Here is a 109,905-nt window from a genome sequence, read left to right on the forward strand (position 1 = left end):
CGCTTCGCACCGTCTAACCAATTGATCCGATTCAAGTCACGCGGTGCAAAATCCCCGAAAATAGCGAAATCTCGCCTCTAACTGCGCAAGTTGGGTTAGTTCGCGGCACCTCGCCTTGGGCGCGGAACGTCGGCGGCCGCCTTGCGTTGGCAGCGCATGTCCATTCGTTGCACCGTCGAAAGCGCATTCTTCATCGCCTGGAGCTTCCTGGAGCAGAGCGGAGAGCTCGGCCCTCCGGACGAGTCCGCGAACGTCCTTCTCGACGCCATCGAAGCCCAGCTCAGGACCGGCGAACGCCGGCAGTTGATGCTCGCCAACAAGGCGATCGATGCCTATCGCGCGCATGCAGCCAAAGTGCGGTCCGCGCACGACTGCGAAGCCCGCTTCGGGTGACGAACGTCGCCGCCGCACTCGGGACCGCCGGCTCCGCGGCGTACAGGTATAGGCCGGCGGTCCGTCGGGCGGAGCGCGCGGGGTGCGTCGCTCCCGCGACGAGGACGCTACGCCGATCCGCGTGCCTGCTGTGTGCACTCCTGCACAGAGTTCATGAAGTTGAATGCCTCCGGTTCGGCCGCGCCACGCGGCCCTACCGACTTCCGGATTCCGCAAGTGAGAGGCCAACTTTTCAACGCCCGAAAAACGCTTTGTGTGCACTTTGGAACCGTCGGCCTCGTTACGGAAACGTAGGGTTCTGGCTGGTGCCGATTCCCGGCCAGAGCAAGTCATGTGACCGGTTGGCCCCAGAACGATCTTCTCCAGCGGCTCAGTTATCCGGATTTCGAGCTGCTCGCGCCTCACCTCCAGCCGGTCGAACTCGAGGCAAGCCACATCCTGCATCACGCCGGCGACGAGATGACGGCGGTTCATTTTCCTTGCGGCTCCACTCTGGTGTCGTTCGCGGTGCCGGTCGAGGACGATCGCGAGGTCGAAAGCCTGCTGGTGGGGCACGAGGGCGCGGTGGGCATTGCCGCCGGCCGCAGCGCCTCGCTCGCCTATTCGCGCATCGTCGTGAAGCTGGGCGGCACCCTGATGCGGCTGCCGCTGCGCGGGCTCGAGCAGGCCCAGCAGAGGTCGGCCACGCTCCATCAGGTGTTCTCGCGCTATGCCGACTGCCAGTTCGCGCAGCTGCTCCAGACCGCGGCCTGCAACGCCGCCCATTCGATCGAGCAGCGTGCCGCCAAGTGGATCATCTCGGCGCAGGAGCACATCGGCGGCCCCGAGATCCCCCTCACCCACGAGCAGCTCGCCGGCATGCTCGGCGTGTCCCGCAGCTATGCCAGCCGCGTCATCCAGATGTTCAAGGCGAGGCGGATCCTCGCGACCCGCCGTGGCGCCATCCTGATCCTCGACGCGCCGGCGCTCGAAGCCAGAGCCTGCCGTTGCAACGATTGGGTGAAGAAGCATTTCGACGAAGTGCTGGGCGGGCGGCATCTGCCGACGGCTGACACTTTGCGGCCTCACGCTAACGGCGGCGACTGACGCTTGAGGTGCAGATAGATCGGACTGAAGTCTCCGAGCCGCTGCAATTCGCGCCATTTCAGGACGATCAGCTCGCTGTCGCGCAAGTCCACGGTCCCACTCCGCCTGAGGTCGGCGAGCGTCCGGTTCACCGTCGCGATCGCCATGCCCAGCGTCTCGCCGAGCTGCGCCAAGCTGATCGGCAGGCGGCAGCGATTCCCGCGGACGAGCTGCGCGGCGCGGGCGCGGTAGAACAGCTCGCAGAACAGGTGCGCCATGCGCGCCTGCATCGGCCGCGCACTGTTGTTGGTGATGGCCTCGCGAAATATCGAGGCATCGCGCAGCGTTTCGCGCCAGACCGCCAGAGCAAAGGTCGGCCGCCGCCGGAAGGCAGCGAACAATTGGCGATGCGGAATAAAGGCGATCGAGGCTGGCCCCAACGCACTCAAGCCGTGATCCATCTGGTCGATGAACAGACCCTGCGCATCGGGCAGGTCGCCGGCCAGATGGAACGCAAGATATTGCCGCCGCCCGCTGCCGAGCAGATGGTAGCGCGCGATCATGCCTGTGACGACCAGTGCCGAATGTTCGGGCTCATCGCCCTGACGGATGAAATCCTCGTTCGGCGCGACCTCGCGCAGCATGAAGGTGAGCGCGCGGATCTCGGCGATGTCCTCCAGCGCGAGCGCGGTGTGCTCGCACAGGTTCCGGATCAGCACGTCATATGCTTTTTCCATGCACAGGGTCCGCGAAAAAAAGGTGCCCACTGTATCAATTGATACATCTGGCAAGAATCTCGCGGACTAGAACTCGCATCGACGGGACTGGTTGCTAAGTGCGTCGGCAACGGTCTGGATCCTGACTCTCATCAATCCCGAATGCGGAATGGGCCGCCTCCTCTCATGAGTTACACGACCGTACTGGAGCGCATTTGCGGATTGCTCAGCTGGGGCCCAAGCAAAGCTTCGGGCAGGATCAGGGACATCTCGCGGGAGGCCGCGCACGAGGAGCCGAGCCGGCCGATGTCGGACTGGGAATTGGCCCGCGCCATCCGCGAGTTCCGTTCCGCGCCAGCATCGAAGGACGAATGACTGCACCCACGGCCAACACACGCCACGCCAAATTCATCCAGCGGCTCCAGGCGATCGCGGACCTCTCTGACGGCGATCTCGCGGCAGTGGGTCGCGCGTCTCGGCGGGCAGGCGGCGCTCTCAAGGGTGGCGCACCTGATCTGCGAACTGGCGACACGACTGGAGACGGTTGGGCTTGCGGCGGAAGGCTGCTTCCAGATACCGATGACGCAGCGGCACGTTGCCGATGCCAGCGGATTGTCGATCGTCCACGTCAATCGTACCATCCAGGAACTGAGACAGCGCCGATTGATTGCCTGGGAGGGAAGCGAGATCGAGCTGCTGCAACCCGACCAACTCCGCACGCTCGCGGATTTCACGCCGGATTATCTGGCCTGACCGAGGCGGGTGAATGCGCCGCCAGCTGGGGCGCCGCACGCGCTACCCGCTCCGTCGAATCTCCTCCCGCTCCTTCTCGACCCGCTCGGCGTCTTTGTCATCGACCTTCATCAGATCGGCGCGGCCGCTGGCCTTGAGCAGCTCGTCGAGCTTGGCGTGAGTCGCCTGGGTATCGCGGTGCTCGGTCCGCTGGATCACCAGCGTCATGCCCCATGTCGCCAGCGTCGCGAACGAGTGCCATTCAAGCCCGTTGCCCAGCGCGCCCAGGCGACGCGATGTGGCAGAAGCAGAAGAACAATCGGTCAATTTCGTCGATTGGGCGAGGCGTTTCGCTTACCTGCGAGCGGCTTCGCTACCTCTCGAGCGCACTCGACGAGCAGCCGCTGAGCAGGGTTTGGCGTTCTGCCATTAAGCGCAACGATCCCTACCGGCCACATCTGAATAGGCATTTCGACGGGTAAGACCTTCATCGACAGCCGCTTCGCGCTGAAGTGCAACATCGATGCCGGAAGGAAACTCAGGAATCGTTCCGACGAAAGCAACGCCGACTGCATAAGGATCGAATACACGGTTACGCTGGCACGTGGCACCTCCAGTCCGGAGGCGTGAAATGCGCGGGCAATCCAACCGCCCGGAAAACTTTCGCGCGGCGGCAGGCACCAACGCTCGTTGACCAGCTCGTCGAGGCGGATCTTGCGCCGCCGCACCCACGGACTGTGCAAGCCTGCAACAACGACACCGCTTTCGTGCAGCAGCACCTCAACATCGGTATCGGCAGCCGGCGTCGAGCTCGGCAGGCGCCCTATCATGAGGTCGATGTCGTGATTGCGCAGATGGCGATCCTGAAGCTCAGGCGGTTCGCCCTCGATGATGTGAAGCGCGAGCCTCGGGTATTGCCGGGACAGCCGGTCAATAATGGCGGGCAGTAATCCAGCCATGACGGGCTCGGTGCTGCCAATGCGCAATTCACCCATCGCGGGATCAGCGAGCGATTGCAGCTCGTCCACACCGCTCCGCAAATCGTTGCACAACGCAATGCTACGCTTGAGTAAGGCCTTGCCATAAAGCGTCGGCTCAACACCGAGCCGGCTGCGCTCTAGAAGAGGAAGGCCGATCGTTTGCTCCAGGCTCGCGATCATCTTGGATATGACAGGCTGTGAAATGGCAAGGTGCTCGGCCGCTTTCGCCATGCTCCCGTATTCCACGACGGCGATAAACACGTTCAGCTGCCGCAGCTTGATCCGATGGCTAATCTGGGATGCATTGAGCATGCGATCCTTTCTAAAATGGAATAGAAGTATCGGAAAATAGAACTTTTCATATATAGGTCTGCAGGACAAGCTCCAATCCGCGGTCACCTCCACCGCCAAGGTTTGGAGCAGCCATGTCGAACATTTATGTAGCCCGTCGCACCTTCTTGCTCGGCAGCCTCGCGGGATTGTTGCTGCCCGGGAAGGTCGTCGCGCAACCTTATCCGTCCAATCTCATACGGATTGTCGTTCCTACCGGTGCGGGCACACCGCCCGACATTATCAGCCGCATGGTCGCCGACGAGCTCGCGGCCAATGAAGGCTGGCGGCTTGTGGTGGAAGATCGCCCGGGTGGGTTGCAGACCATTGCCATGAACGACGTGAGCGGCCGTCCGGCGGACGGCTATGCACTGCTGACCATGAGCCTTCCGATGACAGTCACTCCGTCTCTGCTTCCGAAGGCGGATGTACGGCCGGATGTGGATTTCGATCCGGTGATCAAGATATCGAAATCCTACACTGTGCTCGTTACAACGCCTTCCTTGCCGGTCGGCTCGCTGTCCGATCTGGTGGCGCTGCTCAAGAGCAAGCCGGGGAAGCTCAATTTCTGTTCCGCCGGCTTCGGCACTCCGTCGCATCTCATCGGCGAAATGTTTGCATTGCAGGCGGGCGTGCACGCCACCCACGTGCCCTACCAGCAGTTCTCCCAAGCAATCACCGATCTGATGAGCGGCAACGTCCAATACATGTTTGTCACCACGCTTCCAGTTATTGACCTCATTGCGACCGGCAAGTTGCGAGCGCTTGCCGTCACAGCCCCCACCAGGATCGCTGCCCTGGGCAACGTTCCCACTGTGGTCGAGGCAGGCCTTCCCGATCTGGTGACAGCCGATTGGATCGGCTTTGCAGCCAAGCGTGGTACGGCTGCAGAAATAACGTCGCAGCTCAACAAGGCAATTAACAAGGTCCTTGTCGAACCGAAGATCCACGCCGCGCTCGACAAAATAGGAGCCGTAGCCGTGGGTGGCACCGCTGCAGAATTTGGTGAGGGAATCCGGACTGACATCGCCCACTGGGCGAAGGTCGTGAAGGATGCGGATATCAAGCTACCTTGATGAGCCAGACCACATCCAAAACCCAAACGAGTGGCCGCGATGCAGCAGCATTGGCGATCACGCCGCCGCAGATTGTCGGCCCGTTCTATCCGGTCTCGCAGTGCCCCGATCTGGCAACCGATCTGGCGCGTCCAAGCGGCAGCACCGCTGAGGCACTGGGCCAGCTCATCCATGTCAGCGGACGTGTGCTCACGCGTTGGGGGGCGCCGGTGCCGCATGTACGCATCGACATCTGGCAAGCCAACGCAGCGGGGAAATATCGTCATCCGAGTGACATCAACCCGGCGCCGCTCGATCCCAATTTCAAAGGCTTCGCGCGTCTCACAACGGATGCGGCCGGGCACTACAGCTTTCGTACGGTCAAACCGGGTCGCTATCCGACGGCAGAAGGCGACGTCAGGCCACCGCACATTCACCTCGCCGTCGAGGGGCGGTTCGATTGCCTGGTAACCCAGCTGTATTTCGCTGGCGAAGGAGAAAACGTGACCGACCGCTGGCTCAATGCGGCTCCGCATCCGGAAAGGTTGATCGTTACTCTGCAAGATTCGCCATCACGCCTTGAGAGGCATGCGTTGGTCGCGCATTTTGACATTGTTCTTGCCAGCGGATGACAAGCGGTTTCAGGTGGCTCCAAGCCCGATTTGGGTCATTCGCGACCGGGCTGACGCGTCGGGCAAAACACCCGGTCAAGCCCTCCGCGTAAAAAGATTTCACTTTTCCGAATTTCGGATTTGTGGCATACAGCACTGATCCTGGCCCTGCCAAAGGGGCGTTCGCGATCGTCACGACATGCGGGCCGGATGGCGGTGGACGCGGCAGCGTCGGCGCGGGCGGCGTGATGACAGGGCGGGCAACCGTGAGTCCTCACGCGACGCGGTACGACACGGCGCTGGAGAGCGGGCTGGTCGATTGTCAGGGGTGAGCACACGCAAGCCCTTGACGATCAGGCGGGACCGTCCGCGGACGGAGAAGTCGTGTGGTCCTGACGCCCGGGGTCTGTGCGTCAAGTCCAGCGGTGATGTCGCGGCCCGACCGGGCGTGCGCATCAGTCATCCGCAGGGCGACGGGGGCAATAGTGCATCGCTCCCCGGGGAGAGCACGAAGGACACCGTTAAAACCATCCGCGCAGGGAAGGCCGGGCGATCGGCCACCCATCGGTCCACCCCGTGTGCACTCTTGTCGCGCACGGACCAACGGGTGCCGCCGGCGCCCGGCCTTCCCTGCGCCCTTTGGCCTCCATTGGGCGATGAACAAAAGCAAGACTCGGGCAAAACCTGCCGCGGGAACGTGCAACCATGCTCCCTTCCCGGGCTCCCGCCCCCTCGGTGCCTGCAGCGGCTCCGGAACCGTCCGCCGCTCGGACGGCTGCGGCGGAACCGAGACCTTGAGCAAGCAGTCGCAGCGAAAAAGTGTGATTCCGCGGCGGAACGAATGCCGCGCAGGCCCGATTCAAGCCACATCCTCTCCGGATTCGCGGCTCATTGCCACCCAAGTCTTTGACGACAAAGGGAAGGTAACGAGTTGCGTCAGGCGTAATCGGGAGACCAGGATGGGCAACCGCACCGCAAAGTTCATATCCGCCCTCGCGGGCAGCATCATTGCCGGCGCGCCTCTGGCCGCCGTATCGCAGAATGCACCGACGGCACCGAGCACGGCAAATGCCGCGAGCGACTGCCTTGCCTCGCCAAAGGGCGCCGCGCCGCAGGGCCAGCATTGGCATTATCGCCGCGAGCGCGGGACCAAGCGGCAGTGCTGGTATCTGCGCGCCGAAGGCGGCAAGGCCACACAAACCGCACGGGTTGCGGCCGATACGCCGACAGCAGATTCAGCCGCGCCGCAGCAACACCCGGTGCAGGATGCGCGCGCCGAATATCTGACGCCGCAGAGCATTGCCGCGCCGAAGACGCCGGCGGCGCCGATGCAACAAGCTGCGAGCCCCTCCGCTGACACCAATGCGCAGCAGCCCGCCGTCGACGCGCGCTGGCCCGATGCCTCCGCGGCGTCCGTCACGCCCGCAGTGCAGCCATCGCCCGCACCTGTCGCGGCTGCCGCACAGCCGAGCGCGAAGCCGGCGAAATCCCCTGCTCCGATGGCTCTGGCTGCGGCCGACAGCTCCACCGACAAGCTGACCGGCTCGCTTCAAATGCTGCTGCTCGTGATCGGCGGCGCGCTGGCGCTTGCCGGCATCCTCGCCAGCGTCATCTACCGCTTCGCCGGCGGACGCGGCCGCGTCCAGGCCACCGACCATCGCCGCGTCAACTGGGACAATTTTGAGCCGCACGATCACGACGATGGTCGCGCGCCCTGGCTCAACGCAGCGACGGCTGGCGCGCCGCGCGCACAGCAGCCGCGCCCGGTAGATTTCGATGCCGTGCGTCCTCCGGCCGCGCAGCTCAAGTCCGCACAGCTCGCCGCGATCGATCGCGAGATCGATGTGATCGCCGCGCGAGAACCGCAAGCCCACGACGAGGCCGCAGAGCTCGACGACGCCGACATGTTCAACGGAGAGTTCGAGATCGAGGCCGCAACGCCGCGGCTCGCGGCCAACGACGTCACTGACGAAGAGCCGGCCGTTCGCGATGATGGTGTGCAAATCGAGGACGCTGTCGACGTCGACGTGATCACGGCGATGCTGGAACGGCTGGCGCAGGAAGGGCCGCGCCTGAGGCAGCCAGCTATTTCTCGAGCTGATTACGTAGACCCCGCACGAAGCCTTCAAGTCCGACCTGGCGTTCGCGCTTAAGCTGCTCGGCGCGAAGGATCGAACGCACAGCCTCGAATGCGAGGCCAATGTTGTCGTTGACAACGATATAGTCGTAAGCATCGAAGTGGCTCATTTCGTCGCCCGCTTTTTTCATGCGGCCGCGGATGACCTCATCTGAATCCTGCGCACGCGTATGCAGGCGCTGCTCAAGTGCAGCAACCGACGGCGGAAGGATAAAAACGCTAACGACATCCTTTCCTGAACGATCGCGGAGTTGCTGGGTCCCTTGCCAATCGATGTCAAACAACACATCGTTCCCAGACGCTAGCGCAGCATCGACCGGACCTCGCGGTGTGCCATAACGATTCCCGAAGACGTGAGCCGATTCCAGTAGCTCACCATCCTGCACCATCGTTTCGAAGCGTTTTTGATCGACGAAGAAATAGTCCTTCCCATCGACCTCGCCCGGCCGCATCGGCCGTGTTGTCGCGGACACCGACATCTGGAGACCTGGAGTCTCCGCAATCAGCATGCGCGACAGCGTCGTCTTGCCCGCGCCCGACGGCGAGGACAGCACGAACATCAATCCGCGCCGCTCGACACCGTCAGTTCCGTGACCGCCAATCGTCATCGATCACTCCAGATTCTGGACCTGCTCGCGGAACTGCTCGACCACGTTCTTCATGGCAAGCCCCGTATTGGTCAGCTCGATGTCGTTCGACTTCGAGCAGCAGGTGTTGACCTCGCGGTGAAACTCCTGCGCCAGGAAGTCGAGCTTGCGCCCCACCGGGCCGCCCTTGCCGATCAGCTCGCGCGCCTGCGCGATGTGCGAGGCGATGCGGTCGAGCTCCTCGCGGATGTCGGCCCTGGTCGCGATCAGGATCGCCTCCTGCATCAGGCGGTCAGAATCGAAACGGTCTGAGGTGTCGAGCAGGCTCGCGATCTGCTCGGCGAGCCTGGCCTTGATCGCCTCCGGCTTGCGGCCGGGCGCGGCCTCGGCCTTTTTCGCAAGCTGCTCGACCTCGTCTACCCGCTGGATCAGGATCTGCCCGAGCGAAGTCCCCTCGCGCTTGCGCATCTCGACGAGTTCGGCGAGCGCCTTGTCGAAGGCGTCCGCGGCAGCGGCGCGCGCGGCCTTGTCCTCCTCCTCGTCGCCCTCGGGCTCGGCGACCTCAATGACACCCTTGATGGACAAAAGCCCGTCGACGCTTGGCGCGACCGCATCGACCTTGCCGGCGATCACGGCGGCGGCCTTCAGGACGGCGTTGAGCACGTCGTCGTTGACGCGGACCGTGGTGGCGGCATTGGCGCGCTTGACGGTCAGATTGGCGTAGACGGTGCCGCGCGAGAGCAGCTCGGCGGCGTGTTTCTTCGCATGGGCCTCCAGCTCGTCGAACCCTTGCGGCAGCCGCACGCGCAGGTCAAAGCCCTTGGCGTTGACCGACTTCAATTCCCATTCGAACGTATAAGGCCCGCTCGCGCCGTGGCTTCGGGCAAAGCCGGTCATGGACGACAACGCCATCAGGTCAATTTCTCCAGAAGCACGGGATTCGCGGGGCCATCAAGCCACGCGAATCTTAAGACTATTTTGCAGGAAAGTGGAATGCGCAAAGTCCCGTAGGCAGGTCTGCGCGCAGGTCTAGCGCTGGACCACCGGGGGCGAGGGCTGCACCGCGCCTTGCCGGGCCGGCGCCGGACCTGCGGGGCGAGCGGCCGGCGGCTTTTTCTGCTGGTTGGGGCGGGCCGGCGTGGTCGCCGTCGGCGTATCGGCGGCGCTGGGCGCGGCGGCGGCCGGCGGCTGCGCATCCTCGGCCGGCTCGACCGTGTCGTTCTGGATCTGCTTTTCCATTGCGCGCAGCTTGGCGACGTTCTTCTGGTGCGCGTCGTAGGTCTCGGTGAAGGAATGCCCGCCGGTGCCGTCGGCGACGAAATAGAGGTCGCGGGTGCGGGCCGGGTTGGCGGCGGCCTCGAGCGAGGCCCGGCCGGGATTGGAGATCGGCCCCGGCGGCAGGCCCTCGATCACATAGGTGTTGTAGGGCGAGGGCTGCGTGATCTCGCTGCGCTTGATCGGACGGCCGAGCGTGCCCTTGCCGCCGACGAGACCATAGATGATCGTGGGATCGGACTGCAGCTTGATCCGCTGCTTCAGGCGGTTGACGAACACCGCGGCGACGCGGCTGCGCTCGTCGGGCTTGCCGGTTTCCTTTTCGACGATCGAGGCCAGCGTCACCAGTTGCTCCGGACTCTTGACCGGAATGTCCTGATTGCGGCGCTCCCAGATCTCGGTCAGCACGCGCTTGTGCGCCTGCTGCATGCGCTGGACCACCTGATCACGTGGCGTCCCGCGCGGGAATTTGTAGGTCTCGGGCAACAGCGTGCCTTCGCGCGGCAGCTCACGCACGCTGCCGGTGAAGATGTCGTTGTCGGACAGCCGCGCCACGATCTGCTCGGAGGTCAGGCCCTCCGGTACCGTCACGGCATGCTGCACCACTTTGCCTTCGACGATGGTGGCGACGACGTCGCGCAAGGAAGCGTTTTTCTGGAACGAATACTCACCGGGCTTGAGATCCGAACTCGCCTTCAGCGCAGCGACACTGGCGATGAATACCCACGGATTGACGTCGGTCACGCCTTCGCGGTTCAACGTCTCGGCGATGTCGCGCTTGCCGGCGCGCTGCGGGATGTTGACGATCTTGTCGTCCTTCAGCGGTCCTGGCGCCTCGAGCACTTGCCGGCCGTAATAGTACACGCCGCCCGCACCGATCATCGCGATCAGCAGCAGGGTGATGATGGCGTTGCCGACGATCACGAAGGGATTGCGCGCGCGGTCCGATCGCTTCGGCGGCGGCGGGACCTGCTCGGGCTCGAGCGCTGCTCGCGGACTCCGGGGCGAAATGGGCGGCCTTTCACTCATCGAAGCAACCTGAATCCTGCCGGTTCAATTGCGGCCTGACAAACGCTTGTCCGGCCAAGTACACGCGCCCACTTGTATGACTATCGCCGAATACGGCAAATAGGTGGATTCGTCGAAAACACAAACTAGTGGACCGGACGCCGAAAGATTACCGACGCGTTGGTACCGCCAAAACCGAAAGAATTCGACAACGCGACGTTGACCTCGCGCTTCTTCGACTTATGCGGCACGAGATCAATCGCAGTCTCGACCGACGGATTGTCCAGATTGATGGTCGGCGGCACGACATTATCGCGAATCGCGAGAATGGCGAAGATCGCCTCGATCGCGCCGGCTGCACCGAGAAGATGGCCGGTCGACGATTTGGTCGAGGACATCGCGACCTTGGAGGCGGCGTTGCCGAGCAGGCGCTCCACCGCACCGAGCTCGATCTCGTCGCCGAGCGGTGTCGAGGTGCCGTGCGCGTTGATGTAATCGAGATCGGACGGCGTGAGGCCGGCGCGCTTGAGCGCTGCCGCCATGCTGCGGAAGCCGCCATCGCCATCGGGCGATGGCGAGGTGATATGATAGGCATCGCCGGAGAGACCGTAGCCGACCACCTCGGCATAGATCTTCGCGCCGCGGCGCCGGGCGTGCTCGAACTCTTCCAGGACCAGGACGCCGGCACCCTCGCCCATCACAAAGCCGTCGCGGTCCTTGTCATAGGGACGCGAGGCCTTCTCGGGTGTCTCGTTGAAGCCGGTGGAGAGCGCACGCGCGGCGTTGAAGCCGGCAATGCCGATGCGGCCGATCGGCGATTCGGCACCGCCGGCGACCATGACGTCGGCATCGCCGAGCGCAATCAGGCGGGCGGCATCGCCGACCGCATGTGCACCAGTCGAGCAGGCCGTGACCACCGAGTGGTTCGGCCCCTTCAGCCCGTGCTTGATCGAGACATAGCCGGAGGCGAGATTGATCAGGCGGCCCGGAATGAAGAACGGCGACACCCGGCGCGGCCCGCGTTCCTTCAGGAGGATCGCGGTGTCCGCGATGCCGTTGAGGCCGCCGATGCCGGAACCGATCATTGTGCCGGTCGCGCATTTGTCCTCTTCGGTCGCGGGATGCCAATTGGCATCGTCGAGCGCCTGGCCGGCCGCGGCCATGCCGAAGATGATGAAGTCGTCGACCTTGCGCTGGTCCTTCGGCTCCATCCAGATATCGGGATCGAAAGTGTCGTTCGTCCCGTCGCCGCGCACGACGGTGCAGGCGTATTTGGTCTGAAGATCGGAGACATCGAAGCTCTCGATCCTGCGTGCGCCGCTTTCGCCGTTGAGGATGCGCTTCCAGGTCGGCTCGACACCGCAGCCGAGTGGCGAAACCATGCCAAGACCCGTGACGACAACCCGCCTCATATCCGAAAACTCCGCATCGAAACATTCACGGCCAATAACAAGAAACCGGCTGACCGCTGTTGGGCGGCCCGTCCGGTTTCAATGTTTTCCCCGCGAAAATGAAGAGCCTTAGCTCTTCGCGTTCTTCTCGAGAAACTTCGTGGCGTCGCCGACGGTGAGAATCGTCTCCGCGGCGTCGTCCGGAATCTCGCAGCCGAATTCTTCTTCGAATGCCATCACCAGCTCGACGGTGTCCAGACTGTCGGCGCCGAGGTCGTCGATGAAGCTCGCAGCGTCGACAACCTTCTCGGGTTCAACACCAAGGTGTTCGACCACGATCTTCTTAACCCGCTCGCCAATCTCACTCATTGCATAACCTCGTGTTGTTCCCTGTAGACCCGACCCCCCGGGACGATACGAGCCGTCGTGGTCGTTGACTGCCTTCGCTTACAAACTTTGATTTGGCCCCATCCTAACCGATGCAGGCCCGGCGAATGACGGCCAAGGCTCCGCATCGCCAATATACAGGGTTTCAAAAACCTGCAATGGCGTTCTTTGCCCATCCGTTGAAGGTCCGGTTATCATACTTCAATTGCCTTGACTACAAGCCTCATTTCGCTCCGGAAACGGCCGTTTGCCGTATCCGGCGCCGCCCAAGGGGGGCGGAACGGCATGAGGCGTCAGATCATGGCCATGCCGCCGTTGACGTGGATGGTTTGGCCGGTGACGTAGGCCGCTTCGTTCGAACTCAGGTAGACGGCAGCCGCCGCAATGTCCTCTGGCGTCCCCAGGCGATTGGCCGGAACCTTGGTCAGAATCGTTTCGCGCTGCTTGTCGTTGAGCGCATCGGTCATCGGCGTCTTGATGAAGCCGGGCGCAATGCAGTTCGCAGTGACGCCGCGTTTGGCGTATTCGGCACCCAACGTCTTGATCATGCCGATCAGGCCCGCCTTCGACGCGGTATAATTGCCCTGCCCCGGATTGCCGGTGACGCCGACCACCGAGGTGATGGCGATGATGCGGCCGAAGCGCTTGCGCATCATCAATTTGGTGGCGGCGCGGGCAAGCCGGAAGGTCGAGGTCAAATTGATGTTGATGACCTCCTCCCAGTCCTCGTCACGGAGCTGCACGAAGAGATTGTCGCGGGTGATGCCGGCATTGGCGACGAGGATGTCGACCTGTCCCATTGCCGCTTCCGCCGCAGGCACCAGCGCCTCGACCTCGTCCGCCTTGGAGAGATTGCAGGGCAGCACATGGGTGCGCTCGCCGAGCTTGCCGGCAAGCTCATCCAGCACTTCCTTGCGCGTCCCTGATATCGCGACGGTGGCGCCCTGCGCGTGCAGCGCCTGTGCGATCGCACCGCCGATGCCGCCGGTTGCGCCGGTGACGAGCGCCTTTTTGCCAGTCAGATCGAACATCGATAACTCCTCCAAAGCACGATCCGGAAAAGTGCGCAGCGGTTTTCCGAAAAGATCGAGCGTAAACTAAAGAACGCAAGCGCGACCAGGAATCATCGCGCTTCAGGCTTGCTTCGAAGCGGCCAACGCATCCCTGGCGGCAGCAATGTCGTTGGGCCCGCTGACCGCAACGCCGACCGCACCGTCAGCAATACGCTTGACGAGGCCGGTCAGCACCTTGCCGGCGCCGATCTCGAAGAAACGGTTGACGCCCTGTCCTGCCATATAGGCAACCGACTCGCGCCAGCGCACGGTGCCGGTGACCTGCTCGACCAGGCGGCGTCGGATCTCGTCAGGGTCGGTAATCGCGCTCGCCAGCACGTTCGACACCAGCGCCGCCGCCGGCGCCTTGATCGTGACCGTGGCCAGCGCCGCCGCCATCACCTCCGCAGCCGGCTGCATCAGTGTGCAATGGAACGGCGCGGACACCGGCAGCAACATCGCGCGCTTGGCGCCCTTGGTTTTGGCGATCTCGACGGCGCGATCGACCGCGGCCTTGTCGCCGGAGACGACCACTTGTCCGCCGCCATTGTCGTTCGCGGCCTGGCAGACCTGCCCCTGCGCCGCCTCCTTGGCGACCTCCAGGGCGGCCTCGTAGTCGAGGCCAAGCAGAGCGGCCATCGCGCCGGCGCCAACCGGCACGGCTTTTTGCATTGCGAGACCGCGGGTGCGAAGCAGCCGCGCGGTGTCGGAAATCGTCAGGCTGCCGGCCGCAGCGAGCGCTGAATATTCACCGAGAGAATGGCCGGCGACGAAGGCAGCATCCCGCCCCACGGAAAACCCGGCTTCGACCTCCAGCACGCGCAGAGTGGCGATGGACACAGCCATCAGGGCCGGCTGGGCGTTTTGGGTGAGCTGGAGGGTTTCGGCCGGACCATCCCAGATGATTGCCGTCAGCTTCTCTCCCAGTGCGGCATCGACCTCGTCGAACACGGCGCGTGCCACCGGATAGGCGTCAGCCAGAGCCTTGCCCATACCGACCGCCTGGGAACCCTGCCCCGGAAATGTGAATGCTGCCGTCATCGGCGCTCCCCTGGATCGCTCGAGCAGTTGTCTTCGAGAACCGGCAGCCGACTACGTCCGGCCCGAGCCTTGGTTCCCGATCATGCCCCAAAGGGGGCCGTAGACACTGTCCGAGGCCGGAATGTCAAGCCAGGGGGAGCATCGGCCGGCATTCAACCGGAGATGCGGGTCTCTAGAATCCGCCGGCGGTCTGATTGGCGTCGACCTCCGACCCCGCCCGCGCGCGGCGCGCGCTGTTCACCAGTTGACCCGGTCGGTCGTCGCGGTTCGGCTTCGCGGTCGCAAGCCGCAGTACCGCGGCGTAACTCGGTTGCACCTCCATACGGCCCGCGTGCCGGCTTTCGCTCAGCAGGCGATGAACCTTCGGCAGATTGTAGCAGGGCACGTAGAACAAGAGATGATGTTCGAGATGATAGTTCACATAGTACGGCGCGATGAACAGGCGCTCGAGAAAATTGGCATAGGTGGTGCGGGTGTTGCGCAAGGGATCGCTGCTGTCAGGCACGACCGCGTGCTCGGCGATATTGCGGATGCGGGTGATGACCATCATCCAGCTTACGAGCGGCACCAGCCAAAGCAGCGGATAGGCCCACCACACGCCGGCCACCGTGAGCGCTGCGAACATCGCGCCATTGACGAGGCATTGCGGGCCGAGCTTTTCCCAAAAATGCGCTGCGCGCTGCCGCAACGGCCAGTCCTTCGGCCCGAGCGCGTTGAGCAGTTGCGCCCTGCGCTGCTGGAAGCCGGTCTGCCAGGTAATGTCGCGAATGAACTTGCGGCGATAGCTCAGCTTCGTGATCGGGAACGGCGCCGACAGCACGAGATCAGGATCATCCTCCTGCTGGGTACGCGCATGATGCTGAAGGTGATAGCGCCGGTAGCTACGCGTCTCCGCGAAAAGAGGATAGGCGCAGAACCACTGGCTCAGGGTCAGATTGGCTTTCTCGTCGGCGGACAGGCAGCCATGTGCGCCGTCATGCATGAGGATCGCGAGCCCGAGTTGGCGCGAGCCGATGATGGCGACGGCGAAGATATAGGTGATCGGATTGGGCCACCACGCGACCAAGGCGATTGCGGCGATAATGAGCGCCCAGGCGTGCGCGATCAGCGCGACGCCTTTCCAAGTCATGCGCCGGCGCACGTCGGCGAGTTGATCGTCGGTCAGGAAATCGCGGGCACGCATGCGAAGCGCGGTCATGGCCTAACCCTCCTCATTCGAATTGCTTGAAGCGTCGCGCTCGTCGACGAGACGAAGGCGCGCCGTGTCGCCCGTGGATTTCGCCTGCTCGCCGAGCACGCGCAGCATCTCGGCGCACAGAGCCTCGGGCGAACGGCCCATGGCGTAGCCTTCGAGAATGACGCCGATGGCGACGGCCCAGAATCGCCGCGAGCTTTCGTCTGGCGCGCGCAGGGAGCGCCAGCCGTGCCGCTCAACCTGGCTTGCATAGGCCCGCGCGCCTTCGCTGTGCAGGCGCTCGATGGTGCGCTCCACCAGCGGTGCGAGATCCTGGCGCCGCCGCGTCAGCGTCAGCGCCTCGGCGAAGAAGGCCACCGAATCTTTGGCCGTCACGGTCTCGGCCAGCGCATGGGTGTAGTCCCATGGCGTGCGCGCCTGCAGCGCCGCCCGCTCCGTCGCCCGCGCCAGATACAGCAACTCGCGGCAGGCGCATTCGACGAACAGCGCCTCCTTGGTGCGGAAATAGTAAGTGATCTGGCTCGGGAACGCGTTCGCGGCGGCTGCGATGTCGGTGATTGCCGTGCCCAATAGCCCCCGTTCCCGAAATAGCGGGCTCGCGGCATCCAGCAGCAGCGAGCGCATTTTGCGGCCGGCCGAGCGCGTGGCGCGAGCGGCGTGCTTGGGATCGCCAGCCGCCTCAAACGGCTCCTGGGACAAGTTTTCTGCCATTGGGGTCGGCTCCGTTGATTTATTGTATGATATACAAACAAACAAATCAAGCCGGCATGTTACCCTGCTATGGGTCAGGCCGCCCGCATCGGGGCCGCCACGCCGAAAATGCCGCCCTCAACCTTGCCAAGTCAGCCAAAATCCGTATAAGGCGCGCATCCGCAGACCCCGGCCGGGAGCTGAACGGACGGTCTCAGCAAATCATTCGTGATCTTGGTGTGGCAGGGCCAGTCGGCCCGTCGTCCCGTGTTTCCGCCTTCTGAGCTTAATCCCAGAGTCCTTTCCGAAGGCCTCTTAAGGGCTTGACGCCGGGCGATGCGCCAACATGAGGAAAGGACTTCCATGGCTCTCTATGAGCATGTTTTTCTCGCGCGCCAAGACGCGAGCACGCAGCAGGTCGAAGAACTGACTGCGCAGATGACCGGCATTGTCGAGGGTCTCGGCGGCAAGGTTGTCAAGACCGAGAATTGGGGCGTGCGCTCCCTTACCTACCGCATGAACAAGAATCGCAAGGCGCACTTCGTGCTGCTCAACATCGACGCGCCGTCCGCGGCGATCGCCGAGATCGAGCGCCAGGAGCGCATCAGCGAAGACGTGATCCGCTATCTCAGCGTCCGCGTCGAGGAGCTCGAGGAAGGTCCGTCCGCGATGATGCGCAAGGCCGACCGTGACCGCGAGCGTGACGACCGTGGCGGCGGCTTCCGTGGCGATCGCGAAGGCGGTGGCTTCCGTGGCGACCGCGAGGGTGGTTTCCGTGGCGGCGATCGTGAAGGTGGCGGCTTCCGCGGTGACCGCGGTCCGCGCCGTCCGCGCGACGACGCTGAAACCACGACTACTGCCACCACCACCACCACGGATGGGGAGTAAGAACAATGGCTGAAGCTGGTGCACGCCGCCCGTTTTTCCGTCGTCGCAAGAGCTGCCCGTTCACGGGCGCGAATGCTCCGAAGATCGACTACAAGGACTCCAAGCTGCTGATGCGTTACGTCTCCGAGCGCGGCAAGATCGTGCCGAGCCGCATCACCGCTGTGTCCGCGAAGAAGCAGCGTGAGCTCGCCCGCGCCATCAAGCGCGCGCGGTTCCTGGGCCTGCTGCCCTACGTCATTCGCTAAGACGAATTCGGCCGGCGGTGACATCGCCGCCGGCCGTATTACCTAGTTTCTCATAAGGCTTCCGGGTCGTCCGGTCGCCGATGGTTGGGGCGAGATGCCTCTAACCGCTCGAAGGGAGCGGGACAGCTGATGATGGCCTTTGGACTGATAGCCCTGATCGCCGGCGCTGCGTCGGCCGTGATGTTCGCCTCGATCGTCTCGGGCGCGCTGATCTCGCTCGTCCTGTTCTATCTCGCACCGCTGCCGCTGATGGTCGCCTCGATCGGCTGGGGACCGCTTTGCGCGACCCTCGGCGGCATCGCCGCCGCGCTTGGCCTCGGCGCCCTGTTCGGCCTGCCCTACGGCATCGCGTTCGCCGTCACCGTCGCACTGCCGGCCTGGTGGCTCGGCCACCTCGTCCTGCTCAGCCGGCAGCGAGAACCCGTCGCCCCGGGGGCCGCCGCCGAGCCGTCGGCCGAACCTGCGCTCGAGTGGTATCCGGTCGGCCGCATCCTGCTATGGATCGCGGGCTTCGCCACGCTGACCACGATCGCCGCCCTGCTCACCCTCGGCACCGACGCCGAAACCATCATCGGCACGCTGCGTCGTGGCCTGATGCGCCTCCTCCGCGCCGCCGACCCGCAGACCTCCGGCGAGACCGACCAATTTGTCGACGCGCTGGTGCGGATCGCGCCGGCCGGCGCCACCATCGTCGCGATGATGACGCTGACCCTCAATCTCTGGCTCAGCACCAAGGTGACGGCGACGTCGGGCCGGCTGCGGCGCCCCTGGCCGGACCTGATGACGGCGGAGCTGCCGCCGATGACGCTCGTGGCGCTCTGCATCGCGCTTGCCTTCTGCTTCACCGGCGGACTGCTTGCGATCGTGGCGCAGATCGCCACGGCGGCGCTAATGATGGGATATGCGCTGACCGGCTTTGCGGTGCTGCATACGCTGACGCTGGCGCTGAAGAGCCGCACTTTCTGGCTCGGCTCGACCTACGCCGTCGTCGTCGTGTTCGGATGGCCCGTCATCGCGATGGTGATCCTCGGCCTTGCGGATGCCGTGTTCGGCCTCCGCGAACGCTTCCTGCGTACGCGCCAGCCACCGCCGCTGCCGGTCCCTTAAGTTCAAGTCCGAAAATCCAACCCACTCAACACTTCGAAGGAGAACGAATATGGAAGTCATTTTGCTGGAACGCGTCAACAAGCTCGGTCACATGGGCGAAGTCGTGAAGGTTCGCGACGGCTATGGCCGCAATTTCCTGCTCAAGCGCGGCAAGGCGCTGCGCGCCACCGCCGACAACCGCGCCAAGTACGACGGCATGAAGGCCGACCTCGAGGCTCGCAACCTTGAGTCCAAGGGCGAGGCGTCCAAGGTCGCCGAGAAGATCCAGGGCAAGAACATCATCGTGATCCGTCAGGCTTCGGAAGCCGGCCAACTGTTCGGCTCGGTCAACGTGCGCGACATCGTCGTGGCGTTCGAAGCCGACGGCGTTTCGCTGTCCCGCCCGCAGGTTCAGCTCGACGCGCCGATCAAGACCATCGGCAAGCACACCATCAAAGTTGCCGTCCACCCCGAGGTCGAGGTCGAGATCAGTGTCACTGTGGCGCGCAGCCAGGACGAGGCCGAGCGCATCAACCGCGGCGAAGACATCTCGACCCGCAACGAAGACCGGGATGCTGCCGCCGAAGCGATCGCCGCCGCCGGCGAGTTCTTCGATCCGGAAGCCCAGCAGGACGAGGCCGAGCCGGCGCCGGCTGCGGAAGAGACCGAAAAGTAAGCCTCGCGTTCGCGCAGGCTTTCGAAACCCGGTCGCCTCAGGCGGCCGGGTTTTTCGTTTTCGCGACGACGTCCTCGCTCAGCATCGCGATCGAGGCGAGCGCCGTTGCCGTATGCTTCTCGATGCCATCGCAGGCGATCAACGTATCGGTCTCGGCGCGCGGATCGGCGCGGTCGCGTCCCGACAGGAAGGCGCGGCAAAAACTCTGCGCCGGACCGATGAGCTGGCTGACGAACATCACCGGCGTCATCGGCAAAAGCTCTCCGCGCGTGACCAGCGGTGCGCGCCAGCACTCGATGCCTTCGGCAAGGCGCGCATTCTGCGCGCGCTGGGCGTCGCGAACGCTCCCGCCCCATTCGCTGCGCGAGATCTCGAAAAGATAGCGCGCCTCGCGGCGGCTGATGACGACCCAATCAAGATGCGCCCGGATCAGGCGATCGATCCCCTGCCCGGCGTCCGGCACAGGATCGAGCGCGGCCAGTATCGCGGCGTGATAGTACCCGAGCACATCGAGGAACAGTGCACCGGCCAGCTCCTTCTTCGAGCCGAAGACGTTTGCCATGGCGGCGCGATGCGAGGACCGCGGATGCGTGCGGCCTTCGCAAGTCGATCGGAAAAAATGGGTCGCTTATCTCGAAATCGGCGGCGTCGGCGCACCGGACGATTCGGCTGGCGCCGCGGGTGGGGCGGCAGCGGTCGCGGGCGGCGCCGGCTCCTGCGACTTCGCTGGCGGTTCGGAGCTCGCGGCAGGCTTGGGAGCAGCCTCTTCCGCCGGCTTGGGCGCAGCTGGCTCGGCGGGCTTCGCGGCGGCCGGTGCAGCGGGTGTCACCTGCGGCACTGGATCGGGCCGCAGCGCCGGAGTATCGCTGCCGCGCGGCTCAACCTTGGCGCTCTCGGGCTTGGCCTCGGCCGGCTTCTCGGCCGGCTTGCTGCTTTCAGATTTGGACTCGCCGGAATCAACCTTCGCAGCCTCGGGCTTGGACTCGACCTTCGGCTCATACTTCTTGTCGTCTGCCGCCGGCGACGCGGCGTCGACCTTCGGCGCTTCCTCGATCGCGGGCTTGCCGCGACGCTTACCTTTGCGCCCTTCGGGCGCGGCTTGGCCCTCGGGCTTCACGCCTTCCTTGGCGCCCTCCTCGGCCGGCCGCGCCGCGCGCTTCTGACGTGCGCCCTCGGCCGCGGGAGCGGCACCCTCGCCTTCCGGCCTGGCGGACTCCTGCGAACGTTGGCGGCGGCCCTGATGTTCAGGGGACTGCGCGGGATTGGTATTGGCTTCCTTGTCCTTGGCGCCGTCCTTCTTGTCCTTGCCGTCCTTGGCCTGATAGCGGGTGTCGGTGGCGCCGTTGGAGACGAGGTAGGAAGCAAGCACGCCGGCCATGTCGGAGCTGGTCGTGTAATGCTGACGCAGGAAGCCCGGCAGCGAACCCGGCGCCACGGACTTCAACAGGCCGCGCGGGCTCTTGTGACATGCAGTGCAGGTCTGCGTGAACAGCTGGGATGGGGCCTTACCGGCCTCGAGGTTCGTCGCCTGCGCGAGAGCGGCATCGGTCGCGCCGAAGCCGATCAAAAGCAATAGCGTCGCGAGGCTGAGCGCTCGGCTCGACATTCCCATCATCTCCATTGAATTCCGAGAGGTGCAGCCGGCATGGGGCGCGGCGGCGGGTCACCTTTTATCCGATTGAGCCGCGAATGGAAGCAGGCTCCACGCGCAAGAATGTGATTAAGCGCTTTTTGAATATCGGCCGTGAACACAGCGCAATAGCCGGGACGGGACACTTCCCCTAGATTTAGATGCAAACGCATAGGAACCGCTGCGGTGGCCGCGCGTAGGGTGAATGCCGGCTTAGTCGCATCTCTTCGGGTTCGCTCGAGAGGATGGGTATCGATGGACCGATTGTTGCGTCAATTCCTGTCTCAATTCATCCGCCGCGGGTCGATGACGGTGACCGCGGCAAAGGGTTCGAAGTTCACGGTCGGCGATGGCTCAGGCGAACCGGTTGCAGTCCGCTTCGTCACCGCGGACGCAGAGCGGAAGATCCTCGTCAATCCCGAGCTCGGGCTTGGCGAGGCCTATATGGACGGCGAGTTCGTCGTCGAGCACGGCACCATAGCTGATGCCCTCGCGATCCTGCTCGATCAACCCGACCTATTGCCGCACTGGGCAAAACCCTGGTGGCACCTTCGCTACCTGGCGCGGCACCTGAGGCAGTTCAATCCGCGCCCGCGCTCCCGCAGCAACGTCGCACACCACTACGATCTCGATGCGAGGCTCTATTCGCTCTTCCTCGACGCCGACAAGCAATATAGCTGCGCCTATTTCGAGACGCCGAAGACCACCCTCGACGATGCGCAGCTCGCCAAGAAACGACACATCGCCGCAAAGCTGCTCGTCAAGGGCGGCCAGCGCGTGCTCGACATCGGCTCGGGCTGGGGCGGACTTGGGCTCTATCTCGCCGGGATCGCAGGTGTTGACGTCACCGGCATAACGTTATCGACCGAGCAGTTGCAGATCGCCAATGCGCGCGCAGCCGAAAAGGGTCTGACCGGATCGGCCAAATTCCTGCTTCAGGACTATCGCGACGTCGCCGGCCCGTTCGACCGCATCGTCTCAGTCGGCATGTTGGAGCATGTCGGCGCCCGCTTCTACGACACCTACTTCCGGCGCTGCGCCGAGCTGTTGGACAAAGACGGCGTCATGCTGCTGCACTCGATCGGCCGTTCGCAGGGCCCGGACTCCACCAATCCCTGGATCGCCAAATACATCTTTCCCGGCGGCTACATCCCCGCTCTCTCGGAGGTGCTGCCGGCGATCGAGCGGGCGGGCCTGCTGGTCTGCGACATCGAGATTCTGCGGCTGCATTACGCCGAAACTTTGAAAGCATGGCGCGAGCGCTTCATGGCGCGGCGCGAAGAAGCCGTACAGCTGTACGACGAGCGCTTCGCGCTGATGTGGGAATTTTATCTGGCAGCCAGCGAGATGACGTTCCGCAAGCAGGATATGATGAACTTCCAGATTCAACTCACCCGGCGCCAGGGCATAGTGCCGATGACACGCAACTACATCGCGCGTGAAGAAGCCCGGCTGCTGGCCGTCGAAGCCGGCGCCAAGCCGAGGCTGAAGATGGCTGGTGAATAAGTCCTAGTGGTGCAGGGTCGAAATCGGAGCGGACCGGAAAGAGGCAGTCAAGGCCAACTGTATCCGCAGTGCCTTCAGGATTTCGGGGGCGACCGGTTCCCGACGCACTTCAGGCCGCTCAGCGTGCTCCATGGCCGCGATCAGCCCCGACAGCCAAAGCCGGCTGCCTGCTTCGCTTCGCCAATTCCGGAGCTGCCGTCCTGGCCGCATCGCTTGCCTCGTTCCTGGTGGCGGATCGCGGGAGACAACCCCCCGCCCGCTCGCCTGTTCCGGCCGTACCCCCGAAAGAATCCGGGGAGATGTGATCTGCTTCACATAAGTCCCGCCGGCCCTGGCCTAGACCGTCGCCATGAGCAAAGAGACCCAAACCTCATTCGACGTGCAGGACGACCTCCGCACCGATTACGCCCTGATCGCTACCGGCGTCGGGGCGGCCCTGGTTGCACTGGTCTACCTTCTGCTGGTCTGAACCGAGCCGAAAGCTCCCAGCGTGCGTCATTTCGCGCGCGTCTCGATAGGTCTGCCCGCCAACCCATTAGGTTCACTTCATCCGGAGTTTTCCGTGGCGCGGTCGCTTCCTGCGCCGCGACCTGATTCAGCGAAAATCCGTCAAGCGCGGCGCGCACTGCGGCGGCCAATCATCCACCATTTTAATGATCGGTTGATAGCGGCGAGCTTTTGCTTCCGCTTTGCGCTGAGGCGGCGCTTTATCCCGGCCCCGCATCTGCCCCAGAAAATTGCTATCGCTCGACCATGGCCCTGACTGATTCGAACGTTCTCAAACTCGCGCCGGACTCCGGAACTCCCGCCTATCGGAGCGCGCCGCATAATATCGAAGCGGAACAGAGCCTTCTGGGCGCGATCCTGGTCAACAACGACGCATTTTACCGCGTCTCTGACTTCCTGGAGCCGAAGCATTACTTCGAGCCGCTGCACCAGACCATCTTCGAGACTGCCTCGAGCCTGATCCGGATGGGCAAGATCGCGACGCCCGTCACGCTGAAGACCTTCCTGCCCGCCGACACTGATGTCGGCGGCATGACCATCGGGCAATATCTGGCGCGGCTCGCCGCCGAAGCGACCACCATCATCAATGCGCAGGATTATGGGCGCACCATCTACGACCTGGCATTGCGCCGCGATCTGATCGGGATCGGCGAGGACATGGTCAATGTCGCCTATGACGCCCCGGTCGACTTCGCGCCGCGGGCGCAGATCGAGGACGCCGAACGCCGCCTCTATGAACTCGCCGAGTCCGGCCGCTACGACGGCGGCTTCCAGAAATTCTCGCAGGCGCTAACGCTCGCGGTCGATCTTGCCGCGAAAGCGTTCCAGCGCGACGGAAAGCTGTCCGGCATCTCGACGGGTCTGCGCGACCTCGACACCAAGATGGGCGGCTTGCAGCACTCCGACCTCATCATCGTCGCCGGCCGCCCCGGCATGGGCAAGACGTCGCTTGCAACCAACATCGCCTATAACGTCGCCCGGGCCTATGTTCCAGAACTGCAGGCCGACGGCACCACGAAGGCCGCCCATGGCGGCGTCATCGGCTTCTTCTCCTGCGAAATGTCGGCCGACCAGCTCGCCACGCGTATCGTCGCCGAGCGCACCGGCATTCCCTCGTCCCACATCCGCCGCGGCGGCATCTCGGAAGCCGATTTCGAGAATATCCGCGAGGTTTCGATCGAGCTGCAATCGCTGCCCTTCTATGTCGACGAGACCGGCGGCCTCTCGATCTCGCAGCTGATGGCGCGCGCCCGCCGGCTGAAACGGCAGAAGGGCCTCGACCTCATCGTCATCGACTACATCCAGCTCTTGTCAGGCTCGGGCAAGCGCAGCGAAAACCGCGTGCAGGAAATCACCGAGATCACGACAAGTCTGAAGGCCCTGGCCAAGGAACTGAGCGTGCCCGTGATCGCGCTCTCGCAGCTCTCGCGCCAGGTGGAGTCGCGCGAGGACAAGCGGCCGCAGCTCTCAGATCTGCGCGAATCCGGCTCGATCGAGCAGGACGCCGACGTCGTTCTGTTCGTCTACCGCGAGGAATATTACCTCGGAAACAAGGAGCCGCGCCCGGGCACACCCGAGCACGAAAAATGGCGCCTGGACATGGATCTTGCGCATGGCAAGGCCGAAGTCATCATCGGCAAGCAGCGCCACGGTCCGACCGGCACAGTCGATCTGGCCTTTGAAGCTTCGATCACACGATTTGGCGACCTTGCGCCGGACAGTCAGGTGCCGGACCGCGGTGGCGGCGACTACTAGGCTCCTCGTTCGGTTCCTTGTTGGTTCCTTGGGTTGAACCGCAGCGGTCTCTTGCGTAAAACGGCGTCATGACAATGGCGTCCGACCCGAAAATGATCCCGCAATCTGGCCTTCTCTCCGCGGAGGCCAATCAAACTGCCACGCTCGCTGCCTTCGGCGGCGTGCTCACCGTCGACCTCGACGCCATCATCGCCAACTGGCGCAAGCTCGAGAAGACCGCGGTGCCGGCCGAATGCTCGGCGGTGATCAAGGCCGACGCCTATGGCTGCGGTGCCAAGCAGGTTGCGCGTGCCCTGAACAAGGCCGGTTGCAAGACCTTCTTCGTCGCCACCATCGAGGAAGCGCGCAAGGTGCGAGCAGCCGTGCCGGAGCCTACGATCTACGTGCTCGGCGGCTATTTCCAGAACACCGGCGAGCACTACGCCCAAATCAACTGCCGCCCCGTGATCGGCGATCTCAACGAGCTTGCCGAATGGGACGTGTTCTGCCGCCGCACCGGATGGACCGGTGGCGCGGCGGTTCACATCGACACCGGCATGAACCGGCTTGGCCTGACGCTTGCGGAAGCGCACGCCATCATCCCGCGCATCAATGCCGGCGACCACGGCATCACGCTGGTGATGAGCCATCTGGTCTCGGCCGAGCAGCTCAACAACCCAGCGAACGCCAAGCAACTCGCGGCCTTCCGCGGCATCGCCAGCGAATTCTCCGGCGTGCCGGCCGCGCTCGCCAATTCCTCCGGCGTCTTCCTCGGCGCACCTTTCCAGTTCGACATGGTGCGGCCGGGCGCCGCGCTCTACGGCGTCAACCCGACGCCGGAAGCCGACAATCCGATGCAGCCGGTGGTCGACCTCAAGGCCCGCATCGTGCAGATCCGCAGCGTCGAGCGCGGCGAAAGCGTCGGCTATGGCGGCACCTGGACCGCACGGCGGCCGACGAAACTGGCGATCATCGCGGTCGGTTATGCCGACGGCTATTTCCGCGCCGCAAGCTCCAATGACGGCACCCGCGGCGCCGAGGTCATCGTCGCCGGCAAGCGCTGCCCCGTCGCGGGCCGCGTCTCGATGGACCTGATCGCGATCGACATCACGGACTTGCCGCCGAACGCGGTGCGGCGCGGCCACATGGTGACGCTGCTTGGCGAGGGCATCACCGTCGACGAGCTCGCCCATCATTTCGGCACGATCGGCTATGAGGTGTTGACCAGCCTCGGCCACCGCTACGCGCGAATCTACAAGGGCGGCAATGTGGTGGAGCCGCTGGCAAAGCCGGCTCCCGCGACCATGGCAGAGCAACTGCCCTCCCCGCCGCCGGTCGAGCAGCCCGCGAACCCGCCGCCGCTGCCGAGCTGAGCAGCTCGCTGCTTACTTCTTTTTCCTGCTGTCCAGCGCCGTCCTGCAGGTTGCGCTGAGCTGATCGCGCTTGCCGTTGAGGCAGGCGACGATGCCCCCGCCCGGTGCGAGGCCGGCGCAGAATTTATCGTAGTCCGCCTTGCACGCGCCGCGCGGATCGGAGGATTGTGCCGAAGTCGCTCCGGAGAATGCGACGAGCAATGCGATGGCGGAAAAGTTCAACTTGGACATTTCATCTCCGGTGTCGGAACGTAAGAAGCGGTCAGCTCTACATGAAGATTGCGACATTCAACATCAACAACATCAATCGCCGCCTGCCCAATCTGTTGGCATGGATGCGAACGGCGAAACCTGATGTCGTTGCGCTTCAAGAATTGAAGGCAAGTGATGGCGAATTTCCGGCGGCCGCCATCGAAAAAGCCGGTTACGGCGCAGTGTGGTGTGGACAGAGGACCTGGAACGGCGTCGCCATCCTGGCCCGCAATGTCGAGCCCGTTCTCACCCGCGATCGCTTGCCGGGGAAACCTGGCGATCACGAAGCCCGCTACATCGAGGCCGCGGTACGCGGTGTCATCGTCACCAGCATCTACCTGCCGAACGGGAATCCGCAGCCGGGACCGAAATTCGAGTACAAGCTCGACTGGTTCGCGCGGCTCAAGCGCCACGCCAAAACTTTCATCAAGCAGGACCTGCCCGTGGTGCTCGCCGGCGACTACAACGTCGCGCCGACGGAGATCGACATCTATCCGACGCGCTCGTGGGACAAGGATGCCTTGGTTCAGCCGAAGAGCCGCGCGGCCTTCGGCTCGCTGGTGGCACAAGGCTGGTGCGACGCGATCCGTGAACTGCACCCGGAGAAGCGCATCTACACCTTCTGGGATTACAAGCGAAACCGCTGGCCGCGCGATGCGGGCCTGCGGCTCGATCATGTCCTACTCAGCCCCGCCCTCGTCTCACGCCTGGCTAAAGCGGGCGTGGACAAGAAGATTCGCGGCGAGGATGGCGCCAGCGATCACGCGCCGGCGTGGGTCGTGCTGAAATAAATGAACGAACTTGTAAGGCGGCAAAGCGAAGCGTGCCCACCACTCCCGCTTGCGTTGGTGAGGAATGGTGGACAGACCGTGCGGCAGATATGCCTGAGAGCGCATGCTCACCACAAATTCTTGCCGTCGATCATGTTCACCGGCACGGCCTCCAGGTCGAACTCGTCGAACAGACGCGCGTTGACGCCGACCTTGGGATTGTCGAAATCGGGCTTGCCGGTCGACCAGTCCGGCGACTCCGAATAGGTACCGCAGCCGCAGCTCGCGCAGAAATGATGTTTGACCGTGCGGCTGCCCCAGAGATAGGTCGCGACGTTCTCCGCCGGCGACAGCAGCCGAAACTGCGCCGGCGTATAATAGGCCCACAACGCGCCGCGCTTGGCACAGAGCGAACAGGTGCAGCGGGTCACGCTCGAGGGCGCCTCCGTCACCTCGAACACCGTCTCACCGCAATGACAGCTTGCCTCGATCGGCATGACCCGCTCTCCGTTTTGTCAGAAGGTGGTCATAGCCGGACCCTGCTGCCAACATGCTGTCAGCAGCGCGGCCCCGTCACGGAGCGTCGCTCGCGGACAACCGCTTGGCATTCGCGGCCACATGCTCGCGATAGCGCTGGACAATCACTGCCGGCGTCGCCCCGGCAAGCAGGCTAGCTGCCGTCTCGAAGGCAGCTGCGATCTTCTCGCTCACCATCAGCACGGCCTCCCGCCCGGCGGCCTCGTTGCCCTGGCTGAGTTTTTCGTAGCGCAAGCGCATCACATCACTCGCCTCGACCGCAAGCATCGCGCCCGCGTACCAGGGGAAACCGTCATCGGATCCGCTCAACACCGCATGGCGATCGAGCACGGAGAAGGAATGATGGTCGGGCATCGCGGACCTCAAATTCTCTAAGCGAACGCTCCGATCAATACGCTTCAAATTCTAAGGATCGGGCCGGCGAACGGCTCGGATTGGCGGTGCCTGCGACACCGGCGGTTAACCAAGGCGCTTGACGCACCATTCTGGTCATCCTACTGGTCTTACCAAGATCAGACCAAAAGAGACAGGGATGGAACTCAAGCGCGCGGCTGAAGGCGAAAAGGGCTTCGAGAAGGTGTTCGCCTTCTTGCGCGAACGGCTGCTTGCGGGCTCGCTCAAGCCCGGCGATCGCCTGATCTCCGAGCGTGAGCTCGCGAGCCTTCTCGGCGTCAGCCGGCCAATCGTGCGCGAGGCGCTGCGCGCCCTCACCGTGCTCGGCATCGTCGAGATCCGCGACCGCGTCGGCACCGTGGTGACGCGGCCGGACGTCTCCGTGCTGAACGACTTCTTCACCTTCGCGCTCGCCCAGCAAGCGGACATGCTCGACGACGTCATGCAGGCGCGCGTCGCGATCGAGTGCCAGGCGATCCGGCTTGCCTGCGAGCGCGCAAACATTGCCGATTACGAGCGGCTCCAGCGCGCACTTGCGAAAATCGAGGAAACAATCGACGAGGCGGATGGCGGCGGTAAAGCCGACTTCGATTTCCACCGCACGATCGTGATGGCTTCACGCTCGGAAACCCTGACCGTCCTCCATGGCTCGATGGCCGGCCTGTTGACGCATTCGCATCGCAGTCGCCGCGAACTGGTGCAGGCCTTCCCGTCCATGAAGACCTATCTGATCGACGACCACCGCCGCATCTTTGAAGCTGTGATCGCGCGCGATCCGGAGCGCGCGGACGCAACGCTGCGCAAGCATTTTGCCATTGGAGACGAATTCCGCAGACGCGCCGTCGTCGGCGACTTGGACAAGACCAGCGCCTCGCGCTGACCGCAGACAGACGAAACAAGAAACGGACTGATAACATGGGACGGAACGACAAGGGCAGCGTCGGCTTCATCGGCATCGGCACGATGGGCCTGGAGATGGTGCGCAACCTCTTGAAGGCCGGGCACGCGGTGCGCACCTTCGACCTCAATGAGGCTGCTGTCGCCGACATCGTCAAGGAAGGCGCGGTTCGCGCCAAAAGTCCGGCCGAGGCCGCGCAAGGCGCCGATGTCGTCATCACCATGCTGCCCGACACGCCCCATGTCGAGGCGACCATTTACGGCGAGCATGGGCTGTTGAAGTCGCCACCATCAGGCAAGCTCATCGTCGACATGAGCACGATCTCACCGGTCGCCGTCCGCCGCATCCATGCAGACCTGCAAAAGGCCGGCGTCAGCTTCATCGATGCGCCGGTCTCGGGCGGCCCGCTCGGCGCCAGGAACGCCGCGCTCTCGATCATGGCCGGCGGCGACGCCGAAGCATTTGCCAAAGCCGAGCCGTTCTTCCGCGCGATGGGCACGACCATCACGCATGTCGGCGCGGCCGGCGCCGGCCAGACCGTAAAACTCTGCAATCAGCTCATCTGCGGCATCAACATCCAGGCGATCTGCGAGGCGCTGGCGCTCGGTCGCGCTTCTGGCCTCGATCTCGATCTGCTGCGCCGCGTGCTGCTCGGTGGCTCCGCCGCATCCTGGATGCTCGACAAGCTCGGCCCCGCGATGATCGCGGGCGACGTCTCCGCCGGCTTTCGGATCGATCTGCAGCTCAAGGACCTCCGCCTCGTGCTGGAGCAGGCGCAGGCGCTGAGCGTGCCGCTGCCCGGCACCGCGTTCGTCACCAGCCAATATGTCGATGCGCGCGCCCACGGCGAAGGCAACAACGGCAACCAGGCGCTGTTCCGCGTCTACGACCGCATGACCAACCAGACCACCGGCTGACCCTGATACGATGAGCCTCCAACTCGACTTTCCCGCAGTGCTGGAGCGTTGGCCGAGTTTCCTCGCCGGCGCCGTCCTCACGCTGGAGCTGGCAGCCTTTTCGACGGTCTGCGGCGCCGTCCTTGGCACGCTCGCGGCGGTCGGGCGCGGCGCGCACAGCGCCCTGATCGCAGCCGCCTGCAAGATCTATGTCGAGGCCATCCGCAATACGCCGCTGCTGGTGCAGATCTTCCTGGTCTATTTCGGCCTCGCCAGCCTCGGGCTGAAATTCTCCGCCTTCACCGTGGCGGTGGCCGCGCTGACGATCAATGTCGGCGCCTACACTGCCGAGATCATGCGCGCCGGTTTCGAGGCGATCCCGCGCGGACAGATCGAGGCGGCCGAGGGGCTGGCGCTGTCGCGCCTCCAGATCTACTGGCATATCATCCTGCTGCCCGCGATCGAGAAGGTCTATCCGGTGCTGACCAGCCAGTTCGTGCTGTTGATGCTGGCCTCCTCGGTCTGCTCGCAGATCTCGGCGGAAGAACTCACCGCAGTCGCCAACTACATCCAGTCGGACACTTACCGCGCGTTCGAGACCTACATCATCGTCGCGGTCCTCTACATCATCCTGTCGCTGGTGATGCGCGCGGGCTTCTGGGGCCTCGGCCTCGTACTGTTTCCGCGCCGTCGCCGGCTCGGCACACCGTTGTGAGATGACCATGGGCGGACATCTCAACATCAACCATCTGATATTCCTCGGTCAGGGCGCGTTGTGGACCATTGGTCTATCGATGATCGCGCTGATCGGCGGCGGCATCGTCGGCTTCGTGATCGCGCTGGCGCGAATCTCGCCGCTGAAATCGGTGCGGATCGCCAGTGCCGTTTATGTCCAGCTCATTCAGGGCACACCGCTGCTTGTCATCCTGTTCCTCGGCTATTTCGGCCTTGCCGCCATCGGCCTCAAGGTCTCGCCGCTCGCGGCCGCCGGCGCCTCGCTCACGCTCTATGTCGCCGCCTATCTCGGCGAGATCTGGCGCGGCTGCATCCAGTCCGTGCCGAAGCCGCAATGGGAGGCCGCCGAGGGCCTCGCGCTGAGCCGCACCCAGCGCATGATGAAGGTGATCCTGCCGCAGGCGATCCGCATCGCCACGCCGCCCACCGTCGGCTTCATGGTGCAGATCGTCAAGAACACCTCGCTCGCCTCCGTCGTCGGATTCGTCGAGCTGATGCGCTCGGGCCAGATCGTCAACAACTCCCTGTTCGAGCCGTTTGCCATCTACGCCATCATCGCCGTCACCTACTTCGCCATGTGCTATCCCCTCTCCCTGTTCAGCCAGAGGCTGGAACGGCGGATGGGGCGTGGCAGGTCCAACCTCGCGCTAGCCTGACATGCAACAAAAGCCCACCTCCTCCGAACCAATCGTGTCGCTTCGCGACGTGCAGAAGAGCTTTGGCCCGCTCCGGGTCCTCGATGGCGTCTCCTTCTTCGTCGAGCGCGGCGAGGTGCTGGCGCTGATTGGCCGTTCCGGCTCCGGCAAGAGCACGGCGCTTCGCTGTATCGACCGCTTCGAGAAGGTCGACGGCGGCGAGATCGTGGTGTGCGGTCACCGGGTCGACCGTCCGGACGTCGATCTGCGCGCGCTGCGTCAGGACGTCGGCATCGTCTTCCAGAGCTACAATCTGTTTTCCCATCTCACGATCGAGCAGAACATCACGCTCGCCCCTCGCGCCGTGAAGAGCCTTGCCACAGGCGAGGCCAAAGACCTGGCGCGAAAAGTGCTTGCGCAGGTCGGGCTCGAGGAGAAGCTGCACGCCTACCCCGAGCAGCTTTCGGGCGGCCAGCAGCAGCGCGCGGCGATCGCCCGCTCGCTCGCAATGCAGCCGAAAGTCATGCTGTTCGACGAGGTCACCTCCGCGCTCGATCCCGAGCTCACCGGCGAAGTGCTGAAGGTGATCGAGCAGTTGGCGGCGGACGGCATGACCATGGTGATGGTCACCCACGAGATGGGTTTTGCCAAGGGCATCGCCGACCGGATCGTCTTCATGCATCGCGGCAAGGTTCATGAGACCGGACCCGCCTCGATCCTGACGTCGCCAACGACGCCGGAGCTGACGCAATTCGTCGGCACAGGAAACTTGAAATCGTAACAGGGAGAGGAGAACCAAGGATGACAAAGAGGACATTTCTGGGCGCAGCAGTTTCGGCGTGTTGTCTCATGTTGATCGCAGCCGGCCCGGCGTTGGCTGCCGATTTGCTCGACGAGATCATGCAGGCGAAGAAGATCCGCATCTCGACGGACGTCGCCATTCCGCCCTCGGGCATGATGGATGCCAGCATGAAGCCGACCGGCTCCGACGTCGAAGTGGCGCAGCTGCTTGCCAAGGACTGGGGATTCGAGCTCGAATTCATCCAGACCACCGGCGCAACGCGCATCCCCAACGTCCTGACCGGCAAGGCCGACATCATCATTTCGACGCTCTCGGTGACGCCCGAGCGCGCCAAGGTTATCGACTTCACCAAGCGCTACGCGACGCTGCAATCCGACGTCGGCTGCCTCAAGTCGCTCAACGTCAAGGACTGGCCCGACCTGAAGGACAAGACGATCGGCGTCTCGCGCGGCACCACGCAGGACACCACCTTGTCGAACATGAAGGACAAGGAACTGAAGATCGCCCGCTATGACGACGACGCCACGGAAGTGACGGCGGCGGTCTCCGGCCAGGTCGATTGCGTCGGCACCTCCGCGACGATCATCAACCAGATCGGGGTGAAGAATCCGGCCCGCATCTTCGAGTCCAAGATTCCACTTGCTACCTTCGACCTCGCTATTGGCTTGAAGAAGGGCGAGCAGCGCCTGATGGACAAGCTCAACGCGTGGATCACCGAGAACGTCAAGAACGGCAAGCTCAACGCGATCTACAAGAAATTCCATGGCGTCGATCTGCCGCCCGACATGCGTAGCTGAAACTACGGAAAATCGTGGCAGCCGCTTGCGGCTGTCACGATCAATGCAAAATCAAGAAGGACATCACATGCGTCTCGTCATCGGATCAGACCACGCCGGCTGGCCGCTCAAGCAGACCGTTATCGACCACATCCGCAGCCTCGGCCACGACGTTCTCGACGTCGGCTCCCATGACGACAAGCCGGTGGACTTTCCCGACATCGCGCGCGCAGTCGCCCAGAAGGTCACGTCGGGCGAAGCCACACGCGGCATCATGGTGTGCGGCACCGGCGTCGGCGCCTCGATCGCGGCCAACAAGATGAAGGGCATCCGCGCCGCGGTCTGCCACGACGTCCATTCCGCCCATCAGAGCGTCGAGCATGACGACGTCAACGTCATGTGCATCGGCGCGCAGATCGTCGGCGCCTGGCTCGCCGTGGATCTCGTCTCGTCGTACCTCTCCGCCGAATTCTCCACCGACGAGGATTTCCGCCGCCGCGTGGAAAAGCTGCGCGTCATGGACGAGCAAGGCTGACGGACGTCGCCGCCATGATCCTGATGTTCGGATCGCTCAATATCGATCTGGTCGCGGCGGTCCCGGTCATTCCCGGGCCGGGCCGAACGGTGCTCGCGCCGTCCTACCAGACGCATTTCGGCGGCAAGGGCGCCAATCAGGCCGTGGCCGCCGCGCGGATCGCAGGACCGGGACAGGTCCGGATGGCCGGCCGCATCGGACGGGACGGATTCGGCGATCGCGCGATCGAGAACCTCCGGGCAAACAATGTTGATGCCGATCTCGTCGTCAGATCGGATGAGCCGACCGGCTGCGCCTTCATCACGGTCGACCATGCCGGCGAGAATGCGATCACGGTGGCCAGCGGCGCCAACATGACCACGAGCGCCGGTGACCTCCCTGCGGGGCTATTCGGTCCCGACACGGTGCTGGTGCTCCAGATGGAGGTGCCCTTTGCGCAGGCGCTCGAGGCCGCACGCAGGACGAAAGCGGAATTCGGCACCGTCATTTGGAACCTGGCGCCAGTCCCGGAGCAGATGACGCGCGATATGGTTGCAGCGCTTCTCGCCGTGACCGACTATCTCCTCGTCAATGAGCACGAGGCGATGGACGCGGCCGCGGCCATAGGCTTCGCTCCATCCGATTACGAAGCGGCAGCCGCCGACCTCGCCAGGACCGGCGACCTCACCTGCATCGTCACCGCCGGTGCGCAAGGCGCGCTGGCCGTCACGGCCGATGACACCCGCCTGCGCGCCCCTGCCCCGCGCATCACGCCGGTGGACACGACCGGCGCCGGCGACACTTTTGTCGGCGCGTTCGCGGCCATGTTGAGCCAGAAGGCACCATTGCAAACCGCCCTCCAGGTCGGGTGCGACGCGGCAGCCCAAAAGTGTCTCACGCGCGGCGCGCAGGCCGGCATGCCGATGCGGGCCGCGATTCCCTCTCTCGCCTGACATCGTTCCGCGGCTACACTGCTCCGATTCCCGGAGCAGTTCCCTTGGCCTTCCTGTTCGTCCTCACCGTCGGCCTCATCGCAGGCACCATTTCCGGCATCGTCGGCACGGGGTCGTCGATCATGCTGATGCCGGTGCTGGTCTATGCTTATGGGCCGAAGGAAGCGGTGCCGATCATGGCAGTCGCCGCGGTGATGGCGAATTTTTCGCGGATTTTGGCCTGGTGGCGCGATGTGGACTGGCGCGCCTGCGCGGCCTATTCGGTCACGGGCATTCCGGCCGCGGTGCTCGGCGCGCGGACGCTGCTGGCGCTGCCCCCGCACGCCGTCGATCTTGCCATAGGCCTCTTTCTGATCGCGATGGTGCCGGTGCGGCACTGGCTGGCGCGGCACGATCTCAAGGCCAATCTCTGGCATCTCGCCATCGGCGGGGCCCTCATCGGCTATCTCACCGGCATCGTCGTCTCCACCGGCCCGCTCAGCGTCCCGCTGTTTTTGTTCTACGGATTGTCCAGGGGCGCCTTCCTTGCCACCGAGGCGGCTTCTTCGCTCGGCCTCTATTTCGCAAAGTCCGTGACCTTCGAACGTTTCGGCGCGCTCACCGGCGATGTGTTCGTCAAAGGCCTGGTGGCAGGATCTTCGTTGATGGCCGGCGCCTTCATCGCCAAGCGCTTCGTGCTGCATCTGAAGCCCGAAATGTTCCGCGTGGTGATGGACGCGATCATGATCGCGGCCGGCCTTTCCATGCTGTGGAATGCGGCGCAGCCGTAGCCGCGCTGCGCTCAGGCGGCAAATTCGGGCGCAATCGACGGGCTATCCTCGAGGACGCGGCTCTCTTGGGCCGGTTGTTCCTCGAGCCATAGCAACACGGCCGCGAGCGGCTGCGGCCGGTGATAGAGAAAGCCCTGCCCGAGCGTCACGCCCATCTCGCGCATGGCCTTGGCCTGCTCGGCGCGCTCGATCGGCACGCGCCGCACCGATCAGGGCATTGGCCATCCGCGCGCCCACCGTCCGAAGATCCGTCGTGATGTCGCCGAGCCAGGTCTTGAGCTTTTGGCGCGGCGGTGCGGCGACACAGAGCTAACAAAGCGTGTATCAGGCGCGCTGAATTGCGATATTCGGGATTCGGCCGGTCTGCTCTCTCGACCCGTCATTCCGTGCTATCAGCAAACCTGCAACCCTTGGACTCGCTGTCCCCATGGCCAAGAACACGCTTTCCTTCGTCTGTCAGAACTGCGGCGCGGCCTATAACCGCTGGCAGGGCAAGTGCGAGTCCTGCGGCGAGTGGAATACGCTCGCCGAGGAGGACGCGACCGGCAGCGTACCGGTGTCGATCCGCTCCAAGCGCAAGGGGCGGACGTTCGCGCTCGAAAGCCTGTCCGGAAAAACCCAGGACGCCCCGCGCCTGTCCTCAGGCATGACGGAGCTCGACCGCGTCACCGGCGGCGGTTTCGTCCGCGGCTCGGTGCTTCTGGTCGGCGGCGATCCCGGCATCGGCAAGTCGACGCTGCTGACACAAGCAACCAGCCTGATGGCACGCGCCGGGCATCGCATCGTCTACATCTCGGGCGAAGAGGCGGTCGCGCAGGTGCGGCTGCGCGCGGAGCGGCTCGGGCTATCGGACGCGCCGGTGCAGCTCGCCGCCGAGACATCGGTCGAGGACATCGTCTCGACGCTGTCGGAAGGTGCGGTGCCGCGGCTCATCGTGATCGATTCGATCCAGACCATGTGGACCGACACGGTGGAATCCGCGCCCGGCACGGTCACCCAGGTGCGCGCCTCGGCGCAGGCGCTGATCCGGTTCGCCAAGAAGACCGGCGCGGCTATCATTCTGGTCGGCCATGTCACCAAGGATGGCCAGATTGCTGGCCCCCGCGTAGTCGAGCACATGGTCGATGCCGTGCTGTCGTTCGAGGGCGAAGGCTCGCAGCAATTCCGTATCCTGCGTGCCGTGAAGAACCGTTTCGGGCCGACCGACGAGATCGGCGTGTTCGAGATGACCGGGCTCGGCCTGCGCGAGGTCACCAACCCCTCGGAGCTGTTCCTGTCCGAGCGCGATCTCGGCACGCCCGGCACCGCAGTCTTCGCGGGCATCGAGGGCACCAGGCCCGTCCTGGTCGAATTGCAGGCGCTGGTGGCCCCGACCTCGCTCGGCACCCCGCGCCGGGCCGTGGTCGGCTGGGATCCGAGCCGGCTGTCGATGGTGCTGGCGGTGCTGGAGGCCCATTGCGGGGTCAAGCTGTCCGGCCACGATGTCTATCTGAACGTTGCGGGCGGGCTGCGCATCCACGAGCCGGCGGCCGATCTGGCCGCCGCGGCCGCGCTCGTGTCCTCTCTGGTTAATGCACAATTACCCACCGATGCGGTCTATTTCGGCGAGATTTCGCTGTCCGGCGTGGTCCGCCCGGTGGCGCAGACCCCGGCCCGGCTGAAGGAAGCGGCAAAACTCGGCTTTCAGCGCGCCGTGCTGCCCGAATCGGCCCGGGGCGAAGCCAGCGGCGATGCCGGACTATCGCTGAACGCGATCAACAGCCTGACGACATTGGTCGCCGAAATCGCCGCCCGCGGCTCCCGCCGGGGCGACTCGAGCGCGCCGGCAGAGAAAAATGCCACACCGGCAAGATTCCGCCGTGGAGAGGGTTAGGCGGAGGTGACGTTCCCCGTCCCCGCCGCTATACAGCCGTCACAAAAGCAGCATGGGATTGCGTGGTTGCGGCCTTGCCGGAAACGTCGTCTGCCCCTCACTTAGGGCGGCGGCCAAACACCGATTCGCTGAGCACCTTTGAAGTACGAGCGGACCAGACCAGCCGATGCCAGTAACCATCCTCGACCTGATCCTGCTCGGTGTGATGCTGATCTCGGGCCTGCTCGCCATGGTTCGCGGTTTCATGCGCGAAATCCTGTCGATCGCGGCGTGGGGCACGGCGGCGATCGTCACCCTTTATTCATTCTCGAAGCTGCTGCCGACCGCCAAGACCTATTTCAACAACGATACCGTCGCGAGCGTGGTCGTGGTCGCCGGCGTGTTCGTTGGCACCCTGGTCGTGGTCTCCGTGATCACGGTCCGGATCTCCGACATGATCCTCGATTCGCGCATCGGCGCGCTGGACCGCACCCTCGGCTTCCTGTTCGGGCTGGCTCGCGGGCTTTTGATCGTCGTGGTCGCCTTCCTGTTCTTCACCTGGCTGGTGCCGGACAAGCAGCGCCCGGACTGGGTCACGGGGGCCAAGTCCCGCGTTGTGCTCCAGGGAACCGGGGATTGGCTGATGGCCCTCTTGCCTGACGACCCCGAGAACACCATCTTGAAGAGATTCAAGAAAAACAAACCAGATGATGAGCAGACTGATTCCGAGCAGCAGCCTTCGGGCAATGGCGACGGATACAGCAAACCGGCTCGTGACGGCCTTAAAAAGCTGATCGAGAAACCCGCTGCGCATTGATTAAGCCCTAAAGAGAGGCTCGGACGAGATGCGAAATCCTGACCAGGACGCCCTACTTGATCTCGGCCCGGCCGCGCTAGAGCTTCAGGACGATCTGGAAGGGGATACGCTGCGCGAGGAATGCGGCGTCTTCGGCATCTATGGCCACCCCGATGCCGCCGCCATCACGGCGCTCGGCCTCCATGCCCTTCAGCACCGCGGTCAGGAAGCCGCCGGCATCGTCTCCTATGACGGCAGCCGCTTTCATTCCGAACGCCGCCTCGGCCTCGTCGGCGACACTTTTTCCCGCCGCGAAGTGATCGACCGACTGCCCGGCAACATGGCGGTCGGCCATGTCCGCTATTCCACCACCGGCGCGACCATCCTGCGCAACGTGCAGCCCCTGTTCGCCGAATTGAATGCCGGCGGCCTTGCGGTCGCCCACAACGGCAACCTCACCAACGGCCTGACACTGCGCCGCGAACTGGTGAAGAGCGGCGCAATGATGCAGTCGACCACCGACACCGAAGTGATCCTGCATCTGGTCGCGCGCTCCAGGCGCAGCCGCTTCATCGAGCGCTATGTCGACGCGTTGCGCGAGATCGAGGGCGCCTATGCGCTGGTCTCGCTGACCAACAAGAAGCTGGTCGGCGCGCGCGATCCGCGCGGCATCCGTCCGCTGGTGCTCGGCGATCTCGACGGCTGCCCGATCCTGACCTCGGAGACCTGCGCACTCGACATCATCGGTGCGCGCTTCGTCCGCGACATCGAGCCCGGCGAGGTCATCGTGTTCGACGAGAACGGGAAGGACATTCACAAGCCGTTCCCGCCGATCGCGCCGCGTCCCTGCATCTTCGAATACATCTACTTCTCCCGTCCCGATTCCATCGTTCACGGCCGCTCGGTCTACGAGGTGCGCAAGGCCTTTGGCGCGCAGCTCGCGCGTGAGAGCCACGTCCCGGTCGACGTCGTCGTGCCGGTGCCGGATTCCGGCGTGCCCGCCGCTGTCGGCTACAGCCAGCATTCCGGCGTGCCGTTCGAGCTCGGTATCATCCGCAACCATTATGTCGGCCGCACCTTCATCCAGCCGACGCAGGCGATCCGGGAATCCGGCGTGCGCATGAAGCATTCGGCCAACCGCGCCGCGATCGAAGGCAAGCGCATCATCCTGATCGACGACTCGCTGGTGCGCGGCACCACCTCGAAGAAGATCGTGCGCATGATGCGCGACGCGGGCGCCAAGGAAGTGCATTTCCGCCTCGCCTCGCCGCCGATCCTCTATCCCGACTATTACGGCATTGACCTGCCGGACCGCGGCGGCCTGCTCGCCGCGACGCATTCGCTGGAGGAGATGCGCGAGATCATGGGCGCCGACTCGCTCGCCTTCCTGTCGATCGACGGCATGTACCGCGCGATGGGCGAGCCCGGCCGCGACCCCGCCAATCCAAAATTCTCGGATCACTGCTTCACCGGGGCGTATCCGACCCACCTCACCGACCAGACCCAGATCGAGCAGCAGCCGCGGCAATTGTCGCTGCTGGCGGAGGCGAGCTAAGGCGAGACCGCGACGATGCAGCTGGCCATCGCCATTCTCTGCGGAGGGCTGCTGGTCGGTTTCATCGTCTTCGCCTTCAGGCAGGGTATGAAGGTAACGCCCGACAGATCGGGAAACGGACCCGACAGCAACAACATCCAGTAGCGCGGCGGTAGCTCGAGCCCCAGGGGCAAATTCCGTTATCGCTGGGGCTTGTCCCGGCCATCCACGCCTGTAAAACCCCGCAATGACAAATCCCCTCGCCAACCGCATCGCTCTCGTCACCGGCGCCTCGCGCGGCATCGGCTTCGCCACGGCCAAGGCGCTCGCGAAGGCCGGCGCGCATATCGTGGCGGTCGCGCGCACGCAGGGCGGGTTGGAAGAGCTCGACGACGAGATCCGCCAGGTCGGCGGCAGCGCAACGCTGGTGCCGCTCAACCTCACCGATTCCGACGGCATCGCGCGGCTCGGCGCCGGCCTGCACGAACGCTACGGCAAGCTCGACATCCTCGTCGGCAATGCCGGCGTGCTCGGCCCGTCCTCGCCGGTCGGTCATATCGAGCTGAAGGCTTTCAACGACGTGATGGCCGTCAACGTCTCCGCGAACTTCCAACTGATCCGCTGCATGGAGCCGCTGCTCAAGCAATCCGACGCCGGCCGCGCGGTGTTCATCACCTCGGGCGCGGCCAACAAGGCCACCGCCTATGTCAGCCCCTACGCCGCCTCCAAAGCCGCGCTGGAAACGCTGGCGCGCGTCTGGGCGCAGGAGACCGCAAATACGAAGCTGCGCATCAATTTGTTCAATCCCGGCCCGGTCCGCACCCGTATGCGCGCCACGCTGATGCCGGGCGAAGACCCGGCGACGCTGGAAACGTCCGAGCAGGTCGCCGAATTCATCGTGCCGATGTGCGCGCCGGACTGGACCGAGACCGGCAAATTCTACGATTACAAGTCCCGCAGCCTGATGAGCTTCCGCTCGCCGGCCTGATTGACTTGACGGCCTCCCCGCGATTGACTGCCCGCACTCAAGCGGCAGCAAGTCGCAAGCCAATAAAGGGAGGTCGCCATGGCGCCACGGCATGATCGCGCAGGCGTTACGCGTGCGCTCGCAAATGTCTCTCACGCCTTTTCCATCCTGATTGCGACCGTCGCATTCGCGCTTCCGGGCGTTGCCACAGCAGGCGAGGTCCCGACCTTCGCGGTCGATTCCTCCTGGCCAAAGCCGCTGCCGAACAACTGGATCCTCGGCCAGGTCGGCGGCATCACCGTCGACTGGCAGGGCCACATCTGGGTCATCCATCGCCCGCGCTCGCTCACCGATGACGAGAAAGGCGCGAGCCTCAACCCGCCGCGTTCCAAATGCTGCATTTCAGCACCGCCGGTGCTCGAATTCGACACCGACGGCAACCTGCTACGATCATGGGGCGGTGCCGGTGAAGGCTATGAATGGGTCGGCCGCGAGCATGGCATCGAGGTCGACGAGCGCGGCTTCGTCTGGGTCGGCGGCAATGCCGACAATGACAACGCGATCCTGAAGTTCACGCTCGACGGCAAGTTCGTCGCCCAGATCGGCAAGATCGCGCCGAGCCTCGGCAGCAACGACACGACGCAGCTCGGCAAGCCCGCCGAGACCGCGATCGACAAGGCGGCGAACGAAATCTACGTCGCCGATGGCTATGGCAACCGCCGCGTCATCGTGTTCGACGCAACCACCCTCGCCTACAAGCGGCACTGGGGCGCCTACGGCAACAAGCCCGATGACACCAAGCAGGCGGCGTATGATCCCAAGGCACCAGTGTCCCAGCAGTTCGGCAACCCCGTCCATTGCGTGAAGCTCGCCAATGACGGGCTCGTCTACGTCTGCGACCGCATCAACAACCGTATCCAGGTCTTCAAGAAGGACGGCAGCTTCGTGAAGGAGTTCTTCTTCGAGAAGAACACGCTCGGCAACGGCGCGGTGTGGGACATCGCGATCTGGCCCGATCCGAAGCAGACCTGGCTGCTCAGCGCCGACGGCGAAAACAACGAGATCAGGGTCATCAGGCGCGAGGACGGCAGCGTAGTCGGCAGCTTCGGCCACAACGGCCGCAATGCCGGGCAATTCCACTGGGTGCATGCCATGGCGATCGACGCCAAGGGTAACGTCTATACCGCCGAGGTCGACACCGGAAAGCGGATTCAGAAATTCAAGCTGACGTCGGACGCGCTGAAATAGCGTCTCGACGCATTTTGCCCAAAAGTTAACCGATGGATGACGCTACGACGCAGCGTCATCCGGCTTTAGGCGCATTGCCGCCGGCCGTGGGACACGGTAGAGCCATCAGCCGGAACAAGGCTCCCATTCAAGAGAGCCGTCCGCATGTTTGACAATGGAGGAAACCTTTTATGACGACGACGTTCGCGCGCCGCTCTGCGGCCCTTCTGGCCTGTGCCGCCTTCGGTTTTGCCACATCCGCCTTCGCTCAGGACAAGACCGCCAAGATTGGCGTCCTGACCGACATGTCGAGCCTTTACGCCGACATCAATGGCCCTGGTGCCGTGGTCGCGATTAAGATGGCGGTCGAGGATTCCGGCTTGCTCGCAAAGGGCTGGAAGATCGACGTGCTGAGCGGAGATCATCAGAATAAGCCCGATGTCGGCGTCAATCTTGCGCGGCAATGGATCGACACCGAAAAAGTGGATGTGATCTCGGACACTCCGAATTCTGGCGTGGCGTTGGCCGTCAGCAACCTCGTCAAAGAGAAGAATGCGATCCTGCTCAACTCAGGTGCGGCCAGCGCCGATCTGACCGGGAAGGCGTGCAACGCCAATACCATCTCCTACACTTACGATACGTACATGCTCGCCAACGGTACCGGCAAGGCGCTCACCAAGGCTGGCGGCGACAGCTGGTTCTTCTTGACCGCCGACTACGCCTTTGGTGCAGCACTGGAGCGTGACACAACGGCGGTAGTCACGGCAAACGGCGGCAAGGTGCTGGGGGGCGTCAAGCACCCGCTGAATACCTCCGACTTCTCCTCCTTCCTGCTGCAGGCGCAGAATTCGAAAGCGAAGATCATTGGACTCGCCAATGCTGGCGGCGACACCACCAACTCGATCAAACAGGCCTCCGAGTTCGGCATTGTCGAGGGCGGCCAGAAGCTTGCCGCGCTCTTGCTGTTCATCAACGACGTCCACTCGCTCGGCCTCAAGACCGCGCACGGGCTGACCTTCACCGAATCCTTCTACTGGGACCTCAACGAAGGCACGCGCGCCTTCGCGAAGCGCTTCCAGGACAAGGCGGCCAACAAGGCGAAGCCGTCGATGACGCAGGCCGGCAATTATGCGGCCGTGCTGCATTACCTGAAGGCGCTCGACGCGCTCGGCGGCAATCCGCATGACGGCGCCAAGGTCGTCGCCAAGATGAAGGAGCTTCCGACCGACGATCCGCTGTTCGGCAAGGGCCCGCTGCGCGCCGACGGCCGCCGGATCATTCCCGCTTACCTGTTCGAGGTGAAGAAGCCGGAAGAATCGAAGGGGCCGTGGGACTATTACAAGCTGATCGCGACCATCCCGGCGGAAGATGCGGCCAAGCCGCTCAAGGACAGCGAGTGCCCGCTGGTGAAGAAATAACCGCGTAGCGGTCACGCACATTCTCAACGACGTCATGCCCGGGCAAAAGCGCGAAGCGCGTCTTCGCGCTGGATGTCCCGGGCATTCACGTATTGGCCCAGAAAAGCTGCCGTAGAGTGGGCAAAGCGGAGCGTACCCGCCGTTTCTTTCGAGATCGAGGAAGGAGGGTGGGCACCGCGCAAGAGCGTCTTTGCCGACCCTACGAGACCGTCTTCGTGGCTCCCAGCGCCCGCACCGCGATCGCCACGCACACCACCATCAGCGCCGCCGCGAGCAGGAACGGCGCGCCGGGCAGCTGCCACGGCGCGCTGGCGCCGATGAAATATGAAAACGTCAGCGTAAACAGGAACGGGCCGACGAGCTGCGACACGCTCTGCACGCTCGCAGTCGCCCCCTGCAACTGGCCCTGCTGATGGGGCGCGACGAGCCGCGTCATCAGCGACTGCATGGCGGCACCCGAAATTCCCCACAGCGACATCACGGGAATACCGAGCCAGAACAGCGGCCCGGTCGGCGCCGCGCCGAAGATCACGAAGCCGACCGCGCCACAGCACAGGCCCATCATCAACGCGTTCCGCTCGCCGAGCACGCGCACGATCGGGCCGATCGCGAGCCCCTGCACCACCATGGCGCAGATGCCGACCATTGCCAGCGTCAGTCCCACGGTTTTCGAATCCCAGCCGTAGCGGTAGGTGGCATAGAGCACAAAGGTCGAGGGCAGCACGACATGCGCGACCTGCGCGATGAAGTTAACGACGGACAACGCAGCGAGCACCGCGTTGGAACGCAGCAGGCGCAGCGCGCCGACCGGATTGGCGCTCGTCCAGTGGAACGGCGAGCGCTTCTCCGGCGCCAGCGATTCCGGCAGCACGAACAGCCCATAGAGTGCATTGGCAAGGCTCAGGGCTGCCGAGGCCCAGAACGGCAGGCGCGGATCGATGTCGCCGAGCAGACCGCCCAGCGCCGGGCCCAGCACGAAACCGGCGCCGAAGGCAGCGCCAATCCTGCCGAAGACAGCCGCGCGCCGCTCCGGCGGCGTGATGTCGGCAATATAGGCAAAGGCGGTCGAGATACTGGCCGAGGTGATGCCGGAAATGACGCGACCGACGAACAGCCAGACCAGCGACGGCGCCAGCGCCATCAGCACATAGTCGGCCGCGAGCCCGAAATTCGACAGCAGCACCACCGGCCGCCGCCCGAAGCGATCCGACAGCGCGCCGAGCACCGGCGAGAACACGAACTGCATCAGCGCCCAGGCAGTGCCGAACAGGCCGAAGATGCGGGCCGCGTGCGCCGTGTCGTTGTCGACGAAGCTCTCGATCAGCTTTGGCAGGATCGGCATGATCACGCCGAGCGCGAGCATGTCGAGCAGGATGGTGACGAAGATGAAGGCGACCGCACCGCGCCGGACCGGCGCAGCGCCCTGCGCCATCGCCTCGCCGGCATCGTCGCTCACGACAGCCGCTTGCGCTTGTGGGCGAAGGGGTTGGCCTTCTCGCGCAAGGTGATGCGCACCGGCGTGCCCGGCAACTCGAAGGCCTCACGCATCGAATTGGTGAGGTAGCGCATATACGACTGAGGCACCGCGTCCGCGCGCGAGCAGAACAGCACGAAGCTCGGCGGGCGGGCCTTGGTCTGCGTGATGTAATTCAGCTTCAGCCTGCGGCCGGATACGGCGGGCGGCGGATTCGCCTGGACTGCCTCTTCGAACCAGCGGTTCAGCGATGATGTCGACACGCGTTTGTTCCAGAGCGCGTAAGCGTCCTGGATCGCTTGCATCAGGCGGTCAATGCCCTCGCCCATCAGACCGGAGACGGCGACGATCGGCACGCCCCTGACCTGCGGCAGCAAATGGTCGGCATCCCGGCGCAGGCCGGAGATCGCGCCGCCGCCCTTGCTCTCCATCAGGTCCCATTTGTTGACGGCGAGCACGACGGCGCGGCCCTCGCGCTCGATCAGGTCGGCGATGCGAAGATCCTGCTCCTCGAAGCGGTTCTGCGCATCCATCATCATCACGACGACTTCGGCAAAGCGCACCGCGCGCAGTGCGTCGGCGACCGAGAGCTTTTCGAGCTTCTCCTCGATGCGCGAGCGCCGGCGCAGACCCGCGGTGTCGAACACGCGAAAATCGCGGCCCTTCCAGTTGATCTCGACCGCGATGGAATCGCGCGTGGTGCCGGCCTCCGCGCTCGTCAGCAGGCGCTCCTCGCCGAGCAGATGATTGATCATCGTCGACTTGCCGGCGTTGGGCCGGCCGACGATGGCGACCCGGATCGGACGCGTGGCGGCCTCTTCCTCGGTCAGCGGCTCGTCGTCTTCGAGCTCATCGTCCTCCACCGGCTCCGGCATCAGCGGGCGCAGAGCGTCGTAGAGCTCACCCATGCCCTCGCCGTGCTCGGCCGAGACCTGGATCGGATCGCCGAGGCCGAGCGCGAAGGACTCCATCGCGCCGACGTCGCCATGCTTGCCCTCGCTCTTGTTGGCGACGAGCAGCACCGGCTTGTTGGCCTTGCGGGCGAAATCGGCGAAGGCGCGATCGTTGGGCGTGAGGCCGATACGGGCATCGATCACGAAGAACAGCGCGTCGGCCTGTGCGATCGCTGCCTCCGTCTGCTCCTGCATGCGCGCGGTCAGCGAGCCCTTGGCGCCCTCGTCGAGCCCTGCGGTATCGATGATGGTGAACTCGAGGTCGCCGAGCCTGGCCTCCCCCTCGCGGCGGTCGCGGGTGACGCCCGGCAGGTCATCGACGAGCGCGAGCTTCTGCCCGACCAGGCGGTTGAACAGCGTCGACTTGCCGACATTGGGTCGGCCGATAATGGCAATTGTATAGGACATCGGTCATTCGTGCGCTGCCGGGGCTGCGCCTGTCAATGAAATGAAGCAATTAGCGCGAGAAGCTGCCGCTCGGCATCGGCGCCGGGAAGGCGCCCTGCGATTGCTGCTGGGTGGCCTGGGTCGGTTGCGCCTGCTGGACGGGTTGATCGGGCGGCGGCGCGGTGGTGCGCTTGCGCACGATCTTCTGCCTGGGCGGCGGAGCGGCCGCGGGCGCCGCCTCCGGCTGGGCCTCGCCATCGACTTCGCCGGCGGGCGCCTCAGCCGGCGCGACTGCTGCGGCGGCCGGCTGCCTGGTCTTTTTCGCCTTGGCTCCCTTCGCCGGCTTGGCCGGCTCGGGCTGAGGCTCCACAGGCAAGGCCGCAACGGCAGGCGCGTTCGGATCGGGCTGTTGCTGGGCGCCCTTGTACATGTCTTTCGGCACGCCCTGCTCGAGGCCCGGCACACCTTCCGGGAACACCGGCTTGCGGTCGCCCGGCAGCTTCTTCTTGGTATCGAGGAAGTCGAGCATGTCGCTCGGATCGAAGCTGGAGCAACCGCCCAGGACGCCCGTGAAGGCGATCAGGACGGCGGCTGCGATCAAGCGTGGCGTGCGGCGCATATCGGTATCTCGTGTCAGCTCTCGGGCCGTCAGCTTTTGGCGACGGGCGGCAGCAGGGCCTGGAGGGCCTCGGCGCGTGAGCGCAGGCCGGGCGGCGTTTCGCCGTCCTCGGCGATCGCATCGAGCCATTTGCGGGCCGCAGTCATGTCGTTGTTGCGCCAGGCCGACAGCGCCAGCATCTCGCGGGCACTGTGACGGAAGGTCGATTTGGGCGCGGCGGAGGCTTCCAGCCGCTGCTGCATGTCGGCATAGCCGGCGCTGTCGAGCAGGAGGCCGGCCGCGCGGAGCTTCGCCAGATCCTGCCACTCACCGCCCACGCTGCGGTCGGCGGCAATGTCGTCATACAGCTTGGCGGCCGCCTTGGGATCGCGGGCCGCCGTCTCGGCTGCCGCACGCAGCCGCGCCAATGTGCGATAGCCCGACGGAGCCTTGGCGGCGAGCTCGGTGAAGGCCGCTTCGGCCTCCGCGTGCTTGTCCTGCTTGGACAGCTCAGCGGCCTTCTCGAAAGCGGCACCGGCCTCGGCGGCCTTCTGGGCCTCCAGATATTGGTAACCGCGCCAGCCACCTACGGCGGCAACGATCAGCACCATCAGGGCGATGAAGAAGATCGAATACTTATCCCACAGCTTCTTGAGCTGTTCGCGACGTACTTCCTCGTCGACTTCGTCAAATAATTCAGACACTTATGATAATCCCATGCCCGTCCGGGTGCGCGCGCCAAAGCGTTCGCGTCAGGAATCCCGGTCCCCACGTGGCGGCGAGGTAGCCTAACGATATGGCGGTGGCAAGGCAAAGCGAGCCCGATCAAGGCGTTAACCACCCGGGACAACCCGAGAGAAACCCACCTGCCCGGCCTCAGGTTCCCACGAGTTCCCGCAACTGCCGCTTCAGCACCTTGCCGTTGGCATTGCGCGGCAACGGCTCGGCGGTGATCACCATGGTTTCGGGGACCTTGTAGTCGGACAGCCGTTCCGCGCACCAGGCGCGCAAGGCCTCGCTGTCCACCAGCGCGCGCGTCACCACCACCGCGTGAACGCGTTCGCCCAGCACCGGGCATGTCTTGGCAACGATCGCGCTTTCGACCACGGCGGGATGGCTGGCCAGCACGGATTCGACCTCGGCCGAATAGATCTTGAGGCCGCCACGGTTGATCATGTCCTTCTGCCGGTCGAACACCCGGACAAATCCCTCGTTGTCGACCGAGCCGAGATCGCCGGAATGCCAGAACCCGCTGGTAAAACTTTCGGCCGTGGCCTTCGGATTGTTCCAATAGCCCTTGATGACCGAGGCACTCTGGATCCAGAGCTCGCCGATTTCGCCATGCGGCAGCTCATGCCCGTCCGCCCCCATTGCCAGGATACGCGCACCCGGACACGGCAGGCCGACGCTGTCGATATGGCTTGCCGTCAACTCGCCAGGCATGATCGTGGACGGCGATGTCGTCTCGGTCGCGCCGTAGCAGTTCGTCAGTTCGAGCCCGGGAATTATCGCCTTGAGCTTCTCGATGGTGGCAACCGGCATCGGTGCGCCGCCAAAACCACCGATGCGCCAGCTTGAGAGATCAAAGCTGTCGAAATCGGGCTGGAGCAGGCAGAGATTGTACATCGCCGGCACCATCACCGTGTAGGTGACGCGCTCGCGCGCGGCGAGCTTGAGGTATTCGGCGGCTTTGAATTCCGGCATGATGATCAGCGCGCCGCCGCAGCAGATCATCGTCGTGATGTTGGCGACGACGCCGGTGACGTGGCCGAGCGGCACCGCCGCGATTGAACGGTCCGCCTGCGTCAATTGCAGGCAGGACACAAAGATCATCGAGGAATGGACAATGTTGCAATGGGCCAGCATCGCGCCCTTCGGCTTGCCTGTCGTGCCCGAGGTGTAGAGGATCATCGCGGTGTCCTCCTCGCTGGTCTCGACCGGCGCCGGGGCCGGTGCGTTGTCGACGAGCACCGCGAAATGCGACAGAGCCGGATCGTTGTCGACGGCGATGCGGTGGATCACATCGGGAACATCCCGCGCATCCGGCAGCCGCTCCACAAGTGCCGCCTCGTGGATCAGTATCTTGGCGCCGCAGTCGGCGAGCACATAGGCGATTTCCGGCTTCTGCTGCCGCGTGCCGAGCAGCACCGTGACCAGCCCCTCATGAGCGGCAGCGAACAGCAACAGCGGAAATTCGACGCGGTTGCCGAGCAGGATCGCGACACGATCGCCGCGCTGCAGTCCGAGCTTGCGAAAGCCGGCCGCGATCCGCGTGGCCTGCTCCGCGGCCTGCCCCCAGCTCAGCCGGACATTGCCTGAGATCAGCGCTTCACCGTCGGCATTGCGGGCGCAGGCGGCCGCAATCATCGCCCACAGGCTCGACGGCCGATCGCAAAATGCCGGCACTACCCGATCGCCGAAGCGCGCCTCGAACCGCATCGGCGGGATCTGAGATTGCGACCAGTCCATCGGAATGCCCTTGGCTTGTTGCTCTTGTTACCTTCCGCGCATGTGCATGCCGGTCCTGTCTTGTGCTGATCGGCTAGCTGCCGATCACGGGAACACCGATCACGACCGGATGGAACGCAAAAGCCAGCGCCAGATAAGCGACGATTCCGACCGCGACCGCGATCAGATCATTGGTGACGCCGCCCACTGGAATCGGCGGGCCGCCACCATCGGTGCGACGCTTCAGCGTAATGCGATCGTACACCGCCCAGCCCAGGAAGGAGCCGAACAGGATGATGGAGCCGAGATCGCCATTGGCCAACAGATGCGCCGCCGCCCACAGCTTGATGCCGGCCAGCATCGGATGCTTCAGCGTCGCATAGATGCGGCCGCGCAGATATGACGCAACCACCAGGATGACCGCGGGCAACATCAGCGCGAGCGTGATGTGCTTCAGTGCCTTCGGCGGATACCAGACGTCGATCCAGCCGGTCGCACGGTAGTGGGCGAAGCCCCAGATGATCAGCGCGAGCCCCGCGAGCGAGACAAGCGAGTAAAGGATCTTGTAGGTCCCCTCGCCCAGTCTCGCGATCGCCTGCGCGCGCGCCTCGCGTTTCGTCGTGAAAACATGGGCCGCGAAAAACAGCCCAAGCCCCAGGATCATGACCAGCAGACCCACGAGATTCTCCCCTCAACCAGTGCCCCAGCCCATGGCGTATCATCGATTGACGGCGGGTCGCAACTGATGCGCTACTTGCCGATCTCGCGATTGTCGACATACCGGATCGCGATCGGCCGCCCGGCGAGGGCACCGCCAAGACCGCCCGTGAATTTCAGCGGCAGGCAGGCGTTCAACGATGATTTGATCGCATTGAGGTAGGTGGTTCTAGTCTCGGCGGGAACGCCCGAGGTCGCAAAGGTCAGGCGCGGCGGACCGATCAGGCCACCCGCCTTGTTGAAGCTGAAACGCACCGCCATCTGCATGTCCGCGCGCGCATTGTCCGATGGCGGCGACCAGCAGGTACGCAGCTCGGCGAAGAGATCGCCGATCGTGTCGAGATCGTGATCGGGCTTTTGGTATTTGGCGCGATCGGCCTCCGCCGGAACGCTTTGGATCGTGAGTTGGAGGTTCTGTCCGTAGGGATAATCGATCTCGGGAATACAGGGACCAGGCTCGAGCGGGCTGCAATAGGACGGCGTGCAGGGCCTGCCGTCGAGCACGCTGCATGGCTCGTGCGAAAACGGTATGGGGTTGATTTGCCGGGGCCGCGCGTCCGCGGCGATCGTCGAGATCGCCAGCAGGAGGAAAACAAGGATGCCGCGCCACATCATGCGAGCTCACAGTGCCACATGGAGAAAGGTGGCATCGTCAGTGCACGCGTCAAGTCCCCGCGCGTTCACGTGCACGCGCGCGACCCGTTTGCGCGCGCCCTAGCCCTTCTTCTTGACGTCCTTGACGTTGGTGAACTCAATGCCGTCGGCCCGTTCCCGGGTGTAGCCGAGGTAGAACTCGTTCCTCGCCAGATACACGGGATCGCCATCGACATCGTCGGCGATGCTGGACGTGTTGGCGCCGATGAAGGTGTCGAGCTTCTTGCGGTCATCCGAGGAGACCCAGCGCGCAAGCTGGAACTCGCTCACCTCGAACTCGACCGGCAGCGAATATTCCGCATCCAGCCGCGCCTTCAGCACGTCGAGCTGGAGCGCACCGACGACGCCAACCAGCGCGGGTGCGCCGTCGCGCGGGCGGAATACCTGCACCACGCCCTCTTCCGACATCTGCTGAAGCGCTTCCTTCAGCTTCTTCGCCTTCATCGCATCCGTAAGACGCACGCGGCGGACGATTTCCGGCGCAAAGCTCGGCACGCCGACGAAGTTAAAATCCTCACCGTCGGTCAGCGTGTCGCCGATGCGCAGCGTGCCATGATTGGGAATGCCGACGACGTCGCCGGCATAAGCCTCGTCCGCAATCGAACGGTCCTGCGCGAAAAAGAATTGCGGGCTGGACAGCGGCATGCTCTTGCCGGTGCGCACGAGCTTCGCCTTCATGCCGCGGCTGAGCTTGCCGGAGCACAGACGCGCAAAGGCGATGCGGTCGCGGTGGTTCGGATCCATGTTGGCCTGGATCTTGAACACGAAGGCGCTCATGCGCGGATCGGTGGCTTCGACCCTGCGCTGGTCGCTCTCCTGCGCGCGCGGCTCGGGCGCGAACTTGCCGAGGCCTTGCAGCAGGTCGCCGACACCGAAATTGCGCAGCGCACTGCCGAAATAGACCGGCGTCAGATGGCCCTCGCGAAACGCTTCGAGCTCGAACGGTTTTGACGCCGCGGTGACGAGATCGAGCTCGTCCTTGACCGCTGACACATCGAGATTGGCATTGAGCTTGGCGAGTTCGGCGATCTCGATCTGCTGCGCCGCACCGGTCTTGGCGCCGCCGCCTTCGAGCAGGCGCACGCCGCCATTGACGACGTCGTAGGTACCGAGGAACTCGCGGCCGCGGCCGACCGGCCAGGTCATCGGCGTGGTGTCGAGCGCCAGCGTCTTCTCGATCTCGTCGAGGAGCTCGAAGACATCGCGGCTCTCGCGGTCCATCTTGTTGATGAAGGTGATGATCGGGATGTCCCGAAGACGACACACCTCGAACAGCTTTCGGGTGCGCGCCTCGATGCCCTTGGCCGCGTCGATCACCATGACGGCGGAATCGACAGCCGTGAGCGTGCGATAGGTGTCTTCCGAAAAGTCCTCGTGGCCCGGGGTGTCCAGCAGATTGAACACGAGGCCCTCGAACTCGAAGGTCATGACCGAGGTCACGACCGAGATGCCGCGCTCGCGCTCGATCTTCATCCAGTCCGAACGCGTGTTGCGCCGCTCGCCCTTGGCCTTGACCTGACCGGCCAGATTGATAGCGCCGCCGAACAGCAGCAGCTTTTCGGTCAGCGTGGTCTTGCCGGCGTCCGGATGCGAAATGATCGCAAAGGTCCGCCGCCGCGACACTTCAGCGGCAAGCGGGGAACGGGCCGGCGATTCGGCTGTGGTGGCGATGTCGGACATTGCGGCAGCGTTTGGCAGGGAAAATGAGCCTTATCAAGCCTCATTTGGTGATTGCAGAGCCTTCCGGCCAGCCCCATATCGGGCTTGGATCAGGGCTTGGGAAGGACGGCCTTCCTGCCCATCAGCACGCCAGTCGCGGGGACGACCCTGCCTCGAAGGGAGGGTCGCCATGGCCTGGAGCATCCTGTTCGTCGCCGGTCTCCTGGAGATCGCCTGGGCGATCGGCCTTAAATACACCGAGGGATTTACGAAGCTCGTCCCGTCTGTCCTCACGCTCGGGGCCATGGCCGGCAGCATCATCCTGCTCGGGCTTGCCCTCAAATCGCTGCCGATTGGAACCGCTTATGCAGTCTGGACCGGCATCGGCGCGGTCGGCACCGCGACGCTCGGCATCATCCTGTTCGGCGAGCCGGCCAGCGCGTTCCGCCTCGCCAGCATCGGGCTGATCGTCGCCGGGATTGTCGGGCTGAAGCTCGTTACCTGATGAAGATCTGTACTGCCCACCAGGTCAGCGCGGCGACGATGGCGGAGGCCGGCATCGTGATGACCCAGGCATAGACGATCGAGCTGGCGACATTCCAGCGCACCGCCGAGAGGCGGCGGGCGGCGCCGACGCCGACGATCGCGCCGGTGATGGTGTGGGTGGTCGAGACGGGAACACCGAGGAAGGTCGCCATGAACAGGGTCGCGGCACCGCCGGTCTCGGCGCAAAAGCCCTGCATCGGGGTCAGTTTTGTAATCCGCAATCCCATCGTGCGGACAATGCGCCAACCACCCATCAGCGTGCCCATTGCCATGGCCGCCTGGCAGGAGAGCACCACCCAGAAGGGCACGAAGAATTCGCCGCCAAGTTGGCCCTGCGAATAGAGCAGCACGGCGATGATGCCCATGGTCTTCTGCGCGTCATTGCCACCATGGCCGAGCGAATAGAGCGAAGCAGAGGCGAACTGCAGGATGCGGAAGGCGCGATCGACGGCAAAGGGCGTGGAGCGCACCGAGGCCCAGGAGACGATCGCAACAAGTACCATCGCGAGCAGGAAGCCGACGAGTGGAGACAGCACGATCGCGATCACCGTCTTGGACAATCCGCTCCAGACCGCCGCCGAAAGGCCTGCTTTGGCAACGCCGGCACCAAATAGACCGCCGATCAATGCGTGGGACGAAGACGACGGGATGCCGAGCGCCCATGTCACGAGGTTCCAGACGATGGCGCCGACCAGCGCCGCGAAGATCACCTGGGCATCCACGATCGCGGGATCGATGATGCCGGTGCCGATGGTCTGGGCGACGTGCAGCCCGAACACCATGAAGGCGACGAAATTGAAGAACGCGGCCCAGAACACCGCGAATTGCGGCCGCAGCACGCGGGTCGAGACGATGGTCGCGATCGAATTGGCGGCGTCGTGCAGGCCGTTCAGGAAGTCGAACAGCAGCGCGACGGCGATCAGTCCGACCAGGACGGGAAGACCCAACGCAACATCCACGGCGCGGCCCCTGCCCTAAACTTGCTCGATGACGATGCTGTTGATCTCGTTCGCGACGTCGTCGAAGCGGTCGGCGACTTTCTCGAGATGGTCGTAGATCTCCGCGCCGACGATGAAATCCATCGCGTTGCCGTCGCGATGCTTGAGGAACAGTTCCTTCAGCCCGATATCCTGGAGATCGTCGACGCGCCCCTCGAGCTTGGTCAATTCTTCCGTGATCGCAGTCAGCATGGCCACGTTCTGACCGATCGCCTGCATCAGCGGCAACGCGCGACCGACCAGATTGGCGCATTCCACCAAGAGCACGCCGATCTCCCGCATCGGCGGCTCGAAGATGCGAACCTCGAACAGCATCACGGCCTTGGCGGTCTGCTGCATCTGATCGATGGCGTCGTCCATCGAGGTGATCAGGTTCTTGATGTCGCCGCGGTCGAACGGGGTGATGAAGGTGCGGCGCACCGCCGTCAGCACCTCGCGGGTGATGTTGTCGGCGTCGTTCTCGAACTGGTTGACGCGCTGGCAATAGACCGGCGTCTCCTCGCCCCCGTTGAGCATGCCCTGGAGCGCGATCGAGCCCTGAATCACGGTCTGGGCGTGGCGGTCGAACAGGTCGAAGAACCGTTCTTCCTTGGGCAGGAAAGCGCGAAACAATCGCATCATGGGGGAGAGACTACCGGTTGGATAATGGCCTAGCCCAAGCGGGCCGTCATGAAACTGTCATAGACCATTTTCGATCCACGCGCGTGCCACCTCACGCCCGTGGAGCCGGATCATCCACCGCTTTCGCGCGCCACCGATTTTTCTGCTACATCAATGACTTACAGCGAACGCCGGAGGTAATGCGCGATTTCGCCGATGACGCCACGGCGGAAGGTGAGCACACAGATCACGAAGATCGAGCCCTGGATCACCGTCACCCACTGGCCGAAGCTCGCCAGATATTGCTGCATGGCGATGATCGCGAAGGCGCCGACCACGGGCCCGAAGATGGTCCCGAGCCCGCCGACCAGCGTCATCAGCACCACCTCGCCGGACATCGACCAGTGCACGTCGGTGAGCGAAGCGTTCTGCGCCACGAACACCTTCAGCGATCCCGCAAAGCCGGCGAGCGTGCCCGACAGGACGAAAGCCAGGAACTTGTACTGATCGGTCCGGTAACCGAGCGAGATCGCGCGCGGCTCGTTCTCACGGATCGCCTTCAGGACTTCGCCGAACGGCGAATTGATGATGCGGTAGATCAGCAGGAAGCCGGCGAGGAAGCCGACCAGCACCACGTAGTAGAGCACGGTCGGCTTGGTCAGATCGAACACGCCGAACATGCGGCCCTGCGGGATGCCCTGGATGCCGTCCTCACCGTGGGTGAACGGCGCCTGGAGGTAGATGAAGTACAGCAGCTGCGACAGCGCCAGCGTGATCATCGAGAAATAGATGCCCTGGCGGCGGATCGAGATGAAGCCGGTGATGAGCGAGAGCCCGAACGCCGCGGCAATGCCGACGAGGATGCCGAGTTCCGGCGGCAACGCCCACACTTTCAGCGCGTGCGCGCTGCAATAGCCGGCGGTGCCCATGAACATCGCGTGGCCGAACGAGAGCAAGCCGCCATAGCCGATCAGGAGATTGAATGCACAGGCGAGCAGCGCGAAGCACAGCGCCTGCATCACGAAGAACGGATAGATGCCGCTGAATGGCACCGCAGCCAGCAGCAGTGCCATCACCACGAACACGATCATCTCGTCGCGGATCGCGCGCGGGGGGGCCGGCAGTGTGTCGTCCGTCAAGGCTGTCATATCAGGCCGCCCTTCCCGTCAATCCCGTTGGCTTCACCAAGAGCACCAGCACCATCAGCACGAACACGACGGTGTTGGAGGCCTCGGGGTAGAAATACTTGGTCATGCCCTCGATCACACCGAGCGCGAAGCCGGTGATGATGGAGCCCATGATCGATCCCATGCCGCCGATCACGACCACCGCGAACACGACGATGATGAGGTCGGCTCCCATCAGCGGCCGCACCTGATTGATCGGCGCCGACAGCACGCCGGCGAGCGCGGCAAGTCCGACCCCGAGGCCGTAGGTCAGCGTGATCATGCGCGGCACGTTGACGCCGAAGGCGCGCACCAGCGTCGGGTTTTCCGTGGCTGCGCGCAAATAAGCGCCGAGCCGTGTCTTCTCGATCAGGAACCAGGTCGCGATGCAGACCACCAGCGAGAAGATGACGACCCAGCCGCGATAGACGGGCAGGAACATGAATCCGAGATTCATGCCGCCCTTGAGCTGGTCCGGAATGGCGTAAGGCAGGCCGGAGGAGCCGAAGTAGTTCTGGAACACGCCCTGCACAATCAGCGCAATGCCGAAGGTCAGAAGCAGACCGTAGAGATGATCCAGCCCGGTCAGCCATTGCAGCATGGTCCGCTCCAGGATCATGCCGAAGATGCCGACGATGATCGGCGCAAGCAGCAACGCCCACCAGTAGTTGATGCCGCCGAGGTTCAGCAGGAAATAGGCAGCGAACGCGCCCATCATGTAGACCGCACCATGGGCGAAATTGATGATGTTGAGCATGCCGAAGATCACGGCAAGCCCGAGACTGAGCAGCGCGTAGAACGAGCCGTTGATCAGTCCCACCAGTAGCTGAGCGTAAAGAGCCTGCATCGATCCCGCACCCGGTCCCTTCGGCGTTCCCTGAAAGTCGCCCGCAGGCCTGATGGCCTGCGGGCGGTTATCTTACTTCTTCAAGAGCGCGCACTTGCTCTCGGACAGCGGCGTGAAGGCCTGGTCGCCCGGCACCGTGCCGACCAGCTTGTAGAAGTCCCACGGTCCCTTGGACTCGGAGGGCTTCTTCACCTCGAACAGATAGGCATTGTGGATGGTGCGGCCGTTGGGCTGGATCTCGCCCTTGCCGAACAGATCGTCTTCCGTCGGCATCGACTTCATCTTCTCGACGACCTTGGCGCCGTCATGCGGGTTGCCGCCGAGCGCTTCCAGTGCCTTGAAATAGTGACGCACGCCTGCATAGACGCCAGCCTGCACCATGGTGGGCGGCGCGTTGCTCTTCATCTTCTCGGCGAAGCGCTTGGAGAACGCCCGGGTCTTGTCGTTCATGTCCCAGTAGAAGGTCTCGGTGAAGTTGAGGCCCTGCGCGGTCTCGAGCCCGATCGCCTTGACGTCGGTGAGGAACAGCAACAGCGCCGCGAGCTTCTGGCCGCCCTTGACGATGCCGAACTCGGCCGCCTGCTTGATCGTATTGGTGGTGTCGCCGCCGGCATTGGCAAGGCCGATGATCTTGGCCTTGGAGGCCTGCGCCTGGAGCAGGAAGGACGAGAAGTCCGGCGTGTTCAGCGGATGCTTGACGCTGCCGACCACCTTGCCGCCATTGGCGGTGATGACCGCAGTGGTGTCGCGCTCCAGCGCCGCGCCGAAGGCGTAGTCCGCGGTCAGGAAGAACCAGGTGTCGCCACCGGCCTTCACCAGCGCCTGGCCGGTGGTATGCGCCAGCATGTAAGTGTCGTAGGTCCAGTGCACGGTATTGGGCGAGCACTGCGCGTTGGTGAGGTCGGAGGTCGCCGCACCCGAGTTGATGTAGACGCCGTTCTTCTCCTTGACGACGTTGTTGACGGCCAGCGCCACGCCGGAATTCGGCACGTCGACGATGATGTCGACCTTGTCGACGTCGAACCATTGCCGCGCGATCGCGGTGCCGATGTCGGGCTTGTTCTGGTGATCGCCCGAGATGAGGTCGATCTTCCAGCCCTTCGCAGCCAGGCCGGAATCTTCAATGGCCATCTGCGCGGCGAGCGTCGAGCCCGGTCCGCCAAGATCGGCGTAGAGCCCGGACTGATCGGACAGCGCGCCGATCTTGACGGTCTTGTCCTGCGCGGACGCGACGCCCGTTACGGCGAAGGTGAGCGCGGTGGTCAGCAGCAATGACGCAATCGACCTGGTCTTCATGCAACTTTTCCTTTTGAATTTTCTCGTTCGCAGTTCTTTTGTTGAGCATGATCTTTCGGAAAACCGCTACACACTTTTCCGGATCATGCTTTAAACGCCGAGATAGGTGTGGAGCTTGTCCATGTTGGCGGCAAGCTCCGCATTGGAAAATCCGTCAATGATCTTGCCGTGCTCGACCACGTAATAGCGGTCGGCGACGGTGGATGCGAAGCGGAAGTTCTGCTCGACCAGGAGGATCGTAAAACCCTCCTTCTTGAGCCGCGCAATGGTGTGGCCGATCTGCTGGATGATGACGGGCGCGAGACCCTCGGTCGGCTCGTCCAGCATCAGGAAGTTCGCGCCGGTGCGCAGGATGCGCGCGATCGCGAGCATCTGCTGCTCGCCGCCGGAGAGTTTGGTTCCCTGGCTGTTGAGCCGTTCCTTCAGGTTCGGAAACAGATCGAAGATCTGCTCGAGCGGCAATCCCCCTGGGCGCACCACCGGCGGCAGCATCAGGTTCTCCCGCACGTCGAGGCTGGAGAATATCCCCCGCTCTTCCGGACAGAACGCGATGCCCATGCGCGCGATCTTGTCCGAGGTCGTGCGGATGATGTCCTGGTTGTTGAACTGCACCGAGCCGGTACGCTTGCCGATGATGCCCATGATCGACTTCAGCGTGGTGGTCTTGCCGGCGCCGTTACGCCCGAGCAGCGTGACGACCTCGCCCGCATTCACGTCGAAATTGATCCCGTGCAGGATGTGGGACTCGCCGTACCAGGCTTCCAGGTTGCGGACCTGAAGGATGTTGCCGCCGCTTGCGGTCTTTGCGGGAGCTTGCGCGGTTGCAGTCTCAACCATGACCGGCTCCCAGATAGGCTTCCTTGACGCGTTCGTCCTTGGTGAGTTCGCTGTAATGGCCTTGCGCGAGCACCTGCCCGCGCGTCAGCACGGTGATGATGTCGGAGAGGTTGGCCACGACGCTCAGATTATGCTCGACCATCAGGATGGTATACTTCGCGGAGATGCGCTTGATCAGCGCGGCGATCTTGTCGATGTCCTCGTGGCCCATGCCGGCCATCGGCTCGTCCAGCAGCATCATCTCGGGGTCGAGTGCAAGCGTGGTTGCGATCTCCAGTGCGCGCTTGCGCCCGTAGGGCATCTCGACCGCGGGCGTATTGGCGAACTCGCTGAGGCCGACATCGTTCAACAATTCGCGCGCGCGATCGTTGAATTGGTTGAGCACGGACTTGGAGCGCCAGAAATCGAAGGAGCTGCCGTGCTGGCGCTGAAGCGCGACGCGGACATTTTCCAGCGCGGTGAGATGCGGAAATACCGCCGAGATCTGGAACGAACGAACCAGCCCCAGGCGAGCCACGTCGGCGGGCGCCATCGTGGTGATGTCCTGCCCCTTGTACAGGATTTTTCCGGCAGACGGCTTGAGGAACTTGGTCAAAAGATTGAAGCACGTCGTCTTGCCGGCGCCGTTGGGGCCGATCAACGCGTGAATGCTCCCACGGCGAACCTTGAGCGCAACGTCGCGGACGGCGAAGAAGCCCGCGAACTCCTTGGTCAAGCCTTCCGTTTCGAGAATGAACTCATCGGCCAAACAGTTTTCCCCCTGCCCGCGCAACACGCGTGGCTATCCTTGTTGCTTCGGTTTCCGGAGGCCTTTTTCCGGAGGCCTTGGAGCCTCTCCGGAACGCCGCCTCCGGGCGCGGAATATGCCGGAGGTGACGGGGGTTAGGCAAGGCGGAAAGCTGAGCAGGTCAGGCCTCCGGCCGGGAGACTTATGCTCCCTTAGTCGGACGTGTTTTGATGTCGCCTGCCCAGCCTCCCGGTCGCAAGGCGCCGGTCATCAAGCCGTCGTTAACGGTCTTTCGGTCCATGCGCCAGCCTTCATAGAAAATTTTCCCGCAACCAGGATCATGCGCGGGTTTTATACGTCGGGAATATTATCGTGGATTTTGCAAGCGCCGCTCCTTCTGTGGTGAAGTCGATCAGGCAGCGTGATCTCCTGAACACGTGGCTGCGGCTTTATGCGCGCGAGCAGATGGCCCCGGCGATCTGGGAGTACCAGCCCGAGCGGCTCGAGGAAGAGCTCTCCGATCTCATCTATTATACGGTCGATATTTCGGCGCCGAAACCGCGTCTGACCATCCAGAGCGAAGGTACGCGCATCTCGCGCGCCTATGGACACACGGGTAAGGGCGTTCTGCTCGACGACTATATCGGGCCGCGACTCGTGCCCTTTGTGATGCCGGTCTATTATGAATGCGTGGCGCGTGGCCTTCCCGTCTACAGCGTTGCCGACGTCGACGACATTTACGGCCGGATCGTCGCCTATGAGCGCTTGCTGCTGCCGTTCCAGGTCGACGGCAACATCTGTCACATCATCGCATCGCTCAAGACTTTCTGCGAGGACGGTGGCTTCGAGATCAAGAACCTGATGCGCGGAAATGACGCGCTGCCGCGCCCGAGATCGCGCGCGGTGATCGACCGCGACCTGTTCCATCGCGCTCCCGGCCGCATCGCGCCCGCCGAACTGGTCGAGTTCGCGGACCAGTCGGGCTCCGGTGTCACCACCGCGATCATCGAGCTGAACTAGCCGTCAGCGCGATTTCGCGCCGAAATCCTTGGCGTAGATCTCCGGCTTGAAGCCGACCAGCACCTTGCCGCCAATTTCCAGCACCGGCCGCTTGATCATCGATGGTTGCGCTAGCATCAACGCCAGCGCCTTCTTCTCGCTCAAGCCTTCCTTGTCGGCATCGGGAAGCTTCCTGAAGGTCGTCCCGGCGCGATTGAGCAGCGTCTCCCAGCCGACCTTGTCGCTCCACTGCTTGAGCTTGTCCTTCTCCACCCCCTCCGTCTTGTAGTCGTGAAACGTGTAAGTCACGCCATGGGTGTCGAGCCAGGCGCGCGCCTTCTTCATGGTGTCGCAGTTCTTGATGCCGTAGATGATGTTGGGCAAGACGTTCCTCGCGCATGCGTCGTATCGTGATCCCCAAGCGTTGTACGCAACTCCGGTTCGCGCGACAATATTGCGAACGACGCCAGCTCTCCGAACGGACACTCCATGCACGTCACCCACGATCCAGCCGCTAACGCGTCGCCGACCATCGACTTCAACAGCTTCCTCGCGGTCGATATTCGCGTCGGCACCATCATCGATGCAAAGCCGTTCCCGGAGGCGCGCAAGCCGGCCTGGCGTCTGTGGATCGACTTCGGTCCCGCGATTGGCGTGCGCAAGAGCTCGGCGCAGATCACCGAAAACCATCCGCTTGAGACGCTGGTCGGCCAACAGGTCGCGGCCGTCGTCAATTTCCCGCCGCGCCAGATCGGTCCGGTCGTCTCGGAGGTACTGACGCTCGGTTTCCCCGATGCCGACGGCAAGGTCGTGCTGGTGCAGCCAAGCAAGCCCGTGCCGAACGGCGGACGGCTGTTCTAGCCTTAAGGCCGCTTCGGAATGTTCAGCCCGCTCTGGACGGAAGGACGCGCAAGGCCGCGTTCGAGCCAGGCGCCCACCGACTTGAACTGGCTGAATTCGACGAGATCGCCGGCGCCGTAGAACCCGACGAGGTTGCGCACCCAGCCGAGCATGGAGATGTCGGCGATGGTGTAGTCGTCATCCATGAACCATTGCCGGCCTGTAAGATGCGTCTCCATCACGCCGAGCAGGCGCCTGGCCTCGCCCACGTAGCGCTCGAGCGGCCGCTTGTCCTCGAAATCCTTGCCGGCGAATTTGTGGAAAAAGCCGACCTGGCCGAACATCGGCCCGATGCCGCCCATCTGGAAATGCAGCCACGCGAGCGTCTGGTAACGGCGCGCCGCATCCTGCGGCAGCAGCTTGCCGGTCTTCTCCGCGAGGTACTGCAGGATCGCCCCGGACTCGAACAGCGGCAGCGGCCTGCCGCCGGGACCGTTCGGATCGAGGATCGCCGGGATCTTGCCGTTCGGATTAAGCGAGAGGAATTCCGCCGTCTTCTGATCGTCTTTGCCGAAATCGACGAGGTGGACTTCGTAAGGAAGCCCGATCTCTTCCAGCATGATCGAGACCTTGACGCCGTTCGGCGTCGGCAGCGAATAAAGCTGAAGCAACTCCGGGTGCTTGGCTGGCCAGCGCTTGGTGATGGGAAAGGCGGACAGATCGAACATCGGGACCCTGGCTTCGTTCATGAGACGCCGCCTAGTCTAGGCGAGCGGACGTACGACGCAAGGTCGAGTGCTCAGATCGATTTCCCGCACCGGGATCAGGTCACAATGGCCGTAGCAAATGGCTGGTGGCGTAAGTCATATCGCGCTGTACGCGCTGCTCGATGAAGCGCTGCCCGGTAACGAGCAGCGCTCCGGTGAAAACGAGCGCGAGCATCGCGGTCGCGAACTGACTGGTATCATTCATCGCACGAGCTTCTCTCACACCGGTTCGCACAGGGAACGCGGGCCGACCATCGACAGTTCCTGCAGGCTTCAAATAAATTGCCGGTTTTTCCCGGTTCTTGAGCCGGCTGCCCACCTCAATAGTTGATCTCCATCCGCAGCCCATGCGGGTCCTCCTCCCCGCCGACACGTTGCGTGCTGTCGCGTGCCGCGACGGTGCAAGCACAGGCGTCGATAAGATCGTCGCGGCCGATGCCGGTGCCGTGACGTTGGGTCAACCATTTCGGCAGGCGCGTGAAGCCGCGTTGCGCGAGGAGCGCGATGCGCTGCTCACGGCCTTCCGCGGATGTCTTCTTCGCAAGCCGGACACACCCCGCGAGATTCCAGAAGATCAATTCCGGATGCGCTTCGCCGATCGTCGCCTGCCGCGCGGGCGTCATGATCTCGTCGACGTCCCTGATCTTGTCCCTGATATTCCAGAGCTGTGCCGATACGCCCCTGCCCTTGCCTTCGTGCTCCCAATAGTGGCGATTGGCCGCCGCCATGTCGGCGAATGTCCAGAGGTCTCGGCGCGCGCCGAGAAACACCGCGGGACCGACCAGCTCGCGTGCGCGCAAATCGCAGATGCGATAGCCGCTCGGCTTCAATCCGATCGGCATATCGATCATCGCACGCGCGTGCGGCATCGCGAGCAAGCGGGTCAGGCCGGGTGAATAATCGAAGCCATGATCGCCGCTCGCGTCGATCCAGGCAGCGACCCAGCCGAAGCGAAATCCGTCGAGGCCGAGATAGTTGTTCACGCCTACGATCCAGCCACCGATCCGCGCTCGTTCATCCCGTGCCCTCGCTCCGATGTCGCTCGAACAGGCGCTGCGCCAACAGTGCATGGCCGAGCGTGCCGCCGGCGCGAACAGCCGCCGCAATCAATGCGGTCTCCGCGACTTCCTCGCGCGTTGCACCGGCCTTCGCCGCCTGCGCCGTGTGCACGTCGAGGCAATAGGCGCATTGCGTGGTGAGTGCGACCGCGAGGGAGATCAGCTCGCGATATTTTGGCGGGATCAATCCGTCCTTGCGCTCGACCGCGTGGTTGAACGCAAGGAACGCGCTGGCCTCGACCGGCGCGAGCGCCACGAAGTCCGGGATCGATTTCAGATCGTCAGGGCTTTGATAACACGTCATGGCTCACCTCGTCAGATATTCGCGCATCAGGGCGCGGGCGCGATGCAGGCGTGCCTTCACGGCTTGCCTTGTCGTATCGAGTGCGACGGCGATTTCGTCGATGGTCATTTCCTTGACGTCGCGCATCAGCGCGACATCGCGGTAGTGCGGCGGCAGCGCCTCGAAGGCTGCCGCGACGTCGAGCCGCAAATCGGCTTCTGGGCGCGACAGCAGCAGCGCCTCCGCCTCTCCGTCGTCAATCGCCGGCGCGAGCCCCGCCTTGCGGGCGAGCCGCAGGCATTCGCGGCGGACCACGCTGAACAGCCAGGCCGAAAACGCGAGCCACGAGCGGATCGTGCCGACATGGCGAAACAGGATCCACAGCGCCTCCTGCGTCGCATCCTCGGCATCCGCCGAGCTGCGGCAGGTGGCGCGGGCATAGCGACGGATGTTCGGCTGCGCCGTCTTGAGCAGAGACGCGATCGCCTGGGGATCGCCGAGGCGCGCGGCCTCGAACAGGTTTGGCGAGATCACGGCGGCTCTCACGACACCCCTCCCCTTCCGATGCCGGCCATCGCGCAGATCGGACAATAGCCGACCAGGCCGGTCAGCGCGAAGCCGGCGCCGCCGAGCGCAACCAGCCACGCCGCAGCGCCGCTGAAATACGCGAATGCGGCGACCGCCACCGCGACGCCTAAGGCAATCCGCACCGCCTGATGAAGGCCGCCGATGTTCTTCCTGTAAAATGCCATCACATCCTCCGAGATGAGCCGAAGCAAAATGCCCCGACCATCAAGAGAGGGCGCGACGCCCCGAAACGATTCGCGGCACCGTGCAATTTTTTTCGCGCTCAGCGTCCGACGGCCTGATAGGCCAGACGCTTGAATTCGAAGAAGAACGGATTCCAGAAACCCATGTAGCGCTGCGTCATCAGCACGCCGGCGGTATTGGCCTGCGGGCAGATCCACCAATGGGTGCCGGCAAGGCCGCCCCACTGGAATTCGCCGGTGGAATTCGGGGGATCGAACGGCATCGGCGCGAAGGTGACGGCGCCGCCGAGGCCAAAGCCTTTGCCGGGGATCGGGCCGAGATTGGCGAAGCGGATGGTCTGGCCTGCGGGCAACTGGTTCGTCATCATCTGCCGCAGCGTCTCCGGCTTCAGCAGCGCACCCGGGCCGGGTAGCAGCGCCCGTACCAAAGCGAGCATGTCGGGCAAGGTCGAGACCAGCCCGCCGCCGCCCGACAGCCGCGGGAATTGCCGTCGATAGGCCTGCGGATAAGGCAAATTGTCGGCCCGGGTGAGGCCGGGCTTCATCGGGTCCAGCACGTCGGCACCATTGTACAGCGCGACCAACCTGCCCTGCTGCCCGTCCGGCACGTGGAAGCCGGTGTCGGTCATGCCGAGCGGCTCGAAGATGCGCGCCTTGAAGACGGCGTCGAGCGGCTTGCCGGAGACGACCTCCACGACACGCCCGAGCACGTCGGTCGCAACCGAATATTCCCAGGACGAGCCGGGATGATAGGACAGCGGCAGATCGGCGAGCTTGTCGATCATGCCGGTCAGCGGCGTGAGCGGATTGAGGATGATCGCCTCGTTATAGCCTTTGAACAGCACCGAGCCGGGATCGAAGATGCCGTAGCTGAGGCCGGCCGTATGGGTGAGAAGCTGGCGGACCGTGATCGGGCTCTTGGCTGGCTCGACGTCGGCAAGGCTCGAAGCGCCCGGCTTCAGCACCTTGCGATTGCCGAGTTGCGGCAAGAATTTCTCGACGACATCATCAAGCCCGATGCGGCCTTCCTCGACCAGCAGCATGACCGCGCAGGTGACGAAGATCTTGGTATTGGAAAACGCCCGAAAAATGTGATCGGGCCGCAGCGCGGTACTCGCCTCGCGATCGGCGAAACCGACGCATTGCTGATCGACGACCTCGCGCCCGCGCAGCACCGCCCAGGATGCGCCAGGAATGATCTCCTGATCGACGTAACGCTGCATTGCCGTCCGTGTGGCGGAAAAATCAGGTGTTCTGGCGTCCATGTGCTTCCCCCAATGATGGTTGGGATCGATATAGCGTGAATTCGCCGGATATGAAGCCCGTCCGAACGGCGCAGCTCAGCCCTGTTTCATGAACGCAGTGACGTGCAGGCGGCGCCGAATCCGCATCCCCTGCCGCAGGTACAGCGCGATGGCTGATGAGTTGCTCGAAAACACGTGCAGGAACGGAATTTCGCCGCGTGCCTCGATCTGGCGCGCGACCGCCGCGAGCAGTGCCTGCGCGTAGCCTCGCCCCCGATGATCAGGGTGGACGCAGACGGCCGTCATCTCGACGAAGTTGCCCGGCTTCATGCGCTCGCCGGCCATCGCGACCAATTCGCCGCCGGTGCGGATGCCAAGGAACGTGCCGAGCTCGTGCGTGCGTCGCGCGAAGGGACCGGGCTTGGTCAACTCGGTCAGCGCCATCATGGCGGGAACGTCGGCCGCACCCAACCTGACGATCTCGGCGTCGCGAAGCGGGCTGTCGGCGGGCGAGCCCATCATCTGCTCGCAGGGTCCGGCGAGCACGACCTTGAAGCCGGCGGGAACGTCGACCGTATCAGGCGTAAACAGCGCGGCGACCTGCGAGCCGGACAGAAGATCGCCGAGCGAGGCAAAGCTCGCCTCGGACATGTCGACCATGTCGGCAAACGGCGTCATGTCCACGGGGTAGCGCAGCGCGCGCGGGCCCCCTTCGGCCAGATGTTTGTCGCTGGTCGTGAGCGCGCTCCAGATCGGGCGATCCAGCAGCGTCACGTCCCCGTCGGACACTGTCTCAATCCTTCTCGAAGCTGACGATGACGGCGGCATTGGCGATGAGGATGGGGTCGTTGCCCTGTTCCGGGGCCGAGGGAATCTCCAGCCCACCCTTGACCGCGTTGACGGTCACCGTGCCGTAAGGCAGCTCCTTGGCGACGGCTTCCTTGTCCACGCTTTCCGGATTAGGCACCGCGATCGTGACGTCGACGAACATGTCGTTCGCGGTCTTGTTGATCATCCGGAAGAAACCGAGGCTCGAATGCCTGATGGCATCCGACACCGCGCGCTTGGCCGCCTTGGTGGCGTCCTTGCCGTGGACGTCCACGCCCATGCCCATCTCGGTGATACAGCGAACGCGAGTCATGCTCATTCCTGTCGGTGCTGGAATTTCGGTGCTGGAATTCAGAGGGGCTGAGCTTCCGCGATCCGCGCCTCCGGCACAAGCGCCTTTTCGCGCAGGAAATATGCGTTGCGGTCCTCCTCCTGCGCATTCACGACCGCGCGAATTCGCAGCAGATCCTTGCGCGCCACCAGACCCACCACACGATGGTTGGCGCGGTCGACCACCGGCAAGCGGCCGATATCCGAGGCGACCATGAGATCGGCGACCCGCCCCAGGACGTCGTCGGGATGTGCCACCACTGCCGAGGTATCCGACACGACATCGTCGAGCGTTGCGGCCTGGTGATCGCCCTCGGTGCGCCAGCGCAGCACGTCGGCACGGGTGACCATGCCGGCGAGCCGCCCGTCGGCGGCGACCACCGGATAGGACTTGTGACGGCGCTGATCGGAGGTGAAGAAAGCGACCGCCGCGTCGACAGGCATGTCGACCGGCAGCGTGTCGACATTCGTCACCATGACATCGGCGGCACGCAGCAGCTCGAACGGATCGATCGCGTATTCGCGCGTGATGTGTTGACCGCGGCGCGCAATCTTCTCGGTCAGAATCGAGCGCTTCAGCAGCAGCACGGTAACCGCATGCGCCGCGCCGGTTGCCGCCAGCAACGGCAGCAGCATGTCGATGTTACCGGTCAGCTCGATCGCGAACATCACGCCTGTCAGCGGCGAGCGCATCGTGCCGCCCATCATCGCGGCCATCCCGACCAGCGCCCAGAACGACGCTCCGCCGGGCAGCACCAGTCCCTCGATCCAGCCGGCCGTGCCGCCGAGGATGAGCAGCGGCGCCAGCACGCCGCCTGACGTACCCGAGCTCAGCGCGATTACCCAGATCGCGGACTTCACCAGCAGCAGCCGGATCGCCTCGTCGCGCGCCATGTGACCCGACAACAGATCGGCGATCACGTCGTAACCGACGCCGAGCGCGCGCGGATCAATGAGCCCGCCGAGGCCAACGGCGAGGCCGCCGAGCATCGGCCACCACATCCAGTGCACCGGCAGATGGTCGAACAGGTCTTCGATCGCGTAGAGCAGCCGCGTCATCAGGCCGGATTGCAGGCCGGCCACGATCCCGACGCCGACCGCAGCTGCCAGTCCCCACCAGGGCAGATCCGGCCGCTCCGCGAACGGAAACAATGGCCCTGTCCCGAACAGCAACGGGCGCCACGCCGCCGAGATCACCGCCCCCGTCACGACAGGCAGGAAGCTGCGCGGCTTCCATTCGAACAGGAGCAGCTCGACCGCGAGCAGGACCGCCGCGATCGGCGTGCCGAAGATCGCCGTCATGCCGGCAGCGGCACCGGCGACCAGCAGCGTCTTGCGCTCGGCTGCGGTGAGATGGAAGCACTGCGCGAAGATCGAGCCGATCGCACCGCCGGTCATGATGATCGGCCCCTCGGCGCCGAACGGACCGCCGCTTCCTATCGACACCGCCGAGGACAGCGGTTTCAGGATCGCGACCTTCGGCTGCATCCGGCTGCCGCCGATCAGGATCGCCTCGATCGCTTCGGGGATGCCGTGGCCGCGGATCTTCTCCGAGCCGAACCGCGCCATCAGCCCGATCACGAGGCCACCGAGCGCCGGCGCCAGCACCATCCAGATTCCCGGATGGGCGTTCGCGAGCGAGACATTCTCGGTGCTGATATGACCGAACCAGACCAGATTGGTCACCAGCGCAATCAGCTTAAGCAGCACCCACGCGGCTCCGGCGCCGAGGCTGCCGACCAGCACCGCCATGCCGATCAAGACCAGCACGCGGCGGTCGGCGGTGAAATCTCCGGGCTTGCCGCGAGGACGCGGGAGGCCGCCGGTAATGTCCACGGTCTGGCGCATGAATTGCTCTTGAAGGATTTGATTTGGGAGGGATTCTTGTGCCCGCCAATATATCGTAACACGATATATATCAAGGAATGGCTGCCATGATCCTCCGAGACCATCCGATGGACTGGGCGCTACTTCTCCCGCGCCCGGAGTTCGTCGACCAGAACCCGCACATTCTCCGAATAATCGATCGGGATCACGACCAGATGCACGCCGCCTTCCTTGAAGGCGGCATCCAGCGTCGGACCAAAACCGTCGATGCTCTCGATTCTATGTCCCTTCGCCCCATAGGCCTGCGCGTACAGGACGAAATCGGGATTGCCAAAGGTCATGCCGAAATCGGCAAAATGGTCGACGGCCTGTTTCCAGCGGATCATGCCATAGGCGTTGTCCTCGAGCACCAGCACGACCAGGTTGAGCTTGAGGCGGACGGCGGTCTCCATCTCCTGGCTGTTCATCATGAAGCCGCCGTCGCCGGCGACCGCGAGCACGCGGCGGTCGGGATAGAGCATCGCGGCCATCATCGCCGACGGCAGGCCGGCGCCCATCGTCGCCAACGCATTGTCGAGCAGCAGCGTGTTGGCGACGCGGGTGCGGTAGTTGCGCGCGAACCAGATCTTGTACATGCCGTTGTCGAGCGCGACGATACCGTTCTCCGGAATGACCTGCCGGATGTCGTGCACGATGCGTTGCGGCGTCGGCGGCCAACGCGCTTCAGTGGCGCGATCGGCGATCCGGCCGAGAATCGTTTCGCGCAGCGGCAGCAGCGCGGCGGCTTGCGGCAGCTTGCCTTCGAGCCGGTCGGCGAGCAGTTCCAGGCTCGGGCCGACGTCGCCGACGACTTCCGCATCCGGAAAATACACCAACTCGACGCTGGCCGGCGTGTAGCTGACGTGAATCACCTTCGGGCCCGAGGGCCCCATGATGAAGGGCGGCTTCTCGATCGGGTCGTGGCCGATCGCAACGATCAGATCGGCGGCGTCGATCGCGTCATGAACGTAGTCGCGTTCGGACAGCGCGGCAGTACCCATATAGAGATTGGTACCGCCCGGCACCGTGCCCTTCCCCATCTGCGTGGTGAAGAACGGAATGCCGGTCCGCCGCACGAAGGTCGCGATGCCGTGGGTCGCGCGCGGCCGGCTGGTCGCCGCGCCCATCATCACCAGCGGGTGCTTCGCAGCCAAGATCATCTCGGCGGCGCGGTCGAGCGCGGCGCGATGGGCGACCGGGATCTCGATCGGATGAACCGGGATCATCGGGACATCAGGCACTTCATCGCCCGCGATGTCCTCGGGCAGTTCGAGATGCACCGGCCCCGGCCGCTCCTCCATCGCCACGCGAAACGCATCGCGCACCACAGTCGGGATGGTGGAGGCGCTGATGATCTGCCGCGACAGCTTCGTCAACGGCTTCATGGTGGCAACCACGTCGACGATCTGGAAACGCGCCTGCCGGCTGCTCATGATCGGCTTCTGGCCTGTGATCAAAATCATCGGCATCGCACCAAGATGCGCATACGCCGCGCCCGTCGACAGATTGAGCGCGCCCGGACCGAGCGTGGAAAGACAAACACCGGGTTTGCCGGTCAGCCGCCCGTACGTCGCGGCCATGAAGGCGGCGGCCTGCTCGTGGCGGGTCAGGATCAGCTCGATCCTGGAGGTGCGGAGCGATTCGACCAGATCGAGATTCTCCTCGCCGGGCACACCGAAGATGCGGTCGACGCCTTCGTTCTCCAGCGCGGCAACAAACAGGTCCGAGCCTTTTGCTTTGCGTTCCTGCCCACTCATGTCGCCTCCCGGTCACAATGTCGGCTCCCGTGCTCCACGGCAGCCGGCGCATGGTAACGGTCCGCGGCGCGGGCACAACTCACAATGAGGCGCGCAGCTGCATCATCCCTGTCATCGCGAGCACAGCGAAGCAATCCAGACTGTCGCCGCGGAGAGATCCTGGATGGCTTCGCTGCGCTCGCAATGACGGAGTGTGGCGACAACGCTCCTCCCTCTCGTGTCCCGGACGCGGTGCGGCACGCAGTGACGCTTCGCAGAGCCAAGGAAGCTACGCCCATCGCTGTTGCACAGACCCCGCCTCCAGCGCACCGCGAAGAGGCGCTGCGCTGCGTCTGGGGCACGACCATCGTTGAAGGACTGGCATGGGCTCGCATCCTCGCGGCATGTTCGCCCGAGCTTTGCTTTGCTTCATCGCCTTGCCCTCTTATGAAAGAGGGCGCAGGGAAGACCGGGTGCCGGCTGGCACCCACGGTCCACTGTGCGAAAGTTGTGCTACGAAAAGCTGCACAGCGGCATACAGGTGAAGCCAAACAACCGGCCTTCCCTGCGCAGCGGTTTTACGGCTTATGCCGTGCTCTCCCCGGGGAGCGATGCACTATTGCCCCCGTCGCCTCACAGATGCGCGGACCCGGTCGGGCCGCCACATCACCGCAAGACTTGACGCACAGACCCCGGGCGTCAGGACGACACGGTTTTGCCGTACGCGAGAGCGCACCGGTCGTGTGCGCGACGCCTTCGCTCACGGTTGCCCGCCCTGCGAAGCCGTTCGCGCCGGTGTGCCCAGCGTCCGCCGCCGCCCGGCCCGCGTTCGTGACGATCGCGATACGCCCCTCTTCCTTGGGCCGGAGTGAGGCGACACATACGTCGTTTCCGAAATTCGGTAAAGTGGAATATTTTTGATGGCCGGCATCGACCAACGGATGGCGTGTTTTGCCGACGGGCAACACAAAGTCTTGTAGCCCGGCGCCCTCACCTCGCCATCAGGCTAATCTCCGTGACGAGGCGGCGTTGCAAGCCGCGTGCGCCGTGCTATCGCTTGGGCGATGACTCCCAAAACCTTCGAAACCCGCTGCCTGCACCTGCCCGCCGTCACCAAGGTGGTACAGTGGGAAGGCACCTCCGTGTTCAAGGTCGGCGGCAAGATGTTCGCACTCGGCGGCGGCTTTGCCGCGCGCTCCGGCGGCTACATGTTCAAGGTCTCGAACATGGCCTATGCCATGCTGATCGAGCACGGCCTCGCGCGGCCGGCGCCGTATCTGGCGCGCGCCAAATGGGTGCAGCTCGTCGGCAACAGCGCACTGTCAGACGCCGAGCTCACAACCTATCTGGCGCAGGCGCACATGCTGATCGTGGCGAAACTTACGCGGAAGTCCCGCAAGGCGCTGGGCCTGGACTGAAGCGCAGCCGCTGCTGAGGCTGCTGAAGCGAGGGCCTGCAGTGATTGACTTCGATAATATGCCTGACTAAAGTCAGACATCATGCTGGACCCTGTTTCCCGCGTCCGCCGCTTCAACCGTGCCGTCACGTCGGCTGTCGGCGCGCTCGATACGTCATTCCTGGGACGCGGGCGGCCACTGGGGGCGGCGCGCGTGCTCAACGCGATCGGGCACGGGCGGTCGGACGTGGCCGAGATTCGCGACTATCTCGGCCTCGATTCCGGCCTGATGAGCCGCCTGCTCCGCAGCCTCGAGGACGAAGGGCTGGTCGAGACCATTGCGCATGAAGATGATGCGCGCCGCCGCGTGGCAACGTTGACACGTGCGGGCCGGCGCGAGTTCGCGGCCTATGAGGCGCTGTCGAATACGCAGGCCGAGAGCTTCCTCGCTCAACACTCGCAACGCGAGGCGCTGCTGGCGGCGATGGATTTGATTGCCTCCGCATTGACGCGCGAGCGCGTCACGCTGGACGAGATGGATCCACGGAGCGAACAGGCCCGTTATTGCCTCGGCGAATATTATGGCGAGCTCGGCCGCCGCTTCAAGCAGGGCTTTGACGTCTCGCTGTCGCGCGATCCTGACGCCAAGGATATGCGCCGCCCGCGCGGCACGTTCATCGTCGCGATCTCGGACACGCTGCCGATCGGCTGCGTCGGGCTCAAGGGCACGGATCACGGCTATGCCGAGATCAAGCGGCTGTGGGTCGCACCGGCAGCGCGCGGATTGCGGCTTGGCCGGCGCCTCATGGAAATGACCGAGGATGCTGCGCGCGGGCTCGGCATCAAGCTGCTGCGGCTCGACACCAACAGCGCCCTGGCGGAGGCCGGCCAGCTCTACCGAGGAAGCGGCTGGACCGAGATCCCCCGCTTCAATGACGATCCCTACCCGGACCTGTTCTTCGAAAAACGTCTGTGAGCGCCGGCGCCGATCGCCCTGTTGCCGCGTTATGGCCGGAGCCGCAGGAGCAACGCCATGACCAGGTCCGACCTCGCCGACATCTACCGCGACTACATCGCCTGCCTGAACCGGCGGGATTGGCCCGCCCTCGGACAGTTCGTCCACAATAACGTCGCCCACAATGCGCGACCGTTCGGACTATCCGGCTATCGTGCCATGCTGGAGCAGGATTTTCGCGCAATTCCGGATCTGCATTTCGACATCGAGCTGCTGGTCTGCGATCCGCCGCAAATCGCCGCCCGGCTGAAGTTCGATTGCACGCCGGCTGGAACGTTTCTGGGGCTGGATGTGAACGGCAGGCGCCTGTCCTTTTGCGAAAACGTGTTCTATCAATTTCGCGACGGAAAAATACGGCAAGTGTGGTCCATCATCGACAAGCGCGCGATCGAGGCGCAGCTCTAGCGCTGCGCCTCGATGAACCTGCTTACGCCGCCGCCGGCGCCACCTCCGCTTGAGGCTTCGCGAACGGCCTGAAATTCATCGCCATCAGGAAGGCGCCGAGGCCCATCGCCCAGGAGGCGATGTAGAGCCAGGCGTAGCTCGAGAACGCATCGTAGATCAGGCCGCCCGCGAGCGGGCCCGTGGCCATGCCGAGGCTGCCGGCCATCGCGGTGCCGCCGATCACCGTACCCATCATCTTGAGCGGAAAGTTCTCGCGGATCAGCACCGCGTAGAGCGGCATGGTGCCGGCATAGATGAAGCCGAAGACGGCCCCGACCGCGTAGAACGTCGCGAGCTGATGCGCGAAGACATAGGCGAGTGCGCCGAACGCCTGCAACAGCAGACCCGAGACCAGCACGCGCTTGGCACCGAAACGGTCGCCCATCAGGCCGAAGGCGATGCGCCCGCCCATGCCGGCAAAGCCCTCGACGCTGTAGATCGTCACCGCCGCAATCAGCGGAATGCCGCAGCTCACGGCATAGGAGACGGTGTGGATGATCGGGCCGGAATGCGTGGCGCAGCAGAAGAAGTTGGTCGCGAGCAGGATCAGGAATTGCGGCGAGCGCAGCGCCTCGGCCAGCGACATTTCCCCTTGCGCGGCGCCCTCGCCCGCAGGCGCGGCCACGGCGTGCGCGAGCGCCGGCGGGGGGCGCACCAGGAACGAGACCGGGATCATGATGGCGCCAACCACCAGCGCCACGATCTGCATCGAGGTGCGCCAGTCATGGCCGGAGACGAGCCAGGCCGCGAGCGGCGCCATCGTCATCGGCGCCATGCCCATGCCGGCCGACACCAGCGACACCGCGAGGCTGCGATGGGTGTCGAACCAGCCGGTCACGGTCGCCATCATCGGCGCGAAGATCGCTGCACAGGAGGCCCCGACCAGAAGGCCAAAGACGAACTGAAACGCCAGCAGCGAGGTCGCGTGGCTCGCCGCGAACAGGCTGACGGACAGCACCGCCGAGCCCGTTAGCACCACCGGCCGCGGCCCGAACCTGTCGCTCAGCGTGCCCCAGGCCATGCTGGTACAGGCCATCGCCAGAAAGCCGATCGTCATCGCGCTGGAAATGCCGGTCACCGACCAGCCGGTGTCCTTTGCAATCGGCTGCAAAAACACCGGCAGCGAAAACATGCCGCCGATCGCGACGCAGCCGAGCAAGCCGCCCGCGGCGACGACCACCCAGCGATACGAGGAAGAGTTCATTTTGGTCTCCCGTCAGGTCTGACTGCCTGGAAGACGAATGGGAACTGCTCGCGCCGACAGCCGGCACCACGGCATCGGAGCAATTTTTTCGGGACCGGCCGCGCTCACGCTCCGCCTAGTTCGCCAGTCCCTGCTTCCCGATCCAATCGTTGATCAGCCTGGCGACGTCGTCCGAATTGCGGTCCATCATCATCATGTGGGTGTTGCCCTTGATCCCCATCTTGGGCAGCTCGAACGTATCGACCTTGCCGCCCGCCGCCGCGACCGCCTGGCCCCATTTGGTCGGATTGACCACGAGCTTGGACCAGACCGGGACCTTGTCGAGGAAATCACCCCATACGATCAGATGCGGCACGCCCTTGAGTTTCGCAGCATCGGCCTTGGCCGGATCGGGTGCCCCCGACGGCTCGACGGTGATCAGCGCCTTCACCTTGTCCGGCGCATTGAGGGCGGCGGTGAAGCCGAAATTGCCGCCTTGGCTGTGAACCAGGATGATGCACGGGCACACCTTCTGCACCAATGCATCGTAGGCTTTTTGCGTGGCGGCGTCATTGGTGGCCCAGCGCGGAATGCCCTGCTTGGCGAACTGGTCGAACGCCTCGATCGGGAATTGCTCGCCCTCGAATGCCTCGCGCTTGCCGCCGACCTCGTAGCTCGGCCCGATCCGGAACAACTCCCATGCTTCCTTCTTGGGCCGGAAGAACGGCTCGCTCTTGAAGATCTCCGGATAGCGCGCCCAGGAGGCGCGGCCGCGCTCCACCGCATCCGAGACGTAGACGTCGTAGCCCGCATTGAGGAAGAACTGCTGCCAGCCCGGCTTGCCGTCGGGCTTGGTCTCCCATGTCACACCCGAAAGGCCGCCGCCGTGCCAGAGCAGCAGCGGCAGTTTCGACTTCGGCGCTGCCTGCTTGACGAATTGAACGTACATCTGCTCGACCTCGAACTCGCCGTTCGGATCGACCTTGATCGGCGGAGCGCCTGGCGAGAACACAATCTCCTTGGAAGGAAGCCCGCTCAGCGTTTCGGTGTGGCCGCCGACGTGAAAGCTGCCGACTTCCTTGACCAGATAGTCGGCCGCGGCCGGGGTCGCGGCTGCGATGGTCGCCGCCAGCGCGATTGCGATTGTGCGCATGAAGCTCTCCTCCGACTCTTGTTGTTGGCGGCATTGTCCTCAACAAAAATGCGGAAAACAACCCCATGCACAGTAGACGGCCCCTGCGGGATCAATGGCTTACGATGCGAGCAACTTGCGATTCCAAGAACTTCCGATGCTAAGCCGCGAATTGACTCGTCGGGCAAAACATCAGTATGATGTCATCATCCCGCCATCGCATCATCGCTGCTGTGTCCTCTTGACGCTATGGCGCCATTCGCTGACGGTCAGCCATACCGCCGAGACCAGGAAGTAGAGCGCGCCGACAGCAGCATAGCCCGCGACATTCGCGATCGATGGAGACATCGGCGTCGTGGCCTGAAAGATGAAGAAGCCGCCTGCGAGCGCCGACTGGGCCCCGCTGAGCACCATGGCCCATTGCGCGCCAAAACTCCTCCAGCGGCGGATGGCCGTCCCGAGCTGGAGCAGTCCTGACAGGATCGCCCAGGCCCCGAACACTCCGAGCACCCGGTTCATGCTCATCTGCAAGGCAACAAGCACCGCGACAGTGGTCGCCAGGCTGACCACGACGTTCAGAGCCTGCGTGCGGTTTTGAGCGAGCCCGCCGCTGCGCAACGCGTCGACCAAGTTGGCCGCGGCGTCCCATGCCGGGTAGAGCACGAGCAAGGCTCCCGCGATCACCGGAGATGACGGCCCGACGGCAAACGAAGCTCCGACCCAGGCGACCGAGAACGCCGCCCGGATGAAGTAGTAGAACTTCAGCCATCGCTCGCGATCGGCACGAACGAGATCCAATTGATGATACGCCATTCCACCCTCCTTTACCTACTAGTTGGTAGTCTTCGCCGATAGCAAGGCGCCTCGCCCGGCTTGGCTGCCGGGTGTCGTGGTCGTCTCGCCGATGTCTCTCAATGTCTGGTGGACAGCCGATCCAGCAGCGGGGTGGTGATCACACCGAACATTTTTGGATCGCCATAGGCGCGCGCCGACAGCATCGCGCCGTGAATGGTCGCCATGAAGCCTTCAGCCTCGACCTTGGCTGTGCCGGAGAGTTTGAACCGCCCCTTCCGCTTGCCGCGCTCCATCACCGATGTCAGCCACGAAGCCAGCGAACGGAAGTGCGCACGGACTTCGAGCGCGACTCCCTCCGGCAAGATCGGAAGCTCGCTGGCAAGCAGCGCGCACACGCAGAACGGCGCCGTCGCATCATTGATGCACGCTTCCCAATACGCGACATAGTTTTTGAGCTGATCGCGCGGATCAGGGACATTGCGCTCGAGCGCCGACAGTCCCGCCTCGGCTTCGGCGCGGTAGCGCGACACGAGGGTGCGGACCAGATCGACCTTGCTGGCGAAATGGTGGTGGATGCTCGGCTTGCGGATGCCGACAACATCGGCCACGTCGGCGTAGCTGAAGCCGTTATAGCCGCCCGCGATGATCAAGGTGCGCGCGCAGGCGAGGATGTCGTCGGCAGTCGAGGAAACATTGGTCATGGCCGATTAGCTACCTTCCAGTTGGTAGGGCGTCAAGAACGGGATGCTTCAACCATCCGTGAGTGGTAGGAGCCTGCATGACCATTCGCCCGATCGTCCGCTATCCCGACCGCCGCCTCGCGATGCCGGCTCGCCCCGTCACTGCATTCGACGCCGCCTTGCGCGAGCTTGCAGCGGATTTGCTTGAGACCATGCGCGCCGCGCCCGGCATCGGCATCACGGCGCCGCATATCGGCGTGCCCTTGCGCGTCGTCGTGCTCGAGCTCGACGCCAGGGAGGGCGCGCGCACCTACGTCAATCCGGAGATCGAATGGGCCTCACCCGAGATGATCCTGCATCGCGAAGGCAGCGTCTCGATGCCCGGGGTCAACGACGAGGTCCAGCGCCACGCCCGCGTGCGGATCAGCTATTGGGATCTCGACGGCAACATGCAGAGCGAGGAGTCGGAAGCCTTGCGCGCCGTCTGCCACCAGCACGAGATCGACCAGCTCGACGGGACGTTCTGGATTCAGCGGCTGTCGCGGCTGAAAAGGGAGCGGCTGGTGAAACGGTATGAGAAGATGTCGCGGGGCTGAAGGTGACTGTTCGCTCCTCTCGCCATTTTTGTTCGTAGTTTATCAAGCCCTCTTCCCGCTCCGTTTGGTCATGGGAGCGTTACGACGCTCGCGTTTGCCGCGCGCGATCTCGGTCGCCAGCGCGTCCAGCTTCGGCTCCCAAAAATTTCTGAATTGATCGATCCATGCATCCACCGCCCGCAGGCCCGCGACATCGACCGAATAGAGTCGTCTCTGCGCCTCCGCCCGAACCGTTGCAAAGCCGCTCTCGCGCAGCACCTTGAGGTGCTGCGACACAGCCGCCTGCGTGATCCCGAACTCGGCCCCGATCACTTCGACGACCTCGCCGGACGCCATTTCCCGAGGCGCGAGCAGCTCGAGGATGCGACGGCGCACGGGATCAGCGAGGACCTCGAAGATTTGCATCAGCTTCCTGTGCCCGGATGGGCGATGTCAGGCGGCATCTCACCGCGATAAAAAGCGATGGTGCGGTCAGAGCGCTGCTTCGCCGAAGCCGCATCGACCCCGCTCGCGACGTGCGCCGCGCGCCAATACTCGCCGCTACTCGTCATGAATTCCTTGCCCGCGGGAGAGCCCATCCATGCCTCGGCCGTTTCGTGGTCGACCGATGCCCCGGTCGCAACATATCGCTCGAGTCCCGCAATGGCGAGATCCCAGCCGATCCCCACGGCCCCCGGACCGAACTGATTCCAATGATCCTCGATCATCGCAGTGTGCTCGAGCGTCAAGCGCGCCTGACTTCGTTCTGCTTTCAGTATGACATCGATCCAGCTCATGGCGCCGCCGAATTCCCACGTCGCAGCAAAATGGGTCGGCGGCGTGCATGCCGTGATGGTACCGCCTGCATTCCCCTTGAGCTGGTACTTTCCACCGAGCCGGAGGTCTCCCTCGACCGGCAAGAACCACCGCGGAATGCGCTGCTGGCTGGTCACTGCGTCCCAGAGATCGTCGACGCTCGTCTCGTAAAGCCGGGTCAATGTCACTGCACTGGCCGCTCTCCCGTCCTTCTCGAAATTCTTTACCGAACGCGTCACAAGCCCCAATACCCTGGCAACGTCGATTTCCATGGCGCTCCTCCTTGTCGTTTCATGCAAGAATGAATACCGGTCGAAGCTAATATAAGTCAATTCTTATATTCAGGAGAGATGCTGCTCAAATATTTCGCCGGCGGCTTCCCGAGCGCCTTCTTGAACATCGTGATGAAGGCCGCGACCGACTCGTAGCCGAGGTCGGCCGAAACCTGCTGCACGCTGGCGCCGGAGGTGAGTTCTCGCAAGGCGACGATCAGGTGCAGTTGCTGACGCCAGCGCCCGAAGCTCAATCCCGTCTCCCTGACGACGAGACGCGCGAGGCTGCTCTCGCTCAGCGCAACGCGATGGGCCCATTCGGCCAGGGTCCTGCGGTCGGAAGGGTCTTTTGCCAGCGCTGCAGCAATCTTCTTCAAGCGCGGCTCGGGCGAGAGCGGCAGATGGAGCTGCTGAACCGGCATGCGAGGGAGTTCGCGCAGAAGGACGCTCGCCAGGAGGTCCACCCTCGCCTCGTCATCCGCAATCTGATCGGACAGCTCGACGATCAATTCACGCAGCAGCGGGGAGATCGAGAGCGTGCAGCACCGATCCGGCAAATCCACGACGTCGGGCTCGATATAGACGAAGAACAGCCGGGCATTTTCTGTCGCGAGGTTGCTGTGCTGCATGCCCCCGGGCACCCAAACTGCGCAATGCGGCGGCACCATCCACAGGCCATTGGGAACGCGGCAGGTGACGCCGCCTCCCAACGCAAAAACAAGTTGCCCTTTGCGGTGCCTGTGATCGGGCACCTCCGCCTTGGTCCCGATCACGTCAACGCGCACGGCGATGACAGGTGCGGAGCGATCGTCCACATCGAGATTCGTCCACGGAAAGCGAAGGGACTGCCGCATGCTTGCCTGTTTTTAGCAATTGATTGGCAGAATACCTAAATCGAGCAGACAAGAAAGTCGATAGGCTGTCGCCTGAACCTGCCTGGCTGCGGCCAGGTGCGCACACGCGAGCAAGAGATACGACCATGCATGCCTTCACGATCGAGACAGCCGCCGGGCTGGAACGTGTGGTCAGCACACAAGGCGGCTCCGTGCGTGGCGGCTCGCGCGATGCCAGCGGCGTGCTGGCGTTCAAAGGCATTCCCTACGCAGCACCGCCGGTCGGACCTTTGCGTTGGTGCGCACCGCAGCCGCCCTCACCATGGGACGGCGTGCGCGATGCGTTGGCGTTCGGCGCGGGGTGTCTATCGGCGCTCGAAAACGACCAGCGGCCGGGACCGCGCGACGAGGATTGCCTCTATCTCAATGTCTGGACCGCGGCGAAGCACGCGGACGAGAAGCGGCCCGTGATGGTGTGGATTCACGGCGGCGGCTTTCAGTTCGGCTCCTCGGCCAATCCCGCGACCGACGGCGGCGCGTTGGCCGCCAAGGGTGTCGTCGTGGTCAGCTTCAATTATCGCCTCGGCATCTTCGGCTTCTACGCCCATCCCGATCTCGACACGGAGGCACCCTCAGGCAATTACGGCCTGCAGGACCAGTTGATGGCGCTGCGCTGGGTCAAGGCCAACATCGCCGGCTTTGGCGGTGACCCCGATAACGTCACCCTGTTCGGCGAATCCGCCGGCGCCATGGCCGTCGGCATTTTGATGGCCTCGCCGCTCGCGCATGGACTGTTTCACAAGGCTATTGGACAGAGCGGCGCGTTCTGGGATGGCAAGCACGGCCCACTCCAGGGCTTTGAAGAAGCTCGCGCGCGTGGCCTCGCTTTCGCCCGGCAACAGGGCAACGGGTCCATCGCGGCCTTGCGCAGCATGCCGGCCGACCGGTTGAATGCAGCCGCGCCGTGGAGTTTCAGGACCAGCCCCGTCGTGACCGCGTTCTCGCCGAGTATCGATCATCACGTCGTGCCTGATGTGCCCGCGCGGCGATTCCTGCGCGGCGAACAGATGCACATCCCCTTGCTGGCGGGCTGGAATGCCGCCGAGGAAGTCCCTTTCGCCCCGCAGTCCCTCCCCGATCAATCGGCGAAAGCCTTTGTCGCCGCGGCTGCGGAGATGTTCGGCAAGGAACGCATCGCCGATTTCCTGAAGGTCTATCCCGCCGCGACCGACGTGGAGGCCAAAGCGTCCGCGGCGGCGCTTAACGGCGACACTGTGGTCGGCGAGCAATGCTGGCAGTGGCTGCGGCTGCATCGGCGCGAGGGACGTGCGCCCGTTTACGGTTATCACTTCAGCTACACCTCGCGTTACACGCCGATCGCCTCGCATGTCACGGACATTCCGTTCGTGTTCGGCAGCCTGACGCCGCAACAGGTGATCGGCAGCACGACGCCACCGGCCGAAGAAGACCGCGCCCTGGCGCAGACGATGATGAGCTATTGGGTGAATTTCGCCGCACACGGCGATCCCAACGGATCCGGCCTGCCGCCCTGGCCCGCCTATGACGAGAACGATGTCGTGCAGATCCTGGGCACAAAGATCAAAGCCCACCGCAATCCGCAAGCCGCTCGCTTCCGCTTCCTCGACAGTTTCAGGCAGGACGGCATATTGCCGATGCGCTGGCGGGAGGTGCCGTAAGCGGCCTCACCCGCCCGCCATCAACTCTTTCGCCAGCGCCATGTAGGCCGGCAGCGTCACGGGATCGTTGGCGGCGTTGCCCGCGGCCGGATGCGAGGCGTAGCGCGCGATCACCATCTCGGCTTTGGGATCGACGTAGATGCCCTGGCCGTGAACGCCGCGCGCCATGTAGGCGCCGTGGGCGTTGTGCGTGACCCACCATTGATTGCGATAGGACGCACCGGGCAGCGTGGTGTAGCCGGCCGGCTTGAATTTTTCGGGATCGCCGCCGCGCGCGATGTCCTCGACGACAGATGATGGCACGATCTGGCGGCCGTTGAAGCGGCCGTGATTGCGGATGGTCTCGCCGAAGCGGGCGAGATCGCGCAAGCAGGTCGACAGGCCGCCGCCGCCGCTTTCGGTGCCGATACGATCGACGTGGTAATGCGCGTCCTCCTCCGCGCCCATCGGCGTCCATATCCGCTCGGAGAGAAGATCGGACAACGTCATGCCGCTGGCGCGCCTGATGATCCAGGCCAGCACGTCGGAATTGACGGTCTTGTAGGCAAAGGCCTTGCCGTGCTCGCCCTGCTTTTTCTGCGCGACGAGGAAATCGAAAATATTGGTCGCGCCGTCATAGCCCGGCGGAATCGGCGCCATGCCGTTCGCCCGCCGCAGCCCCCACACCGCGGAATTCCTGTCGGTGTAAACTTCGGTGTATGCGAGCCCCGTGGTCATATCCATGGCCTCCCGCACGCGCGCATCGCCGAATGCGCTGGCCCTCAGCTCCGGCACATACTCCGTAACAGGCGCCTGCGGATCGATTTTGCCCTCGGCGACCAGAATGCCGGCGAGCGTGCCGGTGAACGATTTCGTCACCGACATCGCGATATGCGGCTTGTGCGGCTTCAACGCGCCAAAGTAGCGCTCGTAGATCAGCTTGCCCCGATGCATCACGGCGATGCCGTCGGCATAGGTCTCCTCCAGCATTTTTGCGAAGGTCATGGGACGTCCATCCATCGTGATCGAGGCGACCGCACTGATGTCATGGTCTTCGCGCGGAAGCACCGACGCGGGCCCCGCCCCGCGCCAGACGTTCACGGTCGGCACCAGCTGGCGGATGTTGCTCCACGCCCAGCGCAGCTCGGGGAAGCTGCGGAACGAGCCGTTCTGGAAGCTGACGGTGCGGTCCGGTGCCGGCGGGAAGCCTTTCATCCAGCCGAGGGTTTCGGGGTCGGTTTCGGTGGCGGTTGCGGGTGCGGGTGACTGGCTGGGGTCGGCGGCGGTGGACATGAAGGCAGGCTCCAGAGGGGACGTCGCGGTCGTAGCACGGGAGCGCGCAACAGAGACCCGGCGTTTGTGCAAGGCGACCTGCACGATGAGGCGGCGCTATTTCAGCGGCAGAAAAAGCTCCGCGACCGTCTCATGCTCCGGCACCTCCGGGAAGAAGCTCAGCCGCTGGCAATAGATCGGGAAGTCGCGCGCTTCCTCGCCGCTGGCCGGGAGCCACTCGCGATAAAGAAAGAGCGCGGCCGGTTCCAGATTGTCGGTGTACCCGACAACGCGCAGCACGGCGCAGCGTCCGCCGGGAATCTCGCCGGCTTTGATCTCTTCGCCGTTCGCTTCGATGGGCTGGCCGGTCCCGACACAAAGGTCCATGCGATATTCGGCGGGCGGCACAGGACGCCGCTCGGAATGCCAGACATTGAAGGTCGGACTTGTCCTGGGGTGAAGGCCGGCGGCCCTGCGCCACGCGATGAACCGCTGGATGGTGGCGGGAAGCGTTGCCGGGTCGCCCCGATGCTCCATGATCGCCACCGGTGTCGGGGACACATCGCGTATCGTTACGTCGTCAGTGGTAAAAATTGTCTGCATGAGCTTGCTCCTGGCGTTGTCGAGAGGCACGAAGGCCGCAAGCCACGGCTCCCAGTCGGGAGACTTCCGGAACGATGACGGCGATTGCCCGAACCGTTGCCGAAAGGCGCGGGCGAAGGCGTCGGGTGCATCGTAACCTGCATCCATCGCGATCTCAGTGACATCAAGGGCGTCCATGTAGGCCAGCTGATGCGAAGCGCGCTTCATACGGGCCAGATGGATATAGCGATGCACTGACAACCCGAAAGTCGCCGTGAACTGCCGGTGGAAATGAAATTTTGAGAAGGCCGCAACATCGCTCACCGTTTCCAGGTCCAGATCATCGTCGAGATGCCGGTCAATATGATCCAGCACCCGCCGCATCCGGGCCTGATAGTTTTGCAGCGGCGCCTTCATCATCCCTCCTCCGTGGCGGCTCAATCTAGACGCTGACGGCCATGGTTTGCCCGACCGATCTTGCGGTTTGGCACGGATTCCGTCAGGAGGGCGGCAACTCGACAATGTGATCGAGCACAGGCACGCCGAGCGGCCGGAAGTGCCTGACACGACCGCACCTATTGCTTGAAACAATGCTCGCGATGCCAATTAAGAAAATGGGGGTGAGGCCGATCGGATATCCGATGCGGCGCAAGGGCGCGACCGGTCTTGTTGATGATCGACCGCACTCCGTCGGGATCATTTGTTTGGCGCGAGATCAATATCTCCAAATCGTCTGCCAAACTGATCAGACCGCGATCGAACATCCAATGCGCGGTACCGGAAAATGATGTCCGGACCACTCGCCTCAACCGGTCGTATGTGAGCCGCGGCGACTTCTGCGCGCCCCATCCCGTTGATGAGCTTTAGCCCAGTAATCGCGCAACGCTCATCATAGGCCCGCAACACGATCCGACGAAAAACTCGATCGCGTAAGACTCTCGACACTGTGAGGCTAACGCGGTCTCTCTGCTGGTCGAACCTAAACGGCGTCTGCCTCTCCTCAACCTGAAGCAGTCGAACGTCCTCATCCACCCGGGGCAACAAGGGCGCGCCCTCCGCCAAACCGAGTTCGCATATTCTATTGAAATCGTCCGGAGAGATTGGGCGGACTGCCGACTGCGCACGTCCTGAAATTCGGCCCTGCTCATTCAGGACGCCGCGCTCTACGGGACCAGTCGGCCCGTTGAAAGGGACTGGATTGGCAAAATCGAGATAACTTCCGGGCTCGATCAGAGCGAGATACATCCCCGAGGCACCAGGGTCGGGAATCACCTGCTGAACCCGAGCAATCGCAAAGTAGCCGCGCGTCTCCGAGACCTTGCTTGGTTCGTAATAGATGATCCAATCGCCGATGCAGGCTTCAACGCGGCGGAGATATTGACTGGGAAACTGATATTGTTCAGCCGGGCTGTCATCGTAGATCGAGTCCGATCGATGGATGAATACCCCAAATCCCATGATTATGCGACGACGCCTCTCCAGGAAGTAACTGCCTAATCCAGTGATGCCGAACCTGGAGAGGAAACTCCCTACTCCCACTCGATTATTTTGAGCGATCATAATGCTTTGATTTAACAGACAAAAGTCTTTCCCTGTACGACGAAGAACCGACTGCCCGATCCGTCAGAAATTTGCACTGTTGAATTCAAAGGAGAATTTCGGCGATCTGGAATCTGCTCGGTTTCAGCGACTATCGCCGACGATCGGTCGATTTTTTTGAAAGCCCGACGAATGTAAGCAGAAACGCCTCGCTGAAAAAAGACCGTCACCGTCCATGCGACCGGGGATTTTTGGTCCAATCGCGCCGATCTGGCGCGTCGGATCGGCGAGCGCCGTGAAGGGTCAGTCCAAACCCCACATCCGTAGTGTTTCCCTTGCAGGAAACCCACATGGCGGCACTGGCGTTCACACAATGGCCGACCTGTGCAGCGCCTACGCGCGCCCATCGTGTGGGCCAGTCTCTGATGGAACCCTAAGTCCCGCTTCTGCAAGAGGAGCTCATATGCAAGAGTTCGAGCGTATCAAAGTCTTGTTCGTTGCCGGGTTTGGGCCAATCGTCCGCGATAGAGTCGCGGGCGGAAAATTATACGGCGAGACCCTCAATATCTCATTCAAGAAGGAGCAGGGTGGTTACCTGCATACTGAGGCTCTGAAAGGAGTTCGGACCTTCGCCTTGTGGCCGCTCGATCAGGTGGCACAGTCCTGCTTTGGCAAAGATTCCTGGCCAGACAATACACCTGTTCCCCAAGCATGGCTCGAATTTGATGTCGAAGACGTTGAAGGCGCAACTGCGGAACTGGAATCGCAAGGCTATCGACTGCTCATCAAGAACAAGAAGGAGCCATGGGGTCAGACTGTCACACGGTTCCTTTCGCCGGAAGGAATTCTGGTTGGACTAACAATCACTCCATCGATGCGGGACTCATGAGTGCCTCGGTGAATGTTTGGTGTCCCGCTCATTTCGACACTATCGAAGACGATCTGTTAAACTGAATTCCTAGTCCTATCCGCTACTATCCAAACGCCGCCTTTTCTACGCCCCTTTACTCCCACTCAATCGTCCCAGGCGGCTTGCTCGTCACATCATACACCACCCGGTTCACGCCCTTCACCTCGTTGATGATGCGCGTGGCGGTCTCGCCGAGGAACTTCATGTCGAACTGGTAGAAGTCCGCGGTCATGCCGTCGGTTGAGGTGACGGCGCGCAGGCCCACGACGAAGTCGTAGGTACGGCCGTCGCCCATGACGCCTACCGTCTTCACGGGCAGCAGCACGGCGAAAGCCTGCCAGATGTCGTCGTATAGGCCTGCTTTCCGGATCTGATCGATGTAGACGGCGTCGGCCTGGCGCAGGATGTCGAGTTTTTCGCGCGTGATGTCGCCGGGGCAACGGATGGCAAGGCCGGGGCCCGGGAACGGATGGCGGCCGACGAAGATTTCGGGCAGGCCGAGCTCGCGCCCGAGCTTGCGGACCTCGTCCTTGAACAGCTCGCGCAGGGGCTCGACCAGCTTCATGTTCATGCGCGCAGGGAGGCCGCCGACATTGTGGTGCGACTTGATCGTCACCGAGGGGCCGCCGGTGAAGGAGACGCTCTCGATCACGTCAGGATAGAGCGTGCCTTGGGCGAGGAAATCGGCGCCGCCGATCTTCTTGGCCTCCTGCTCGAACACCTCGATGAAAAGGCGGCCGATGGTCTTGCGCTTGGTCTCGGGGTCGGTGACGCCTTCGAGCTCGCCCAAAAACTGTTTCGAGGCATCCACGTGCACGAGCGGGATGTTGTAATGGTGGCGGAACAGGTCAACCACGGTCTTGGCTTCATCGAGGCGGAGCATGCCGTGATCGACGAACACGCAGGTGAGCTGGTCGCCGATGGCTTCGTGGATCAGCACGGCGGCCACGGCGGAATCGACGCCGCCGGAGAGGCCGCAGATCACCTTGCCCTTGCCGACCTGGCTGCGGATCTTAGCAATCTCCTCCTCGCGAAAGGCGCGCATGGTCCAGTCGCCGGAGAGGCCTGCGATCTTGCGGACGAAATTGCGGATCAGTTTTGCGCCGTCGGGCGTGTGCACCACTTCCGGGTGGAACATCAGGCCGTAATATTTGCGTGTCTCGTCCTGGATGATCGCGAAGGGCGCGTTCGGCGAGGTGCCGGCGACGGAGAAGCCCGGCGGCATCTGCGTGATGCGGTCGCCATGGCTCATCCAGACCTGGTTCTTGCCGCCTGACGACCAGACGTCCTCGAACAGCTTGCTCGCGGCTTTGACCTCGACATCGGCGCGGCCGAATTCGCGGTGATGACCGCCCTCGACGGTGCCGCCGAGCTGGGCTGCCATGGTCATCTGGCCGTAGCAGATGCCGAGCACGGGCACGCCCGAATCGAAGATTGCTTGGGGCGCGCGGGGCGAGCCCGCCTCATGCACCGACTCAGGGCCGCCGGAGAGAATCACCGCCTTCGGCTTCATCTCCTTGAAGGCTTGTTCGGCCTTGTTGAACGGGACGATCTCGCAATAGACGCCGTCCTCGCGCACGCGGCGCGCAATCAGCTGCGTCACCTGGCTGCCGAAGTCGACGATGAGAATCTTGTCGTGCGCCGAGGCCACTGAGAGCGTCGACGCGGAGCGGTCGTTCTGTGCTGCTGTCATGGCAAGCAGATACGCGACGGAGGCTTTTCCCGCAACCGCGCGGGCCGCGCGCCCACATTCTTCTTTGGGTATGCACAAATGGATATAGGTAAGTATTATTGACCTAATACGCCCCGTCACTCACCAGGGGCCGATCAGGGAGGACGCCATGCCACCGCATCATCAGCCGTCGAATCTCGCCGCGCTCGGCCGCACCTGGGTCGAGGCCTGGAATACTGGCGATCTCGAACGCGTGCTCACGCTCTACGACGACGAGGCCGTGATGACCTCGGACCGCATCCCCGCGATGGGGTTCGAGCCGGATGGCACCGTGCGCGGCAAGGACGCTTTGCGCGCCTATTGGGGCAAGGCGCTCGGGCTGTTGCCGAACCTGCATTTCTCGCTGATCGAATTGTTCGTCAGCCCTGACAGCGTGGTGGTGTTCTACGAGAACGAGCGGGGCAAGCGGATCTGCGAGTATCTGCGGGTGAACGCGGCGGGGCTGATCGTGCAGGGCTCGGCTAATCATTTGGCGCCCTAAGCCTATCCTCGTCATTGCAATGACGGAGATTGTGGCGAACGCATACGCTAACAACACCGCCGCCGGCACCACGACCAGGACCCCCACCATGAAACTCCCGACGTCCCCCTTCACCGTCACCGACTGGAGCAAGGTCATCCCGACCATCCATCCCGGCGAGACCGGGCAGGCCCAGTGGCGCACGCTCAACATCGGCGATCTCCGGGTGCGGATGGTCGAGTATTCACCGGGTTATCTCGCCGACCATTGGTGCGATCGCGGCCACGTGCTCTACGTGCTGCAAGGCGAGCTCGACAGCGAGCTGCGCGACGGCCGCACGTTCAAGCTCACGGCGGGGATGAGCTACCAGGTCTCGGATTTCGGCGACGCCGCGCATCGGTCCTCCACAGCGACCGGGGCAACGCTTTTCATCGTCGATTGAGGCCTCCCGGGTGGTTAATTTGCACCGCAAAATAGCAAATTGGCGCGACATCCCGAACCACGGGTGATGCCTTGAAGTGGCCCCAAAATCTCGCTATATTGTGATCATCGATACTTGGCCGAACGACTGGGCCGCTTCGCTTCGTTGCTGACGGGCGCGCACGCTTCAGATGAATTCTCCAACATCGACTGATGAGGACTATGGACGCAATGTCGCGTTCCGGTCTGCGTGTTAACTTCTCAAGCAAAGGAAATTCCCCATGGCTATGGGCACCGTGAAGTGGTTCAACAATCAAAAGGGTTTTGGTTTCATCCAGCCGGATGACGGCGACAAGGACGTGTTCGTGCACATCAGCGCCGTCGAGCGCGCCGGCCTCTCGACCCTCAACGAGGGCCAGAAGGTCTCGTTCGACATCGTCGCCGATCGTCGCAGCGGCAAGTCCTCCGCTGACAATCTCCGCGTCGGCTAATCGCCAGCGCAACAGCGCTCTGACCACGGACGTACCGGTTAGAAGCGTTGAGACAACAGACCCCGCGAACCGGTAACGGTTCGCGGGTTTTTTTGTTTGGGTGGTTTTAGCCGGTCTTCTTCAGCACCGAAACGAAGAACCCGTCCGTGCCCGTCCGCCGCGGCGTCATCAGCCATCCCTCCGGCGACTGCAGCGCGGCCTGCGCAAACTCCTCCGACTTGTCCCAGAGCACACTCGCGGTCTGCTCGGGTGGCACCACCGCGAATTCGGGATGGCGGCCGGTGAACGCCCTCACCTGCTCGCCGTTCTCCTCGGGCAGCACCGAGCAGGTGATGTAGGCGATGCGGCCGCCGGCCTTGACCAGCGGAACCGCGCGATCGAGCACCGCGGTCTGGTCCCTCAGGCGAATCTCCAGTGCCCCCGGGCGCATGCGCCATTTGGCGTCGGGGTTGCGGCGCCAGGTTCCGGTTCCCGTGCACGGCGCGTCGATCACGACAAGGTCGGCGGTGGCGCTGATGTCGGCCAGCGGATCGGTCTCGCCCTTGGGCGTGCGCACATCGGCATTGTGGACGCCGGCGCGCGACAGGCGTTCGTGAATGGGTACGAGCTGCCGCTTGTCGCTGTCGGTTGCGATCAGCCGGCCCTTGCCCTGCATCATCGCGGCGAGCGCCAGCGTCTTGCCGCCGGCGCCGGCGCAGAGATCAATCACCTGCTCGCCGGGTTTTGCCGCAGTCAAAGCGGCCGCAAGCTGCGATCCCTCATCCTGCACTTCAATTGCGCCCTTGATGAAATCCTCTTCCGCCTGGACGCCCGGGTTGCGTGCATCGGCCGAAAGCGCGATGCGCAGGCCGGTTGCGGACCAATGCGTCGGTTTCGCATGAAGATGAGCAAGCGCCCCCAGCACCTTGTCGCGATTGGATTTTAGCGTGTTGACGCGCAGGTCGAGCGGCGCCCGGCTCGCCATCGCGGCGGCCTCCGCCACGCGGTCCTCGCCGAATGCCTTCGCAAAGTACGGCTCCAGCCATTCCGGATAGTCGCCGGCGATCGCGGCCGGGGCGTCCTTCAGCGAGCGCACGGCGAGCGCGGCCTGCTCGGCGTCGGTCAGCGGCGCGGGGGCAAAGCGGCTGCCGTCGAACAGCGCGGCCATGGTGGCCGCGGCCATGTTGCGCTCGAGGCGGAGCATTCCGATCAGCCGCGCCCGCGCGGTGTCGGAATCCATCAGGAACGCACTCGATGCATAGCGGCGCAGCACGTCCCAGACGAGGCCGGCGATCGCGGCGCGGTCGCCGGAGCCGGCGAAGCGGTGCGCGGTGCCCCACTCCTTCAGTGCCTTGGCCGCGGGAACGCGGTCCTTCTCGATAGTGTCGATCAGTTCGATGGCTGCGGACAGCCGGGCAGCGGGAGTCATTTCAAATCTTTCAGTGAATCCTGCAGATCAGGATTGGCGATTAGCGCCTAGATCAGCAACAGCATTTTCAGCGCGAAGTAGATCCACATCGCCAGCAGCACGAGCACGCCGGCGAGCCAGATCGTGGAGCGCGGGCCGAGCTGGTTCGAGGAGACGAATACGCCGGCATGGACGAACCGCGTCGCCACGAACACCCAGGACATCAGCACGATGAAGAGATCGGCATGGCGCAAGGGAAGCGCCAGCGCGATCAGGACATAGAGCAGCACCGGCAGCTCGAACTGGTTGCGGTAGCAATTGGCGAATTGTGTGGCGCCCTGCGGCCAGTTGGGCTCGCCCAGGGCAATGTCGCGGCTCTTGGTCTCGCCGGAGACGAGCGCGCGCCGGCGCCCCAGCGCCATGGCGATCAGGAGCGCGAAGGTGAGACCGATCTGCACGAAGACCGGCAGCAAAACCATTTGAATGGACATCGGAATTTTCCCGGGATCTTCCCATCCGGCGGAAGGCACAGCTAGCGTCCATTAGCCGTCACCGCTGTTCCTGACAATCAACGAGTTGAACCGGCGTTCCCGATGAGGCGACCAACTGTCGATAGGCCTCAATTCACTGGTGATGAACTCAGGGCTCGCCTTCGAGCCGAGCAGTTCGAGATGTTTGCGCATATCGACCTGCGCCGGATCGCCAGCGGTCACGTGCACCAGCGGCGCGACTTCACCTGGCGCCACACCCACCACGTCTGGGCGCCTCAGCCGGCTTCAGGGATCAACGACGCGCGCCAGGACCGGATCGCGATCAAGAAGGTCGGGCTCGTGGAGTACCGCTTCCAGCCCGACAGCTTTGAGGTCCGCCATGTCAGGGCGGCCGGCCAGGTCGACGTCTACATCGAGGAGCTGTTCGCCCAGATGGGCGGCGAGCACTAGCTCGCCGGCCGGTGTTCAAGCGACGCTTTTGAGATCCTGCTGGATCGCGGCAAGCAAGGATTGCAGAGCCTCGCTGTTCACCGGCTTGGTCCCGGTATCGGCACGCTGAACATTGGCAGGCCGCGCGGCTTTGACCGGACGCTTGGGGAATGGCGGCAAAGGCGTGGGCATCGCGGGTTGCGTGAACGCGCGCTCATCGTCGCCGTGAACGAATTTGCCATGGATGACGTCGTCTCGACGGCCCATGAGGAACATGGTCGCCCAATAGCCGGCGGCCAAAAGGATTACGCAGAAAACAACAATCTCTAACATCATCGCACCTGAAATATGCGCAATGATTCAATGCCTTCGCGGGCCCGTCAATGAACCGACGGTCACACTTGCGGCTTTTGCGGGCAGGTGTGGCCGATCGGTCACTCTTTATTAACCAATCTCCGGCCCTCGGGGGGCCGGAGCGGCGGATCAAGCCTTGTCCGGCCCGACCCGCACCAGCTGCTTGCCGAAATTGGCGCCCTTCAGGAGCCCCATGAAGGCTCCGGGCGCGCTTTCCAGGCCCTCAGTGACGAACTCCTTGTACTTGACCTTGCCGTCCCGGACCCAGCCGGACATGTCGCGCAGGAAGTCACCATGGCGGGAGGCGAAGTCGGAGACGATGAAGCCGCGGAACGTCAGCCGCTTGGTCAGGGTCGCGCGCATCATGCTGGCCGCCCATTTCGGCGGCTTGGCCTCGGTGTCGTTGTAGTGCGCGATCAGGCCGCAGACCGGCACGCGCGCGAACGGGTTGAGCAGCGGGAACACCGCCTCGAACACGACGCCGCCGACATTCTCGAAATAGACGTCGATGCCCTTCGGACAGGCGTCTTTCAGCTTCGCCGCCAGATTAGGATCGCGGTGATCGAGGCAGGCATCGAAGCCGAGCTCCTTCACCACGTAGTCGCATTTGTCCTTGCCGCCGGCGATTCCAACCGCGCGTGCGCCCTTGACCTTCGCGATCTGGCCTACCGCCGAGCCGACCGCGCCGGAGGCGCCGGCGACGACGACGGTCTCGCCTTCCTGCGGCTTGCCGATATCGAGCAGGCCCGTGTAGGCGGTCATGCCGGGCATGCCGAGCACGCCAATGGCCGTCGAGATTGGCGCGAGCTTCGGGTCGATCTTGTTCAGCCCCTTGCCGTCGGAGATCGCATGCGTCTGCCAGCCCGCGCGCGACAGCACGATGTCGCCCTTGGCGAAGTTCGGATCGTTGGACGTCGCGACCTCGCAAACCGTACCGGCTTCCATCACGCCGCCGACCGGCACCGGTGTCGCGTAAGACGGACCGTCGCTCATGCGCCCACGCATATAGGGATCGAGCGACAGCCAGATCGTGCGCAGCAGGACTTCGCCCGCGCCTGGCGTCGGGACTGCGAATTCCTCAAGGCGGAAATCGGACGACTTCGGCTCGCCGACGGGACGCGCGGCGAGAACGATGCGTTTTGCTTGGGTCATGATGGCTTCCTCCAGATTATGCTTCGGCGCGAACGGAAGCGGAGGGAGGCAGCTGCGTCAATACAAAAGCAGTAGCGCGCGTGTCGCTGGCCGTGCGCGCCTCTCGTGTCCCGGACGCGCTGCAGCGCCCTTGCGCTGCTGCGCGGAGCCGGGACCCAGAACGCCCCATGCGATCAGGTGGAAAGATGGGCCCCGGCTCTGCAGCGCACCGCTAAAGAAGCGCTGCGCTGCGTCCGGGGCACGAAAGCGAGACGACTAACCGCCGCCCGGATAGTTCGGCGCTTCACGCGTGATGGTCACGTCGTGGACGTGGCTTTCGCGCAGGCCCGCACCGGTGATGCGGACGAAGTTCGCCTTCTGATGCAGCTCCTGCATGTCCTTTGCACCGACATAACCCATCGCGGCGCGCAAGCCCCCGGCGAGCTGGTGCATGACGTTGCCGACCGCGCCCTTGTAGGGCACCTGGCCCTCGATGCCTTCTGGCACGAGCTTCAGCGTGTCCTTGATGTCCTGCTGAAAGTAGCGGTCGGCCGAGCCGCGCGCCATCGCGCCGACCGAGCCCATGCCGCGATAGGCCTTGTAGGAGCGGCCCTGCCACAGGAACACCTCGCCGGGCGTCTCGTCGGTGCCGGCGAGCAGCGAGCCGACCATCGCGATGTCGGCGCCGGCGGCGAGCGCTTTGGCAAGGTCGCCGGAGAACTTGATGCCGCCGTCGGCGATGACGGGGATGTCGGCCTTCTTGGCAGCTTCGACCGCATCCATGATCGCGGTGAGCTGCGGCACGCCGACGCCGGCGACGATGCGCGTGGTGCAGATCGAGCCCGGGCCGATGCCGACCTTGATGCAGTCCGCCCCCGCATCGATCAGCGCCTGTGCGCCCTCGGAGGTCGCGACGTTGCCGGCAACGACCTGCACGGAATTGGACAGTCGCTTGATGCGGTTGACCGCATGCAGCACGTGACGGGAATGGCCGTGCGCGGTGTCGACCACGACGAGATCGACGCCGGCATCGATCAGCCGCTCGGTGCGCTCGAAGCCGCTATCACCGACCGTGGTGGCGGCGGCGACGCGCAGGCGCCCCTGCGCGTCCTTGCAGGCCAGCGGATGCGCGACCGCCTTCTCTATGTCCTTCACGGTGACCAGTCCGACGCAGCGATATTGATCGTCGACGACGAGCAGCTTCTCGATGCGGTGATGGTGCAGCAACCGGCGCGCCTCGTCCTGGCTGACATTCTCGCGCACCGTGACGAGACCTTCATGCGTCATCAGCTCGGAGATTTTTTGCTGGCGGTCGGTGGCAAAGCGGACGTCGCGGTTGGTGAGGATGCCGACCAGCTTGCCCGGCGTGGACTTGCCCGCACCGGTGACGACGGGAATGCCCGAGATGCCGTGATCGCTCATCAGCTTGAGCGCGTCGTCCAGCGTGGCGTCGGGACTGATGGTGAGCGGGTTCACCACCATGCCCGACTCGTAGCGCTTGACCTGCCGCACCTGGGCGGCCTGCCCTTCGGGATCGAAATTGCGGTGGATGACGCCGAGCCCGCCGGCTTGCGCCATGGCGATCGCCATGCGGGCTTCGGTGACCGTGTCCATGGCGGAGGCCATGATCGGGATGTTGAGCGGGATGGCGCGGGTGACGCGGGAGCGGATGTCGACCTCGCCCGGCATGACGTCCGACAGGCCCGGCTTCAACAGCACGTCGTCGAACGTAAAGGCTTCGCGAATGCCCTGAAGTTGCACCGTGGCCATTTGCCAACTCCTTCCTGCGGCCCTGCCGCAAATAGCTATGGATGAGCGCCGCCCTCGGCGTACCTTGCGGCATCGCCGGAGAATCGGAGCCCATCGGTGGGGTTGACGCGGGTCGATAGCACGGGAGGGTGACGAATCAAAGCAAATCGGACCGCCGGCCAGCCATGCACAGGCCTTTTTAGGCAAGTTCAGCGCGGATAGCCCCGCGGCCCGTGCCGGCGGATGGCGTCCACGACGTCCCCGTGCCGGTAGATCATCGCGATCTCCGGCGCAGGGGCGCGCCCATCTGGGGTCACGCTGGATTTAGGTGCTATGCGTTGATCCGCAATGGTCGCGGGTCGGCGGCGGTGATAAGCCGCAACTCCGCCCTTCCTTCCGATTTCCATTACCAATTCGTCATGGTCGACAAGCAACGCGTCATTCCACTGATCGTGGCCACTGCTCTCTTCATGGAGAACATGGATTCGACGGTCATCGCCACATCGCTGCCGGCGATCGCGGCCGACATCGGCACCAGCCCGTTGACGCTCAAGCTCGCGATCACCTCCTATCTGCTGTCGCTTGCGGTGTTCATCCCGGCGAGCGGCTGGACCGCCGACCGGTTCGGCGCGCGCATGGTGTTTGCGATCGCGGTCGGCGTGTTCATGGTCGGCTCGGTCGGCTGCGCGCTCTCGACATCCGTCAACGATTTCGTGTTCGCGCGCATCCTGCAAGGCATGGGCGGAGCGATGATGACCCCGGTCGGACGCCTCGTGCTGCTGCGCTCCGTCGACAAGAGCGCGCTGGTCAATGCAATGGCCTGGGTGACGGTCCCTGCCCTGATCGGCCCCGTGATCGGGCCGCCGCTCGGCGGCTTCATCACCACCTATACGTCGTGGCACTGGATATTCCTGATCAACATCCCGATCGGGCTGCTCGGCATCTTCATGGCCTTGCGCTTCATTGATCCCATCAAGAGCGAGGAACGTGAGCCGTTCGACCTCTACGGCATGGTGCTGGCGGGCCTCGGCCTCGCCGGCATCGCCTTCGGGCTGTCGGTTGCCGGTCTCAATCTGCTGCCGTGGAGCACGATTGCCGCCCTGGTCGTCGGCGGATCGATCTCGATGACGCTCTACGTCATTCACGCGCGGCGGACGGGATCGCCGGTGCTCGACTTCTCGCTGCTGAGGCTTCCGACGCTGCGCGCGGCCATTCTCGGCGGGTTCATATTCCGGCTCGGCATCGGCGCGCTGCCGTTCCTGTTGCCGCTGCTGATGCAGATCGGCTTCGGCCTGTCGCCGTTCAAGTCCGGTCTCGTCACGTTCGGCTCTTCGCTCGGCGCCATGGGCATGAAGGCGCTCGCCGCACGCATCATCCGCGCGTTCGGCTTCCGCAATCTGATGACGGTGAACGCACTCGTCAGCGCGGTTTTCCTCGCCGCCTGTGCGCTGTTCACGGTGACGACGCCGCTGCTCATCATCATGATCATTCTGGTGATCGGCGGCTTCTTCCGCTCGCTGGAATTCACCGCGATCAACACGGTGGCCTATGCCGACGTCGAGACCGCGCAGATGAGCCGCGCCACCACGCTCGTCAGCGTCAACCAGCAGCTCGCGATCTCGGCCGGCGTCGCCGTGGGTGCCGCCTCGGTGGAGACCACGATGTGGCTCAGCCATGTCAGCGAGCTCAACGCCACCGTGTTTGCGCCGGCCTTCGTCGTGATCGCCCTGACCTCAGCTGCGTCGAGCTGGTTCTTCTGGCAGATGCCCGATGATGCCGGCCACGAAGTCTCCGGCCGCAAGGCGGTCGAGATCGCGAGCCGCAAGGGTGCGGGCAAGGGCGCGGCGAGTGCCGCCATCAAGGCAGCGACGGAGGATACCCAGGACGCGCGGGATCAGCGGCTGGGGTAGTCTCTCTTCTCGCCATTGCGAGCAGTGACGGAGTTTGTTGCTATTCCGTCGCCCCGCCCCGAAATCCCGTCGCGAGCACGTAGCGCTCCGAGGAATCCGCACGGCTTGCGGCAGGCTTGACGTGACGCACCGTCGCAAAATCGCGCTTGAGCTGAGCGAGCAGCTCGGCGTCGGCGCCGCTCTGGAACGCCTTTGCCAAAAAAGTTCCGCCGGGCTTCAGCACGTCGCAGGCAAAGGCGGCGGCGGTCTCGATCAGGCCGACGATGCGGAGCTGGTCGGTCTTGCGGTGGCCGGTGGTGTTGGCGGCCATGTCGGACATCACGACATCGGCGCCGCCGCCGAGCATGGCCTTGAGCTTGTCCGGCGCGTCATTGTCCATGAAATCGAGCTGAGCGAACTCGACGCCGGCAATCTCGGGGATGTCCAACAGGTCGATCGCGATCACCTTGCCCTTGCCGTCGACGGAGCCGACGCGCTTGGCAGCGATCTGGCTCCAGCCGCCCGGCGCAGCGCCGAGATCGACCACCGCCATGCCGTGCTTGAGCAGCCGATATTTGTCGTCGATCTCCAGCAGCTTGAACGCGGCGCGCGACCGATAGCCCAGCGCCTTCGCCTTGATGACATAGGGATCGTTGAGCTGCCGCTCCAGCCAGAGCTTCGACGACAATTTGCGCTTGCCGTGGGTCTTGACCTGGACGTGCAAGCGGCCGGTGGTGTCCTTGGCCATCTCACCAGCTCCTGAGTGCGCCGTCTTCGCGCATCATCTCGACCAGCATGCCCTCGCGCAGGCCCCGGTCGGCGACGCGCAGGCGCGACAGCGGAAAGGCGCGGCGGATCGCATCGAGGATGGCGCAGCCGGCCAGCACGAGATCGGCGCGCTCGACGCTGATGCAGCTGTTGCCGGCGCGTTCCTCGTAGCTCATGCCGAGCAGCATGTTGATGGTCGCGGTGACGTCGGTATCATTCATCCAGATGCTGTCGATCCGGCGCCGGTCGTAGCGCGCGAGCTTGAGATGGATGCCGGCAAGCGTCGTCACCGTGCCCGACGTGCCGAGCAGATGCATGTCGGCAAGATCGCCGCCATGCTGTTCGGCAAACGGCGTGATGTGACGGGCGACCTCGCGCTCCATCGCAGCGTAGATCTCCGGCGTCACGTCGCGCCCGCCGAATTGCTCGGCCAGTGTGACCACACCGAACGGAATCGACATCCAGGCTTTTATGCGTGGCTCCGGATTCTCCGGGTCGCGCTCGATCCGCACCAGCTCGGTCGAGCCGCCGCCGATGTCGAACAGGATTGCGCCGCGCCCCCTGGGATCGACCAGCGGCGAGCAGCCGAGCACGGCGAGCGCCGCCTCGGTCTCGCGGTCGATCACCTCGAGCTCGATGCCGGTCTCGGCCACGACGCGGCTGCGAAAATCCTCCGCATTCGAAGCCGCACGGCAGGCCTCGGTGGCGATCAGCCGCAATCGCTTGGCTTTGCGCAGATTGATCTTGTCGCGACAGATGCCGAGCGCCACGACGGCGCGCTCGATCGCGGCCTCGCTGATGCAGCCGGTTGCCGAGACACCCTCGCCGAGCCGGATGATGCGCGAGAACGAATCGACCACGCGAAAGCCGTCATGGGTCGGACAGGCGATCAGGAGCCTGCAATTGTTGGTGCCGAGGTCCAGCGCCGCATAGACGCCGGTTCCCGGCGCTTGCGCGCCGACGGCCGGTTCCGTGGCAAACGCCACCGCCGCCATCGACCCCAGCTCACCGTGCGGCGCAAGGCCGTCGCGGAGCCGCGTGTGGTCATTCATACAAATTGTCTTTCCGCGGCCGGGTGGGCCGAGCTGGAATTGCTTTTTCGCCTGAAACATTAGCAGTGCGTCAGTCCTGCGCAACAACGCATCACATGGGACCATGCCCATTCGTGCGTTGTCGTGAACGGGCCGGTGGGTTATCTCAGCAGGATCCGGTCCCCCCTGGCGCGAAAATGCGCAAATGCCGGCTTTTCAGGTCATTTCCATGCAAGAACACACCAAATCATCCACGCTCGAAAACGCTATTGCACTGCAAAAATACGGCGTCGGGCAGCCGGTCCGCCGCAAGGAGGACGACACGCTGGTGCGCGGCAAGGGCCGCTATACCGACGATTTCAACCTGCCCGGCCAGGCCCATGCCGTCGTCGTCCGCTCCACCCATGCCCATGGTGTCATCCGCGGCATCAACACCGACGCCGCCAAGGCGCTGCCGGGCGTGCTCGGGGTCTGGACCGGCACGGACCTCGATGCGGCCGGCTACGGCCCCTTCACCTGCGGCCTGCCGCTGAAGAACCGCGACGGCTCCCCCCTGCGCCAGACCAACCGCCAGCCGCTGGCGACCGACAAGGTCCGCTTCGTCGGCGATCCCGTCGCCTTCGTGGTCGCGGAGACGCTGGCCCAGGCGCGCGACGCGGCCGAGGCGGTCGAGCTCGACATCGAGCCGCTGGCCGCGGTGACCGAGCCCGAGGACGCCGCAAAACCCGGCGCGCCGCAACTCTACGACCACATCCCGAACAATGTCGCGCTCGACTACCATTATGGCGACATCGAGAAGGTCAACGCCGCCTTCGCCGGCGCCGCTCACGTGACCAAGGTCGACATCGAGAACACCCGCGTCGCCGTGGTCTCGATGGAGCCCCGCGTTGGCCTTGCCTCCTACGACAAGAAGACCGAGCGCTACACCATCCAGATGCCGACGCAGGGCGTCGCCGGCAACCGCGCCAACCTCGCCAAGAACCTGAAAGTGCCGAACGAGAAGGTGCGCATCCTCACCGCCAATGTCGGCGGCTCCTTCGGCATGAAGAACGTCAACTACCCCGAATACATGTGCATCCTGTACGCGGCCAAGGAGCTCGGCCGCCCGGTGAAGTGGCTGGACGAACGCTCCACCAGCTTCTTGTCCGACAGCCACGGCCGCGCGCAGAAGATTCATGCCGAGCTGGCGCTTGACGCCGAGGGGCATTTCCTCGCGGCAAAGCTCGAAGGCTACGGCAATCTCGGTGCCTACATCACCGGCGTTGCGCCCAGTCCGCTCTCGCTCAACACCAGCAAGAACTTTTCCAGCGTCTATCGCACACCGCTGATGGCCGTCGACATCAAGACGGTGCTGACCAACACCACGCTGATGGGCGCCTATCGCGGCGCCGGCCGGCCCGAGGCCAACTACTACATGGAGCGGCTGATCGACCGCGCCGCCGACGAGATGGGCATCAACCGCCTGACGATGCGCAAGCGCAACTTCATCAAGCAGAACCAGATGCCGTTCGCCGCCTCCTCCGGCGTCACTTATGACAGCGGCGACTTCCAGGCTGTCTTCAACAAGGCGCTCGAAATCTCCGACCACGAGAATTTTGCCAAGCGCAAGAAGGAGAGCAAGAAGGCCGGCAAGCTGCGCGGTATCGCCGTCGGCTCCTATCTGGAGGTTACGGCACCTCCCGGCGTCGAGCTCGGCAAGATCGTGTTCGATCCCGACGGCTCCGTGCAGCTCATCACCGGCACGCTCGATTACGGCCAGGGCCACGCATCCGCATTCGCGCAGGTGCTGTGCGCGCAGCTTGGCGTGCCCTTCGACAGCGTCAAGCTGGTGCAGGGCGACAGCGACATCGTCCACACCGGCAACGGCACCGGCGGTTCGCGCTCGATCACCGCGAGCGGCATGGCGATCGTGGGGGCCGCCAAGCTCGTAATCGAAAAGGGCAAGCGTGCCGCTGCGCACATGCTGGAAGCGTCCGAAGCCGACATGGAATTCGCCGACGGCAGCTTCACGATCGCCGGCACCGACCGCAGCATCGACATCATGGAGCTCGCCAAGCGCCTGCATGACGGCAAGACGCCGGAGGGCGTGCCTGACAGCCTCGACGTCGACCACACCAGCGAACCGGTGCCCTCGGCCTTCCCGAACGGCTGCCACGTCGCCGAGGTCGAGATCGACCCTGACACCGGCGTGGTGCAGGTCGTCCAGTACAGCGCCGTCAACGATTTCGGCACGGTGATCAACCCACTGCTGGTCGCGGGCCAGCTCCATGGCGGCGTCGTCCAGGGCATTGGGCAGGCGCTGATGGAGCACATCCGCTACGACGAGAGCGGCCAGCCGATCACGGGCTCGCTGATGGACTACGCCCTGCCGCGCGCCGAGGACGTTCCGTTCATGACGGTCGGCGACCACCCCGTGCCGGCCACGACCAATCCGCTCGGCAGCAAGGGCTGCGGCGAAGCCGGCTGCGCCGGCAGCCTGTCGACGGTCGTGAACGCAGTGATCGACGCCCTCTCCGACTACGGCATCAAGCACATCGACATGCCGCTGACCCCGGAGCGGGTGTGGCGCGCGATCCAGGATGCGAAGGCGGCGTAAGGCTGCGTAATCTCCGCGTCCACAACTGTCATCGCCCGCAAAAGCGGGCGATCCAGTATTCCAGAGGCGGCGCGGCTAGAATCGAGAAGCCGCGGCGTACTGGATGCCCCGCCTTCGCGGGGCATGACAGCGCGTGTTGTTACGCCGCCGCCTGCGCTCGCGGCTGGTAGATCGCGGTGTGCTGGCAATGCGCCAGCGGCGTCGTGCCGTTGGCGACCACCAGCGCGTCGAGCTCGACGAAGCGGTGGCCTTTCTTCTCGTAGTTCGCGGTGACTTTTGCCCGCGCGGTGATCTCGTCGCCGACGCGTGCGGCTGACAGCAGCTGCATGCGGCTGCCGACATGAATCCACGGGCCCAGAATGGTGTTGTCCACCAGCACGCGGTTCATGACGCGCTGGATCAGGCCGGGATGGCCAAGCCCCTCGCGCGCGAAGATCGGATCGGGCTCCCTGATGTCGGCGAGGTAGTCGGCTGCATCCTGCCCGGCCCAGCGCCGGGGCGTCGTGCCCAGCCAATTTCCGGTTTCGAAGGTCGCTGCGCTGACTGGCTTACGCTCGGCCACAACAGGCGCCGCGATATACTCGCTCAACGACACCGCAGTCGCGGCGGCCGCCGGCAGCGTTGCCGTCCCGGTGGCGCAGAGCTCGGTGCGGCTGAACACCTCGATCGTGAGCAAGCCATTGTGCTCGGTCGCATCGACATCGGCGGTCTCGCCGTCATAGACCGGCTTGATGAAGCGCGCTTCGACCAGCCCGCGCGACAGGAAATCGCGGCCCCAGCGCGCCACCGGCACGTGCATCATGTAGGCGAAGACATCGACGCCCGGAACCAGCCCGCCGGAAAAGCCGAAGCGGCGCGCCACATTGTCGTCATGCATCTTGTTTTCGGATTGCTTTGCAGTGTTGTAGGCCACGACGCGATGGGTTTCGAGCCGGTTCGGCATGGGGTCACCTTCCCTCAATTCTTGCTCTGAATTCTTGTTGTTGCGGACCGATCGTAGGCCTTGAGGAACCGGGGTCAATCCCCTCGCCTTTGCGGCCCGGATGGGGTACCACGCGCGGGCTGCGGAACCGCTTCGCAAGCCCCATCTACGGATAATGACGAACCCTCAAAACACCACCCGCATCTACGTCGACGCCGACGCCTGCCCCGTCAAGGACGAAATCTATCGCGTCGCCGGCAGGCACGGCTTGCCCGTGAGCGTGGTCGCGGGCAATTTCATCCGCGTGCCGCAGGACCCGCTGATCGAGCGGGTGGCCGCGGGCGCCGGTATGGATGCCGCCGACGACTGGATCGCCGAGCGCGCGGGGCCCGGCGATATCGTTATTACCTCGGATATTCCGCTCGCGAGCCGCTGCGTGAAGGCCGGCGCCGATGTGATTGCATCCAACGGCAAGCCGTTCACGGAAGAATCGATCGGGATGACGCTCGCGGTCCGCAACCTGATGACGGATTTGCGCTCGGCGGGCGAAGTCACGGGCGGCCCGAAATCGTTTGCACCACGCGACCGCTCGACGTTTCTGTCGACGCTCGACCAGACCATCCGCCGCATTCAGCGCCGCCGCGCCGACCAGGCCGCAACAAGACAGGACTGAGACACCGCATGGCGCCACCGCTGATTCAACTGCGCGATATCAAGCTGACCTTTGGCGGCACGCCGCTCCTGGCGAACGTCGAACTGTCGGTTTCGACCGGCGAGCGCGTCTGCCTGATCGGCCGCAACGGTTCGGGCAAATCGACGCTGCTCAAGATCGCTGCCGGCCTGGTCGAACCGGATGGCGGCAGCCGTTTCGTGCAGCCCGGCGCCACCATTCGCTACCTGCCGCAGGAGCCCGATTTTGCCGGTTTCTCCACCACGCTGGCCTATGTCGAGGCCGGCCTCCATGCCGGCGACGATCACTATCAGGCGCGCTATCTGGTCGAACAGCTCGGCCTCAGCGGCGAAGAAGACCCGGCGCATGTCTCCGGCGGCGAAGCGCGCCGCGCCGCGCTGGCGCGCGTGCTGGCGCCCTCGCCCGATATCCTGCTGCTGGACGAGCCGACCAACCATCTGGATCTCACGACCATCGAATGGCTGGAGGGCGAACTGGAGAGCCGCCGCTGCGCGCTGGTGATCATCAGCCACGATCGGCGCTTCCTGAGCAATCTCTCGCGCAGCACCGCCTGGCTCGACCGCGGCCAGATCCGGCAGATCGACCGCGGCTTCAGCGCCTTTGAGGCCTGGCGCGACGAGGTGCTCGCGGAGGAAGAGCGCGACCAGCACAAGCTCGACCGCAAGATCGTCAACGAGGAGCACTGGTTGCGCTACGGCGTCTCGGGCCGCCGCAAGCGCAACGTCAAGCGGCTTGGAAACCTGCACGCGCTGCGCGACCAGCGCCGCACCCATCGCGGCGCGACGGGCAACGCCAACCTCGCGGCTGCCGAAGCCGACAAGTCCGGCAAGCTCGTCATCGAGGCCAAGAATATCAGCCGGTCCTATGGCGAGCGAAAGATCGTCGACGGTTTCTCGATCCGCGTCCAGCGCGGCGACCGCATCGGCATCGTCGGCCCGAACGGCGCCGGCAAGACGACGCTGATCGAGATGCTGACCGGCGGCAGCGCACCGGACAGCGGCAGCTTACGGCTCGGCGCCAACATCGAGATGGCGACGCTCGACCAGCACCGCGAAAGTCTCGATCCCAAATCGACGCTGGCCGAGGCGCTGACCGGCGGCCGCGGCGACCACGTCATGGTCGGCGGCAAGCCAAAGCATGTCGTCAGCTACATGAAGGACTTCCTGTTCGCCCAGGAACAGATGCGCACGCCGCTGGAGGTGCTGTCCGGCGGCGAGCGCGGCCGGCTGATGCTGGCACGCGCGCTGGCGAAGCCCTCCAATCTCCTGGTGCTGGACGAGCCGACCAACGACCTCGATCTCGAGACCCTCGACGTCCTCGAGGAAATGCTCGGCGACTACGAGGGCACCGTAATTCTGATCAGCCATGATCGCGACTTTCTCGATCGCGTGGTGACGTCCGTGATCGTGCCCGAGGGCGATGGGCGCTGGCTCGAATATGCCGGCGGTTACACCGACATGCTGGCCCAGCGTGGCGTCGACTTGAAGCGCGCGACGGCGAAAGCCGCCGAAGAGAAGAGAGAGACGCGGTCAGCAGCACCTTCCGGCGTCACGAAACGACGGTTGACGTTCAACGAGCAACACGCGCTGGAGACGCTGCCCAAGACCATCGCCAAACTGCAGGCCGAAATCGCCAAGCAGCAGCGGTTCCTTGACGACCCCGATCTGTTCCGCAAAGATCGCAAGCGCTTCGATCAGGCCTCCGACGCTCTGACGAAAGCGCAAGGGGAACTGGCCGAGGCCGAGGACAAATGGCTGGAGCTCGAAGTGCGGCGCGAAGAGATCGAGAAAGCTTGACCCATGACAACGACACTCGCTGCAAAAATTGCCCGCGAATACGGCACGCCCTGCGCCGTCATCGACATGGACAAGGTCGAACGCAACATCGCGCGCATCCAGAAGGCCTGCGATGACGCGGGTGTCGCCAACCGTCCCCACATCAAGACGCACAAGAATCCGACCATCGCGAAGATGCAGATCGCGGCCGGCGCGAAAGGCATCACCTGCCAGAAGCTCGGTGAAGCCGAGATCATGGCCAATGCCGGCATCGATAATATCCTGATCAGCTACAACCTGCTCGGCGACGAGAAGATGGCGCGGTTAGGGGCGTTGCAGGCCAAGGCCAACATGACGGCCGCCGCCGACAACTCGACCGTCGTCGCCGGTCTGCCCAAGGCCGCCGCTGCGTCGGGCCGACCGCTGTCGGTCGTGGTCGAATGCGATACTGGGCGCAAGCGCGCCGGTGTTGAAACGCCGGCAGAGGCGATTGCGCTCGCGCGCGAGATCGCCGCGTCCAAGGGGCTCGAGTTCGCCGGCTTCATGCTGTATCCGACCGAGACCGGCTGGGCGGACGCGCAAAAGTTCTACGACGAGGCCCTGGCCGGCGTGCGCGCGCACGGGCTGGATGCAAAAATCGTCTCGACCGGTGGCACGCCAAACCTGAAGAATCTCGGCAAGCTCAAGGGCGGCACCGAGCACCGCTTCGGCACCTACATCTACAACGACCGCATGCAGGTCGCCGCCGGCTCCGCCACCTGGGACGATTGCGCGCTGCACATCTATTCGACGGTGGTCAGCCGCGCCGCGCCCGAACGCGGCATCCTCGATGCCGGTTCAAAGACGCTGACCACGGACACCGGCGGCCTCGACGGCCACGGCCTCATCCTGGAGCACCCCGAAGCCAAGATCGCGCGCTTCGCGGAAGAACACGGCTTCCTCGACCTCTCCCGCAGCAACACGCGTCCGAATGTCGGCGACATCGTGCGGATCGTGCCCAATCATGTCTGCGTCGTCGTCAACATGATGGACGAGGTGGTGATGGTGCGCGGCGAAGAAATCATCGGCACGCTTCCAGTCGCGGCACGGGGGAAGCTGCGGTAGGGGCTTCGACGATTCCACAGCCGTCATTGCGAGGAGCTCTTGCGACGAAGCAATCCAGACTACCTCCGTGGAGGATTCTGGATTGCTTCGCTACGCTCGCAATGACGGTGTTTAGCGGTCGAGCCACTTAAGCACACCCCTACCCGCCGCAGCCCCCGTCGCGAACGAGGCCTGAAGCAAATAGCCACCAGTCGGCGCCTCCCAGTCCAGCATCTCACCGGCTGCGAACACGCCCGGCAGCTTGCGGATCATGAAGTCCGCGTCGAGTTCGTCGAACGATAGCCCACCGGCGCTGGAGATCGCGCGCGCGATCGGCGCCACGCCTGCGAGCTTGATCGGCACGGCGTTGATCAGCTCCGCCGATCGTTCAGCCGACATTGCCGACAACGATTGACCCGCACCGATGGCGGCTTCCTGTAACAGCCCGACCGCAACGGGCGACAGCTGCGCAGCCTTGCGCAAGAAGTTGGAGAATGATTGCTTGCCGCGCGAGGCGGACAGACGCTTGACGAGTTCGCCATGATGGACGTCCGGCCGCAAGGCGACGTGCAGGACCGCTTCGCCGTTCGCCGCAATCGTCTCGCGCAGTTCGGCCGACAATGCATAAATCGCCCCGCCCTCGATCCCGCCGCTTGTGATGACGGCCTCGCCGCGCGCGCGGTGCGGGCCGAAGGACAGCGCAGCACCCTTGAGCGGCTGGCCTTCGAAGCGCGTGCGGAAGATTTCGGACCAAGCGACGATGAAGCCGGAGTTCGCAGGCCGCAGCGGCGAGATTGAAATGCCTTTGTCGGCCAGGATCGTCGTCCAGCCGCCATCGGAGCCCAGTCGCGGCCAGCTTGCGCCGCCGAGTGCCAGCACCGTGGCGTCTGCGGCGATGGCGGCGGCGCCGCCGGGTTTTTCAAAGACTAGCCGTCCCTCCCCGTCCCAGCCCATCCAGCGATGGCGAAACGCAAAGCGCACGTCGGCGGCATCGAGCCGTCGCAGCCAGGCCCGCAGCAAGGGCGAGGCCTTGAACGCTTTCGGAAACACACGCCCGCTGGAGCCGACAAACGTCGGCTCACCCAGCGCCTCGCTCCAGGTACGCAAGGCGTCAGGTGGAAACGCTTCGATCGCCGCGTTCAGTTTCGGCGCCGCCTCGCGATAGCGCGCCATGAACTGCGGCAACGGCTCGCTGTGGGTGAGATTGAGCCCGCCGCGGCCGGCTATCAAGAATTTGCGGCCCGCAGACGGCATCGCGTCGTAGACGGTGACGCGAGCACCGCCTTGCGCCAGCACTTCGGCCGCCATCAGCCCGGCAGGACCGGCGCCGATGACGGCGACGCCTGTCAGAGTTTTACCCCGGCGCGCGCCGCGGCCTGCGCCACGTATTTCTGCGTCTGCTCGAACGCGCCCTGCAGCGCCTTCGCCTTCGACATGTCGCTGATCTCGGCGAAATGCGCGGCGACCGCGTCCGGGGTCCACTCGGACTCCGGCAGATTGACGCCTTCGCTCTCGACGATCTTGATCACTGCGAAGGATCCGGCGCCGGCGCCCATGATAGTGCGCGTGGGCGCGTCCTCGCTGAGCATGTACTCGACTGCGGGCGTGATCGCGTTCGGCTTCATCAATTGCAGCGCCTGCGGCGGGAGCAGCTCTTCCGTCATGCGGGTTGCCGCCGTCGGCGAGATGATGTTGACGCGGATGTCGGTCTTGCGGCCCTCTTCCGCCAGCACGTTCATCAGGCCGACCATGCCGGACTTGGCCGCACCGTAATTGGCCTGGCCGAAATTGCCGTAGAGGCCGGAGGACGACGTGGTCAGCACGATGCGGCCGTAGCCACGGTCGCGCATGCCGGCCCAGGCCGCCTTGCAGCAATAGAAGGTGCCGACGAGGTGCACGTCGAGCACCTTCTGGAAATCGGCCGCTTCCATCTTGCCGAACGATTTGTCGCGCAAAATGCCGGCGTTGGCGCACAAGAGGTCCACGCTGCCCCACTCCCTGGTGGCGCGCTCGACCATGGCGGTGACCTGCTCGAAATTCGAAACGTCGGCGCCGTCGGCCATCGCGGTGCCGCCGGCCTTGCGGATTTCCTCGACCACGGCTTCCGCGGGCGAGTGCGAACCGCCGCTGCCATCGCGCGCGCCGCCGAAATCGTTGACTACGACTTTCGCACCGCGGCTCGCCAGCCCCAGCGCATGCGCCCGTCCGAGACCATTGCCCGCGCCGGTAACGATGGCGACGCGTCCGTCGAACCTGATTGCCATTGTGCAGTTCCTGCTTCTTCTTCCTTCTCCCCTTGTGGGAGAAGGTGGCGCGAAGCGCCGGATGAGGGGTCTCTATCGACGGCGGAGCTCGCGGAGAGATACCCTCACCCGGCTTCGCGTTCCGCGAAGCCACCCTCTCCCACAGGGGAGAGGGTGAGAAAGCTCCGCGAGAGATTTGAACAGCTTTTGAGCAGCGATGGCTGGCCGGGTCAAGCCCGACCCGACCTACGCGAAATAGATCAACCCAAGCCACTCCGCGACCAGCGCGGGCTTGTCTTCGCCTTCGATCTCCACCGTGACGTTGGTGCGGGACTGCAGCTCGTTCGGCTTGCGCAGCTTGGCTTCCGCCAGCACGAAACGGCCCCGAACGCGCTTGCCCGAGCGCACCGGCGAGATAAAGCGCAGCTTGTCGAAACCGTAATTGACACCCATCGTGGTGCCCGCGATGACAGGCATCACCTCATAGGACATGATCGACAGGAGCGACATCGTGAGGAAGCCGTGCGCGATGGTGGTGCCGAACGCCGTCTCCTTCTTCGCACGCTCCGGATCGACATGAATGAACTGGTGATCCTCGATCACGTCGGCATAGGTGTCGATGCGGGGCTGGTCGACCAGGTGCCACGACGATACGCCGATCTCCTTGCCGACCATGGCCTGATAGGCGTCCAAGGAAATCGGCGGCTTCTTCCAGACTTCGTTCACTTAGGTCTCACTCCGTGTTTTCGGCAGCTCCGGAAAATCCTCCTCGCGGAATTCCCGGCCGCGCAGGGGATCATTGCGGTCGTCGTCGCGCTCGAGACGTCGGAGCTGCACGCGGCGGATCTTGCCTGAGATCGTCTTCGGCAGCTCCGTGACGATTTCGAGGCGGCGGATGCGCTTGAACGGCGCAAGGCGCGTATGCAGATGCTGGAAGATGGAGAGCGCGGTCGCCGGCGATCGCTCCGCGCCCGCGGTCAGCAGCACGAAGGCCTTGGGAACCGCGAGCCGGATCGGATCCGGGCTCGGCACCACGGCGGCTTCCGCCACCAGCTCATGCTCGAGCAACACGCTCTCCAGCTCGAACGGGCTGATGCGATAATCGGAGGATTTGAACACGTCGTCGGAGCGGCCGACGAAGGTGAGATAGCCATCCTCGTCTTCGAACACGACGTCACCGCTGCGATAGAGTTCGCCTTCGGCGCCGGACAGCCCGCCGTCGTCGCCCTGATATCCCTGCATCAGGCCGGCAGGGCGCTCACGGCCCAGCAGCAGCGCCACCTCGCCTTCCCTGGCAGGATAGCCGTCGGCGTCGCTGACCTGCACGCGGTAGCCCGGCAAGGGCCGGCCCATCGATCCGACCTTGATCTTTTGCCCCGGCGAGTTGCCGGCGAGCGCGGTCGTTTCAGTCTGGCCATAGCCGTCGCGGATGGTGAGGCCCCAGGCGGCCTGCACCTGGTCGATCACTTCAGGATTGAGCGGCTCGCCTGCGCCGCAGACCTCGCGCAACGCCACCTTGAAAGCTGCGAGGTTCTCCTGGATGAACAGCCGCCACACCGTCGGCGGCGCGCACAGCGTGGTGACGCCGCAGCGGCCGATGGTGGCAAGCAATCCCTTCGCGTCGAAGCGCGGCTGGTTGACCACAAACACGGTCGCGCCCGCATTCCACGGCGCGAACAAACAGCTCCAGGCGTGCTTGGCCCAGCCGGGCGAGGAAATGTTGAGATGGACATCGCCAGGCTTCAACCCGATCCAGTACATGGTCGAGAGATGGCCGACGGGATAGCTGCGCTGGCTGTGCCGCACCAGTTTTGGCTTTGCCGTGGTGCCCGAGGTGAAATAGAGCAGCATCGCGTCATCGGCGTTGGTCGGGCCGTCAGGCGTGAATTGCTCCGAAGCTTTTGCCGCTCCGTCATAGGCAAGCCAGCCGTCGGAGGCCGCACCGACCACAATGCGGACGATGTTCTCCGCACCAAGGCTGGTGAATTTTGCGACCTGATCCTCGGCGGCGACCACCGCCTTCGCCTTGCCGCGATCGAGCCGGTCGCGGAGTTCGTCGGCCGTGAGCAGCGTGGTGGCGGGAATCACGACGACGCCGAGCTTCATCGCAGCCAGCATGGTCTCCCACAGCGGAACCACATTGCCGAGCAGCAGCAGGAGATGATCGCCGCGCTTCAGGCCCTGCGCGCGCAGGAAGTTCGCCACCTGGTTGGAGCGGCGCGAGAGTGCCGCGAAGGACAATTTGGTCTGCCGGTCCTGCGCGGCATCGACGATCCAGAGCGCAGGACGATCCTTGCTGTCAATATTCGCCGCCAGCTCGGCGTCGAACCAGTCGAGCGCCCAGTTGAAAGGAACCGGATCGGGCCAGCGGAAGTCCTTGACCGCTGTCTCGTAGTCCGTGCGGTTATGAAGCAGAAACGCGCGCGCTTCCTGAAATGTCGTCATCAAGCTTTCCCGGCTAGACCCCTAACGTGCTTGATAATTCCGGAAAAATCCACCCCGCCCTGGCCGGCTGCGTCGAAGGACTGATAGATCTCCTGCGCATGCTTGCCGAGCGGCGTCGCCGCACCCGCGGACTTGGCGGCGTCCTGCGCCAGCGTCAGATCCTTTACCATCAGCGCCGAGGCAAAACCCGGCTTATAGTCGTTGTTGGCCGGTGAGGTCGGCACCGGTCCCGGCACCGGGCAATAGGTCGTGAGCGACCAGCACTGGCCCGACGAGGTCGAGGCGACGTCGAACAGCGCCTGATGCGAGAGGCCGAGCTTCTCAGCCAACGCAAAGGCTTCGCTCACCGCGATCATGGAAATGCCGAGGATCATGTTGTTGCAGATCTTTGCCGCCTGGCCAGCGCCGGCGCCGCCGCAATGCACGATCTTCTTGCCCATCTTCTCCAGCACCGGCTTGGCCGCCGCAAACGCGCGCTCCTCGCCACCGCACATGAAGGTGAGCGTCGCACCCTTGGCGCCACCGGTGCCGCCGGAAACCGGCGCATCGACCGCGAGCACGCCGTTCTTGGCGGCCAGCGCATGCGCCTGCCGTGCGCTCTCGACGTCGATGGTGGAACTGTCGATGATCAGCGCACCCTTGGTCATCGCAGGAACGACCTCGCCCCACACGCCGAGAACGTGCTTGCCGGCGGGCAACATCGTGACGACGACGTCGGCGCCCTTCACGGCGCCCGCCGCGCTGTCGGCGATGCCGGCGCCATCGGCCTTGGCCTGGTTGCGCGAGGCCTCGGCCAGGTCGAAGGCCACCACCTTGTGGCCGGCTTTGACCAGATTGGCCGCCATCGGGCCGCCCATGTTGCCGAGACCGATGAATGCAATCGTGGCCATCTCGATGTCCTCCGTGATGCGTTTCGTTGATTAGTTGAACTTCAATTCGTCGGCGCCAATCTCGGCGAGATACGGCGCAAGCAGGTCCGGCGTGACATCCTCGATGCGCGGCGGCGACCAGGTCGGATTGCGGTCCTTGTCGATCACGGCGGCGCGTACGCCCTC

The 109,905-nt window shown here is 64.1% G+C and carries 117 protein-coding genes and 1 pseudogene (1 of these 118 only partly in view); 48 read left to right on the forward strand and 70 right to left on the reverse strand.

What is annotated here, in order from left to right; translation table 11 throughout:
• The first annotated feature begins 156 nt into the window (after positions 1-156).
• Both ABIB06_RS08130 and ABIB06_RS08135 read left to right on the forward strand, forming a co-directional pair.
• Complete coding sequence (locus ABIB06_RS08130; protein WP_247346331.1) at positions 157-393, forward strand: hypothetical protein; 237 nt, start codon at positions 157-159, stop codon at positions 391-393.
• Between the two features lie 333 nt (positions 394-726).
• On the forward strand, positions 727-1,479 hold the full coding sequence (locus tag ABIB06_RS08135) for a Crp/Fnr family transcriptional regulator (protein ID WP_247346329.1): 753 nt from the start codon (positions 727-729) through the stop codon (positions 1,477-1,479).
• On the opposite strand, the gene ABIB06_RS08140 is transcribed toward ABIB06_RS08135, so the two are convergent.
• Positions 1,458-2,195, reverse strand: a complete 738-nt coding sequence (locus tag ABIB06_RS08140) for a Crp/Fnr family transcriptional regulator (protein WP_247346327.1) — start codon at positions 2,193-2,195, stop codon at positions 1,458-1,460. The genes ABIB06_RS08135 and ABIB06_RS08140 overlap by 22 nt on opposite strands.
• 480 nt (positions 2,196-2,675) lie before the next feature.
• Between ABIB06_RS08140 and ABIB06_RS08145 the strand changes: the two genes are divergently transcribed.
• Positions 2,676-2,927, forward strand: coding sequence for a Crp/Fnr family transcriptional regulator (locus tag ABIB06_RS08145; protein ID WP_247346325.1), 252 nt, complete (start codon positions 2,676-2,678; stop codon positions 2,925-2,927).
• Between the two features lie 42 nt (positions 2,928-2,969).
• Here the strand turns inward: ABIB06_RS08145 and ABIB06_RS38885 are convergent, their stop codons facing one another.
• Together ABIB06_RS38885 and ABIB06_RS08155 are read right to left on the reverse strand one after the other, a co-directional pair.
• Positions 2,970-3,134 carry a low affinity iron permease family protein gene (locus tag ABIB06_RS38885; protein ID WP_247346323.1) on the reverse strand — a complete coding sequence of 55 codons (165 nt, stop codon included), beginning with the start codon at positions 3,132-3,134 and terminating at the stop codon, positions 2,970-2,972.
• Positions 3,135-3,229: 95 nt separating this feature from the next.
• Complete coding sequence (locus tag ABIB06_RS08155) at positions 3,230-4,198, reverse strand: LysR family transcriptional regulator (RefSeq protein ID WP_247346321.1); 969 nt, start codon at positions 4,196-4,198, stop codon at positions 3,230-3,232.
• A gap of 113 nt (positions 4,199-4,311) precedes the next feature.
• Between ABIB06_RS08155 and ABIB06_RS08160 the strand changes: the two genes are divergently transcribed.
• From ABIB06_RS08160 to ABIB06_RS08170, 3 genes are all read left to right on the forward strand, one after another.
• Positions 4,312-5,292, forward strand: a complete 981-nt coding sequence (locus ABIB06_RS08160) for a Bug family tripartite tricarboxylate transporter substrate binding protein (protein ID WP_247346319.1) — start codon at positions 4,312-4,314, stop codon at positions 5,290-5,292.
• Positions 5,292-5,903 carry a dioxygenase family protein gene (locus ABIB06_RS08165; RefSeq protein ID WP_247346317.1) on the forward strand — a complete coding sequence of 204 codons (612 nt, stop codon included), beginning with the start codon at positions 5,292-5,294 and terminating at the stop codon, positions 5,901-5,903. Before ABIB06_RS08160 ends, ABIB06_RS08165 begins: the two co-directional genes overlap by 1 nt.
• Positions 5,904-6,841: 938 nt before the next feature.
• Positions 6,842-8,035 carry a hypothetical protein gene (locus tag ABIB06_RS08170; RefSeq protein WP_354069133.1) on the forward strand — a complete coding sequence of 398 codons (1,194 nt, stop codon included), beginning with the start codon at positions 6,842-6,844 and terminating at the stop codon, positions 8,033-8,035.
• Here the strand turns inward: ABIB06_RS08170 and gmk are convergent.
• The 9 genes from gmk to ABIB06_RS08215 form a co-directional block, all read right to left on the reverse strand.
• Positions 7,968-8,627, reverse strand: a complete 660-nt coding sequence (gmk, locus tag ABIB06_RS08175; RefSeq protein ID WP_354046945.1) for a guanylate kinase — start codon at positions 8,625-8,627, stop codon at positions 7,968-7,970. The two genes, ABIB06_RS08170 and gmk, sit on opposite strands and share 68 nt — an antisense overlap.
• A 3-nt stretch (positions 8,628-8,630) precedes the next feature.
• Positions 8,631-9,518 carry a YicC/YloC family endoribonuclease gene (locus tag ABIB06_RS08180; RefSeq protein WP_354046943.1) on the reverse strand — a complete coding sequence of 296 codons (888 nt, stop codon included), beginning with the start codon at positions 9,516-9,518 and terminating at the stop codon, positions 8,631-8,633.
• Positions 9,519-9,635: 117 nt separating this feature from the next.
• Positions 9,636-10,910 carry an endolytic transglycosylase MltG gene (gene mltG, locus ABIB06_RS08185; protein WP_354046941.1) on the reverse strand — a complete coding sequence of 425 codons (1,275 nt, stop codon included), beginning with the start codon at positions 10,908-10,910 and terminating at the stop codon, positions 9,636-9,638.
• 125 nt (positions 10,911-11,035) lie between these two features.
• Positions 11,036-12,301 carry a beta-ketoacyl-ACP synthase II gene (gene fabF, locus ABIB06_RS08190; protein WP_354046939.1) on the reverse strand — a complete coding sequence of 422 codons (1,266 nt, stop codon included), beginning with the start codon at positions 12,299-12,301 and terminating at the stop codon, positions 11,036-11,038.
• A gap of 108 nt (positions 12,302-12,409) precedes the next feature.
• The gene (locus ABIB06_RS08195) at positions 12,410-12,649 is read right to left on the reverse strand and encodes an acyl carrier protein (protein ID WP_006020277.1); all 240 of its coding nucleotides are present in this window, start codon (positions 12,647-12,649) and stop codon (positions 12,410-12,412) included.
• A 311-nt stretch (positions 12,650-12,960) separates the two neighbouring features.
• On the reverse strand, positions 12,961-13,698 hold the full coding sequence (gene fabG, locus ABIB06_RS08200; protein WP_007592006.1) for a 3-oxoacyl-[acyl-carrier-protein] reductase: 738 nt from the start codon (positions 13,696-13,698) through the stop codon (positions 12,961-12,963).
• Positions 13,699-13,800: 102 nt separating this feature from the next.
• The gene (fabD, locus tag ABIB06_RS08205) at positions 13,801-14,760 is read right to left on the reverse strand and encodes an ACP S-malonyltransferase (protein ID WP_354046936.1); all 960 of its coding nucleotides are present in this window, start codon (positions 14,758-14,760) and stop codon (positions 13,801-13,803) included.
• Positions 14,761-14,932: 172 nt separating this feature from the next.
• Positions 14,933-15,958: a fatty acid desaturase family protein gene (locus ABIB06_RS08210; RefSeq protein ID WP_354069130.1), complete on the reverse strand. Its 1,026-nt coding sequence runs from the start codon at positions 15,956-15,958 to the stop codon at positions 14,933-14,935.
• A gap of 3 nt (positions 15,959-15,961) precedes the next feature.
• The gene (locus ABIB06_RS08215; protein ID WP_354046932.1) at positions 15,962-16,666 is read right to left on the reverse strand and encodes a TetR/AcrR family transcriptional regulator C-terminal domain-containing protein; all 705 of its coding nucleotides are present in this window, start codon (positions 16,664-16,666) and stop codon (positions 15,962-15,964) included.
• Between the two features lie 342 nt (positions 16,667-17,008).
• On the opposite strand from ABIB06_RS08215, the gene rpsF reads away from it, so the two are divergent.
• The 4 genes from rpsF (at position 17,009) to rplI (ending at position 19,540) form a co-directional block, all read left to right on the forward strand.
• Positions 17,009-17,533 carry a 30S ribosomal protein S6 gene (gene rpsF / locus ABIB06_RS08220; RefSeq protein ID WP_354046930.1) on the forward strand — a complete coding sequence of 175 codons (525 nt, stop codon included), beginning with the start codon at positions 17,009-17,011 and terminating at the stop codon, positions 17,531-17,533.
• A 5-nt stretch (positions 17,534-17,538) separates the two neighbouring features.
• Complete coding sequence (rpsR, locus tag ABIB06_RS08225; protein WP_007592020.1) at positions 17,539-17,778, forward strand: 30S ribosomal protein S18; 240 nt, start codon at positions 17,539-17,541, stop codon at positions 17,776-17,778.
• A gap of 129 nt (positions 17,779-17,907) precedes the next feature.
• Entirely contained in the window at positions 17,908-18,885 is a 978-nt protein-coding gene (locus tag ABIB06_RS08230; protein WP_354046928.1) for a DUF2232 domain-containing protein, read from the forward strand.
• A gap of 49 nt (positions 18,886-18,934) precedes the next feature.
• On the forward strand, positions 18,935-19,540 hold the full coding sequence (rplI, locus tag ABIB06_RS08235) for a 50S ribosomal protein L9 (RefSeq protein ID WP_354046926.1): 606 nt from the start codon (positions 18,935-18,937) through the stop codon (positions 19,538-19,540).
• Positions 19,541-19,577: 37 nt separating this feature from the next.
• Here rplI and ABIB06_RS08240 read toward each other — a convergent pair whose 3' ends face one another.
• Both ABIB06_RS08240 and ABIB06_RS08245 read right to left on the reverse strand, forming a co-directional pair.
• On the reverse strand, positions 19,578-20,102 hold the full coding sequence (locus ABIB06_RS08240; RefSeq protein WP_354046924.1) for a TetR/AcrR family transcriptional regulator: 525 nt from the start codon (positions 20,100-20,102) through the stop codon (positions 19,578-19,580).
• 66 nt (positions 20,103-20,168) lie between these two features.
• Entirely contained in the window at positions 20,169-21,146 is a 978-nt protein-coding gene (locus ABIB06_RS08245) for a hypothetical protein (protein ID WP_354046922.1), read from the reverse strand.
• Between the two features lie 279 nt (positions 21,147-21,425).
• On the opposite strand from ABIB06_RS08245, the gene ABIB06_RS08250 reads away from it, so the two are divergent.
• The 3 genes from ABIB06_RS08250 (at position 21,426) to alr (ending at position 26,290) form a co-directional block, all read left to right on the forward strand.
• The gene (locus ABIB06_RS08250; RefSeq protein ID WP_247346282.1) at positions 21,426-22,676 is read left to right on the forward strand and encodes a cyclopropane fatty acid synthase; all 1,251 of its coding nucleotides are present in this window, start codon (positions 21,426-21,428) and stop codon (positions 22,674-22,676) included.
• A 753-nt stretch (positions 22,677-23,429) separates the two neighbouring features.
• Complete coding sequence (locus tag ABIB06_RS08255) at positions 23,430-24,938, forward strand: replicative DNA helicase (protein WP_247346280.1); 1,509 nt, start codon at positions 23,430-23,432, stop codon at positions 24,936-24,938.
• A 74-nt stretch (positions 24,939-25,012) separates the two neighbouring features.
• A complete protein-coding gene (alr, locus tag ABIB06_RS08260; protein ID WP_354046993.1) occupies positions 25,013-26,290 on the forward strand; it encodes an alanine racemase in 1,278 nt (425 codons plus the stop codon).
• A gap of 12 nt (positions 26,291-26,302) precedes the next feature.
• Here alr and ABIB06_RS08265 read toward each other — a convergent pair whose 3' ends face one another.
• On the reverse strand, positions 26,303-26,521 hold the full coding sequence (locus ABIB06_RS08265) for a hypothetical protein (RefSeq protein ID WP_354046919.1): 219 nt from the start codon (positions 26,519-26,521) through the stop codon (positions 26,303-26,305).
• A 41-nt stretch (positions 26,522-26,562) separates the two neighbouring features.
• Here ABIB06_RS08265 and ABIB06_RS08270 point away from each other — a divergent pair, with 41 nt between their 5' ends.
• Positions 26,563-27,333, forward strand: a complete 771-nt coding sequence (locus ABIB06_RS08270) for an exodeoxyribonuclease III (protein WP_354046917.1) — start codon at positions 26,563-26,565, stop codon at positions 27,331-27,333.
• 107 nt (positions 27,334-27,440) lie between these two features.
• On the opposite strand, the gene ABIB06_RS08275 is transcribed toward ABIB06_RS08270, so the two are convergent.
• Together ABIB06_RS08275 and ABIB06_RS08280 are read right to left on the reverse strand one after the other, a co-directional pair.
• Positions 27,441-27,809 carry a GFA family protein gene (locus tag ABIB06_RS08275; protein WP_247346272.1) on the reverse strand — a complete coding sequence of 123 codons (369 nt, stop codon included), beginning with the start codon at positions 27,807-27,809 and terminating at the stop codon, positions 27,441-27,443.
• A 76-nt stretch (positions 27,810-27,885) separates the two neighbouring features.
• Positions 27,886-28,203: a hypothetical protein gene (locus tag ABIB06_RS08280; RefSeq protein ID WP_247346269.1), complete on the reverse strand. Its 318-nt coding sequence runs from the start codon at positions 28,201-28,203 to the stop codon at positions 27,886-27,888.
• A 178-nt stretch (positions 28,204-28,381) separates the two neighbouring features.
• Between ABIB06_RS08280 and ABIB06_RS08285 the strand changes: the two genes are divergently transcribed.
• The 9 genes from ABIB06_RS08285 (at position 28,382) to ABIB06_RS08325 (ending at position 35,221) form a co-directional block, all read left to right on the forward strand.
• On the forward strand, positions 28,382-29,122 hold the full coding sequence (locus ABIB06_RS08285; RefSeq protein ID WP_247346266.1) for a FadR/GntR family transcriptional regulator: 741 nt from the start codon (positions 28,382-28,384) through the stop codon (positions 29,120-29,122).
• The gene (locus tag ABIB06_RS08290; RefSeq protein WP_354046991.1) at positions 29,068-30,057 is read left to right on the forward strand and encodes an NAD(P)-dependent oxidoreductase; all 990 of its coding nucleotides are present in this window, start codon (positions 29,068-29,070) and stop codon (positions 30,055-30,057) included. Before ABIB06_RS08285 ends, ABIB06_RS08290 begins: the two co-directional genes overlap by 55 nt.
• Before the next feature lie 10 nt (positions 30,058-30,067).
• On the forward strand, positions 30,068-30,751 hold the full coding sequence (locus tag ABIB06_RS08295; RefSeq protein ID WP_354046915.1) for an amino acid ABC transporter permease: 684 nt from the start codon (positions 30,068-30,070) through the stop codon (positions 30,749-30,751).
• Positions 30,752-30,758: 7 nt separating this feature from the next.
• On the forward strand, positions 30,759-31,427 hold the full coding sequence (locus ABIB06_RS08300; RefSeq protein WP_354046913.1) for an amino acid ABC transporter permease: 669 nt from the start codon (positions 30,759-30,761) through the stop codon (positions 31,425-31,427).
• Position 31,428: 1 nt separating this feature from the next.
• Positions 31,429-32,187, forward strand: coding sequence for an amino acid ABC transporter ATP-binding protein (locus ABIB06_RS08305; protein ID WP_354046911.1), 759 nt, complete (start codon positions 31,429-31,431; stop codon positions 32,185-32,187).
• 20 nt (positions 32,188-32,207) lie between these two features.
• Positions 32,208-33,005, forward strand: a complete 798-nt coding sequence (locus ABIB06_RS08310) for a transporter substrate-binding domain-containing protein (protein ID WP_354069127.1) — start codon at positions 32,208-32,210, stop codon at positions 33,003-33,005.
• Positions 33,006-33,072: 67 nt separating this feature from the next.
• Positions 33,073-33,519, forward strand: coding sequence for a ribose 5-phosphate isomerase B (gene rpiB / locus ABIB06_RS08315; RefSeq protein WP_247346250.1), 447 nt, complete (start codon positions 33,073-33,075; stop codon positions 33,517-33,519).
• Between the two features lie 14 nt (positions 33,520-33,533).
• Positions 33,534-34,451 carry a ribokinase gene (locus tag ABIB06_RS08320; RefSeq protein WP_354046907.1) on the forward strand — a complete coding sequence of 306 codons (918 nt, stop codon included), beginning with the start codon at positions 33,534-33,536 and terminating at the stop codon, positions 34,449-34,451.
• 44 nt (positions 34,452-34,495) lie between these two features.
• The gene (locus ABIB06_RS08325; RefSeq protein ID WP_247346242.1) at positions 34,496-35,221 is read left to right on the forward strand and encodes a sulfite exporter TauE/SafE family protein; all 726 of its coding nucleotides are present in this window, start codon (positions 34,496-34,498) and stop codon (positions 35,219-35,221) included.
• An 11-nt stretch (positions 35,222-35,232) separates the two neighbouring features.
• Here the strand turns inward: ABIB06_RS08325 and ABIB06_RS08330 are convergent, their stop codons facing one another.
• Entirely contained in the window at positions 35,233-35,418 is a 186-nt protein-coding gene (locus tag ABIB06_RS08330; protein WP_354046904.1) for a hypothetical protein, read from the reverse strand.
• 230 nt (positions 35,419-35,648) lie between these two features.
• Here ABIB06_RS08330 and radA point away from each other — a divergent pair, with 230 nt between their 5' ends.
• From radA to ABIB06_RS08365, 7 genes are all read left to right on the forward strand, one after another.
• Entirely contained in the window at positions 35,649-37,094 is a 1,446-nt protein-coding gene (gene radA / locus ABIB06_RS08335; protein WP_354046902.1) for a DNA repair protein RadA, read from the forward strand.
• A 166-nt stretch (positions 37,095-37,260) separates the two neighbouring features.
• Positions 37,261-37,890, forward strand: a complete 630-nt coding sequence (locus tag ABIB06_RS08340; protein WP_354046900.1) for a CvpA family protein — start codon at positions 37,261-37,263, stop codon at positions 37,888-37,890.
• Between the two features lie 28 nt (positions 37,891-37,918).
• On the forward strand, positions 37,919-39,424 hold the full coding sequence (purF, locus tag ABIB06_RS08345; RefSeq protein WP_354046899.1) for an amidophosphoribosyltransferase: 1,506 nt from the start codon (positions 37,919-37,921) through the stop codon (positions 39,422-39,424).
• Between the two features lie 15 nt (positions 39,425-39,439).
• On the forward strand, positions 39,440-39,568 hold the full coding sequence (locus ABIB06_RS08350) for a hypothetical protein (RefSeq protein ID WP_354046897.1): 129 nt from the start codon (positions 39,440-39,442) through the stop codon (positions 39,566-39,568).
• Between the two features lie 82 nt (positions 39,569-39,650).
• Complete coding sequence (locus ABIB06_RS08355) at positions 39,651-40,391, forward strand: SDR family NAD(P)-dependent oxidoreductase (protein ID WP_354046896.1); 741 nt, start codon at positions 39,651-39,653, stop codon at positions 40,389-40,391.
• 78 nt (positions 40,392-40,469) lie between these two features.
• Positions 40,470-41,618, forward strand: a complete 1,149-nt coding sequence (locus tag ABIB06_RS08360) for an NHL repeat-containing protein (RefSeq protein WP_354046894.1) — start codon at positions 40,470-40,472, stop codon at positions 41,616-41,618.
• Positions 41,619-41,788: 170 nt separating this feature from the next.
• Positions 41,789-43,015 carry an ABC transporter substrate-binding protein gene (locus tag ABIB06_RS08365; RefSeq protein WP_354046893.1) on the forward strand — a complete coding sequence of 409 codons (1,227 nt, stop codon included), beginning with the start codon at positions 41,789-41,791 and terminating at the stop codon, positions 43,013-43,015.
• A 199-nt stretch (positions 43,016-43,214) separates the two neighbouring features.
• Here ABIB06_RS08365 and ABIB06_RS08370 read toward each other — a convergent pair whose 3' ends face one another.
• The 8 genes from ABIB06_RS08370 to ABIB06_RS08405 all read right to left on the reverse strand — a co-directional run bounded on the left by ABIB06_RS08370 (position 43,215) and on the right by ABIB06_RS08405 (position 51,926).
• A complete protein-coding gene (locus tag ABIB06_RS08370) occupies positions 43,215-44,471 on the reverse strand; it encodes a TCR/Tet family MFS transporter (protein WP_354046891.1) in 1,257 nt (418 codons plus the stop codon).
• The gene (gene der, locus ABIB06_RS08375) at positions 44,468-45,850 is read right to left on the reverse strand and encodes a ribosome biogenesis GTPase Der (RefSeq protein ID WP_247446963.1); all 1,383 of its coding nucleotides are present in this window, start codon (positions 45,848-45,850) and stop codon (positions 44,468-44,470) included. Before der ends, ABIB06_RS08370 begins: the two co-directional genes overlap by 4 nt.
• Before the next feature lie 49 nt (positions 45,851-45,899).
• Positions 45,900-46,448 carry a hypothetical protein gene (locus tag ABIB06_RS08380; RefSeq protein ID WP_354046890.1) on the reverse strand — a complete coding sequence of 183 codons (549 nt, stop codon included), beginning with the start codon at positions 46,446-46,448 and terminating at the stop codon, positions 45,900-45,902.
• A 29-nt stretch (positions 46,449-46,477) separates the two neighbouring features.
• Positions 46,478-47,131, reverse strand: a complete 654-nt coding sequence (locus ABIB06_RS08385; RefSeq protein WP_354046888.1) for a tetratricopeptide repeat protein — start codon at positions 47,129-47,131, stop codon at positions 46,478-46,480.
• A gap of 172 nt (positions 47,132-47,303) precedes the next feature.
• Entirely contained in the window at positions 47,304-48,896 is a 1,593-nt protein-coding gene (locus ABIB06_RS08390) for a class I adenylate-forming enzyme family protein (protein WP_354069124.1), read from the reverse strand.
• Between the two features lie 73 nt (positions 48,897-48,969).
• The gene (locus ABIB06_RS08395) at positions 48,970-49,554 is read right to left on the reverse strand and encodes an NnrU family protein (protein ID WP_354046877.1); all 585 of its coding nucleotides are present in this window, start codon (positions 49,552-49,554) and stop codon (positions 48,970-48,972) included.
• Positions 49,555-49,625: 71 nt separating this feature from the next.
• The gene (locus ABIB06_RS08400) at positions 49,626-50,204 is read right to left on the reverse strand and encodes a UCP034077 family protein (protein ID WP_354046989.1); all 579 of its coding nucleotides are present in this window, start codon (positions 50,202-50,204) and stop codon (positions 49,626-49,628) included.
• Positions 50,205-50,306: 102 nt separating this feature from the next.
• Positions 50,307-51,926 (reverse strand): peptide chain release factor 3, encoded by a 1,620-nt coding sequence (locus ABIB06_RS08405; RefSeq protein ID WP_354046875.1) that lies wholly within the window; start codon positions 51,924-51,926, stop codon positions 50,307-50,309.
• 169 nt (positions 51,927-52,095) lie between these two features.
• On the opposite strand from ABIB06_RS08405, the gene sugE reads away from it, so the two are divergent.
• Positions 52,096-52,410: a quaternary ammonium compound efflux SMR transporter SugE gene (sugE, locus tag ABIB06_RS08410; RefSeq protein ID WP_354046873.1), complete on the forward strand. Its 315-nt coding sequence runs from the start codon at positions 52,096-52,098 to the stop codon at positions 52,408-52,410.
• Here sugE and ABIB06_RS08415 read toward each other — a convergent pair.
• The 7 genes from ABIB06_RS08415 to ABIB06_RS08445 form a co-directional block, all read right to left on the reverse strand.
• Positions 52,403-53,410, reverse strand: coding sequence for an inorganic phosphate transporter (locus ABIB06_RS08415; protein WP_247346195.1), 1,008 nt, complete (start codon positions 53,408-53,410; stop codon positions 52,403-52,405). The genes sugE and ABIB06_RS08415 overlap by 8 nt on opposite strands.
• A gap of 15 nt (positions 53,411-53,425) precedes the next feature.
• Positions 53,426-54,070, reverse strand: coding sequence for a DUF47 domain-containing protein (locus ABIB06_RS08420; protein ID WP_247346192.1), 645 nt, complete (start codon positions 54,068-54,070; stop codon positions 53,426-53,428).
• 158 nt (positions 54,071-54,228) lie between these two features.
• A complete protein-coding gene (locus tag ABIB06_RS08425; protein WP_247446872.1) occupies positions 54,229-55,197 on the reverse strand; it encodes a branched-chain amino acid ABC transporter permease in 969 nt (322 codons plus the stop codon).
• 1 nt (position 55,198) lies between these two features.
• Positions 55,199-56,062 carry a branched-chain amino acid ABC transporter permease gene (locus ABIB06_RS08430; RefSeq protein WP_247346185.1) on the reverse strand — a complete coding sequence of 288 codons (864 nt, stop codon included), beginning with the start codon at positions 56,060-56,062 and terminating at the stop codon, positions 55,199-55,201.
• A 72-nt stretch (positions 56,063-56,134) separates the two neighbouring features.
• A complete protein-coding gene (locus tag ABIB06_RS08435; RefSeq protein WP_354046871.1) occupies positions 56,135-57,358 on the reverse strand; it encodes an ABC transporter substrate-binding protein in 1,224 nt (407 codons plus the stop codon).
• A gap of 90 nt (positions 57,359-57,448) precedes the next feature.
• Positions 57,449-58,195, reverse strand: coding sequence for an ABC transporter ATP-binding protein (locus ABIB06_RS08440; RefSeq protein ID WP_354046870.1), 747 nt, complete (start codon positions 58,193-58,195; stop codon positions 57,449-57,451).
• Positions 58,188-58,943 carry an ABC transporter ATP-binding protein gene (locus ABIB06_RS08445; protein ID WP_247346176.1) on the reverse strand — a complete coding sequence of 252 codons (756 nt, stop codon included), beginning with the start codon at positions 58,941-58,943 and terminating at the stop codon, positions 58,188-58,190. Before ABIB06_RS08445 ends, ABIB06_RS08440 begins: the two co-directional genes overlap by 8 nt.
• Positions 58,944-59,294: 351 nt before the next feature.
• Here ABIB06_RS08445 and ABIB06_RS08450 point away from each other — a divergent pair, with 351 nt between their 5' ends.
• The gene (locus ABIB06_RS08450) at positions 59,295-59,942 is read left to right on the forward strand and encodes a hypothetical protein (protein ID WP_247346173.1); all 648 of its coding nucleotides are present in this window, start codon (positions 59,295-59,297) and stop codon (positions 59,940-59,942) included.
• Positions 59,943-59,945: 3 nt separating this feature from the next.
• Here ABIB06_RS08450 and ABIB06_RS08455 read toward each other — a convergent pair whose 3' ends face one another.
• On the reverse strand, positions 59,946-60,305 hold the full coding sequence (locus ABIB06_RS08455; protein ID WP_354046868.1) for an ArsC family reductase: 360 nt from the start codon (positions 60,303-60,305) through the stop codon (positions 59,946-59,948).
• A gap of 105 nt (positions 60,306-60,410) precedes the next feature.
• Between ABIB06_RS08455 and ABIB06_RS08460 the strand changes: the two genes are divergently transcribed.
• The gene (locus tag ABIB06_RS08460; RefSeq protein WP_354046866.1) at positions 60,411-60,782 is read left to right on the forward strand and encodes a tRNA-binding protein; all 372 of its coding nucleotides are present in this window, start codon (positions 60,411-60,413) and stop codon (positions 60,780-60,782) included.
• A 2-nt stretch (positions 60,783-60,784) separates the two neighbouring features.
• Here ABIB06_RS08460 and ABIB06_RS08465 read toward each other — a convergent pair whose 3' ends face one another.
• The 11 genes from ABIB06_RS08465 to ABIB06_RS08515 form a co-directional block, all read right to left on the reverse strand.
• A complete protein-coding gene (locus ABIB06_RS08465) occupies positions 60,785-61,489 on the reverse strand; it encodes a glutathione S-transferase family protein (protein ID WP_354046988.1) in 705 nt (234 codons plus the stop codon).
• Between the two features lie 100 nt (positions 61,490-61,589).
• Positions 61,590-61,733 carry a hypothetical protein gene (locus tag ABIB06_RS08470; RefSeq protein ID WP_354046864.1) on the reverse strand — a complete coding sequence of 48 codons (144 nt, stop codon included), beginning with the start codon at positions 61,731-61,733 and terminating at the stop codon, positions 61,590-61,592.
• Positions 61,734-61,848: 115 nt separating this feature from the next.
• Positions 61,849-62,511 (reverse strand): DUF429 domain-containing protein, encoded by a 663-nt coding sequence (locus tag ABIB06_RS08475; RefSeq protein WP_354046862.1) that lies wholly within the window; start codon positions 62,509-62,511, stop codon positions 61,849-61,851.
• 31 nt (positions 62,512-62,542) lie between these two features.
• A complete protein-coding gene (locus ABIB06_RS08480; protein ID WP_247346155.1) occupies positions 62,543-62,890 on the reverse strand; it encodes a carboxymuconolactone decarboxylase family protein in 348 nt (115 codons plus the stop codon).
• A gap of 3 nt (positions 62,891-62,893) precedes the next feature.
• A complete protein-coding gene (locus ABIB06_RS08485; protein ID WP_247346153.1) occupies positions 62,894-63,415 on the reverse strand; it encodes an RNA polymerase sigma factor in 522 nt (173 codons plus the stop codon).
• Positions 63,412-63,621, reverse strand: a complete 210-nt coding sequence (locus ABIB06_RS08490; RefSeq protein WP_247346149.1) for a YgaP family membrane protein — start codon at positions 63,619-63,621, stop codon at positions 63,412-63,414. Before ABIB06_RS08490 ends, ABIB06_RS08485 begins: the two co-directional genes overlap by 4 nt.
• A 98-nt stretch (positions 63,622-63,719) precedes the next feature.
• A complete protein-coding gene (locus ABIB06_RS08495) occupies positions 63,720-64,904 on the reverse strand; it encodes a serine hydrolase domain-containing protein (RefSeq protein WP_354046860.1) in 1,185 nt (394 codons plus the stop codon).
• 75 nt (positions 64,905-64,979) lie between these two features.
• Positions 64,980-65,672, reverse strand: a complete 693-nt coding sequence (locus tag ABIB06_RS08500; protein WP_354046858.1) for a GNAT family N-acetyltransferase — start codon at positions 65,670-65,672, stop codon at positions 64,980-64,982.
• A 4-nt stretch (positions 65,673-65,676) separates the two neighbouring features.
• The gene (locus tag ABIB06_RS08505) at positions 65,677-66,024 is read right to left on the reverse strand and encodes a Lin0512 family protein (RefSeq protein ID WP_247346143.1); all 348 of its coding nucleotides are present in this window, start codon (positions 66,022-66,024) and stop codon (positions 65,677-65,679) included.
• A gap of 38 nt (positions 66,025-66,062) precedes the next feature.
• Positions 66,063-67,889 (reverse strand): chloride channel protein, encoded by a 1,827-nt coding sequence (locus tag ABIB06_RS08510; protein ID WP_354046855.1) that lies wholly within the window; start codon positions 67,887-67,889, stop codon positions 66,063-66,065.
• A gap of 119 nt (positions 67,890-68,008) precedes the next feature.
• The gene (locus ABIB06_RS08515; protein WP_354046853.1) at positions 68,009-69,664 is read right to left on the reverse strand and encodes an acetolactate synthase large subunit; all 1,656 of its coding nucleotides are present in this window, start codon (positions 69,662-69,664) and stop codon (positions 68,009-68,011) included.
• A gap of 1,043 nt (positions 69,665-70,707) precedes the next feature.
• Here ABIB06_RS08515 and ABIB06_RS08520 point away from each other — a divergent pair.
• The 3 genes from ABIB06_RS08520 to ABIB06_RS08530 all read left to right on the forward strand — a co-directional run bounded on the left by ABIB06_RS08520 (position 70,708) and on the right by ABIB06_RS08530 (position 72,459).
• Entirely contained in the window at positions 70,708-71,061 is a 354-nt protein-coding gene (locus ABIB06_RS08520) for an MmcQ/YjbR family DNA-binding protein (protein ID WP_354046851.1), read from the forward strand.
• Between the two features lie 81 nt (positions 71,062-71,142).
• Complete coding sequence (locus ABIB06_RS08525; RefSeq protein WP_354046849.1) at positions 71,143-72,015, forward strand: bifunctional helix-turn-helix transcriptional regulator/GNAT family N-acetyltransferase; 873 nt, start codon at positions 71,143-71,145, stop codon at positions 72,013-72,015.
• Positions 72,016-72,072: 57 nt separating this feature from the next.
• Positions 72,073-72,459 (forward strand): ester cyclase, encoded by a 387-nt coding sequence (locus tag ABIB06_RS08530; protein ID WP_354046847.1) that lies wholly within the window; start codon positions 72,073-72,075, stop codon positions 72,457-72,459.
• Positions 72,460-72,481: 22 nt separating this feature from the next.
• On the opposite strand, the gene ABIB06_RS08535 is transcribed toward ABIB06_RS08530, so the two are convergent.
• From ABIB06_RS08535 to ABIB06_RS08550, 4 genes are all read right to left on the reverse strand, one after another.
• Positions 72,482-73,702: an MFS transporter gene (locus tag ABIB06_RS08535; RefSeq protein ID WP_354046845.1), complete on the reverse strand. Its 1,221-nt coding sequence runs from the start codon at positions 73,700-73,702 to the stop codon at positions 72,482-72,484.
• 115 nt (positions 73,703-73,817) lie between these two features.
• Complete coding sequence (locus ABIB06_RS08540) at positions 73,818-74,834, reverse strand: alpha/beta hydrolase (RefSeq protein ID WP_247346125.1); 1,017 nt, start codon at positions 74,832-74,834, stop codon at positions 73,818-73,820.
• A 201-nt stretch (positions 74,835-75,035) separates the two neighbouring features.
• On the reverse strand, positions 75,036-75,626 hold the full coding sequence (locus tag ABIB06_RS08545) for a DUF308 domain-containing protein (RefSeq protein ID WP_354046843.1): 591 nt from the start codon (positions 75,624-75,626) through the stop codon (positions 75,036-75,038).
• Positions 75,627-75,724: 98 nt separating this feature from the next.
• On the reverse strand, positions 75,725-76,309 hold the full coding sequence (locus tag ABIB06_RS08550; RefSeq protein ID WP_247346119.1) for a TetR/AcrR family transcriptional regulator: 585 nt from the start codon (positions 76,307-76,309) through the stop codon (positions 75,725-75,727).
• Positions 76,310-76,386: 77 nt separating this feature from the next.
• On the opposite strand from ABIB06_RS08550, the gene ABIB06_RS08555 reads away from it, so the two are divergent.
• Positions 76,387-76,884, forward strand: coding sequence for a peptide deformylase (locus ABIB06_RS08555; RefSeq protein WP_247346116.1), 498 nt, complete (start codon positions 76,387-76,389; stop codon positions 76,882-76,884).
• 42 nt (positions 76,885-76,926) lie between these two features.
• Here the strand turns inward: ABIB06_RS08555 and ABIB06_RS08560 are convergent, their stop codons facing one another.
• From ABIB06_RS08560 to ABIB06_RS08570, 3 genes are read right to left on the reverse strand one after another with little or no spacing between them, the layout of a single operon-like run.
• On the reverse strand, positions 76,927-77,289 hold the full coding sequence (locus ABIB06_RS08560; protein ID WP_247346113.1) for an ArsR/SmtB family transcription factor: 363 nt from the start codon (positions 77,287-77,289) through the stop codon (positions 76,927-76,929).
• On the reverse strand, positions 77,289-77,951 hold the full coding sequence (locus tag ABIB06_RS08565) for an SRPBCC family protein (RefSeq protein ID WP_247346109.1): 663 nt from the start codon (positions 77,949-77,951) through the stop codon (positions 77,289-77,291). The genes ABIB06_RS08560 and ABIB06_RS08565 overlap by 1 nt, the downstream gene beginning before the upstream one ends.
• 56 nt (positions 77,952-78,007) lie before the next feature.
• On the reverse strand, positions 78,008-78,805 hold the full coding sequence (locus tag ABIB06_RS08570) for an AraC family transcriptional regulator (protein WP_247346106.1): 798 nt from the start codon (positions 78,803-78,805) through the stop codon (positions 78,008-78,010).
• A 125-nt stretch (positions 78,806-78,930) separates the two neighbouring features.
• Between ABIB06_RS08570 and ABIB06_RS08575 the strand changes: the two genes are divergently transcribed.
• Positions 78,931-80,481, forward strand: coding sequence for a carboxylesterase/lipase family protein (locus tag ABIB06_RS08575; protein ID WP_354069122.1), 1,551 nt, complete (start codon positions 78,931-78,933; stop codon positions 80,479-80,481).
• Between the two features lie 6 nt (positions 80,482-80,487).
• Here ABIB06_RS08575 and ABIB06_RS08580 read toward each other — a convergent pair whose 3' ends face one another.
• The 3 genes and pseudogenes from ABIB06_RS08580 to ABIB06_RS08590 form a co-directional block, all read right to left on the reverse strand.
• Positions 80,488-81,753, reverse strand: a complete 1,266-nt coding sequence (locus tag ABIB06_RS08580; RefSeq protein ID WP_354046838.1) for a serine hydrolase domain-containing protein — start codon at positions 81,751-81,753, stop codon at positions 80,488-80,490.
• A 96-nt stretch (positions 81,754-81,849) separates the two neighbouring features.
• Positions 81,850-82,731, reverse strand: coding sequence for an AraC family transcriptional regulator (locus ABIB06_RS08585; RefSeq protein ID WP_354046986.1), 882 nt, complete (start codon positions 82,729-82,731; stop codon positions 81,850-81,852).
• A 158-nt stretch (positions 82,732-82,889) separates the two neighbouring features.
• Positions 82,890-83,772: pseudogene (locus ABIB06_RS08590) on the reverse strand (HNH endonuclease).
• 544 nt (positions 83,773-84,316) lie between these two features.
• Between ABIB06_RS08590 and ABIB06_RS08595 the strand changes: the two are divergent.
• A complete protein-coding gene (locus ABIB06_RS08595; RefSeq protein WP_354046836.1) occupies positions 84,317-84,742 on the forward strand; it encodes a VOC family protein in 426 nt (141 codons plus the stop codon).
• A gap of 115 nt (positions 84,743-84,857) precedes the next feature.
• Here the strand turns inward: ABIB06_RS08595 and guaA are convergent, their stop codons facing one another.
• Entirely contained in the window at positions 84,858-86,456 is a 1,599-nt protein-coding gene (gene guaA / locus ABIB06_RS08600; protein ID WP_354046834.1) for a glutamine-hydrolyzing GMP synthase, read from the reverse strand.
• Between the two features lie 148 nt (positions 86,457-86,604).
• Here guaA and ABIB06_RS08605 point away from each other — a divergent pair, with 148 nt between their 5' ends.
• The 3 genes from ABIB06_RS08605 (at position 86,605) to ABIB06_RS08615 (ending at position 87,866) form a co-directional block, all read left to right on the forward strand.
• Positions 86,605-86,976, forward strand: a complete 372-nt coding sequence (locus ABIB06_RS08605) for a nuclear transport factor 2 family protein (protein ID WP_354046832.1) — start codon at positions 86,605-86,607, stop codon at positions 86,974-86,976.
• A gap of 88 nt (positions 86,977-87,064) precedes the next feature.
• Positions 87,065-87,397: a DHCW motif cupin fold protein gene (locus ABIB06_RS08610; protein WP_354069120.1), complete on the forward strand. Its 333-nt coding sequence runs from the start codon at positions 87,065-87,067 to the stop codon at positions 87,395-87,397.
• A 259-nt stretch (positions 87,398-87,656) separates the two neighbouring features.
• Positions 87,657-87,866 (forward strand): cold-shock protein, encoded by a 210-nt coding sequence (locus ABIB06_RS08615; RefSeq protein WP_007592195.1) that lies wholly within the window; start codon positions 87,657-87,659, stop codon positions 87,864-87,866.
• A 106-nt stretch (positions 87,867-87,972) separates the two neighbouring features.
• On the opposite strand, the gene ABIB06_RS08620 is transcribed toward ABIB06_RS08615, so the two are convergent.
• The gene (locus ABIB06_RS08620) at positions 87,973-89,274 is read right to left on the reverse strand and encodes an RsmB/NOP family class I SAM-dependent RNA methyltransferase (RefSeq protein ID WP_354046825.1); all 1,302 of its coding nucleotides are present in this window, start codon (positions 89,272-89,274) and stop codon (positions 87,973-87,975) included.
• 47 nt (positions 89,275-89,321) lie between these two features.
• Positions 89,322-89,744, reverse strand: coding sequence for an MAPEG family protein (locus ABIB06_RS08625; protein ID WP_354046823.1), 423 nt, complete (start codon positions 89,742-89,744; stop codon positions 89,322-89,324).
• A gap of 180 nt (positions 89,745-89,924) precedes the next feature.
• Between ABIB06_RS08625 and ABIB06_RS08630 the strand changes: the two genes are divergently transcribed.
• Positions 89,925-90,194 carry a hypothetical protein gene (locus tag ABIB06_RS08630; RefSeq protein WP_502916550.1) on the forward strand — a complete coding sequence of 90 codons (270 nt, stop codon included), beginning with the start codon at positions 89,925-89,927 and terminating at the stop codon, positions 90,192-90,194.
• A gap of 15 nt (positions 90,195-90,209) precedes the next feature.
• Here ABIB06_RS08630 and ABIB06_RS08635 read toward each other — a convergent pair whose 3' ends face one another.
• From ABIB06_RS08635 to guaB, 3 genes are all read right to left on the reverse strand, one after another.
• Positions 90,210-90,506 (reverse strand): hypothetical protein, encoded by a 297-nt coding sequence (locus tag ABIB06_RS08635; protein WP_354046821.1) that lies wholly within the window; start codon positions 90,504-90,506, stop codon positions 90,210-90,212.
• A 150-nt stretch (positions 90,507-90,656) separates the two neighbouring features.
• Positions 90,657-91,679 carry an NADPH-dependent curcumin/dihydrocurcumin reductase gene (gene curA, locus ABIB06_RS08640; RefSeq protein WP_354046819.1) on the reverse strand — a complete coding sequence of 341 codons (1,023 nt, stop codon included), beginning with the start codon at positions 91,677-91,679 and terminating at the stop codon, positions 90,657-90,659.
• A gap of 255 nt (positions 91,680-91,934) precedes the next feature.
• Positions 91,935-93,428: an IMP dehydrogenase gene (gene guaB / locus ABIB06_RS08645; RefSeq protein WP_354046817.1), complete on the reverse strand. Its 1,494-nt coding sequence runs from the start codon at positions 93,426-93,428 to the stop codon at positions 91,935-91,937.
• Between the two features lie 398 nt (positions 93,429-93,826).
• Between guaB and ABIB06_RS08650 the strand changes: the two genes are divergently transcribed.
• On the forward strand, positions 93,827-95,317 hold the full coding sequence (locus tag ABIB06_RS08650) for an MFS transporter (RefSeq protein WP_354046815.1): 1,491 nt from the start codon (positions 93,827-93,829) through the stop codon (positions 95,315-95,317).
• Between the two features lie 40 nt (positions 95,318-95,357).
• On the opposite strand, the gene ABIB06_RS08655 is transcribed toward ABIB06_RS08650, so the two are convergent.
• Together ABIB06_RS08655 and ABIB06_RS08660 are read right to left on the reverse strand one after the other, a co-directional pair.
• The gene (locus ABIB06_RS08655; RefSeq protein ID WP_354046813.1) at positions 95,358-96,044 is read right to left on the reverse strand and encodes an RlmE family RNA methyltransferase; all 687 of its coding nucleotides are present in this window, start codon (positions 96,042-96,044) and stop codon (positions 95,358-95,360) included.
• A gap of 1 nt (position 96,045) precedes the next feature.
• Positions 96,046-97,116, reverse strand: a complete 1,071-nt coding sequence (locus ABIB06_RS08660) for a Ppx/GppA phosphatase family protein (RefSeq protein WP_354046811.1) — start codon at positions 97,114-97,116, stop codon at positions 96,046-96,048.
• A 208-nt stretch (positions 97,117-97,324) separates the two neighbouring features.
• On the opposite strand from ABIB06_RS08660, the gene ABIB06_RS08665 reads away from it, so the two are divergent.
• A complete protein-coding gene (locus ABIB06_RS08665; RefSeq protein WP_354046809.1) occupies positions 97,325-99,691 on the forward strand; it encodes a xanthine dehydrogenase family protein molybdopterin-binding subunit in 2,367 nt (788 codons plus the stop codon).
• A gap of 139 nt (positions 99,692-99,830) precedes the next feature.
• On the opposite strand, the gene ABIB06_RS08670 is transcribed toward ABIB06_RS08665, so the two are convergent.
• Positions 99,831-100,634, reverse strand: a complete 804-nt coding sequence (locus tag ABIB06_RS08670; RefSeq protein WP_354046807.1) for a hypothetical protein — start codon at positions 100,632-100,634, stop codon at positions 99,831-99,833.
• 154 nt (positions 100,635-100,788) lie between these two features.
• Between ABIB06_RS08670 and ABIB06_RS08675 the strand changes: the two genes are divergently transcribed.
• Genes ABIB06_RS08675 through ABIB06_RS08685 form a run of 3 tightly spaced genes read left to right on the forward strand, consistent with a single transcriptional unit; the run spans position 100,789 to position 104,183 of the window.
• Positions 100,789-101,286, forward strand: a complete 498-nt coding sequence (locus ABIB06_RS08675; protein ID WP_247506122.1) for a YaiI/YqxD family protein — start codon at positions 100,789-100,791, stop codon at positions 101,284-101,286.
• Between the two features lie 8 nt (positions 101,287-101,294).
• A complete protein-coding gene (locus tag ABIB06_RS08680; RefSeq protein ID WP_247446833.1) occupies positions 101,295-103,100 on the forward strand; it encodes an ABC-F family ATP-binding cassette domain-containing protein in 1,806 nt (601 codons plus the stop codon).
• A 3-nt stretch (positions 103,101-103,103) separates the two neighbouring features.
• Complete coding sequence (locus ABIB06_RS08685; protein WP_354046802.1) at positions 103,104-104,183, forward strand: D-TA family PLP-dependent enzyme; 1,080 nt, start codon at positions 103,104-103,106, stop codon at positions 104,181-104,183.
• Between the two features lie 111 nt (positions 104,184-104,294).
• On the opposite strand, the gene ABIB06_RS08690 is transcribed toward ABIB06_RS08685, so the two are convergent.
• From ABIB06_RS08690 to ABIB06_RS08715, 6 genes are all read right to left on the reverse strand, one after another.
• Positions 104,295-105,512: a TIGR03862 family flavoprotein gene (locus ABIB06_RS08690; RefSeq protein ID WP_354046984.1), complete on the reverse strand. Its 1,218-nt coding sequence runs from the start codon at positions 105,510-105,512 to the stop codon at positions 104,295-104,297.
• Positions 105,509-106,426 (reverse strand): SDR family NAD(P)-dependent oxidoreductase, encoded by a 918-nt coding sequence (locus ABIB06_RS08695; RefSeq protein ID WP_354046800.1) that lies wholly within the window; start codon positions 106,424-106,426, stop codon positions 105,509-105,511. The genes ABIB06_RS08690 and ABIB06_RS08695 overlap by 4 nt, the downstream gene beginning before the upstream one ends.
• A gap of 225 nt (positions 106,427-106,651) precedes the next feature.
• Complete coding sequence (locus ABIB06_RS08700) at positions 106,652-107,131, reverse strand: MaoC family dehydratase (RefSeq protein WP_007609115.1); 480 nt, start codon at positions 107,129-107,131, stop codon at positions 106,652-106,654.
• Positions 107,132-108,850: an AMP-binding protein gene (locus ABIB06_RS08705; RefSeq protein ID WP_354046797.1), complete on the reverse strand. Its 1,719-nt coding sequence runs from the start codon at positions 108,848-108,850 to the stop codon at positions 107,132-107,134. It abuts the gene before it with no gap.
• Positions 108,850-109,746: a 3-hydroxyisobutyrate dehydrogenase gene (mmsB, locus tag ABIB06_RS08710; RefSeq protein ID WP_354046982.1), complete on the reverse strand. Its 897-nt coding sequence runs from the start codon at positions 109,744-109,746 to the stop codon at positions 108,850-108,852. Before mmsB ends, ABIB06_RS08705 begins: the two co-directional genes overlap by 1 nt.
• Positions 109,747-109,770: 24 nt before the next feature.
• On the reverse strand, positions 109,771-109,905 hold the 3' end of the coding sequence (locus ABIB06_RS08715; protein ID WP_354046795.1) for an enoyl-CoA hydratase/isomerase family protein. The gene runs 933 nt beyond the window's last position; the window shows 135 of its 1,068 coding nt (coding positions 934-1,068); its start codon lies beyond the right edge, outside the window — the gene reads right to left on this strand; the stop codon is at positions 109,771-109,773.

This window comes from Bradyrhizobium sp. LB8.2, from assembly GCF_040548035.1.
GTDB lineage: Bacteria > Pseudomonadota > Alphaproteobacteria > Rhizobiales > Xanthobacteraceae > Bradyrhizobium.

What these genes read in the sequence shown, in the direction of transcription:
- ABIB06_RS08390 (WP_354069124.1), bottom strand. Translation starts at nt 48,896, where the DNA reads ATGGACTGGTCGCAATCTCAGATCCCGCCGATGCGGTTCGAGGCGCGC.
- ABIB06_RS08575 (WP_354069122.1), top strand. Translation starts at nt 78,931, where the DNA reads ATGCATGCCTTCACGATCGAGACAGCCGCCGGGCTGGAACGTGTGGTC.
- rpiB (WP_247346250.1), top strand. Translation starts at nt 33,073, where the DNA reads ATGCGTCTCGTCATCGGATCAGACCACGCCGGCTGGCCGCTCAAGCAG.
- ABIB06_RS08280 (WP_247346269.1), bottom strand. Translation starts at nt 28,203, where the DNA reads ATGCCCGACCATCATTCCTTCTCCGTGCTCGATCGCCATGCGGTGTTG.
- ABIB06_RS08240 (WP_354046924.1), bottom strand. Translation starts at nt 20,102, where the DNA reads ATGGCAAACGTCTTCGGCTCGAAGAAGGAGCTGGCCGGTGCACTGTTC.
- ABIB06_RS08560 (WP_247346113.1), bottom strand. Translation starts at nt 77,289, where the DNA reads ATGCAAATCTTCGAGGTCCTCGCTGATCCCGTGCGCCGTCGCATCCTC.
- ABIB06_RS08555 (WP_247346116.1), top strand. Translation starts at nt 76,387, where the DNA reads ATGACCATTCGCCCGATCGTCCGCTATCCCGACCGCCGCCTCGCGATG.
- ABIB06_RS08160 (WP_247346319.1), top strand. Translation starts at nt 4,312, where the DNA reads ATGTCGAACATTTATGTAGCCCGTCGCACCTTCTTGCTCGGCAGCCTC.
- ABIB06_RS08615 (WP_007592195.1), top strand. Translation starts at nt 87,657, where the DNA reads ATGGCTATGGGCACCGTGAAGTGGTTCAACAATCAAAAGGGTTTTGGT.
- ABIB06_RS08230 (WP_354046928.1), top strand. Translation starts at nt 17,908, where the DNA reads ATGATGGCCTTTGGACTGATAGCCCTGATCGCCGGCGCTGCGTCGGCC.
- ABIB06_RS08535 (WP_354046845.1), bottom strand. Translation starts at nt 73,702, where the DNA reads ATGAACTCTTCCTCGTATCGCTGGGTGGTCGTCGCCGCGGGCGGCTTG.
- ABIB06_RS08460 (WP_354046866.1), top strand. Translation starts at nt 60,411, where the DNA reads ATGCACGTCACCCACGATCCAGCCGCTAACGCGTCGCCGACCATCGAC.
- purF (WP_354046899.1), top strand. Translation starts at nt 37,919, where the DNA reads ATGCGAAATCCTGACCAGGACGCCCTACTTGATCTCGGCCCGGCCGCG.
- ABIB06_RS08620 (WP_354046825.1), bottom strand. Translation starts at nt 89,274, where the DNA reads ATGACTCCCGCTGCCCGGCTGTCCGCAGCCATCGAACTGATCGACACT.
- ABIB06_RS08245 (WP_354046922.1), bottom strand. Translation starts at nt 21,146, where the DNA reads ATGTCGAGCCGAGCGCTCAGCCTCGCGACGCTATTGCTTTTGATCGGC.
- ABIB06_RS08320 (WP_354046907.1), top strand. Translation starts at nt 33,534, where the DNA reads ATGATCCTGATGTTCGGATCGCTCAATATCGATCTGGTCGCGGCGGTC.
- ABIB06_RS08625 (WP_354046823.1), bottom strand. Translation starts at nt 89,744, where the DNA reads ATGTCCATTCAAATGGTTTTGCTGCCGGTCTTCGTGCAGATCGGTCTC.
- ABIB06_RS08525 (WP_354046849.1), top strand. Translation starts at nt 71,143, where the DNA reads ATGCTGGACCCTGTTTCCCGCGTCCGCCGCTTCAACCGTGCCGTCACG.
- ABIB06_RS08470 (WP_354046864.1), bottom strand. Translation starts at nt 61,733, where the DNA reads ATGAATGATACCAGTCAGTTCGCGACCGCGATGCTCGCGCTCGTTTTC.
- ABIB06_RS08295 (WP_354046915.1), top strand. Translation starts at nt 30,068, where the DNA reads ATGAGCCTCCAACTCGACTTTCCCGCAGTGCTGGAGCGTTGGCCGAGT.
- ABIB06_RS08435 (WP_354046871.1), bottom strand. Translation starts at nt 57,358, where the DNA reads ATGAAGACCAGGTCGATTGCGTCATTGCTGCTGACCACCGCGCTCACC.
- ABIB06_RS08495 (WP_354046860.1), bottom strand. Translation starts at nt 64,904, where the DNA reads ATGGACGCCAGAACACCTGATTTTTCCGCCACACGGACGGCAATGCAG.
- ABIB06_RS08255 (WP_247346280.1), top strand. Translation starts at nt 23,430, where the DNA reads ATGGCCCTGACTGATTCGAACGTTCTCAAACTCGCGCCGGACTCCGGA.
- ABIB06_RS08605 (WP_354046832.1), top strand. Translation starts at nt 86,605, where the DNA reads ATGCCACCGCATCATCAGCCGTCGAATCTCGCCGCGCTCGGCCGCACC.
- ABIB06_RS08490 (WP_247346149.1), bottom strand. Translation starts at nt 63,621, where the DNA reads ATGGCATTTTACAGGAAGAACATCGGCGGCCTTCATCAGGCGGTGCGG.
- ABIB06_RS08655 (WP_354046813.1), bottom strand. Translation starts at nt 96,044, where the DNA reads ATGGCCAAGGACACCACCGGCCGCTTGCACGTCCAGGTCAAGACCCAC.
- fabG (WP_007592006.1), bottom strand. Translation starts at nt 13,698, where the DNA reads ATGTTCGATCTGACTGGCAAAAAGGCGCTCGTCACCGGCGCAACCGGC.
- ABIB06_RS08465 (WP_354046988.1), bottom strand. Translation starts at nt 61,489, where the DNA reads ATGTTCGATCTGTCCGCCTTTCCCATCACCAAGCGCTGGCCAGCCAAG.
- fabD (WP_354046936.1), bottom strand. Translation starts at nt 14,760, where the DNA reads ATGACGGCAGCATTCACATTTCCGGGGCAGGGTTCCCAGGCGGTCGGT.
- ABIB06_RS08675 (WP_247506122.1), top strand. Translation starts at nt 100,789, where the DNA reads ATGACGAACCCTCAAAACACCACCCGCATCTACGTCGACGCCGACGCC.
- ABIB06_RS08380 (WP_354046890.1), bottom strand. Translation starts at nt 46,448, where the DNA reads ATGCGCCGCACGCCACGCTTGATCGCAGCCGCCGTCCTGATCGCCTTC.
- ABIB06_RS08545 (WP_354046843.1), bottom strand. Translation starts at nt 75,626, where the DNA reads ATGGCGTATCATCAATTGGATCTCGTTCGTGCCGATCGCGAGCGATGG.
- ABIB06_RS08580 (WP_354046838.1), bottom strand. Translation starts at nt 81,753, where the DNA reads ATGTCCACCGCCGCCGACCCCAGCCAGTCACCCGCACCCGCAACCGCC.
- ABIB06_RS08515 (WP_354046853.1), bottom strand. Translation starts at nt 69,664, where the DNA reads ATGAGTGGGCAGGAACGCAAAGCAAAAGGCTCGGACCTGTTTGTTGCC.
- der (WP_247446963.1), bottom strand. Translation starts at nt 45,850, where the DNA reads ATGTCCTATACAATTGCCATTATCGGCCGACCCAATGTCGGCAAGTCG.
- ABIB06_RS08400 (WP_354046989.1), bottom strand. Translation starts at nt 50,204, where the DNA reads ATGTGGCGCGGCATCCTTGTTTTCCTCCTGCTGGCGATCTCGACGATC.
- ABIB06_RS08170 (WP_354069133.1), top strand. Translation starts at nt 6,842, where the DNA reads ATGGGCAACCGCACCGCAAAGTTCATATCCGCCCTCGCGGGCAGCATC.
- ABIB06_RS08275 (WP_247346272.1), bottom strand. Translation starts at nt 27,809, where the DNA reads ATGCCGATCGAGGCAAGCTGTCATTGCGGTGAGACGGTGTTCGAGGTG.
- mltG (WP_354046941.1), bottom strand. Translation starts at nt 10,910, where the DNA reads ATGAGTGAAAGGCCGCCCATTTCGCCCCGGAGTCCGCGAGCAGCGCTC.
- ABIB06_RS08540 (WP_247346125.1), bottom strand. Translation starts at nt 74,834, where the DNA reads ATGCGCACAATCGCAATCGCGCTGGCGGCGACCATCGCAGCCGCGACC.
- ABIB06_RS08405 (WP_354046875.1), bottom strand. Translation starts at nt 51,926, where the DNA reads ATGTCCGACATCGCCACCACAGCCGAATCGCCGGCCCGTTCCCCGCTT.
- ABIB06_RS08310 (WP_354069127.1), top strand. Translation starts at nt 32,208, where the DNA reads ATGACAAAGAGGACATTTCTGGGCGCAGCAGTTTCGGCGTGTTGTCTC.
- ABIB06_RS08705 (WP_354046797.1), bottom strand. Translation starts at nt 108,850, where the DNA reads ATGACGACATTTCAGGAAGCGCGCGCGTTTCTGCTTCATAACCGCACG.
- ABIB06_RS08595 (WP_354046836.1), top strand. Translation starts at nt 84,317, where the DNA reads ATGCAAGAGTTCGAGCGTATCAAAGTCTTGTTCGTTGCCGGGTTTGGG.
- guaA (WP_354046834.1), bottom strand. Translation starts at nt 86,456, where the DNA reads ATGACAGCAGCACAGAACGACCGCTCCGCGTCGACGCTCTCAGTGGCC.
- ABIB06_RS08360 (WP_354046894.1), top strand. Translation starts at nt 40,470, where the DNA reads ATGGCGCCACGGCATGATCGCGCAGGCGTTACGCGTGCGCTCGCAAAT.
- ABIB06_RS08650 (WP_354046815.1), top strand. Translation starts at nt 93,827, where the DNA reads ATGGTCGACAAGCAACGCGTCATTCCACTGATCGTGGCCACTGCTCTC.
- ABIB06_RS08670 (WP_354046807.1), bottom strand. Translation starts at nt 100,634, where the DNA reads ATGCCGAACCGGCTCGAAACCCATCGCGTCGTGGCCTACAACACTGCA.
- rpsF (WP_354046930.1), top strand. Translation starts at nt 17,009, where the DNA reads ATGGCTCTCTATGAGCATGTTTTTCTCGCGCGCCAAGACGCGAGCACG.
- gmk (WP_354046945.1), bottom strand. Translation starts at nt 8,627, where the DNA reads ATGACGATTGGCGGTCACGGAACTGACGGTGTCGAGCGGCGCGGATTG.
- ABIB06_RS08565 (WP_247346109.1), bottom strand. Translation starts at nt 77,951, where the DNA reads ATGGAAATCGACGTTGCCAGGGTATTGGGGCTTGTGACGCGTTCGGTA.
- ABIB06_RS08340 (WP_354046900.1), top strand. Translation starts at nt 37,261, where the DNA reads ATGCCAGTAACCATCCTCGACCTGATCCTGCTCGGTGTGATGCTGATC.
- ABIB06_RS08530 (WP_354046847.1), top strand. Translation starts at nt 72,073, where the DNA reads ATGACCAGGTCCGACCTCGCCGACATCTACCGCGACTACATCGCCTGC.
- ABIB06_RS08365 (WP_354046893.1), top strand. Translation starts at nt 41,789, where the DNA reads ATGACGACGACGTTCGCGCGCCGCTCTGCGGCCCTTCTGGCCTGTGCC.
- ABIB06_RS08660 (WP_354046811.1), bottom strand. Translation starts at nt 97,116, where the DNA reads ATGAATGACCACACGCGGCTCCGCGACGGCCTTGCGCCGCACGGTGAG.
- rpsR (WP_007592020.1), top strand. Translation starts at nt 17,539, where the DNA reads ATGGCTGAAGCTGGTGCACGCCGCCCGTTTTTCCGTCGTCGCAAGAGC.
- guaB (WP_354046817.1), bottom strand. Translation starts at nt 93,428, where the DNA reads ATGGCCACGGTGCAACTTCAGGGCATTCGCGAAGCCTTTACGTTCGAC.
- ABIB06_RS08305 (WP_354046911.1), top strand. Translation starts at nt 31,429, where the DNA reads ATGCAACAAAAGCCCACCTCCTCCGAACCAATCGTGTCGCTTCGCGAC.
- ABIB06_RS08635 (WP_354046821.1), bottom strand. Translation starts at nt 90,506, where the DNA reads ATGTTAGAGATTGTTGTTTTCTGCGTAATCCTTTTGGCCGCCGGCTAT.
- ABIB06_RS08510 (WP_354046855.1), bottom strand. Translation starts at nt 67,889, where the DNA reads ATGCGCCAGACCGTGGACATTACCGGCGGCCTCCCGCGTCCTCGCGGC.
- ABIB06_RS38885 (WP_247346323.1), bottom strand. Translation starts at nt 3,134, where the DNA reads ATGACGCTGGTGATCCAGCGGACCGAGCACCGCGATACCCAGGCGACT.
- ABIB06_RS08480 (WP_247346155.1), bottom strand. Translation starts at nt 62,890, where the DNA reads ATGACGTGTTATCAAAGCCCTGACGATCTGAAATCGATCCCGGACTTC.
- ABIB06_RS08425 (WP_247446872.1), bottom strand. Translation starts at nt 55,197, where the DNA reads ATGACAGCCTTGACGGACGACACACTGCCGGCCCCCCCGCGCGCGATC.
- ABIB06_RS08585 (WP_354046986.1), bottom strand. Translation starts at nt 82,731, where the DNA reads ATGAAGGCGCCGCTGCAAAACTATCAGGCCCGGATGCGGCGGGTGCTG.
- ABIB06_RS08350 (WP_354046897.1), top strand. Translation starts at nt 39,440, where the DNA reads ATGCAGCTGGCCATCGCCATTCTCTGCGGAGGGCTGCTGGTCGGTTTC.
- ABIB06_RS08420 (WP_247346192.1), bottom strand. Translation starts at nt 54,070, where the DNA reads ATGATGCGATTGTTTCGCGCTTTCCTGCCCAAGGAAGAACGGTTCTTC.
- ABIB06_RS08550 (WP_247346119.1), bottom strand. Translation starts at nt 76,309, where the DNA reads ATGACCAATGTTTCCTCGACTGCCGACGACATCCTCGCCTGCGCGCGC.
- ABIB06_RS08180 (WP_354046943.1), bottom strand. Translation starts at nt 9,518, where the DNA reads ATGGCGTTGTCGTCCATGACCGGCTTTGCCCGAAGCCACGGCGCGAGC.
- ABIB06_RS08300 (WP_354046913.1), top strand. Translation starts at nt 30,759, where the DNA reads ATGGGCGGACATCTCAACATCAACCATCTGATATTCCTCGGTCAGGGC.
- ABIB06_RS08210 (WP_354069130.1), bottom strand. Translation starts at nt 15,958, where the DNA reads ATGACCGCGCTTCGCATGCGTGCCCGCGATTTCCTGACCGACGATCAA.
- ABIB06_RS08680 (WP_247446833.1), top strand. Translation starts at nt 101,295, where the DNA reads ATGGCGCCACCGCTGATTCAACTGCGCGATATCAAGCTGACCTTTGGC.
- rplI (WP_354046926.1), top strand. Translation starts at nt 18,935, where the DNA reads ATGGAAGTCATTTTGCTGGAACGCGTCAACAAGCTCGGTCACATGGGC.
- ABIB06_RS08250 (WP_247346282.1), top strand. Translation starts at nt 21,426, where the DNA reads ATGGACCGATTGTTGCGTCAATTCCTGTCTCAATTCATCCGCCGCGGG.
- ABIB06_RS08665 (WP_354046809.1), top strand. Translation starts at nt 97,325, where the DNA reads ATGCAAGAACACACCAAATCATCCACGCTCGAAAACGCTATTGCACTG.
- ABIB06_RS08570 (WP_247346106.1), bottom strand. Translation starts at nt 78,805, where the DNA reads ATGCGGCAGTCCCTTCGCTTTCCGTGGACGAATCTCGATGTGGACGAT.
- sugE (WP_354046873.1), top strand. Translation starts at nt 52,096, where the DNA reads ATGGCCTGGAGCATCCTGTTCGTCGCCGGTCTCCTGGAGATCGCCTGG.
- ABIB06_RS08520 (WP_354046851.1), top strand. Translation starts at nt 70,708, where the DNA reads ATGACTCCCAAAACCTTCGAAACCCGCTGCCTGCACCTGCCCGCCGTC.
- ABIB06_RS08630 (WP_502916550.1), top strand. Translation starts at nt 89,925, where the DNA reads ATGTTTGCGCATATCGACCTGCGCCGGATCGCCAGCGGTCACGTGCAC.
- ABIB06_RS08270 (WP_354046917.1), top strand. Translation starts at nt 26,563, where the DNA reads ATGAAGATTGCGACATTCAACATCAACAACATCAATCGCCGCCTGCCC.
- ABIB06_RS08195 (WP_006020277.1), bottom strand. Translation starts at nt 12,649, where the DNA reads ATGAGTGAGATTGGCGAGCGGGTTAAGAAGATCGTGGTCGAACACCTT.
- ABIB06_RS08155 (WP_247346321.1), bottom strand. Translation starts at nt 4,198, where the DNA reads ATGCTCAATGCATCCCAGATTAGCCATCGGATCAAGCTGCGGCAGCTG.
- ABIB06_RS08130 (WP_247346331.1), top strand. Translation starts at nt 157, where the DNA reads ATGTCCATTCGTTGCACCGTCGAAAGCGCATTCTTCATCGCCTGGAGC.
- alr (WP_354046993.1), top strand. Translation starts at nt 25,013, where the DNA reads ATGGCGTCCGACCCGAAAATGATCCCGCAATCTGGCCTTCTCTCCGCG.
- ABIB06_RS08265 (WP_354046919.1), bottom strand. Translation starts at nt 26,521, where the DNA reads ATGTCCAAGTTGAACTTTTCCGCCATCGCATTGCTCGTCGCATTCTCC.
- ABIB06_RS08440 (WP_354046870.1), bottom strand. Translation starts at nt 58,195, where the DNA reads ATGGTTGAGACTGCAACCGCGCAAGCTCCCGCAAAGACCGCAAGCGGC.
- ABIB06_RS08695 (WP_354046800.1), bottom strand. Translation starts at nt 106,426, where the DNA reads ATGGCAATCAGGTTCGACGGACGCGTCGCCATCGTTACCGGCGCGGGC.
- ABIB06_RS08610 (WP_354069120.1), top strand. Translation starts at nt 87,065, where the DNA reads ATGAAACTCCCGACGTCCCCCTTCACCGTCACCGACTGGAGCAAGGTC.
- curA (WP_354046819.1), bottom strand. Translation starts at nt 91,679, where the DNA reads ATGACCCAAGCAAAACGCATCGTTCTCGCCGCGCGTCCCGTCGGCGAG.
- ABIB06_RS08505 (WP_247346143.1), bottom strand. Translation starts at nt 66,024, where the DNA reads ATGACTCGCGTTCGCTGTATCACCGAGATGGGCATGGGCGTGGACGTC.
- ABIB06_RS08430 (WP_247346185.1), bottom strand. Translation starts at nt 56,062, where the DNA reads ATGCAGGCTCTTTACGCTCAGCTACTGGTGGGACTGATCAACGGCTCG.
- ABIB06_RS08140 (WP_247346327.1), bottom strand. Translation starts at nt 2,195, where the DNA reads ATGGAAAAAGCATATGACGTGCTGATCCGGAACCTGTGCGAGCACACC.
- ABIB06_RS08355 (WP_354046896.1), top strand. Translation starts at nt 39,651, where the DNA reads ATGACAAATCCCCTCGCCAACCGCATCGCTCTCGTCACCGGCGCCTCG.
- ABIB06_RS08165 (WP_247346317.1), top strand. Translation starts at nt 5,292, where the DNA reads ATGAGCCAGACCACATCCAAAACCCAAACGAGTGGCCGCGATGCAGCA.
- fabF (WP_354046939.1), bottom strand. Translation starts at nt 12,301, where the DNA reads ATGAGGCGGGTTGTCGTCACGGGTCTTGGCATGGTTTCGCCACTCGGC.
- ABIB06_RS08285 (WP_247346266.1), top strand. Translation starts at nt 28,382, where the DNA reads ATGGAACTCAAGCGCGCGGCTGAAGGCGAAAAGGGCTTCGAGAAGGTG.
- ABIB06_RS08685 (WP_354046802.1), top strand. Translation starts at nt 103,104, where the DNA reads ATGACAACGACACTCGCTGCAAAAATTGCCCGCGAATACGGCACGCCC.
- ABIB06_RS08215 (WP_354046932.1), bottom strand. Translation starts at nt 16,666, where the DNA reads ATGGCAGAAAACTTGTCCCAGGAGCCGTTTGAGGCGGCTGGCGATCCC.
- radA (WP_354046902.1), top strand. Translation starts at nt 35,649, where the DNA reads ATGGCCAAGAACACGCTTTCCTTCGTCTGTCAGAACTGCGGCGCGGCC.